The organism is Nostoc sp., assembly GCF_036917435.1.
In the GTDB taxonomy this organism is placed as follows: Bacteria; Cyanobacteriota; Cyanobacteriia; order Cyanobacteriales; family Nostocaceae; genus Nostoc.
Genome location: NZ_JBALDM010000031.1, coordinates 230686 through 337149 on the forward strand (window position 1 = coordinate 230686; position 106464 = coordinate 337149).

Here is a 106464-nt window from a genome sequence, read left to right on the forward strand (position 1 = left end):
ATGGAACCTTATAGAGGATTTCCACAGTTTATGGAAACGGTGGCACTAATTCAGCAACGAAGACCTAAATGCCATGTAGTAGTTGTGGGAGAAAATAGGGTTGCTTATGGGAAGAATCTCCCCGATGGTCAAACTTATAAACAATTAATGCTAGAAAAATTGAAATCATCTTTAGATTTATCGAGGCTGCACTTTACAGATAGGCTACCTTACAATGAGTATCTTCAAGTTTTGCAAGCTTCTTCTGCTCATATTTATTTAACCCGTCCTTTTGTTTTATCCTGGTCAATGTTAGAAGTAATGGCAGCAGGATGTTTACTAGTAGCCTCTAAAACTCCGCCAGTATTGGAAGTGATAAATGATGGAGTAAATGGACTGCTAGTAGATTTCTTTTCTCCCCAGGATATTGCTAATCGGGTTGAAGAAGCGCTAAATAATCCCCAGGAAATGAAAGCAATTCGGGCGAATGCGCGAGAGACAATTCTGAAGCGTTATGATTTAGCCAAATTGTTACCACAGCATTTGCAATGGATGTTTGCTGGTAAAAATTCTGATAGCTTGAAAAAGCCCTCAGTTTCTAAGGGATTTAGCAGAAGTCATTAGTCATTGGTCATTGGTCATTAGTCATTAGTCTCTTGCATAAATATTTTTTGACTCAAGCAAAGGTGCAAAGAAAAGCCTGAAAAAAACGACTTTTATAAAAAGTATATCAATGATTAGCTATGGCTCAATAACAAATGACAAATGACAAATGACAAATATAAAAGTGATATTTAAAATGCGGATTATTTTTACCATTGCCCATTTTTTTAACCCTAGCAATGAGGGTAGTCATGCTTCCCAACGCAAAGACCCACAACCCCGTTTACAAGCATTAACTAAAAGCCTTACCGCCTTACACGAATTATTTGGTAAATCTCAAAGGATCATCAATATTGCTCAACGAATAGCTTTCCCTGCTAACCAACCCCAATCGCACGAACTAGATATTGTTATTTGTACAACAAAAGATAATCATCTTCTAAATCTGCTTCCCTTACCATCCCATTTATATCAGCATCATTCTACTAATGTCGAACCTCTACTTTTGGGGTTTGAATGCCAAGCTGTTCTGCAAAGCTGTCTCGGTCAGTATGATTACTACTGCTTCCTTGAAGATGATCTAATTATCCATGACCCTTGGTTTTTTATAAAATTAAACTGGTTTACCCAACAAGCGGGAGATTTAAATTTGCTCCAGCCAAATCGTTATGAAGTCTCCGCTCATAATTTTGTTCATAAAGCTTACATTGATGGAGATTTGGCTTTCCGAGTAACTGCTCCCTTTCAAAATGTGCAGGAGCAACAAGAACTCAAGGGTACAATTATGAATGCACCAATTACCTTTCATCGTGCCCTCAATCCTCATTCAGGATGCTACTTTTTGAATGCAAATCAGATAGCTCAATGGGCTAATCAAACTTATTTTCTCGACCGTGACATAAGCTTTGTTGGGCCTCTAGAAAGTGCTGCCACCTTGGGAATTATGAAGACATTTCGGATTTATAAAACCTCACCGGAACAAGCAAGTTTTTTGGAAATTCAACACTTCGGAACTGGGTTTTTGGGGCTAATTGGAGGACAGGTAGGTTTAGCTGAAGGGTAAACCGAATTTAAGAGTTTGGTTGTAATTTAGTTTAGTAAAAGTTCACAGACACAATAGTTAGAAAATTTTAAAAAGATGTATGCTAGTTTAGCAACTTGCTAACTATTAAGAAATATTTAGCCAGCAGAATTATATCTCGGCTAAATCCCGTATTGTATCTTCAAAAATATTCCTAAATCTATGTTACAACTTCTTACACTTTAGTGTTATAAAACTAAAAGAATCTAATGATTGTACTCATGTAGCATTATTTGAATGCTTTTAGGAGTATGACTATGACTGCTGATACTCTGTTGCAAGAAATAGAAAAGCATATCCCTATTGTGGGAGATATAAATATCAAGAGTCCATTGGCATACCAAGTAACTCGTGGGGCTGTTGAGGTAGTCAACACAGTGCAAATGGCAGTGGCAGAAGCTTATATCAATGGATTAGAAGTTCCTGATTCAGTTCTAGAATCGCTCTTCGATACTTGTATGCCAATTTTCTTTCAGTATTTCCCATCTCTCCTGGCACCTTATGAATGGGTATTAAAAGAAACCGATCATCTCGCCGAAGGATCGCGGGAATTAATGAAAATTCAGTACGACTTGCCTCAAGCCATGCTGAATACTATGTTGGGGGATGGGGAACTCATTTATCCTAAGTACAGTATGGGATTATGGGAAAAAGGAGCATTAAACCTTGAGCAATCCCAAATGCAGATGATTGATGATGTGATTGAAAAGCTAGACATCAAGGATGGAGATAATATCTTAGATTTTGGGTGTGGGTGGGGATGTGTTCCTAATTACATTCTTTCTAAGTTCCCCAATGTTAAGTTTACGGGTCTTAATTTGAGTCACGAGCAATGTGAATATATACGTCACAAAATGCAAGATCCTCAGAGTTATCTTAGTTCAGATCGATTTACCCTATATGAAGGTGATTTGAATAATGCAAATTTTGAAACCAAGTTTGATAAAATCCTCTCGATTGGTGTTTTTTGTCATGTTGGTAACTTAACAGTAGCCTTTAAAAAATTAGCTTCGTTTCTAAAGGATGATGGCAAAGTTTTTATTCACATCATCACAGTCCGCATCCCTAATAATATGTCCAGCGTTTACACCCATAAATATATTTTTCCACACGGTCGATACTGGAATTACAATGCTGTTCCTAGCCATCAACAAGACCTCAAAACAGTCAAACAATGGTATCTCAATGGCTTTAATTACTCTACAACACTAACTAACTGGTTACGGAATTTTGACGACAATCAGGCAACAATAAAAACACTAAACTATGGCATGGACTATGCCAAGTTTCGCCGGATATGGAGATTTTATTTGATATGGTTTATTCGCAATTTTGCTAGTTGTGATGGAGAATATAATGGGAATGGTCAATTTTTAATGGTTCATTCTTAACTGGACAAAGCTAGAGTTTTCCCTGATAGGGGTTGAACAAAAAATTTTAATGTCAATTAGATTTTCTTTGCTTTGTTTGAGCAATCTATTGACCAGAATATTCAGACCAATGTCTTTGCTTTAGCCTTAACCACTGAGTTTTGACAGTTTTGGTTTCTGGTACGGGCAATAAGTTCTGTTTCAGAAGGCACTCTTACCTTTGATCCTAGCTTCAGGAATTCAAGCACTCTGATAAACCAAAATGTTGGGTCTGGAAGATAAGCAACCTGCCCCTCTCGCACGGTGATGCCATGTCGGGCTGAAGACTGGAATGCATGATGAAGATTATGCCAGCCTTCACCCAAAGTCAGAAATGCGACAAGCCAAGAGTTCCGACTGTGGTCGTTGGTTATGAACGGTTGTTCGCCCAGGATGTGGCTGAGTGAGTTGACAGTGGCGACACCGTGGAAAAGGACAGTCGTGCTGAGGAAAAAAGCGCCGAGATATTCAGTTCCACCAATGTAGTACGAGAGTACACCGAGAGCAATGGTAGGAATGAAGTGCAAACGATCGATAATCTTCAAAACCACATTACTCTCAACATCCGTGGGAAGCTTTGAGGGAAAAAATTGTGGGGAGAATAGCCATCCAGCTTGAGACCACCAGAATCCTTTTATCCCCTTGAAAGGCATATAAGGAGAGTGAGGATCTTGTTCTTGGTCTGAGTATTGATGATGGGTCATGTGGTGAGCTTTCCACCAACTTGGCCCCATCTGCCCAGCTGAAGCAGCTACGATGCTTCCAACGCAGAGAACTGAGGCTGGAGCCTGGTAGCTATTGTGCGTAAGTAGCCTATGGTAGATACCAGTAGTTGCAAGCATTCGTATTATATATAACCACACGGCCCACAAGCCAGCACCCCACGATAAGCCAGTAGAAATAATTAGTAGCGATCCTAAATGACTCACCACGATCAAAATAGGGCCTACTATGTAAGAAATAATCGTGAGATGAGAGTACTGTTTCATTAGTCTTCTAACGTCCTTATCGCGTTTCCTAATCATACAAGGTACATCATAGCCCCCTCTCTCGAAGAGCGGGGAGGGGGTCGGGGGTGGGGTTCAGTACCTACTCAACTGAGAACCGCTATAAGCTTCAAAATAGAAATGCATCACATCCTTGCCATAGTTAATATTGGCAACGGTAGACACCCACTATTACCAGTATTAACACCATAGAGATATCTTGGCACAATTCGCTTCATAGAATATGAAAAGCAGCTTTAAACCATCAGTTAGAGGTTAAGGTAATTGCACATTTGTCAAGAGGGTGCAGGAAAAAGCGATAAATCAAGCTTGGAGACTGGCTCTTGCCTAGCTTTGACTACTTTTAAGTCTTAATTCTCTGGGGTAGAACAGCTAGAGCGCCAGTCCAGTAGAAGGAGTTGACATAAATTGAACATTTAGAAGTTTCATTTTAATGCGATCGCTAAAAACCAGACTTAAATATTTAGCCCAAAATAGACGTTTCGCCATGACACACATACTTAAGCTTTTGTCAATATATATTAGTGGACTGGCTCTCAGCTGTGCTACCCTACTGCACGTTGCATCCAAAAGAAAATTACCGGGAATTTTATAAATAGCTTTAAGTAATATCTTGGGAAGTTGGCAATAAATAAAGTGAACTATTAAGGGTTGTCATTTTTTATCTACAAATAGTCAAAGACACTTGATTTATAAGCATCAACGGCTTTCACTAGGGGGAGAAAAAATAACAATAAATATAGTTATGTTTATTTATACCCACTCATCTAATTTACCTTGATTGCTTATGTATTATTTTTTACTAAAAAATAGAAATAGAATAACAGGTAAATAACTGTTGAATAACTGTTTTAAAACATGAAACAATGAGAGATAGCTAAGACAGTAAAGAAAAAAGCACACAGATAATTACTGATATGAAGCAATCGAAGAGTACTCGGAAGCGGGGACTTATCCTCACAATCGCTGGGCTAAAGCGTTTACAAGCGGCGATTCTGGCGATGGAAAAGGTTCAAAATAGCGGCAATCACTTCACTCTAGAAGATTTAGGCGATCGCATGAATGTTTCGACCAAAACTCTAAACCGATTATGGTCATTGAATACAGGCGTGGATCAAAAAACCCTGAAATTGTGCTTTACCGCTTTTAACCTAGAATTGTATAGAGAAGACTATGCAATCTTGAGTGAGCCGAACAATACTGAAATATCTCGAACTTACTCGCTAAGTTTAGATACAGATAAAGAAACAGTACCTCCGTCTTTACCTCTAGACTTATTTGTTACTCAGGAACATCATCAACTCGAAAACCTTTGGTCATACCCAGACGGCCCCGTACCTCTAGATTCCCCCTTCTATGTCGAACGTTCTCCCATTGAAGAACTAGTTTATCGAGAAATAATTCAACCAGGCTGTGTGATCCGAATTCGAGCGCCAAGAGAGATGGGTAAAAGTTCTCTTGTGCTGCGCCTGTTAGCCTTTGCTCACATCCAAGGTTATCGGACGGTAAACCTGAATTGCAAACAACTCGATGCGAGTTGTCTAACAAGCCTAAATAAGCTTTTGCGTTCTTTTTGCTGGCAAATTGCAACAGAATTAGGCATAGATCCCAAGCTAGATCAGAACTGGGATGAGGAAATAGGTTGTAAGTTAAGTTGCAATTTATACCTACAATCTTATTTACTCAAGCAGAGTAAAAGTCCAGTGGTTTTAGTCTTAAATGAGGTTGACCGCTTTTTTGAATATCCTGAAATTGCTCAGGAGTTCTTTGGTTTGTTGCGTTCTTGGTACGAAGAAGCACGACAAGATACCAACTTACGTAAATTAAGGCTAGTGGTTGTTTATTCCACAGAAGTGTATGTCTCTCTGGATATCAACCGTTCTCCATTTAATATCGGACTACCGATTCATCTACCAGAATTTACTAAGCATCAAGTCGAATATTTAGCCCAACGGCATGGGTTAGACTGGACTTCTGGTACCGAAGTTACTCAACTGATGTCTCTTGTCGGGGGACATCCAGCCCTAATTCGGATTGCTCTGTATTATCTCTGCTATCAAAGAATTAGTTTAGAAGAACTGATAGAGGAAGCGATCGCTAACGGTGGTATCTATCGTTATCATTTATGGCGACACTGGGCAATGTTGCAAGAAAATTCCAGTTTGGTAAAAGCGTATCTTGAGATCGTTACCGCAAAGCAAAGTATTTCTCTCAATCCCATTGATGCTCATAAGCTCGAAAGCTTGGGGCTAATCGCTTATGAAGGCGATCGCATCCTACCACGTTGCGAACTCTACCGTGCTTACTTTAAAAAACAACTCAGCATTGCTGAATTTGGATATAAACCATTGCAAAAACGTGCAGGGTAATAACTCTCAGGTACTTTTTCTCTCACGCTTCTATGTTCACCGAAACTCTGGGTAGAGGATTCCTCTATCCAGGGTTTTCTAGAGAGTCAATTTTAGGTTTTAGATTTATCCTTAAATCCAAAATTTATCAATTTATAAATCCTACCGTAATTTAGAACTACAGATTTAGAGATTTATAAGGAAAACTAATTAACTATTTGACCAATAAAGTTGATAATCCTCGATCAAAAATGTTCCATTATTGGAAGACATTTTAAAAAAGAAGTAATAATCTCCTGGTTCCCAAATACTAAATTCTTGCTCTTGTTCTTGAGCAACAGCTGTAGAGCCACCGTTCGGGATGGTCATGCTAGCAGTTTGTGTTCCATTCTGCGCTCTCATCAGAAAAACTTCGAGCAGTGAGAAACCTTGTAATTCGGCAGAATAACGGATTTTGAAGCGGATTCTGCCTCCATATCTTAGAGTCTTTTGAACGAAAAAGTTTTCAGTTTGAATCGGATTACCAGACAGTTTAATATTCTGGGCTTGTGTTAAAATTTCGCTCTGCTCTTGATGAACTGAATTCATTAATTTTGCTCCTGAGAAATAATAGGGTATATTGAAGCAATTACATTGTTGACAAATGTCTCTTGGTAAGAATTCAGCACTCAGGAATTAAAAATCAGAACTTAGAACCAGGTCTACTTTCTGACTTTTCACGTTATGTAGAAAAACCTAACCCCCTAACCCCCTTCCCTACGTTCGCGCAGCGTCTCGTTGGCGAAGCCTCTCGTAGAGAAGAGAGGGAAGGGGGAAAATTTAAAGTCTCTCTCCTTTTAGGAGAGAGAAATAGAAGAGAGGTTTTCCAGATACCGTGAAAAGTCAGGTCTACTTTGACTTATATATATGATTAATCAAGTGTTATTGCGTTTCTTAATCATACAAGTTACATCATAGCCCCCTCCTCGCAAGCGGGGAGAGGGTTGGGGGTGGGGTTCTTATACCTCACTCAACTGAGAACCGCTATATTGTGATTCTTTAATTATTCTGATTTCTGAATTATGACTCCTGAATTCTTACTGTCACGTTCGTATTTTCCCGTTATCGCTAAGAAAATGCAATGACAGATAAGACAGATAAGACAGTTAAGAAATATAGTTAAATATTTAATCGAACAACAAAAAATAATCTAGACTTAAGCATGAACTATAGGAATCTGGTTTGATTCCTGAAATTAGTAAGATTTAGGCATCGACAGAAAAAGTTAAATGTGGAGCATTTGAAAAACCACATCTGTCGTAGGGTCAATTTATGAATTACAACTACGACAGATGCTTCTGAATTATTCTTCAAGAAACTTGTATATCTTGTAGCTTTGCCACCATTTCTGCACGCGCCGAAACTTTCAACTTACGAAACATCCTCTTCAAAGCTTGTTTGACAGAATTTTGCGTAATCCAAAGTTTTTCCCCAATTTCTGCATTTGTTAACCCCTGCGCCACTAACTCGGCAATTTGTAACTCACGCGCTGTTAGAGGATTTACTAAAAGGGAATGGAATATTTTTGGTTCTGTCCGCAGAGTTGCCATTTTTGCTGATAAATGAATGCATAAGGCACTCAAATCGGCTAAATCATTGCCATTAAAAGGAGGATTTCCCTTATCACGAGCTAAGTTGAGCGTTCCCACAAGATGACCATTGCAAACAATTGGCCCACTCATGACGTGTTCGTGATCGGAACGCGAACAAAAATGCTTCCAGTCTGCTGGTGATAATAATAACTGTTCGTGGGCGGGAGCGTGACGCTCAACCACGTAGCGCCCTACTGGATTGCTTTCTAAGCAGACTGCTGGAATACCTTGAACATCGATTTCATCTGTTGGTTGCTCATGTAGGAAATAAATGCCCCAATTTTGCACGCCGAAATGCTCACCAATTTGATCCGTTAGAGCTAGCTTTAATTCTTGCTCATTTCGGACATTAGCGATCGCATCAAATACAGCGTGGAGAGAATTAACCATAAGTGTACCCAGTTGGGGACTATCCAAGCCTCAACAATTACTTCTATGCTAATACCAACGAAACTAAAACGCTAATTACAGTAGCGACTAGGAGAAGCACATGACAGTTACAAAACTCTCTGCTCAGGAACTTTTCCGGGCTGCTTATGAGAACCGCTATACTTGGGACAAGAATTTCCCCGGCTATACTGCAAATATTACCTTTAAGCATGACGATAAAGTTTTTACAGGCAAAGTGATTATCAATGCCAATCTCAAAGCCGAAGTTTTAGATGTAGAAGATGAGTCTGCCCAGAAAGCAATTCATGGCCAAGCCTGGGAGATAGCAATTCACCGCATCCGCCGCAGCTTTGATGACACTCACAGCGCCAATACATTTAGCTATGGTAAAACTGACGAAACTGGTGCGGTTGAGCTTTTGATTGGTGGTAAGGCTGAGGGCGATAAATACAAAGTCCGCAATAATGAAGTATGCCATGTTCACCGTCTAATTCACGGTACTTTTGTGACAATTGACACTTTCAGCAGCCATGACACTGGGGAAGGCTACCTCTCCCACCGCTATGACTCTGTATATCATGACCCCAAAACTGGCGAACAAAAGGGCGGTAGAAGTGAGTTTACCGATGAATATGAAAAAGTTGGTGACTATTTCATCCTAAATCGTCGGGAGATTCGCACCGAGACAGCAGGACAAGCATCTATTCAAGAATTTATTTTCTCTGATATCAAATTGTTGGAACCTGTTGCTGCTTAAGTTTTATTTGGGAATTTACAAATTAGCGATCGCTCTTTAGTTTAAAGGAGCGATCGCTTTTATTTTTTAACATGAGTTAAGTAAAAATAAGTTGCCAGCCAATAATAAAAATTGCTATATCCGCAAAAATATGACTGATGTATCCAATCCAAATTGAGCGATAGGTTAAGTAGCACCACGACCATACTACTCCTGCTATAAACACGCCCAATGAGCATAATATAGTCGTTTTCCAATCGAAGTAGGCTGATAGACCTACAACGTGATGAATTGTAAAAAATAGCCCACAGATTACTACAGCCAAAGGGGAAGTTACTAATATTTCACATTTGCGGTACACAAACCAACGCCAGACAAACTCCTCAAGCAAAGAATTGATGAATATCCAGTATGCTGCGCCTACTAAATAAATAGTAAAACTGTTCAATCCAACCTGATTTGCTCTATCTCGAACATATTCAACATCTATCCACTGTGTGCCCAGGAGCCAATAAAAAGTCAAGATTATGGATAGCATCAATAGTCCTAATCCGGCTCCAACTAACAAATCGCGTCCCTTCGGATATTCAAATTTTAAATTCTCTTTATCGACAAATAACAACCAAATAATGGGTATAGCTAGCAACCATATTTTAGAGAAAAGAGCTATTAAATGTCCTATTATTCCAGGAAGGATATACAGTTCAGCTGCAACACCAATGCTAGGAACTGGCACAAGCAACAACAAACCTAGTAGTGCATTTAAATTGGGGCTATCTTTCAACATGCAAAGGTTTTCCTGTATTTCGATGCTTTAAAATTTTCATAATATAGACATCCTATTTAATTTTAAAAAAACTCCGTACAACTCAAAGAGCTTTCTTTACTATTGCCTACGACGCAAATAAATTAAAAAATCAAAGTTGACTGCTATATATACGAAGTATAAAACTTCAGTACGCAATCTTAATTAAAGCAGGTGACACTTTGTACGTCGTCACATAATTTTATTAACTCTTAAAATTTTTTAATATTCAAAGATTACTATGGATATCTAAAGGTAGCAGCCATTAGACTCTCCAAACTCACTAATAAAATGGAGCGCTTAAAAGCACTCCATCGCTACAATATTCTTTTTCTGTTAGCTAACCAAACTCGAACTACTGAAAAAATAATGAGAATGGAAATTAGAACCCTTTTTGCCACTACTTAAGTCACAATATAAGGCGATTCAATCGCCGCTACACGACCAGCGTCTAGCAAAGCTTGGTATACCATTACCGTTACCTCTGCGCGTGTAGCATCGCGGGTAGGATTGAGTTGTTTCAGGTTCGGGTGATTGACAATAATTCCTTTATCTATAGCTTTTACTACCTCATCTTTAGCATAATCAGGAATCTTTGCTTGGTCATCAAATTTAATAGCTGCTGTACCATCAGCAGATAATCCCAACCCATTCACTAGGGATACAATCACTTGCACGCGCTGAATATTTTTGTTGGGGCCGAAGGTATTATCAGGAAAACCAGAGAGAAATAAACCTTGATATGCCTGTTGAATTACTTTAGATGCCCAAAAGTCTGTCGGTACATCTTTGAATTTGCTCACGGGGCGATTTGGTGATGGGTTGAAAGCTTTCACCACTAATGCGGCGTATTGCGCCCGTGTCATTGTAGCATCGGGTTTAAATGTGCGATCGGGAAAACCATTAACTATCCCCAATTTGACTAATTCCCGAATAAATCCACCCGCCCAATGATTACTAATATCGGTTAATTCGATAGTGGGAGTTGGCGTTGGTGTCGGGGTGGGAATTGGTATTGGTATTGGTGTCGGGCTGGGAGTTGGCGTTGGCGTTGGTGTCGGGCTGGGAGTTGGCGTTGGAGTTGGCGTTGGCGTTGGGGTGGGAGTTGGCGTTGGGGTGGGAGTTGGTGTTGGCGTTGGGGTGGGAGTTGGAGTCGGTGTTGGTGTTGGAGTCGGTGTTGGAGTTGGCGTTGGTGTCGGAGTTGGAATGGAAGCCGAACTATCGGCAAACTCTATGTTTCCTATGACTTTAGACACATTTATTTTATTTCCCACAGAAACCAGCTTATTAGAACTGGCATTTTGCAAATCGAATTTACCATTATTTTGTAGAGTATTGCCTCCTGGATTATTGGCACTGCCAATATCTGGTAGGGCAGTTCCAATTACTGTAATCCCATCGTCAGTATTATTTTCGCTAACATTGTTACGCAATACAGGGCGAGTATTGCCAGAGATGACAATTCCAGAACGGTTTTCGGAAATTTTGTTATCTCGAAGTATGGGTGATGCAGTATCACTAATGGCGATGCCAAAACCTGTTTTGACACAGGTATTTCCTTGAATTTGACCTTTGGAATTTTTAGCGATCGCAATTCCATTGGCTGCATTCTCTCTGAATACATTATTTAGAATAGCTGGATTAGCATCACCTGTAGCAAATACTCCTTCCCGTTTACAGTTGATGAAGGTACTATTAGCAACAGTAGGGGCAGTTGATTCAATCCAGACACCACTACCACGACTAGCCAGATTTGTGACAGTTACTCCCCGTAGTTCAGCCTTATCTAGTAGCACAAATGTTACATTTTGAGCCGCAAAAGTACGGCTGAGGTAGCTACCACTCCCTTCAATCAAAATACCATTACCACTGTTTGTTTCATCACCCGCCACTATTACGCCCGATGGAACCGTTAGCGGAAATACTTCACCGCTAGCAGCATTGTAATTACCATTTGCTAGTTGAATCTTGGTGCTATTTGTAGCTACCTTGAGGGCTTGGGTAATAGTTTTGAACGGGGCTTGTTGGCTACCAAGGTTAGTATCGCTACCTGATACTGGATTTACATAAAAAGTCTGAGCCATATTTATACTTCCAAAAAATACATAGCTATCCTAACGCTAACTAGAAAAGTAGGTAGCGGTTGATGCATTAAATAACTTAAAATACTTCTCACTCCGAAGTTAAAAAATTATGCCAATACTTTTGGGTTTTACTGCTTAGACAAGTAATTACATTAATTTAGATTAATATTTGATACATAATGTGAAGCAATTTCGCATAATTCCACCCAAGCTAATTGAAAGGTTTACGGCGACTGGATATTTTAATAGAATAATCTCATCAAAAGATTCGCAGAAATATCAATGGACTGGATTACACTACTGCGATCGCTACAGTCTGATTTTATCAAAAGGTTAACATCTGGTTGTCTGCTTCATTGTGAAACAGAAGGTCAATATAGTGAATTAACTATAATCTCTGGAGAGAGATTAAAGGCGCTACGGGAATTTTGCTGGTTGATGGCTGAGAAATATAAGCGTGTTTCGCCAGTTCGTGACGTTTTTATCAGCTATCTTAAAGGTAAATTGGGTGAGGAAGTTGTCAAAGAACGTTTAGCAGATTTTATTACCGAAGTCGATTATGAAAAGCGGTTCGGCGGCGATGGCAATATAGATTTTACCTTGACTTCCGATCCATCTATTGGTATCGAAGTTAAATCTCGTCATGGTAATATTGATAGAGTTAGATGGTCAGTTAGTTCTGAAGAAGTTGAAAAAAATGCAGTTGTAGTTTGCATTTTGATTCAAGAAGATGTGAGCGAAGCACAATCTGAATATCACCTTTTTTTAGCTGGTTTTCTTCCAACCAGGATGATTAAATTAAAGACTGGTAAAATTTCTTTTGGGATAGAACAATTATTGTATGGCGGTGGTTTATGGTGCTATCTAGAACAGTTACAATCTTCTATAAATAATTCTTCTAAGCAACAATCACCAATTTACAAATATCTTGCGAAGCCGGAAGTATTATCTAAGCCAACTAATAATCAATTTATTAAAGCTTCTTTTCAATCTGAATATAGTGATGAAGATTTGAATATACTTTATATTAAATTGGGTGATGAGTGTTTTGAGAGAGGAGAATATACAAATGTAATTATTAACTATAATAAAGCCTTAAAAATTAGTCATGGTGATGTTGATTTATATTATAAACGAGGTTTAGCTCATTATCAACTAGGAGATTATGAAGCTGCGATCGCAGATTATTCTCAGGCAATCCAGATAAATATTCAGGATGCTAAATCTTACAATAAACGGGGTTTAGCTCTATCTCAACTGGGGCGATTAGAAGAAGCAATTAATGATTATACCCAGGCTATCAGAATTAATCCTAATGTTGCCGTAGCTTATAAAAACCGGGCTGAAGCTCGTTCTCATGTAGGAGATAACCAAGGAGCAATTGAGGATTATACTCAGGCTATTAAAATTAATCCTCATTATGCTGATGCTTATAAAAACCGTGGAATTGAGCGTTATTTATTAAGTTCTCAACCGGGATTTCCCCAAGCAATTAAAATTAATCCTAAAGATGCCATAGCTTATAAAAAACGTGGTAATGCTCGTTCCGACTTAGGAGATTTTGAAGGAGCAATTGAAGATTATACTCAAGCAATCCAGATTAATCCTAATTATGCCGATGCTTATTACAACCGTGGTAATGCTCGTTCCGACTTAGAGAGTTTTCAGGAAGCAATTGAAGATTATACTCAAGCAATCCAGATTAATTCAAATTATGCAGATGCTTATTACAATCGTGGCAATATTCGTTTAGAAATCGCAGATAAACAGGGAGCAATTGAAGATTTTCAAAAAGCGGCAGACATCTATCGCAAAGAGGGTAAGCTAGAAGCACTCAAAGATACACGAGAAAGAATATTAGATTTAGAAATCGAAGAATCATTAGATATTTTGAAATTCTAGGCAATCAATTTATTGTAGAGACGGCGATTCATCGCGTCTCTTGCCTGAACGATAAATTCAGATACCCGACTTCTTTAAGAAGTCGGGTATCTAATGGATTCGCTTACTTAGCTCAAAAAATCGTTCCAGTTTCTTTCAAATAAACCCGCGTAAATGGTTCATCTTCAGCCAAAGTATAATCTTCAATCAATCCTTTGCGACGGATAGAAATATCATTGCCTTTTCTAATCACCACAGTAGAACTATCGAAAACATCCCGCGCTAGTATCATCTCAGTTTCGGTAGGATTGTCCAAAACGACGATATTACTATTTTGGTAAAATGTCCCCTCTTCATCTAAGGTTTCTTCCGCATACTCCGCAATCAACAAATCAAGTTTGGGATGACGCAGCAAAGTTTGGACATTGCTGTTGTAATTTTTGCCTAATACTTTTTTCGAGCGATTCACAAAAACTGCATCACGACAAACAGCCCCTATTATCAAATTGGGATGTTGTAAAAGAATATGGTCAATCGTTTCTTGCAGTTCTTCAACGGAGATTTTATTAAAGGTGATAATTGGTATCCTCGCATCTGTACCCGACTCAAAAAAGGTTTCTAGAATATGAGAAGGTACATCAACACTTTCACCTTCAGAAGGTTTAAGATGCATTAAAACTCCCGGTGCAGCATTGATTTCTAGGATAGCGAAGTTACTAGATTTCCAAGACTCTGAGAGACTCTTGGTAATGACATCAATCCCCAGACAAGTCAGTTGGAAGTGTTGAGCAATATCTTGCGCCAGGATAATATTGTCAGCATGAACCGTGCGTGTTGCATCGATGCTCATACCCCCGGCTGAAAGATTAGCAACTTTACGCAGATAAACAGTGCGCCCCTTCTCAATCACGCTGTCTAACGATAAGCGCTGTTCCTCTAAGTAGAGTTCCATCGCTTCATCAATCTGAATTTTACTCATCGGTGAGGTAGGCGTATCTAAACGTGCAGGTTTGCGGTTCTCTAGGCGGATTAATTCTGCAAGCGTTAAATACCCATCACCGATAACTGATGCTGGACGGCGTTCTGTGGCGGCGACAAATCTGCCATTGACGCACAACATCCGAAAATCCGAGCCGGAAATACTTTTTTCAACAATTATCCGAGTTAGCTGATCTTCAGGAATCGCTGCTAATGCCCTATGATAAGCAGATTCCAGTTCTTTTGAGTCTTGGATGTCAGCTGTAACACCAATTCCTTTGTGACCTACCACTGGCTTAACAGCTATTGGGTAGCCAATTTTTCTTGCTGCTATTAAGGCTTCCTTTTCAGAAAAGACGATATCGCCTTCAGGGACAGGGAAACCCAAGGTTTTCAAAAATGCCTTGCAGTCATCTTTACGGGTAGTAAATTCTGAATCTAGATGACTATCGCAGTTAAATGTCGTTGCTACCCCCCGGACATGTTTTCTCCCAAAGCCGTATTGCATTAATCCTTCTTCCCACAAATAAAAGGCAGGAATACCTTTTTCGTAGGCTGTTCGCAATAAGGCGTAAACTGTGGGGCCACCATAGACAGATGCACGGAATTTATTTTGCAGCCTGACTAGCTGCTCATCAAAGTTAAAGTCTTCGTCTTGGGTAATGGCTTCAAACCAATCCCAAGCAAAATAAACTACCTCTCTAGTTGTGCGTTCGTGTATTGACTGGACGCTAATTCGCATTAAATCTGGATATGGCTTGACAATCCATTGCTTCAGGTGCAAATCCATGTCCAGTTTTCCGACTTCGGACACAACTTGGGCGAACAGATGGGCATGGGATTCGTAGCTTTGGCTGCCCAGATTTGGATAGCGATCGCCAATGCTTGCAATATAATCTTTAATGGGCAAAGGCTCTCTAGATTCAACTAGAGCAAAGTCAAATACTATTGCCCCTATATTCAAATAGGGGTTGGGGCCAACATAATGCTTGAAGTTGAAAATATCGAATACATCCGTTCTTCTAGCATTGATGCGGACTAAATCACTGCTTTTTTGTAGAACCATTGATTACGAACCTTTGGCTAACTAAACACCCTGAAATTTATTTATATGCTGAGTTATGGTTACTCAGACTTCTTGAGTGGAGATTGATTCAGATTACTTTTGGGGAGTGATGGCAAAGCCATTGATCTAATCAGAACTTACATTAACCCTATTAGTAAGCATTTTTAACTATCTCAAGGCATAATTAAATTTTCTTTCCTCAGTAAAGAATTTAGAATAGTAACCTCATCCTCACGAATAGTCAAAGATATAACCTTTGAAAGGTGCAATACCCATCAGAAAATTTGTATAAATAAACATCCAGTACTGAAAAGACAGCCAAGTATGAATACCACACAAGCTGCTCTAAGAGACGAAATTCGAGAACTTGCTGAGGAAGCTTTTCATCAAAAGCTGATCTCTGGGCATGGTGATGGGGCAGACATCAACGAGTATCAAATTGTCTACCAAGGTAAACCCAGGCATCTCCCACTAGAACAAGCACGTTTTTTCTTGACTAACTTGCTTTACACAAGTCGTATTCATTAGAACTTACCATCAGATATCCAATTGCACGATAAATTTTCCGGCAATTAGAAACATAGTAAAAATTGCCTTGAGAACAATTTCTCTAGGCAGTTGCTTTGCAGGTTTTTATTTAGTAAAAGAAAATTAATTTTGAGGGAAACTGTTCTCAAGGTAATTTTCCTGAAAAATCTTTTGGTCTAATTGCGATGTCTAACGACAAGCTGCTTTGCGTCTACGCAAATTTTAATCCTACCTTATATCAGGTAATCTACCATAGGGATGATTTGATAGTTTAATTGTCATGGTTTAGTGAAATTTATTAACTCACATCAGGGGGCATCAAGGTGGAAAGTAATTTCAAACGGCAGCTGGTAATTATTGGGGGAGCCGAAGACAAAGAAGGAGATTCCCAAATTCTCCGGGACTTTGTGCGACGTGCTGGCGGTACGAAGGCGTACATTGTCATTATGACGGCAGCGACAGAATTACCAAGAGAAGTGGGAGAAAATTATATTAGAGTTTTTGAGCGCTTGGGAGCCGAGAATGTTCGCATTATTGATACAGAAACCCGCGAAGACGCATCTTCATCTACCGCATTAGAAGCAATTAGTAAAGCAACTGGGGTATTTTTTACCGGTGGAGACCAAGCTCGCATCACCAACATCCTCAAGGATACTGAAATCGATGTGGCCATTCATAAACGGTTTGCCGAAGGTATAGTTATCGCTGGCACAAGTGCGGGCGCTGCTGTGATGCCAGATAAAATGATCGTGGAAGGTGATTCACAGACACATCCGCGAATTGAAACTGTCGAAATGGGCCCCGGTCTAGGCTTTTTACCAGGGGTGGTAATTGACCAGCATTTTTCCCAGCGTGGACGCTTGGGACGGTTAATTTCAGCTTTAATACTAGAACCTGCTGTTTTAGGATTCGGTATTGATGAGAATACCGCTATGGTCGTCACAGATAGCCAAATTGAAGTGATTGGTGAAGGTGCGGTGACGATTGTAGATGAATCAGAGGCTACATACAACAATATGGGCGAAATTTTAAAGGATGAGTCTTTGGCGATTTTCGGAGCAAAGCTTCATATCTTGCCACATGGCTTTAAATTTGACTTGAAAACCCGCCAACCCATCCCCGGTAATGGCTCTGTGGCAAATCTCCCTGTATCTGTTGCTTAAATCAACACCCAATTTTTAACAGGTTCGATAATTCAATACTTGTAGATTAGTGACATTTATCTTTTAAATATCCTTCCAAATACTTTCAGGAATAGGGGACATAGCCCCTCTTTTTTGGAGTAAAGGGAGGATTTATTATATATAAGTAGAACGGTGTAAAGAATTCAATGTTTGTAGTAAGGACTTTAGTCCTAAGAAAAGGCCTAAAGCCCTTACTACAAGCTAAATTTATCTAGCTTTATATTAGTTAACATAGTTTGATTTATTCTCACCGACTTACTTAGGAGTTACGCAAAAAAGCAGTGAAAGCTTTGATTTACCGTAGGGGCAACACCTGATGAAAGATACCTTCTGCTTTTGGGAATACTAGATTTACCACCAGACTTAACAGAAAGGGGTTGATGCCTAAAGGCAATGGAATAATAGATCGAAAAATACAATTACCCACAACAAATTTAAAACCAGTGAAGCGTAATACAATTACCCATGAATTTGACTCTGGTTCAAACGCACAAATACCACCTCCATACGAAAGTGACGACAATTTATCCGAAGCATCCAACCTACTACGGCAAGGAATTCAACAACAGCAAGCTGGTGAATTAATAGCAGCGCTAAAGTCTTTACAACAATCTTTGGAGCTATTTCAGGCAGTTGGAGATTTGCAAAAACAGGCACAGACGCTTTCTTTTTTAGGATTGGTAACTTACAGCGCTGGAGACTACAAAGGTGCTATCTCTTACTCCGAGCAGTGTTTGTCTTTGCTCAATAACATCTCAGATTTAGCATTGCAAATGCAAGCACTTTCCCATTTAGGCAATTCATACCGTCACCTGAATGACCATAATAAGGCTATTGAGTTTCTAGAAAAGTGTTTAAAAATAACGCAACAGCTGCAAGACAAACGCAGTCAAGTGGCAGCACTGAATAATTTGGGATTGGTGTATAAATCTTTGAGTAACTTTACGCAGGCTATTGAGTATCAGCAGCAAAGTCTAGAAATTGTGCGGGAACTCAAAGATAACTGGGGTGAGGAACAGGTACTCAAAAATTTGGGTAATGCTTGGTATGCTTTGAATAATTACCCAAAAGCGATCGCCTATTATGAACAGTGTGTAGTACTAGCACGTTCCTTAAAAAATGTTCGTAGTGCTTCTCAGGTGCTAAAAAATCTAGGTAATGCTTGTTATGCTTTAGGTGATTATACTAAAGCCATTAAGTATTATGAAGACCGATTGCTATTAGCTAGAGAAATTCAAGACAAGCGTAGCGAGGAACAGTCTTTAGGTAGTTTAGGAGTTGCCTGTGAAGCTTTGGGTGACTATAACAAAGCAATTACATATTATGAGCAACGTTTGCTGTTAGCTAGAAATATCAAAGATCGTCGCAGCGAAGAAGAAGCTCTCGATCGTCTGAGAGTCGCTTGCTACGCCTTGGGTGATTATGCTAAAGCTATGCAATACCAGCAAGGAACATCTTCAAATAATTCGTAATTCGTAAGCAGAGGAATAATTAAAAGTTAATAATTCAAAATTACTCGCACAGATCCATTGGCTCTATTGTATTTTGTTGCTGGAGATATTTCATAACTTCTAATGTATCAACTTGGGGAAATTGGGCATAAAAATTGCTCACACTCCAGAAGGGTTCTGGTGTTTGCAAGACGATTGTGCGATCGCCCCACTGTTCTAACCAAGGTAGCAATTTTAGCGGAGCTACTGGAGTGCATAGCCAAACTGCTGCTGGCGAAAGCGCTTTGATGGCAGTTGCTGCTACCGCTATTGTCATACCTGTAGCAATGCCATCATCAACTAAAATGACCGTAGCATTCTCAGTATTCACCTCTGGACAAGCAGGAATTAATTGAGCTTCAAGAGACTTCGCTTGATTAATGGCTTTATTTAAAGCTACTTCCCGCAACCGCGCGTCATATTTAGACCGAAATAGCTTTTGATCGCCCCAAAGAACATTTCCACAAGTAGTCACTGCACCAATTGCTAACTCTGGGTTTTCTGGATGGCTAATCTTTTTCGCTACGACGATTGTCAAAGGACAATCCAAAAGACGTGCTATTGGTGCTGCGACTGGTATGCCCCCTCTTGGCAAAGCATAAACAATTGGTACAGGCTTTACTCCAGAATCAATAGTTTGCTGAGTCAAAACATCATGAATCACTCGTGCCAATAATTCACCCGCATGGGTGCGATCGGCAAAAAGCGGGGTATGGGACATGGGTTCCCCCAGCATCTTAGGACGGCAATGCTTTTATCATGACTGAATTTTGTCTCAAATTAACTGATACAATAAGATTTGTATAAATAATTAAGTACTCAGCAAAAGTCTATTGATTCTGATAAATCTCCAAGCAAAGCAGTATTTTACTCAGATAAGACAGCTGGTGCTGATGCCAAAATCCTAATTTTCATGAGCAGCGAAACCCAACTCAGTCTCTTCGACGACTCAACCTTTAACCAACGAGAACTGATTCCCACAGACGCGAAAATTGCGATCGCTCCGGGAACTTATGCCACCATAATGGAGTTGACACAGCATTGCGATCGCTGTCACCGTTGCCCATTGGGAGACACTCGTATTCATACTGTTGTCGGACGCGGTAATCTCAAAGCACCAATTATGGTTATCGGGGAAGCGCCTGGTCAAAATGAAGACGAAACGGGTTTACCATTTGTAGGCAGATCGGGACAGTTGCTAGAGAAAATTTTGGCATCAGTGAATCTTACTACTGAGCAAGACGTATACATTGCCAATATAAATAAATGCCGCCCACCAGACAATAGAGTTCCCACCCCTATAGAAGTAGCGGCTTGTCTACCCTACTTACTAGAACAAATTCGTCTAGTTGACCCTAAAATAATCCTATTAACAGGTGCAACTGCTGTCAAAGGCATCACTGGCGATAAGCGAGGGATTACGAAAATTCGCGGACAGTGGCTGGAGTGGGAAGGGCGTTTATGTATGCCAATTTTTCATCCTTCCTACTTGCTGCGTAACCCTTCTAAAGAAAAAGGTGCGCCGAAATGGTTGATGTGGCAGGATATTCAGGCGGTGCGGGCCAAGTTAGACGAAATTCAAAATAACAGTTAATTCCATGTCTGATTATGCCAGAGTTTTGACTGTTAGGGAGGTTGTAAGAGTGCGATCGCTGGGAAATAATACATGAAATATTAGCTAACCACCAATCGCACAAATGACCCAAAATCAAAACCCCAACCCAAACCTCATCACCAACTCCAGTCCCCCCTCCTCGCTTGCGGGGAGGGGGTGGGGTTCCGGGATACCCTTGGCAAACCCCCCACGAACTTTAGAAAAAACTTAAACCATTAGCGCGACAGATGCGGTGTGAACCAACTCCAGCAGAAAAGTTACTTTGGCACAAGTTGAGAGACAAGCAACTTTTGGGTTTTAAGTTCCGCCGTCAGCAAACAATTGACCGTTTTATCGTCGATTTTTACTGTCATGAAGCGCGGTTAGTGGTGGAAGTGGATGGCGAAATTCATGATTACACCCAACAGGAAGATGCAATCCGTCAAGAATTTTTGGAGAGTTTGGGGTTGCAGGTTGTGCGATTTAGAAATGAGGATGTTTTGGAGAGGATGGAGAGGACATTAGAGGATATTGGTGCTTGGTTGCAGAGATAGAACCCCACCCCCAACCCCCTCCCCGCAAGCGAGGAAGGGGCTAATTATGTCGCTTTGTCGTATGAATTGAGGGGTAACAAACACACATCAGTTGATAACCCGCAACTTGGGTTACTTGTTAGTCTTACCAGCCTTTTTCAGTTCTTGCCATCTCTCTCGCAGTCGCTTCAAGTTAGGCGTATGACCACCATAACGCCAGCCAACATAGGCTTGGCTAATCTCATCTATGACCTCAGCAGTTGCTGGGGCATGATGCTGGTACGATCCTCTGGCATACTCTAAAGGTGTTTGTGCTGGATGTTTACCTAAACCTTTTTGGCTTGTCCATTGCAGCATTTGTTGATAAAGGCTTTCCATTGCTGGCAATTTCTTTAACCATCGACGGTTACGCCACTCTCGCCACTGACCCCAACCTAGCCAACCGAAGAAAGCTGCCGTAGTTGTCAAAATTAAGCCAGTTAATACACCAAACCAACCTTGAGAGAATAAAGCTAAGAACCAAGCGATCGCTCTAATCACCCACCTAAATATTGTCTCAAATACATTATTCAACAAACCTGTCACTGGAGATGGTAGCCATCCAGCAACCCAGTGCCATAACTGGCGCAACACACTAAAAGTCTGGGTATCTTCTACTGATAGAGGGATGAGGGGATGATTGGGAATGGGATCAAATGCAAACCAGCCATATTTGGGAAAATATACTTCCGTCATCGCATAAGCGTCAGTATTACGGACAACATATAGCCCTGTAAATGGATTAAATTCTCCTGCACTAAACCCTGCGACTAACCGCGCTGGGATACCAATGGAACGTAACATCACCGCGAGAACTGTTGAGAAGTGATCTGGATAACCACCTTTATATTTGAATAAAAAAGATTCTACTAAGTCATCTTTTTCTCCCAAATAAGGCAAATCTAAGGGATTTTGGGGAAGAGAGTAGCGTTGCTTTAGATATTGAGCTAAGTAGAGAGCTTTTTCATAAGGTGAATCCAAGCTTTTAGAAGACTTTGATACCCCTTCCCGATTGTAGTCAGCAAGAATTTCTTCGGTACGTTGTCGGACTTTTTCGGCAATTTCGGGAGGAATTTGCAGATAATGCTTCTTAATCTGTTGGGGATAATTAGTAGAAGCTTCACCTAATAAAGTGCGATCGCGGTATGGTACTTCAGAAATTACTGTGTAAGTGAGTCCTTGTGATAATTCCACAGGCGATCGCAATCCATTTTCTGTATCAACTGCAATCAGTGGTGTGGGAAAGTAAATCTCTTTAGGATAAGCCATCGCCGGAATTAAGTTAGGCAAATCGTCCACCACTGTATAAGTTTGGACTATCTCTTGGGTTTTACCAGTCATCACAGGTGGATTCAAGAAAATTTGGTAAGACCAAGGCGCTCGCCTCATAGTCATAACATTTTCATTTCGTGAGACTTCCCATCCCTTACCTGTATAACGATCAAATCCTAATACTCGCCAAAAACCCTCAGCTTGCGATCGCACCCGCATCACAACTTTAGGTTTCATCTCGCCGCGTAAGTTTTGATTAATCTGGCTATTAAAACCGTAATAAAAGTTATTATCTACTTTCCCCGGTTGACCAGTTTTGCTTTGTCCTGTACCACCGCTACCATTACCTTGATTACTACCATTACCTTGACGGACATAACCGGGATTAATGATCCTACTACCTGTAAAATTACCTTTTAACTCGATAGGAGAACTTACAGGAAAATTCCGTAACTGATAGCCAGGGAATCTGGGTAAAACAGCAAAAATTGCCAGTCCTAGACCGACAATTAGCAAAAAAGTTAGAATTAAAAATTTAAAATTAAGAGTTGAGGAATTTTTATTGTTGAGTTTTTCCTTTTGAGCTTTTAATGGCTGCAAACCCAAGCGTGAGCGATAATCCAATACTAAAGTTGGCAGAGCGATCGCTAAAAATAACAGCAACACAGGTGCAAATGCTAAAGTCTGACTTAGGGTTGCCGCGACACCCAATAAAATCAGTCCTATAACAATGGAATAACCTAAATCTTTCCGGCGGGGTGTATCAAAGCTATGCAACACCTGGAGTTGAATTAATAACTCCGCTAAACCCAACCGTGTATCATTCAACTCTCCCACTAACCGCCCAAAGAAAGCACCCAGTGCTATTAACATACCGATAGCAATGCAGAATTTAATTGCAACATTGGCATCACGGCGACGATAGTGACTCCAAACCGCACCAACTAAACTCAGGGGTAACGCCCAAAAACTGAATGAAGTTTCCGCAGCAATATCCGTCGCTACAATTCCTAAAATAACTAACGCTAGCACCAGCGATCGCAAGGAAATTGAATCTTCTACCTCTATTAAAGGCGATCGCTGTAAATTTTGCCGCCAGAAATTACCTACAGGGACACGCCAAAACCGATTCATCCTGGATAAGTTGAGCATTTCGAGTCTAAATATAGATGCCACGGAAACAATACCGAGGACGAAACTCTTCGCCCTACTTTAAAGTATTCCCGTTAGAAGAAGCTTTATAGCGTTTCTTAATCACATGAGTTACATCATAGCCCCCTCCTCGCTTGCGGGGAGAGCAGGGTGGTTTCATACAAGCAGAGAAAAACTGAGTTTCAAAGCCTCTCTCCGCTTGTCTGACGACAGGCTAACGCCAACGGGGAGAGGTTTGGAGAGGGGTAAAAAGCCACGCTGCAAAACGGGAAATCAAGACTTATGTATTTTTCTTTTTTCGTATGAAACCACCCTGCTCCTCGCTTGCGGGGAGAGGGGGGTGGGGTTAAGTACCTACTCAACTGAGAACCGCTATATTATCCTGCCTTCATGCATCTATCGAGGTTTAGCGCCTATTTTTACAAAACGAAGTACCCCAAACTACCAACGCCAGAGCCTGGGATTTCTACATTCGCCGACTCATCAATAGCATCACATTTCTTTCTTCTCTCTGCGTTCTCTGCGCCTCTGCGGTAATGCCTCCGGCACGCTCCGCGAACGTCAAAACATAAATTTTGTATAAAAAAACAACACAAACAAATAAATTCGTTGTGAAAAATTGGTAGCTTAGTAAAACAAAGGTAAAATCAGCACAACACAATAAACTCACTCATTCCCCAGGTTTTGTTAGTAACCGGGTAGACAGACGAGTAACCACGAAAAAAATCAATTATGGAATGGAGGGTGAATCTACACCCACTGGTTAACTTCAACCAAGCCTTAAGTATAAGGAAGCACCCTGTTGCTAGTAGTATGTAGAGAATAAAAAAGCCCCAAGGCAATATTTACCTTAAGATGTTCCGCATTACGTACTAGTAGTAGTAGTTAAAGTTATACAGTGGGATTAATGACAAACAAAAGCGGCTGTTCGTCGATTTCTGGAAACTCAACTTCCAAAGTATAAGTTGGGTTAAGTTGCTCACAACCTAACTCTACACTTAAGCATCCTGGAGTCGAAGATGTTGCCATTGCTAAAGTGCCACTTCCCCGAAGGATCAAAGTCCCTTTAACAGGTAACTCAGCCTGAACAAGTAACTTCGTAAGTTTACCTACAGACTGGTACTCTACTCTGATGTTCAAATTACCGACAGTGGTTAACCATTGTCTTTCTACCACTGGACTGGTTGCTGAAAGTGGTAGAGTAAGATTTTCCAGCAATTGTTTAGCCGCCATCAACGACAAAGCCATCTGTTGACGCGGTTGTAAATCTGAGTAATCGCTCTGAATACTTGGCATTGTCTCCAGAGTACTTGCAGAACGATAGGTGCTTCTTAGCACCAGTCCAGCCATATCATTTAATGCTTGAGGCTCGTTGGGAAAAAAGTTCTCCACCACTTGAACTAATTTTGCTCCCAGAGGTATTGAAGATGTCACCAACGCCTGACATTGTTCCAGCAGTTGCTGGAAAACTCTCTCCGGTAAAGGACGTGGCAGATTCAGCTTCGACTGTTGCACCATCCACCCCCAGCTAGGAACGAGCGTCATTGACGGCTCTTCCACAAAATCGGGATAGTCGATTAATTGTGTTTCCCAGGGAAATAAAGGTGGGTGATCTTGGACTTGGATTAGTAACCGACGTTTAATAACAGCTTGAAAACGATCTTGCACAGTAGGAATTTCTCCCAATTGAAGGGTTTGGGGGTTTTCTCCCAATTTTGGCTCACTGCTTTTTGAAGCAGTAGCTTCATTGAGGAGTTTTTTTACCCCGTCATTTTCCTCACATTGTACTGATTGCTCGTTATTTTTGACATCATCTGCCAATAACCAACTGAGATACCAGTATTGTGAGGATTCTGAGTCACTATTCATGAGTAGATGCACCTGATCCGGACACTAATGAGTTACGAATTTCCCAAGCTTGCTCAAGAATCTTAAACCAGCGTTTTTGAAGTTGTGCCATTGACAGCCCTAAAGTTTTGGCGATTTTCTCATCGGCTTGTCCTTGTTGCTTCAACTCTAATAAAGACCGTTGCTTATTGTCCAGCTGTGCTGTGTATACTTGCCATTGCTGGGGAGTTAAACCCAAATTGGTGTGTAAAGAAGCTTCTAGCCACTCGTGAACTAATTCCCAACGGTGTAACAATGCAAACCTAATTAAATGATACTTGAAGCGCTGCTGTAAGTAATCTCTCTGGCGAGGGGTTAAACCTAAAACCGACTCAATTTCCTGGGCTGATAAATCTTGGAGGCGGAGGGAAAAGTAATCAGCACAGTCAGATTGTTGCCGTTCTTCGAGATAATTCATTAATTCTGTAACCACAACAGAACGCAACGTATCTTCTTCAGGTTCGGGTTCGGCTTGCGTTGCCATTGTGGAGCGTAACTGATGCACTGCTGGTTCTTCCCAAGAACCATCGCCTTCATTATTGCTGCCTTCTGCGGCTTGTTCTATATCTACACTGGTTTCTGGGGGCTGTTGTTGAGAAAAAGTTTGCGCCCGCAAAATAATTAACTGCTGCTGACGGCCTGGTAAAGGAATGCGTCGCTTGCCGTAGCGTTCGCTAAATGCCATGTACTCGGACAATTCTAGAAGCGTCTGAGGGCGATAAGTAGCACCTAGTTGATTTTCTCGGCGGAAAGCGTTTAATGCTTCTAGATAAAAACTTTGTAAAAAATCTTCAATTATAGTCAGTCGCCCTTGATAACTCAATTGCTTCTGAGGCGGATTAATATATCGATAAATAATTGCACTCAAAGTGCTGTGTAATTCTACCCTGCCCCGATTTGAACCCAACTGATAGTACCTGAGACACTGTTGCAGCCGATGCCGAGCCAGGGTGAGCGCCGAGCTTTCTACAGTTCCAGAAGCTTGAATACGTTTGCTCTCATGGCAAATCCGATAGACTTCGGTAGTAATACGTCTTGCTACATCGTGGCAGTTCTGTTCCGAAGCTTTGGTCGATTGTTGAAACTCGTTGGACAGGAGTTGAAAGATCGCCTCCACGCCTTTAGAATTTTCTCCCAGAATATTTGCAGATGGAATAGTTACGGTTGCGGCTGAATTCATAGTCTCAGTTTTCAAAAGACCCTAAGTATTTAAATACAACCTGTACGACTGTGGGTATTGGCTTTTTGAGTTTTACGTATAAGCTAAACGCAGACCAATTCTATATTGAGAATGTGGCTGATTTTATTATTCCCAACTTGGATGGGATTGTTCACACTTTGATAGATGTTATTGCCATTACCCAAGAGCCGTATACAAGTCATTATGGATTTAGAAACACAAATTCAATTGCTGATTGACAATGCACCCCGCGATGGTATAACACCAAATCTGATTTCAGCAATTGCTCCTGCTCTTAGAGCGATCGCTCAAAAATTACGTCACCCCCAGTACTATATTCTCCAAAATTCAGAGGCAAGCTGGGTTTTAACTACTTTGAGCAATCTTACTAATCCAGGATTGGAAAAGCGAGTTATTTACGCTTTCCCTACCATACAGGATGTCTCTCTATTTTCCCCTGCTGGGCTTGACCCTCAAATGCTAGCTAAAATTACTCCTGTCACCCATATTTTGTTCCAATTGGTGGCATTAGAACCCGTAGATAGTATCGTTTTTTTGGAAACGCCGGGTAAGACCACTCATACCGTTGAAATTCGGCGAACCGATCTAGAGAAACGTATGCAGCATCAGTTACGACAACCGCGATCGCCTAAACAGATACCCCCTGATATTGCATAGAAAAATCTGGGATGCGGGATTTTTTAGATACAATCCCACATCCCAAATTTTAAATCTCAAATTCTTTTAAAAAAGTTTTTGATGAAAAGAAATTAATCCCAATGACTACCTTTTTAGTTCTTTAAAGAACCAGGCGATCGGCTTAATTTTCTGCATAATCTAAAATTGATTAACAAATAGTTATCAGTGAACATTTTTCAAAATTTAGCTGACTATTGAGCCAAATTTACCCACCTAAGAACATCTGGCAGGTTCAACTTGGCATCTAAAGCCCCATTTTGTACCTAATAACTGATAACTAATTTAATAGAGACGACTCAGTGTGTACTCAGCTATGTTAATCAATGCCTGGTGAGATTCTGAGGGTGGAAGAACTGCAAGATGTTCAATTGCTAACTTCGCATGATGACCAGCTAACTCTCGCGCCTGCTGTATGCCTTGACTATCTTGAATTAGTGCTAGTGCTTGCTCTAAATCCCCTTCTTGAGCAAACTCTCGATCAATCAGCGCTTCCAAGGATGGTTTTTCTGCTAAAGCAAATAAAACTGGTGCAGTCAGATTACCACTTTTCAGATCAGACCCCACTGGTTTGCCCAAGGTATCTGTTGTACTTGTGAAATCTAGAATGTCGTCAACAATTTGAAATGCTATGCCAAAATGACGACCGTAGCTATACAGATGCTCAACAGTTTCCCGCGAAACTTCACTAAGTAACCCAGCAGCTTTAGAACTGTTGGCGATTAACGAAGCTGTTTTGTAATAACTCTTCTGGAGGTAAGTTTCAATCGAAGTACCAGCATCAAAACGATTTAATCCCTGCTGGATCTCCCCAGTAGCCAGATCCATAATTACTTCTGAGAGGAGTTTCACCACCTCCAAGTTATCCAAGTTTGCTAAATACCAGGAAGATTGGGCAAAAAGAAAATCTCCTGCTAATATGGCAATGCGATTACCGAACAAACTATGAACGGTAGGAACGCCTCGCCGCACGTCTGATTCATCTACCACATCGTCATGTACCAAGCTTGCTGTGTGAATCATTTCTGTAATCTCAGCTAGCCGGCGATGACGTGGTGTAATATCTTGCTCTAACATTGTTGCCCGCGATATTAGCAGGACAATTGCTGGTCTGATACGCTTTCCCCCGGCTCCGAATAAATGTTCGGCTGCTGCAAACAAAATGGGGTGGCGATTTCCAACTAGCTGTTTTAGGTTATCTGCTAGTAGTCGCAGGTCTGCTTCCACAGGGGTAAACAGGGAGGTGGCTGGGGTCATGGATGGGCGGACTCTGACTTAGGTTACGAAAGTTTACATATCCTACACTCATTTTAAGATAACCCTGTGCCAGCGCAAAGTTTTCATAAGTTAATCCCATTATCATGAGTCTATCGGTGACAATTAAGGTTGATGATACTTTTGTCAATAAGCAATAATGCTTAATTTTGGAGAAAATCATGTTTTAAACTAACTTAAGATATGACTTCTCAGTATACGTGAATAAATATCAGCTTAAATTGTATCAAGTAGTTTCCCAGTATACATTTACCGCCACAGTTCAAAGCAAAATTAAAGCAATATTACTTATTGACAAAATAGATGTACTTTAAATGAAGTTGCCAATGGATAAAACCAAATTTCTTCAGAACTGATAGTGTAACTGTTCAAAAAATTTGAAATTTAGCAGTCGAATGGGCTTCAAATTCAGGTTCGTTGTGTTACGCTAGAATATAGGAATTTTAAATTTTTCAGATATTCACGCCCCAAAAGTAAGTCACTTACTAAGTGATTTTACTGCATCGGTAATGTGAGTCTAAAATAATTACTCGTAGCTTAAGATTAAGGAAATAATTCCTTTGATTTTTCCTGCGATATGCAAAACTCCTGGTTTGGAGCTATGTGATATCCCTATGGGAAGTCGCTACACGTCTTCAGCGCACGTTGAGCGCAAGCATTGCTCTTTTCACAGCAGTGTGAGTAAAAATAACACAGATCAATAAACCTCTGAGAATCGTAGTTTTAGATTGCTAAGTGGCAATATAACTGCTGTGGTATCTATGGTCTGTAATAAGTCTCATTAGACAATTGAGTTCTTTGTCCGTAGAGGATTTTTTCTCTATAGGTAATTTTACTATATGAAACTACAGTAACCAAAAATGTACTTGGTTGGCTGAGGTTCTACTAATTTTATGGAATTTTATATTCGTTTGAAAAGGTGCTAGTAGAACAATGATTTACGGAAGTATACCTATGATGATTTTTATTTTAGCGTCTGGATATTTGTTCACAGTCTACCTGTTATTAGCACTGGCGAAACGAACGGGTACAAACACTATTCCTACAAGTTTCCCTTCCTCTACCGAAGGAAAACACAAGCAGGAGATATCAGTTAATAGTCAGTAGTGAGAAGTGGGGAGTGAGGAGTTAGGAGTTAGGAGTTAGGAGTTATTAATTCAAAACTTTTAACTTCTAATATCTATTACATCTAAGGTTGCTCCCGAACAAGGGGATTTTGCGCCTTAACTTACCAAACTTGATTCTATACAGTTTCACAAAGAATGGGTATAAACCTCGTATAGCTCGAAACCCCTGGTTTTTCTGCAAAAAAATAGAAACAACATTAGAAATGCCCTTGGTCTAAAACATTTTCCATTGATGGACTTGTATCGTCAATTAGAACTTGAATCTTATCAATCATCCTTTGAAATACGTCAGGGTAGTACTTAGAAGAATCCAAAAAGTCTACATATTCCTGTCTGTGAAGTTGCCTTTCCTCCGGTGTTCTATACTCTTGTCGAATATTAGAAGACATCCGCTTAGTTTTCCGCACAATTAAAACATCATCAATTTGAGTTGAAATTATTGAAATTGGTGTCATATCAAGAAATTCACAAATCAGAAAATATAAAGATCCAGGAACAGCTATCTTTAAATCTCTACTTGTTGCTACTGCTTCTTGAAACATAGTTTTATCTAAATTTGTTTTGCATTCCGCACAAACATATCCAAGATGTGATTCAATTAACTTGTAGTCTTTAAACTCTCGATCAAAGGATGACTTTAAATATAACCTTTTTCCAAGTATAAAATCCTGATCTTTAGTTCTAATGCTTGGTTCACCACCTTGACCGAGATTTCCAAGAGAAGATAGAAAACTAAGTCCAGAGAAGGTATTTCTTGGGCCTAACTCGAAAGAATCATCTATTCCTCGCAAACTACGGAAAACTACTTGTGGCAAAAATTCTTCCAGGACAGTATTATCTAGCTTTAACTGCCCCTTCTGTCTATACAAAAAGTTATCTGAACTATCAAATATTAGGTCAAGTTCAATAAAACGTTTATATCGGTTAGTAGCTTCGACTAACTTCTCTACTGTATCTGTTTGACCACGCTCAATTGTTTCTAACTCAGCAATCCACTCGTGATACTTTCTAACAGCTTCTTTTACCCGCTCTTTATCAGCTTCAGGTAGACGACGGTTATTAAGACATGCAGTTAACTTCGTGTAATGAGGGCGAGAAAGTTCAGGCATAGGTTGAACTGACTGTGAATATTTAAGGCTGACTAATTGAGTAGATTGATGAGATTGATAGATATGAAATCTTTTATCTAAAGTTGGTGTTCTTCCAATATCTTGAACTTTGTCAATTGCATCTTCTAAAAATTCAATATTTTTAGATGAGACTAAAGAAAGACCACTTTTCAGTACATCAAATGCTACTTCTCTTGCAATTTGCTCAATTTTTTCCTTATGAAAATCATTATTTAAGTTGACAAAATTAATTAAATCTTCTCTAATTATTTTACCAAATTTATTTTTGAATTCCCTCTTTTGTCTCAAAGCTCGATGAAAAAGATTTGTTCTTAGTCCAATTTTTTCAATAATATCAGCATTGTAAAAAGGCACTCCAAGAACATTAGATTCGTGTCCGACAACAAAAACAATCCGAGCCTCATTTTTAGTTACTCTTGAAATCTCCCTTAGAGTGTCAGCCATATCTAGACAGTATTGTACTACTGTGTAAAAGCGGTTTCCTCTATTTGCTCGGTTAGATCCAATTTCTGACTTTGCTATCTTTAATAAATCCCATCCTAATATCTCAGCAGAACTGCGATAGTTTTGATGATAGTTAAATACATTTATGTAAGGTGGTGAGGTAACAACAAAATCTATCTGATCGTTTTTCAATGGAAGAGTACGAGCATCAGATAGACCTACTCTGATTTTCTTTTCGGAGTAAGGAAGTTTTTCGATTACACTTGCTAAAGCAGCAAATTTATACTGTATAAATTCATTAGTAATTTTATTGTTTGCAACATCAAGAAGGATTATCAAAGCATCGAATATTTTTGTTGACTCCTCATCTAACTCATTCCTGAGCATTCTTAACTTCTCTACCAAATTTGGTACTTGGCTACCATTTTCAAAAACTCTAAAGGGGAATTCCCTATCTATCAGAGTCCTAATTATTTTGATAACCTCCTTTCTTTGAGAATTATTTATCAATTCATACGTTTTGCTAAGAATGCAGGCTGCTGGGTTAATTTCAAAACCATGTGACTCAAACGCGAGAATGCTAGCCTCTAGCAAAACAGTTCCACTACCCGCAAAAGGATCAAGAATAACTGAGTTAGATAGACAATATGAGCTTAATATAACTTCAATAAGCTGTGGTGAAAATTGACCACGCCAAGTAAATAAGTTAGCTCTGGTTTTCTCAACAATGTCAAGACTTTCTTGTGGAATGGCTTTGTCAAACTCCTTCAATTACCAATCTTCCTTATTTCTCAACTTATTCTCGTAAGCTCAGTGTAGTTTAACATTTCTTTTTGAACATTTAGGAGGGTGCAAGGCTGCTGCGCTGCGTACCTTTTAAGTTCATTAAACCTCTAACTTAGTTGTTTAAATAGTAAGCGATCATTAAGACGTTGCTTTGGCTATCGCTAGTGAAAAAGTGATGCAGAAGTAAGTTCAGTATCGATTGCTACTGCCTTTGGATTGGGGTTTATTCCTTTACATAAGTCACGCAGGGCTTGAAGTTGTGCTAAACCGCGTCCATTTTGAAAACTGGAGTTTTAAGGAGGGTATATTAATCAGCCTTGGCTTGAGTTTTGTGCTTTACCCTTGTGACAAAAAAAACTACGGTTTTCAAGGTAGACGAGGTTTAACTTCTCATTTGCGTTATATAGTTTTATTGAAGTTGGGAAATGGCGGTATCAGTGAAGCAAACCTCTTCAACCATTGGGGTGTAGCCTAGCCACTGCACTCCTGACTGAGAAAATTGTTGTGGACAACCGCTAACAGCGAAGCGGGTTGGTAGTGGGAGGTGAGTATTTTTTAAGCCTAGTAAGTCTAACTCTTGGGCACAAGCTGCTACGACATGAACGGCTGGGTCAACTAGCTTGACTTGAGAGGGAAGGAGCGATCGCAATACTGGTGTAAGGTGGGGATAATGGGTACAGCCGTGAACTAAGGTGTCAATTTCCTTCTCTAGTAAAGGTTCCAGGTAGGCTCGTGCCACTTCAGCAGTGTAGGGGTCATGAATGCGGTTTTGCTCGATGAGTGGCACAAACTCAGGACATCCAACTTGCCAGACTTGAACATCAGGAGCAATTTCGAGGATGGCGTGCTTATAAGCATTACTTTTCGCTGTAGCTGGAGTGGCAATTACACCAATGCGCTTTCCTTGCTGCACCGCAGCTTTTGCACCCGGTAGGATTACTCCCAAAATGGGTATATTGAATTCTTGACGCACAGTTTCTAGGGCTAGGGCTGAACTGGTGTTGCAAGCCATAATTACCATTTTTACCTGCTGCTGTTGTAGCCAGGTAATAATTTCGCGCGTAAATTGTAAAATTTCTGCTTGTGAACGAATTCCATAAGGAAGTCGGGCTGTATCCCCAAAGTAAACAATTGATTCATTGGGGAGTTGCCGATATAGTTGGCGCAGTACCGTCAATCCACCTACACCACTGTCAAAGATGCCAATTGGGGCACGTTGGGGTTCAAGAGCCGAAAAATCGTCAAGATTCGCATCAAAGATCGAAGATGAATACACAGGCAGATATTAATTTAGGTTTTGGGATTTAAAATACAGAATTTAGCAGACAATTGGCTAATTGACCACTAAATTCTGTACGCCAAAGCAGTCTAAATACCACCTTTTAATAGTAATTTGTACTATATTAACGCTGTAAATATTTTAGGATGCCACGAGCGATCGCTTCAGCCATCTGATTTTGATATTCTCGTGTTGCCAATCTAGGATTATCTTCTCGACCAGTCATATAACCTGTTTCTACTAAAATTGACGGCATAGAGCTTTTTCGGAGAACGTAGAATCTGGCTTTGCGAGTTCCCCGGTTTTTGATTGTACCGATGTCCTGGAGGATGGTGTTGCGAACTACTTCCGCCAAATCATAACCGCTATCGTAATAATATACTTCTAACCCATTGACATCAGGGCGATTATCAACAGAATTAGCGTGAATACTGACAAAGGCAGTCGCATTAACTCGCTGGGCAATTTCTACCCGTCCCTGAAGTTCTACGAAAAAGTCAGCATCGCGCGTTAGTACTGCTTGTACACCATGTTGTTCTAAAATTGCTGCTACCCTTTTACCAATAGGCAGAATTACATCCTTTTCTAAAAGTCCACCTAAACCGGGAGCGCCTGAGTCTTTTCCACCATGTCCTGGGTCAATAACTACTAGTAATTTCCCTCTAGGAACTGAGGGGCGCGGTTTTGGTTGGGATATAGGACGGGGATTATCTATGGGGTTTGGGAATTGCCCTTGGCTTGACGATGATAGAGGAGGTAAAAGAATCGGGGGTGTGACGTTACCAGAGGTTTGTAATTCTAGTGCCAAAAGTTCGTCGCCAACCTGGTTGAGTTCCCCAATTTGGACTCCGGCTGCTGGTTGAACCAAGACGACGACAGTATTAGATTCTTGTGGTTGCAGGCGGACTCGGAGGATAGGGCTATTAGGATTAAAAGTTGGGCCTGTGACTTTGGGAGCTAATCGAGCATTGTTGATGGTAATGCGGTACAAACCAGAAGTTCTATCCCAACCTCCTGTAGCAGATAAAGCTTGGTTGGCTCTAATTAGCAGTTGTGTGCCATTATTACCCAGTTGCACAGACTCAATAGTGGCTGTACTAGATGGTATGGGGCGTGGACTATTTCCCCCAGATAACTGGGCAATGCCACGACTGGGCAGAAGCAGAAAACCACCAACACTGCTAGTAGTTGCTCGCCAATTTTGACTATTTTCATCCACCTGTAAAGTCATGCGAACAACAGATGGGCTTGTTTGTAGTTGGCTGAACTGAATCCGGCTGACACCAAAGCGATTAATTAACAAATCGCGTTGCTCTAGATTTGGTGATAAAGTGGCGCTGGCAATGTCGATGTTAATTGCCCTTTGATCGTTGCTACGATTTACCTGAATCCGAGGATTACCACCATTGGTACGGATGAAAAAACCATCGCCTGTGACTTGTAAGTTCTCAATTTGAGTCACCCTAGAGGCAAGCATTCCGTTTTTAGGTGGATTGACAGGGGGTGTTGTCACCACGTTGTAAATATTTCTTGGGGGGAACACTGATGGAGATGTTCTCGGTGGAGTTGCGGTTGCTATAGCTTGTTCTTGTTGCCCACCAGTATTTGTTGAGGTGAGATTTTCGGCTACTGGCGTAGGTAGTTGCACCATCCAGCGATCGCCAGTTCTACCAACAAATTGTACTCCTTTGGGGTCTAAGGTATAACCAGGAGTCAGTTCAACGACTATGCGTGTCGTTTGTTCGTCAAACTGTCCAACCCGGATAGCGCGAATTGCACCACCTACCTGTTGGGTTAGCTGGGGACGGTCAAATGTCGTTCCTGGTAAATCAATTACCAAACGAGTGGGGTTAAAAATTAATTGGGCTTGGGGTTGAACACTCCCTACGGTATTAAATTCCAGCTTATTTTGATTGACATCAAAACGCCAAGATTCAAGTTTCGCGGCCATTGCTGGCGACGATAGCATGAAGATAGTTCCAATAGTACTGGATAGTAACCAGCGTAATTTCACAGTCTTTTCTCCTGATTCATATTCATGGGAGCCGTCAACATCTCAACACATTGGCAAATCCTCACACCATCACCGCACACACTTGAGTATTACGCTGTTATTAAGACACAGCTAATGGCGTAAAATATAGCACGCTCCTCTAATTTTGCCATGCCATCCATTAGCCTATATAAATTTGACTTGCAAAGCATCAGATGACAATAACAAAGATGCTATTCTTGTCCCGCCGCAATAATACTTAAATTGTTTTACTACTAAATTGGAGAACAATGGTAAAGATTAGATGTATTTACTCAATAATTTCGACTAAATTACTTATCTTCTCTTTAAATACTGAAGAACACCACGAGCGATTGCTTCTGCCATTTGATTTTGGTAAGCTGAGGTTCTGAGCCTAGCCATATCCTCTCGACCAGTCATATAACCCGTTTCCACGAGAATGGAAGGCATAGAACTTTTTCTGAGGACATAAAATCTGGCTCGTCGTACTCCCCTGTCTTTGAGAGTACCAATACTTTGAAGAATGCTACTACGGACAACACGAGCTAGATCAAGACCACTGTCGTAATAATAAACTTCCAAGCCATTAACATCGGGACGACTCGCACCTGCTGAATTAGCGTGGATACTAACAAACACATCAGCATTAGCTCGCTCTGCTAATTGCACTCTTCCAGGAAGAGTAACAAAATAGTCAGAATCCCTGGTCATAATAACTTGTACACCATTTTGCTGCAAAATTTGTGCTAGCCTTCTTCCAATCGGCAAGATCACATCCTTTTCGCGTGCCCCCCCAATACCAAGCGCTCCTGAGTCTTTACCGCCATGTCCGGGGTCAATAATGACTACCACTCGTCCATTGGAAACTCGGCGCTGTGGTTGGAATTGCGGCTGGGGATTGGGATTGTTTGGGTCTGGGAATGGCCCCCGATTTGGCGGCGGTAGCCCAGGTAAACCATAGGAGGCTCTTCCGGGAAGGGCGACAATTCGACGAGAACCTTGTATTGGTATAGCCAAAAGCTCGTTGCCGATTTGCTGGGGTTGCTCAAGTTGCACTCCGGCGGCTGGTTGAACTAAAACAACGACTGTGTTGGCTGCTTGAGGTTGCAGACGTACCCGGAGAATGGGGCTATTGGGGGCAAAAGTCGGGCCTGTAACTCTGGGCGCTAACTTGGCATTGGTAATTGTGACGCGGAACACACCGGAGGATCTATCCCAGGTTCCTGTAGCAGATAAAGTTTGGTTGGCTTTAATGAGCAGTTGTCTGCCATTATCAGCCAGTTGCACAGACTCAATGGTTGCTAAGGAGTTGTTAGCAGATAATCTACTAGGTAATGAGGGTGGTTGTGATTGATTGTCCGAATTACTACTTCCAGGCAATCTGACAACACGACTAGGTAGAAGCACCAAACCACCACTGTTACTATTACTTGCTTGCCAATTTGGGCTATTTTTATCTACCCGCAAAGTCAAGCGGACACTAGGAGTTTGGTTTTGGATTTGGGTGAATTCGACACGGCTAAGACCATGTTTGTTAACAGGTATACTATTCTGTTGCGCTAGACGTGGTGATAAAGATGCGCCAGAGACATCTATGAAGATGCTAGCCCCATCGCGGCTGCGAACTACCTGAATTCCAGGATTGCCTCCACTGGTACGGATGAACAACCCATCGCCTGTTACTGTCAAGCCCTCGATTTGAGTTGCCCCTCGTGTAGTAGTGGCAACCCTTGTAATACTGGGTTGCGGCTCAGAGTCTGGGGTAACAACACTATAAGCACTTCTGGGAGATAAGGTAGGAGGTGAGGCTACTCTATCAAATTCTGGTCTAGGTAATTGCACCGTCCAGCGTTCGCCAGTTGTCCCCATAAATTGGACTCGTTTGGGGTCTAAAGTATAACCAGGTGTCAGTTCGACAACTATACGTGTTGTTTCTGTATCAAACTGCCCAACCCGAATCGAGCGAATTCCACTGCCCACCTGTTGGGTTATTTGTGGACGGCCAAATGTTGTTCCTGGCAAATCAATTACCAGTCGAGTTGGGTTAAAAATTAGTTTTGCTTGGGGTTGAACTGTTCCTACAGTATTAATTTCCAGCCTGTTTTGATTGGCATCAAAGCGCCAAGATTCAAGCCTTGCAGCCATTGCTGGCGACGATAGCATGAAGATAGTTCCAATAGTGCTGGGTAGTAACCAGTGTAATTTCACAGTTCTTTCTCCTAATTCACGTTCATGGGAGCCATAAATATCTCAATTCATTGGGAAATCATCACGCTGTCACCACCTAAAACTTGACCTTTAATGCCTGTTTTTGATTTTTTAAGTCGGTATAAAAACACCCTCAAATGAGTTTCTGGGTTCATAATTGGGTTTAAATCCCCATGTAAAATTTTCCACCTCTAGAGGTAGAAACTCTAACTCCCAAGGAAGCTAGAAAACTAATAACTGATAACCGTTCACTGATAACTTTTTTTTGTTTGTTGCCATCAATGTACTAAATAGATAATTCCCATTACTGTCAGACGATCTAGCAAGATTTATGAGTTTTACTTCCTAACTACCTGGAAAATATTCAGATAAAGGCTAACTTGCCAAGGGAGACTGGAAATAAATAACATTCCAAATGGTGGTAGAAATTATAAACAGACGATTATTCTACAATCAGATGGGACGGAAATTTGGAGAGAGAAGTTTCCACTTTATAATTGCAGAATCTTCAAAATACGGTGATTGTACTGAATTTGGAGTGCTGAGTTCTGAGAGAAAATTACTCAAAACTCAGTAAGAATTTACCCAAGAATTCTGATTAGCGATCGCTAGAATCTGGAGTTACTTCCAAATTGCTACTATCATTTGATGCTGACACCCTAGACTGAAGTGGTTCAATTACCAACGAGTTACTAGAGGAACCATCTAAAACCAGTTGCTCTGAGCTTGCATCAACAGTTTTTGGCTCTGGAAACACAAATCGTAACAAAGGAGGAGCTAAAAAGGTTGTCAAGATAACCATCATAATGATTGCTGCCCCTAATGGTTTCGAGAGAGCGCCACTGGCTGCGCCGACACCAGCAAACACTAAGCCAACTTCCCCTCTAGGAATCATCCCCACACCGATCGCTAAACGATTAATTCCCGGTTGACCAAACACGCTTAAGCCTGTGATTACTTTACCGAGAATGGCTACTGTAATCAGGAAAGTTGCCATAATTAAACCTTCTCGATTGTCGGGAATTGCTGGGTTTAATACTCCCAAATCGGTTTTTGCCCCAACAGTCACAAAGAAAATTGGCACTAACATATCGGCAATGGGAAAGACTTGCTTTTGCAGTTCTTTGCGTTTATCCGTCTCTTCCAAAACTAAACCCGCCGCAAAAGCTCCCAAAATTGCTTCTAAGTGGATGACATCGGCAAGGTATGCCATAGCAAGGGCGAAGATGAATGCTGGTATTACCAATTCGCCGCGTGTTTGGAGCTGATCGGCGATCGCTACAAAGGACTTATTGAAAACATTCCCTAGTAGGATTGCTCCCAAAATAAAACCAGTGGCGCTGATAATCAAATAAATGACTTTGCTGACATCCACCACGCCATCTTTAGCTAAACTGGCAACTACCGCTAAAACGATGATTCCTAGAACATCGTCAATTACAGCAGCACCCAAAATAATCTGCCCTTCTTTAGAATTGAGTCGCCCCAACTCTGACAGTACTTTGGAAGTAATCCCAATACTAGTAGCTGTCAAAGCCGCCCCTGCAAAAATTGCGGGTACAGCAGCAATTCCAAATAAAGTCATCAATCCCACAGTTCCAGCAGCAAAGGGTACTACTACCCCCACTACTGCGACAACGGAGGCTTGGACACCAACTGCCATTAAGTCTTTTAAGTTCGACTCCAAACCGATTTCAAACAGCAGAACGATCGCACCAAACTCTGCCAAAACGGAAATGACCTCAGACTGCGCTGCAAACACGGCTGGAGTGGCTTCAGGCGTTAAGCCAGCAGTGATTTGCAGGAAGGACACGATCAAAGAGTTAGAACTGTCTGTGCCGCCTTCTGGAAACACTAAAAGGTGGAAAACAGAGATACCTACTACTACACCACCTACTAGTTCCCCTAAAACGGGCGGTAAACCCACTTGGTTTGATAACTCTCCACCAACTTTGCTGGCGAGATAAATGACTACTAAGCTGAGTAGCACTGCGGCTACTACCATTGAACTGTCTGCGGCTTCTGTTGCGGTAGCCAGCAGAGGAAAAGAGGAGTTGATTGGATCTAACAAATGCATGGGTTCTGTGAAAATCCTTCTCTTTGATTCTGACGTGTTTCTGAAAAACATCTATATGTAAAGACTTTTTTGGCAGGTTCAAAAACTTAATTTCTGCCATTCGTCTACTCAATCAAGCGCTATCAGAAAACTTTGCAAACCTTGACTACAGACAGTTTAGGAAGTCGCAGCAAGTCAAACTCGGTGAATTAATTGACCATTGTGACAAAATCCTTAAAAAGAATAGTGTAATTTTTTTAGTTTCAAAAAATGTAACCATTTCAGCTTTTGGCGATCGCAGTGTCAAAGTAAGAACATAGAAATCGGATCTAGCGATCACACTAAAGTTGTGAAAAACTTATGGTGGCTGTTGACTGTCAACAACCACGAAAAGATCGCTATATACGTTTATTAAAGACATCTGTGGATATTTTGAGGAGTGCAAATCTTATGACTAGAGCCGCTTTACCCGGTTCACAATTTCCATCTGGAAACTTGTGGAAAATACTGTCTTTATCTCTGCTGGTATGTACAACTTTTACACTGCCTGCATTGGCGCAAGAAAAAGATAAATTGTGGCGAACCCTTAGTGTCAGTGGTCGTGGAGTTGAAACGATTCCGACAACCTTGGCGCAAGTCAGCTTAGGAGTAGAGATTCAGGGAAAAACAGCAGAGGAAGTACAGCAAGAAGCCGCCCGGAAGTCATCGGCTGTGGTTGCGTTCCTCAAGAGTCAAAATGTCGAAAAATTACAAACTACTGGTATCCGGTTGAATCCAGTTTACAGCTACACCAATAATGTGCAGCGAATTACAGGCTATGCTGCCAATAACACCGTGAGTTTTAGAATTCCTACTGAAAAAGCCGGTACATTATTGGATGATGCAGTGAAAGCGGGTGCAACACAAATTAATGGTATTAGTTTTGTTGCCAATGATGAAGCGATCGCATCTGCTCAAAAACAAGCATTAAAAGAAGCCACCCAAGATGCCCAGCAGCAAGCCGACGCTGTTTTCAGCGCCTTGGGTTTCAAATCCAAAGAAATAGTCAGCATTCAAGTTAATAATGCTACTGCGCCTTCACCACCCATGTTTTTACGTGCTGAGGCTTCAAAGCTAGCTAATTCTTCAACTCCTGTCGTTGGTGGTGAACAGGAAGTAGAAGCATCAGTAACGTTGCAAATTAGTTATTAGGGGACTTCCAAATAAAAAAATACCCAAAAAACTGACGAAAAAAACTCTCTTCTCCTCATTCCTCAGTGTTCTGTGCGCCTCTGTGGTTCGTTTTTTGGATAATTTATTTATTGGAAATCCCTTAGTTCTTAGTTATTAGTCCTTTGCTTTCACAAATGACAAAGGACTAATATTGAACCTCGCATGACTAAAAGTCACGCGATTCCTGCTTCATAGATCCCTGCCTAAATTGCTCCAGGTCTTATGGGTTCTCCACAGGCGTTTTGATGAGTCTCCGACGCACCGGCGGCGACTTTTGAACAACTACCTTAAAAGTATGTTCAACCTCAGTACCTTAAAGATTTTACCTACTAGAAGGATGCGGCACAATGTACCCATTTCTCAGTAGAACCCCATATCTTTAGTTGTCGTGGTTCTGTTAGCTTGGTTTTCGCTATGTATATAGCGTATCAGAATATCGATTGCTTAACTCATGACTGGAAGTCACGAGTGTGCAGGTTGCAGAAATCAATTCCCAATCCCCAATTAATTAAAAATGTTCTGAAGGCATATCTCCTCCACCGCCCTCTCCATCTCGCTTAGAACCTAATAATTCCAGTTGGTCTACTCTAATAATTGGTGTAGAACGGCTTGCTCCTGTTTGGCGATCGCTCCATGTGTCAAACTTTAAGGAACCTTTGATGCCAATTAAGCTGCCTTTACGCACATAATTACCTGCTACCTCAGCCGTTTTATCCCATAATTCTAGGGTGAACCAGTCAGGTTCATCGCTGTTGCGCGATCGCCTTTTTACAGCTAGTGTCAATCTACACTTCACACTACCAGACTCAAAATATTTTATATCTGGATCGCCGCCTACACGACCAACAAGGGTGACAATATTAATACTCATACGTGTTACCTTTCAGTACAGGTGTACTCGTGAATTCTGACTTTTATCATAGCGAATTGTGAAACACTTGAAAATAATGTGTTAAACAGTTAACAATATAGTTGACTTGAAAAATTATACATAACTACTTGGAGAAACACATAAAAGTATACGGATATACTAAGCAAACCAGAGAATATCAAAACATAGATGGCTGAGACATCGTAAATATTCCTGGGAATCATATAAAAATATAGTTTAGTTTGCTGAACTCAGGATACAAACATAATCGAATCTACTCTTACCGTTGTAGTCAAGAAGTATCGCACATAGGGGGCTTAAAGACGCGTGGGTATTTTTAGGAACTTTCGCACATCATGGGATATGGGTATCGACCTCGGTACTGCTAACACCCTGGTTTATGTATCTGGTAAAGGAATTGTACTGCAAGAGCCTTCTGTAGTTGCTATCGATGTTAACGAAAAGGTAGCACTAGCAGTAGGAGAAGAAGCCAAAAAAATGCTCGGTCGCACACCTGGAAACGTGATTGCCCTCCGCCCCTTGCGCGATGGTGTAATTGCTGATTTCGATATAGCCGAGTTGATGCTGAAAAGTTTTATTCAGCGTGTAAATGAAGGCAAATCTCTGATTTTACCCCGAATTGTCATTGGCATTCCCAGTGGTGTCACAGGTGTAGAAAGGCGGGCTGTGATGGATGCGGCTCACCAAGCGGGAGCAAGAAAAGTTTATTTAATCGATGAACCTGTAGCTGCCGCCATTGGTGCAGGACTACCGGTTGCCGAACCTACTGGCAACATGATTATCGATATTGGTGGTGGTACAACAGAAGTTGCAGTGCTGAGTCTTCAGGGTACGGTAATTAGCGAATCAGTACGCATTGCTGGGGATGAACTGACTGATTCAATCATTCAGTACATTAAGAAGGTTCATAACTTAGTCATTGGTGAACGCACTGCTGAGGATATCAAGATTCGGCTTGGTTCTGCCTATCCTACCCATGATGATAATGATGCCATGATGGAAATCCGCGGCTTACACCTGCTTTCTGGTCTACCGCGAACTGTAACCATAAAAGGCCCAGAAATCCGTGAAAGCATGTTGGAACCGCTATCAGTAATTATAGAAGCTGTGAAGCGGACACTGGAACGTACACCTCCAGAACTAGCAGCAGACATTATTGACAGAGGTATCATGTTAGCTGGTGGTGGTGCTTTGCTCAAAGGCATAGATACTTTAATTAGCCATGAAACCGGGATTGTAACCCATATTGCCGCCGACCCTCTCTGCTGTGTTGTGCTGGGAACAGGTCGGGTGTTAGAGAACTTCAAACAGTTAGAACGGGTTGTTACAGAAAGCTCTCGCAATATGTAACAAAAAAATATCATACTTGAGTTCTATTTGAGTTCTATTTGGGTTCTATATAAAGAGAATCCGAATAGAACTTAATTTTATAAGTAGATAAGGGTATATATGGTTACAATACGGCGTTGGTGGGATCGTAAAGGCTTACAAATCGGGTTGTTAGCTCTAGTAGTTGGTAGTGCTTGGATATTGCGGCAGACTCAAGGTGAATTGGTGCTTGAGACATATCAGGCAATTACCCGTCCGTTAGAGATGTTGCAGTCAGGGCCAACTCCAGAAGAACGGATTAGAGATGCCCGGATATTGGAATTGCAAACCCGTATAGTAGATTTGGAAAGTCAAAAGACAAAACTACAAGATTTATTAGGTTATGTGGAAAAAGAGTCACTGACATCACGGCCAATTCCAGCCAGGGTGGTAGGACGGAGTGCTGACCAGTGGTGGCAACAAGTTACTCTCAATCGCGGTGCGAATACAGGGATTCAGGAAGGCTTTGTAGTCAAGGCCGATGGTGGATTAGTAGGTTTGGTGGAAAGTGTAACTCCCAATACTAGCCGCGTGTTGTTAATCAGTGACCTGAAAAGTCAAGTTGGTGTATCAGTTAGCCGCACGTCAGCTAAAGGCGTTTTGCGAGGAGATTCTTCTGCTGAAGCTGTGCTGGAGTTTTATGAAAAAGTCCCAAATGTCAAGATAGGAGATTTAGTTTCCACGTCTACTTATAGTCAGAAATTTCCATCTGGCTTGGCAGTAGGACGAATCAAGTCCCTCGATTTAAAGAAACTTCCGGCATCAGTGGCAAAAATTGAGCTTTTTCCACCAATCCGCTCTCTTGATTGGGTAACAGTTTATCCAAAGCCAGAAAACCAAGAGTTAGAAAACGAAAAGCCAGCAAATCAACTGCTACAAAAGTCTAAGTAAATTCTTCCAGAAAATCCATAGAAAAATGAAGATTCCTGCATTTGGTGCTAGCAGGCAGAAAAAGCCAAAATCGTCAGAGCGAAAATCGAAATTCCGAATCAAGCCGCTTTCTCGTTGGCATCCCGGTGTTCGTCAGCTGTTTAGTTACATAGTGACGGCTAGTTCTGTACTGTTATGTTTACTATTATTGCCAACCCGCCTGCCAGGTATGGAATTATTGGGAATTGGCCCTAACTGGCTGTTAATTTGGGTGGTAGCTTGGAGTGTAAAGCGCACGGTGTTTGCCGGAGCCTTAGCAGGTATAGTTCTGGGGCTACTTCAAGATTCAATGACATCACCTAACCCTACTCATGCCATCAGTTTAGGGATAGTGGGACTTTTAACTGGTTTGCTCCAGAAACAGCGTTTTATTGAAGAAGACTTTATTTCGATTGCTGTAATTGTCTTTGTGATGGCAGTTTTGGCAGAAACTATCTTTGGGTTGCAATTAACTTTGATAGGGAATGAGCGCAAACTAACAGATATTTGGACATATTACCAGCGTGTCGCCCTAGCCTCTGCCATTCTTAGTAGTCTGTGGGCACCTGTGGTCTATTATCCCCTCAATCGTTGGTGGCAACGGTTGAAATTGTTGGAGCAATAGTCAAACGATTTTGGATTTTGGATTTGTCGTGAGCGTTCAGTCGAACGATTTTAAATTTTGGATTGACCACGATAAGCAAACAACACCGTATCATGGTAATTGGTAGTATTTATGTTTGATACTGTCTTTTTTGCCTTACAAAGAATATCAGGTAGGTTGTCTCCTGATTTACTGACGGCAGAATGTGGAAGCTTTCACTCAGTAACCTAGTTGGAGAACGCTAATGTCGAAAGAAAGAAAAAGTAATAAAGAAGTTAAAAAACCTAAAAAAGATCCCAAAGACAAAAAGGACAAAAACGACCCAAACAAATAGAACAATTTTAGGTAAATAGCTTTAGCGAAGACCAAGAGTTGTATTTATTTAAATTGACAATACTTCGTCCAGTAGGATTGAGGAGGAGAAGTTATTGTCAACAATTTAGGGATTTACAATAAATAGTTGAATACTTTTTTATTTGGAAGTCCCTTATTAACCCTTGGTCAAGCCTCAAAATTTGATAATTTAGGTTAGGGTGTCAAGACTGATTAAGCAGGGGTAAATTTCAGCGAAACACCATTCATGCAGTAACGCTTACCAGTGGGTGCAGGGCCATCATCAAAAACATGACCCAGATGACCACCACAGCGACTACAATGCACTTCAGTTCTGCTCATAAACAACGACTTATCTACAGTAAAAGCGATCGCACCTTCAATCGGTTTAAAAAAGCTAGGCCAGCCAGTACCACTGTTAAATTTGGTATCAGAGGTAAACAGTGGCAGTTCACATGCAGCACAATAGTAAGTACCATTGTCGTATTCCTTATCCAATGGGCTGGTGTGAGGGCGTTCAGTCCCGTGTTTACGCAATACATTAAACTGTTCAGGCGTTAAAATCGTGCGCCACTCTTCATCTGGTTTGGTAATTTCAAATCCACTCTTAGAAGTTGTCATCGCTTTTGACTCCCAATTGATATATCTTGATAAGAATGCTGTGCCGACTATTACTGCACTAGCCTGAAAAAAATAGCGTTTGTCCATATATCTATTATTTTCTATTTTCCGGTTAACTGGACAATCAACTCCAGTACGGAATTCCCTACATCAATAACTATAATCAGCGATCGCTCTGAATTAGCCCTGATAAACCAATTAAAATTAGCTAAGAAACAACAAATTGGGTAATCATTGGAAGTCGGCGGGAAACTCCATACCCTTGTGGGTGGAGAAGAATAGCCGCCGCATTGAGCATTGGTAGCTCTTCCCCGTGCCTTATGCCCAATTTTTGCGATCGCGATCTTATTGAACACCGCTTAATATACATTAGTCTGATAGGAATACCGGAGTTTACAAAAAAACTTCTTGCGGGCTTTTGTAAAATATGTGATACTCTAAATCTATAAAAATAAAGCACGGTATTTCTATCGTTTTACCGTAGTTAAAAGGACAAGATTCATGCAGCTACTATGGTTCATCCCAACCCACGGCGACGGACGTTACCTTGCAACTGCTACAGGTGGTAGAGCAGTAAGCTTTCCCTATCTGCGGCAGATAGCCCAAGCGGTGGATGATCTTGGTTATACAGGGGCATTACTACCCACGGGACGTTCTTGCGAAGATGCTTGGATAGTAGCGTCAACGCTGGTATCGCTGACACGACAGATGCGTTTTTTGGTAGCGATTCGTCCCGGCTTGGTATCTCCGGGAGTGGCAGCACGGATGGCGGCAACCTTTGATCGCCTCTCTGGAGGACGCTTGCTGATTAATGTCGTGACAGGAGGCGATCCTGTGGAGTTGGCGGGAGATGGCTTGCATTTGGATCACGATCAGCGCTATGAATTAACAGATGAATTTTTGACAGTATGGCGAGCGATCGCTAGTGGAGAACAAGCTAATCTTCAGGGCGACTATCTCAATATTCAAGATGGGAAACTGCTGTTTCCACCTATTCAGAAACCATATCCACCTTTGTGGTTTGGTGGTTCCTCTCCAGTTGCTCAAAAAATTGCAGCCAAGCACGTAGATGTCTATTTGACTTGGGGTGAACCACCGGCGCAAGTAGCCGAGAAGATTTCATCAGTTCGCAGACTTGCTTTATCAGAAGGCCGGACTTTGCGGTTTGGGATTCGTTTACATGTGATTGTGCGCGAAACCGAGAGTGCAGCTTGGGATGCAGCCAATGATTTGATTAAATATGTAGATGACGAAGCGATCGCTAAAGCTCAAAAAGCTTATGCGCGGATGGATTCAGTTGGACAACAACGGATGACTCAATTACACCACGGCGATCGTGAGGCATTAGAGATTAGCCCGAACCTGTGGGCAGGAGTCGGTTTGGTGCGGGGTGGCGCGGGAACAGCCTTAGTAGGAGATCCTCAAACTGTAGCGGCTAGGATATTGGAATATGCAGATTTGGGTATTGAGTCTTTTATCCTCTCTGGCTATCCCCACTTAGAGGAAGCTTATCGAGTTGCAGAACTTCTATTTCCCCATTTGCCCTTAGAGAATCTGCCGACAGTGGAAAAGCAACATGTCTTAAGTCCATTTGGTGAAATTGTGGCAAATGAAGATTTCCCTAAGCAACAGCACCAGGAAAGGGCAACGTCCATATCCTAGTAATTAAGAACTAGCAGATTACCAGCCATGTTGCACCAACAAATTGACCAAAAAATCTCAGAAAAAGAAGCGTGGGCATTGCGTCGTCAGTTGGGGATACCTAACAATAAACGGTTGTGGGTGTTGGGGTGCATGGATGAGCGATTACCAATAGAAAAAGCATTGGGAATTGGTGAAGGAGATGCTCATATTTTCCGTAATGCTGGGGGGTTAGTTACAGATGATGCTATTCGATCAGCGATGTTGACTACACAGTTTTTTGGCACAAAAGAAATCATCGTTATTAATCATAGCGAATGTGGCATGATGACAGCATCAGGAGACTTTCTTAGTGAGGTATTGCGAAATCAAGGTATTGACGTGGATCAAGTTAGTGTCGATCCTGCTTTACCAGAGTTGAAGCTACCAAAAGGCGTTTTTTCCAAATGGATTAAAACGTTTACTGATGTCGATGAAATCTGCATACAGCAGGTAGAATTGCTGCGTAATTCTACTTTAATTCCCCAAGATGTGGTTATTCATGGCTACATCTGGGAAGTGGAAAGTATGAGTTTGCGCCGTCCCTACAAACGTCTGAGTGAGAAAGTCAACACCGCAGAAGCGATGAAGACTAAAACCACAAAACATACTCAACCCGTTTTAGAAATTGGGAGTTTAATTGAATGACAAATATTTTAGCGATCGCAGGTAGTCCAACCCATCCATCTAGAACTTATGGTGTTATTGAATACACAGCCAAGCTTTTACAACAAGAAGGCTTGCATGTAGATATCATTTCAGTTCGAGATTTGCCTGCTGAAGATTTAGTTTTTGGACGATATGATAGCCCTGCTTTAGAACAACCAAAAGCTTTATTAGCAAAGGCAGATGGTGTGATTATTGCCACCCCAATCTACAAAGCTGCTTACACAGGAGTGCTAAAAACATTTCTAGATTTGCTGCCACAAAAATCATTCACAGGTAAACCTGTATTACCGATCGCCCTTGGTGGAACGATCGCGCATTTATTGGCAATTGAATATGCTCTGAAACCTGTATTATCGGAATTAGGAGCGCGGCATATCTTAGCTACTGTTTATGCAGTAGATAAACAAATTCAACGACAAGCTGATAACAGCGTTATCTTAGATGAGGAAATTGACCAAAGGCTCAAAGATTTACTCAAAGAATTTGTTAAAGCTGTAGCTTATGATGCCGCTGCGCCTCAAGAATTGGTTCATGCCAATTAAATAATCAAGTTTATACCTCCGTTTGTTTGTAGCAGGGTGGTAAAAATTACCCCTCTGCTACTTTCTTTTTTCTAAAAGTTAATCAAAATAACATCAAATTATTTTATTAGAACTTACACAAAAAATATCCCCAACCTTGTTTTTCCGGTAGGGGCAATTCATGAATTGCCCCTACCGCGTGTACTTTTGTGTAAGTCCTATTTATATGGCAATACAGTTCAGATAAGGCCAAAAGACTTGTAGAGAGGGCGATTTATCGCGTCTCGAAAACCCAAAATTTTTACCAGTAGCCCTTAACTGAACCGTATTGATTTATATGGCAATGCGCTTTTTTGGTCAGGTTAACCAGTAAATTAGATGTAGGGCGTAAAAAAATAAACTCAATGAAAGCGATGTCTAACGACAGGCCACAAGGCATCTGCGCTACTGATTTTGCATCTATTATCGGCGAAGAAAATGCTGTTTGCCTTTGGGAAAATATCGAAATAGACCAGAAAAAACCTATCCAACAGGCTATAGCCTACGGAAAACCTCCCAGTTGTATCGTCTATCCCCGTACCCAACAACAACTAGCCGCAGTTATCGCCAAAGCTCACAGTCACAACTGGCGTGTCCTCCCCTGTGGTAGTGGCAGTAAACTTAGCTGGGGTAGTTTAGCTAAGGGTATTGATGTCGTAGTTAGCACAGAACGGATCAACCAACTGATTGAACACGCTGTTGGCGATTTGACTGTCACAGTCGAAGCAGGAATGAAGTTCTCGGATCTCCAAGCACTTTTGGCAAAATCGCGGCAATTTCTCGCCCTTGACCCCACAGCACCTGAGTCAGCAACCATTGGCGGTATTGTTGCCACAGGTGATACAGGTTCTCTGCGGCAACGTTATGGTAGTGTGCGCGACCAGTTACTAGGTGTTACCTTTATCCGTGCTGATGGAGAAATTGCTAAAGCTGGGGGAAGAGTAGTTAAAAATGTTGCTGGATATGACTTGATGAAGTTGCTTACTGGCTCTTACGGCACATTAGGCTTTATTAGTCAACTAACTTTCCGTTTGTATCCGCTATCGGAGGCATCGGGAACGGTGGTACTAACTGGTAATGCTGAGGCTGTATCCCAAGCGGCTGATATCCTTCGAGGTTCGGCATTAACACCAGTTCAGGCTGATTTGCTATCAACTAAATTGGTGTCTAACTTAGGTTTGGGTGAAGGGCTAGGATTAATTGCTCGATTTCAAAGTATTAGTGAGAGTGTTAAAGAACAGTCAAACCGAGTTTTGGAAGTTGGGCAAAAGTTAGGTTTACATGGGGCAATTTTTGCCGATGGTGATGAGGCTAGTCTATGGCAGAGATTGCAAGAACGAATACATACTACTGTCACAGAATCTGTAATTACCTGCAAAATAGGAGTGTTACCTACTGCTGCTGTCGAGATTTTGACTCAGGTGGAGTTGGGTTTGATTCATATAAGTAGTGGTTTAGGTTTGTTACAATTAGAGAGTAAAAATCAAGTTTTGAAGGTGCGCGATTCTACTCAAGCTAATAGAGGTTTTTTAACAATTTTGTCAGCACCAATAGGGGTTAAAGAACAAATAGATGTTTGGGGTTATACGGGGAATGCTTTGCCGTTGATGCGCCGTATTAAGGAACAGTTTGATAGTAAGAATATTTTAAGTCCTGGTCGATTTGTGGGTGGAATTTAGTTTTAATAGAACGAACCGCCAAGAACGCCAAGAACGCCAAGGAAGAGGGGAAAGAATAATTATGCAGGTTTCAGAAAATTCTGTTAATAATACGGCTAGTTTAAAGAATTTGAAGGGGTTTGATGAAAGTCATCCACCCGATCCGAAGTTGATTGATAGTTGTGTACATTGTGGGTTTTGTCTTTCTACTTGTCCGAGTTATCGGGTGCTTGGTAAGGAGATGGATTCTCCTAGAGGACGCATCTATTTAATGGATGCGATTAATGAGGGTGAGATTGCTTTAAATACGGCAACTGTAGAACATTTTGATTCTTGTTTGGGATGTCTTGCTTGTGTAAGCACTTGTCCTTCTGGGGTGCAGTATGACAAATTAATTTCTGCAACTCGTCACCAAATTGAACGGAATTATCCCCGCAGTTTGCCAGATCAATTTATTCGGAAACTAATATTTTCTCTGTTTCCCTATCCCAATCTTTTACGAGTTTTATTAGTTCCGTTGTTGGTGTATCAGAAGTTGGGGTTTGCTAAATTATTTCGCGCTACCGGTTTACTTAATAAAATATCCCCTCGTTTGGCAGCAATGGAATCAATTCTGCCAGAAATTACTCTCAAATCTTTTCAAGATAATTTGCCTAGTGTGATTCCTGCTAAAGGTGAGAAGCGCTATCGAGTCGGGGTAATTTTGGGTTGCGTGCAACGGCTGTTTTTCTCTTCAGTGAATGAAGCAACGGTGCGAGTTTTAACAGCGAATGGTTGTGAAGTTGTGATTCCCAAATCTCAAGGTTGTTGTGCAGCGCTTCCCGAACACCAAGGACAAACAGAACAGGCGAAAGCTTTAGCAAGGCAGATGATTGATAGTTTTGCCAACACTGATGTAGATTTTGTGATTATCAATGCTGCTGGTTGTGGTCATACTTTAAAAGAATACGGTCACATTTTAGAAGATGACCTCGAATATCGGGAAAAGGCAAAGGATTTTGCCGCTAAAGTTAAAGATGCTCAAGAGTTTTTGGCAACTGTTGGTTTAACAGCAAAACTTTCACCTTTGACTGATAAACCTTTGAATTTAGTTTATCAAGATGCTTGTCATTTATTGCATGGTCAAAAGATTAGCGTGCAACCGCGTCAGGTATTGCGACAAATTCCGGGAGTGAAATTGAGAGAACCAATAGATGCAGCTTTATGTTGTGGGAGTGCTGGGGTTTATAATATGTTGCAACCAGAAGTTTCTGAGGAATTAGGTCAGCAAAAAGTACAGAATTTGTTAAATACTGGTGCTGATTTAATTGCTTCTGCTAATCCGGGGTGTACTTTGCAAATTACAAAGCATTTGCAGTTACAAGGTAAGAAGATTTCAGTTATTCACCCAATGGAGTTGTTAGATTATTCAATTCGGGGTGAAAAGTTGAAATTGTAATAATTAGGGCGCGTTAAGGCAGACTTTAATGCCACTGATAAGTTTTCCATCTCATCAACCAAATTGACTTCGTGCGATTCAAAGCTGGATTAACGAAATTGAGTAAGGAATGTAGTAGTGCGATCGCTCCTATTTTGCTCAATATATAGATGGTTGCAAAAGGGCGATTGGGTTGCGATCGCTTGTCTATCTATGAAAGGTTAGATTTCGGGTGATTTGTGGGGATGAAGAAATAACGCTTTCAGGAGTTTTGCAGGGTTGTAAGTGGCTCTATGATTATCTGAAGAATAACCGGAATGTGAGTAAGAGCGATCGCTATCTCTGCAACGATAAGCTGTTCCACATTTAAATTGCATATACTGGGCGGGCAGGATGCCCACCCCACAAGAGTTATATTTAATTCGATTATGCAAATTAGATGTTTTTTAGCTTATCAAGTAAAAGTTAAGCATTGGTACTCTCTCAAATTATCTCAGGCGATCGCCAAGCGACGCAAAGAACTAATATTGAAGAAATATAGACCGCAAATTAGCAAGCGATGCCCACGGCGGTAAACTACGCTTTTTCAACACAATTAAACTAGAAAGAAAGATGCTCAGGATAGCTTATGAACGCTGTTACAACAACTTTACCTTCTACCCTCAAATTGAAAATCGACTTAACTGACGAGCAATTTTTCCAAATGTGTCAGAAAAACCGCGATTATCGATTTGAGCGTACAGCATCAGGGGAATTATTAATTATGCCACCTACAGGTAGTGATACTGGCAACCGTAACTTTGATATGGTTGTTGAGTTGGGAATCTGGAATAAACAGACTAAATTAGGCAAAGGTTTTGATTCTTCAACTGGCTTCACCCTACCCAATGGTGCAGAACGTTCTCCCGATGCTTCTTGGGTAAAAATTGAGCGGTGGAACGCTTTAACCCCAGAACAACAAGAAAAATTTGCCCCTATTTGTCCTGATTTTGTAATAGAGTTGCGTTCTCGCACTGATTCCTTGAAAGAATTGCGAGAGAAAATGCAGGAATATATTGAAAATGGCGCTCAACTAGGATGGTTAATTGACCGAAAAAACCAGCGAGTAGAAATTTATCGTCCAGGTAAAGATGTAGAGATATTAGACAATCCTGCTAGTTTATCAGGAGAGAATGTCCTACCTGGATTTGTGTTGGATTTACAGCATATTATGTAGCTTTATCGATTCGGATACACATGGCGCATTTCAAAGCGACTTTGTTCCCAAAGTGGTAATAAAGCCTTTTTAGTTTTGTCAAATAACATAAGAATCAAGCATTTAAGTAGGTGGGCAAGAATAAATCAAACGATGTTACGCAATGTAAAATTAATTAAATTGGCTCTTAGTAAGGGCTTTAGCCCTGAGAATAGGGCTAAAGCCCTTACTACAAACCTTTAATTATTTACGCCCACTTACTTGTAAGTTTTTTACCCACTTCATATAGCGATTCGATAAAGACAGGACTTACGCAAAAAAGTTCTGAAGTAGCGGTAATTCATGAATTACCGCTACGACAAATCAGGTTTTTGAGACAATTTTGCGTAAGTCCTAAAAGAGACTTGCAAACAGTAAATCTTAGTTGGTAGATTCTCTCAAGATTCTGAGGATTACCATTTGCAAGTAAACTTTATTTGATGTAAGCAACGGTAACACCACTACCGCCATCTGTTTGTTCTGCTGGTTCGTAGTTGTTCACTCTGGAATGATGTTGCAAAAAGGCGTGAACTCCTTGACGCAGTTTACCAGTACCGTATCCGTGAATAATCCAGACTGGGCCTGTAGCTTCAGAGATGGCTTTATCTAAAATGTATTCGGCATCAGCTACTCGTTTACCACGCAAATCGATGGTATTTTGAGAAGTCCGAATTTCCGGGACACTTTGCGGTGGTGGGGTTACTGGTGCTGGGGCTGGTTTGGCTTTGACGACTGGTTCGGGTTTTTGACCATCTAGAGATTCTACATCTTGCAACTTCACCGTCATCTTCATTAACCCAAAGCGAACGCTTAACTCGCCATCTTCATTAGGGGCGGCGATTACATCAGCTATCTGTCCGAGTTTGGGAACGCGGATGCGATCGCCTACTTTGGGCATAAATCCAGGTTTTGGTTTTGCTGGGGTTGCTGGCTGATATAGCTGGCCAATTTGATTTAAAGCATTAGTTGCTTGCTGGGCCTCTTGGGCTGTGGGCGTACCTTTTTGCAAACGGCGAATCACTTGAGCAATTTCACCTTTTGCTTGGGCGATCGCTTGTTGGACTGCTATTTCTTGTGAAGCCCGCAAACTACTTTCCCTTTCCTCCAAACTTGCGGCTTTTGCGGATACCTCTTTGTATAAACGTTCCGCTTGCTGTAACAAACTTTGGGCTTCGGCTGCTTTGGTTTCCTGGCGGCGGCGTTGGGCTTCTAAGCCTGCAATTACTTGGTTAACTTCATCTGTGGCCTCTCCTACTTGAGTTTTCGCCTGTTGTACGACTTCTGGCTTTAATCCCAAGCGTAGGGCAATAGTTAAGGCGTTAGAACGTCCAGGAATGCCCCATAGCAGACGGTAAGTAGGCGAGAGAGTACTTTCGTCAAATTCTACAGAGGCATTCTCAAACCGCTCATCTTCGTATTTCAGGGCTTTTAGTTCGCCGAAGTGAGTAGTGGCGATCGTTAGCTGGGCATGGTTAGCGAGATATTGCAACAAGGCGATCGCTAACGCACTACCTTCAACTGGATCGGTTCCTGCACCGACTTCATCTAGTAAGACTAGGGAATTGGGCATTGGGCATGGGGCATGGGGCATGGGGCATGGGGTATTGGACTCTCCCTTATCTCCCTCATCTTCCTCACTCCCCAGTGCTTCTAAGATTCGACTAATTCGGCGGATGTGTCCAGAGAATGTGGATAAACTTTGCTGTAAGGATTGTTCATCGCCAATATCTGCCAGCACTTTATCAAACCAAGGTATTTCTACTGGTTCGCGGGCGGGGACAAATAAACCTACTTTGGCCATTAATGCTGCTAACCCCAAAGTTTTTAGGGTTACAGTTTTACCGCCAGTATTTGGCCCGGTAATTGTCACTACCCGAATTAGCGGATTGATCAGCAAATCTACAGGAACTACTGGTTGCCCTTGTTCGTGCTTTTGCTGCCAGACTAACAGAGGATGTCGTAAGTTCCGTAAGGTAATGGTTTCACTGTCTTCGCGCTGGATAAATCGCGGGGGATTTGCTCCTAGCCAGTAACTATATCTCGATCTAGCGGTTGCCAAATCTAAAGTTGTGGCGATCGCTAATAATCTCTCTAAATCTGGTTTGACTGCGGCGACTTGTTCTGTCAAAACGCGGCGAACTGCTTCTTCTTCGGCTTGCTCTCTGCGGATGATTTGCCGCAGTTGGTTGCCTAGAGGCACTACGGAATTCGGTTCTACATATAGCGTTGCACCACTGGTAGAGGTATCGTGAACAATACCAGGGATGGCATCTTTTTGCGGTGCTTTTACGGGGATGACAAAGCGATCGCTGCGTTGGGTAATTAGCTGTTCTTGAACTGCTCCAGATTTTGCCTGTAAGATGTTTTGCAGCTTTTGGGTAATTTGGCTGCGTAATCGCCGCAAGTCTGTGCGAATTTCTCCCAGTTTTTGACTCGCGCGATCAGTTACCTGGGCGCGTTCATCAATACATCGGTGAATTTCTTGTTCTAGTTCTGGATAAGTCCGCAAATCGGCAACCAACTCAGTCAATATCGGCAAATCTTCCTGATTGTCGATGACACGGCGCAAACTTCTAGCACCAGCGAGGGTGGTGGCGATCGCTAACAGTTCATCTCCTGCCAAAACTCCACTGCGTTCTGCCCGTTCTAAGGAATCGCCAATATCTTGAATTCCCTCAAATGACAGCCCCGTAGTGAGGCGAGTTTCCAGTTGGTAGATTTCTTTGGTTTGCTCTAACAACTGTTCGCTTTGAGTCTGAGAATCGGGTATTTTCAGATGACGCGCGGCTGTCGCCCCCAGCTTAGTCGCCGCGAAGGTGGCAAGGTGCTGGCAGAGGCGATGCCATTCTAATAGTTCTAAGGTTTCAGATTGGATCAAGGTTTCAACATCTAATCTGAAATTATCGTAACAATTTTAGCTCCTAGATGGCTAAATCTTAAAAGAGAAAATTTTGCTTTAGTCAAATCAGTCAGTTAGTGCGTGGTAATAACTGGCACACCAAGTTATCTTTCGTTAGAAACTACGCAAACATCAAGTGCCATCGAAAACAATACAGAAACTAATTTAAGTCTCAACTATTTCCTTCACCAAAACGTAAGGCTGAACGATGAGAGTATTAAATCGTTTACTGCGCTCAAGATTCCATTCTCCCACTTGTACTGTCGTGGGTTTGGTAATTAATTGCCGATCAATCCACTGTTCTACTGATGGAATGTTATCACTAGCGATCGCTACTCCAACATCCACCAAGTTTAACTCTGGGGACACCAAAATTACTGCATCTCGTTGTACATGAGGAATTAGCGACTCCCACTCTGCCTCATCCAAAATTTCCGTTAATTCCGCTCTTAAATCCGACATCATTCCTCAATTTGTATTGTCTAATAAATTATCTTCCCAAATCATGCATTTCATTAATTACCGTGGTACATTTTTGTGTCAATCCTTCCAATTCCTCTTTATTCGTGGAACTGGGAGCATCAATCAAGTTACCAATTCTCACAGTTATGGGAACTGCGTGAGGTAGGGACGATCCTTTTTGCAAAATCTTATCAGTACCCCAGACACTTACTGGTAATATTCGGGCTTTTGCTTTCGCCGCCAGTAGGAGTGCGCCTCTTTTGGGGTCTGTAATTCGACCGTCTGGGGTGCGAGTACCTTGTAAAAAAACACCGACAGCCCAACCTTTATTCAGATATTCTAGGGCGGAACGGATGGCATTGCGATCGCTATTCCCTCGACTGACTGGGTAAGCACCATACAATTTAATCGCTTGGGCCAAAACGGGGATATTAAATAACTCTTCTTTGGCCATGTATGCCACTGGACGACGTACACAGTTGGAGACAATGGGGGGGTCAAAGTAACTAGCGTGATTACTCACTACCAGTAGCGGCCCTGATTGGGGGACATTTTCCGCACCATAAATCTGGCCCCGAAAGTAAGCGTGAAGCATGGGGCTGACAACTGACCATTTAAAGGCGTGATAAAGTGCCAGACTGATGAACGGTTCGCGGTTTTTGTCCACAGAAGGTAATGCAAATCAAACTGAATTTAGCATACGCGATCGCAAGACCCAGAGCAAAGGCAAAAAAGCTTTGAAGAAGAATTCAGCTATTCTGAATGGGCTAAACGCCCCGCTATTCGCGTACAGAAGTCAGAATCAATTCAGTCGGGGATTCAGATCCGCCACTGTCGCTTCGCTTCAATTAAAAATTGATAATTAAAAATTAAAAATTAATTTCCAGTTTTTAATTTTACATTTTTAATTTTTAATTCCCGAAGGGTGGGGGTATTAAACCCGCTTATTCATCTGCCACTCGGAAAGAATTCATTGCTGAATTCTGACTCCTGACTCCTGAATTCTGTTTGGTAAATATCAATTGCTTCACCCATCTGGGAATACTAAATCTGAAAGTTTTAAAGATTTAGTAGTATGCTTAACACTATTGTCAGTATTCCCGGATATCGGATCGGTGAAGAACTCTACAATGGTTCCAGAACCCTAGTTTATCGAGGGTATCGAGAGACTGACTCATTACCTGTAGTGATTAAACTGCTGAAAAATCCATATCCTACTTTTAGTGAACTGTTGCAGTTTCGTAATCAATACACTATTGCCAAAAATCTCAACTCACCTCTAATCATCCAAACTTATAGCCTCCAAGCGTATGAAAATGGCTACATGTTGGTGATGGAAGACTTTGGGGGGATTTCTCTGAAAGATTATTTGACTTCCGACCAGACGCGATATATCGCGTCTGGTCAAGAGTTTTTAGAAATAGCGATCGCACTGTGCAATACCTTAGATATACTCTACCGCGATCGCATTATTCACAAAGATATCAAACCCGCCAATATTTTAATTAATCCAGAAACCAAACAAGTTAAATTAATTGACTTTAGTATTGCATCCCTACTACCACGGGAAACTCAAACGCTCATCAGTCCTAATATGTTACAAGGGACACTTAGTTATATTTCTCCTGAACAAACAGGAAGAATGAATCGCGGGATTGATTACCGCACTGACTTCTATTCTTTGGGTATAACTTTCTATGAATTACTTACAGGAGAGTTACCCTTTCAATCAAATGATGTGATGGAGTTAGTACATTGTCATATTGCTAAAACAGCCCCCAATTTAAGGGAAATGGGGAAAGGGAAACAGGAAACAGAGATTCCCCAAGTTCTTTGTGATATTGTCAGCAAATTAATGGCTAAAAATCCTGAAGACCGCTATCAAAGCGCATTAGGAATTAAATTTGATTTAGAAAATTGTTTAACCCAACTCCAAAAAACTGGTAGAATTAACAACTTTCAAATTGCCCAAAGGGATGTGTGCGATCGCTTTATTATCCCCGATAAACTCTATGGACGAGAAACCGAAGTATCAACCCTACTTCAAGCATTTGAAAGAGTTAGTTTTGGTGCAACTGAGATAATGCTGGTAGCTGGTTTTTCGGGTATTGGTAAAACTGCGGTTGTCAACGAAGTTCATAAACCTATTGTTCGGCAACGTGGTTATTTTATCAAAGGTAAATACGACCAATTTCAGCGAAATATTCCCTTTTCGGCATTTGTGCAAGCATTCCGGGATTTAATGGGGCAATTATTAACAGAAAGCGATGCTCAAATCCTGCAATTTAAAACCAAGATTTTAGCGGCGGTAGGTGAGAATGGACAAGTCATTATTGAAGTCATCCCGGAATTAGAACGAATTATTGGTCAACAACCACCGACTACAGAATTATCAGGAACTGCTGCCCAAAATCGATTTAATTTATTATTCCAAAAGTTTATCCAAGTCTTTGCTACTGAGGCGCATCCATTAGTGATGTTTTTAGATGACTTGCAATGGGCTGATTCGGCATCACTGATGTTAATGCAGTTATTGATGGCTGATACAGGTTATCTCTTTTTAATTGGTGCTTATCGTGATAACGAAGTCAACCCAAAACATCCGTTAATCTTGGCTTTGAATGATATCCAAAAAACACAAGCCACTATTAATAGGATTACTTTAGCACCACTAAGTCAAGTCCAAGTAAATCAATTAGTGGCTGACACACTTAAATGTGCAGAAAGTTCGGCATTACCTATTTCTCTACTGATATCTCAAAAGACTGAAAGCAATCCGTTTTTTGCTATCCAGTTTCTTAAGGCATTACATCAAGATGGGTTCATTAAATTCATCCCTCCAACCTTCCCTTACCAAGGTGAAACTACAGGAAGTTGGCAATGCGATCTGACGCAAATAAATCAGCAAGCAATTACAGATAATGTTGTTCATTTCATGGCATTGCAATTGCGAAATTTGCCTCCATCAACTCAATATCTGTTGCAATTAGCTGCTTGTATTGGTAATGAATTTGATTTAGCAAATTTGGCGATTGTTTCGGAACAATCGAAAAATGAAACGGCTGCTAATTTATGGAAATCTTTACAAGAAGGGTTGATTTTACCTATTAGTGATATTTATAAGTTTTATCAGGGAGAAGATTCCGATCGATTGGCGCTGTCAAATGAAAATACTAATAAAAAGTTAGCAAAGTATAGATTCTTGCATGATAGAGTGCAACAAGCTGCCTATTCTCTAATCCCCGATCGCCAAAAACAAGCAACTCATCTCAAAATTGGCAAATTACTTCTACAAAATTCCTCTCAAATACAACAAGAGGAAAAACTGTTTGATATTGTTGGACATTTAAATTTAGGGCAAGAATTAATTACTCAATCAAGCGATCGCCTTGCATTAGCTAAACTGAATTTGCAAGCGGGAGTGAAGGCGAGAAACTCTACAGCTTACGCAGCAGCCAGGGTTTATTTACAAACGGGAATTAAGCTACTAGAGACAAACTGCTGGCAAGATCGGTATGAATTGACTTTGAATCTGTATGTTGCAGCTGTGGAAGTTGCCTATTTGAATGGTGACTATGAAGGCATGGAACAGCTAGCAGCATTGGTATTGCAGCAGGCGCAGACAATTTTCGACAAAGTGAAAATTTACGAAATTAAAATCACGGTACAAACAGCTTGCAGCCAAATGTTAAAAGCGATCGCTGTGGGAAGAGAAGCACTGAGTCAATTAGGAGTGGATCTCCCGAATGCAACCGATGAAGCTCAAGTCGCCAAAGTTCTACAAGATATTGCAAGCCTTCAAAGCGGCAACGATCTGTCTACCTTGGTTAATTTACCCACGATGAGCGATCGCATCACCCAAGCCGCAATGCAACTATTAGGAACGTTATTTCCAGCAGCGATCCAGGGAATGCCAGAGTTATTGCCCCTCTTGAGTGCAACTATGGTGAAGTTATCGCTCCAGTTTGGGAATGCACCCATCTCAATGGTAGGATATGCGATTCATGGAATGGTGCTGTGTGCCTTTTTCGGCGAAGTTGAAACAGGCTATGAGTTTGGTAGATTGGCGCTTTCGTTGCTGGAACGATTGAAAGAGCAAACAACAAAGTCCCTCACTCTCAACCTGTTTGGGGCTTTCATCCAACATCGCCAGCAAGCACTGAGGGAAACGATACCGACGCTCAAAGATGGGTACACGGCTGGCATTGAAACAGGTGATTTTCTCAACGCTGGGTACAACATAGTATCTTGCATGAATATTGCGCTTTTCGCAGGTGTCGATCTAGACAGTTTGGCATCCGAATTGGCTGCTTACAGTGCTGCCCTAACTCAGATGAAACAAGATTCGGCACATATTCATTTGGATATAGTGCGCCAAGTGGTACAGCATTTGACAGAAACGGTGAGCCAACCAGATTGCTTAATTGGCACTACCTACGATGAAACAGTGAGGCTGCCGAAGCATAAACTGGATAACGACCTCACGCCGATAGCCGTTGCTTATATCTACAAATTGCTGCTTGCCTACTACTTTGGCAATTATCAGGCTGCACTCGACTATATCACCCAAGCCAAGTTCTATTTGATGGCTGTATCGGGATTGGTTTTTATTCCCATTTTCCATTTTTATGCCGCACTAACGCACCTGGCACTCATCCTTAGCCAGCCAGAATCGGAACAAGCCGAAATGCTGGCTGTTGTAGCCACTCATCAAAGTATTGTGCATCAATCGGCACAAAATGCGCCCATGAATTATCTGCATAAATGGCATTTAATTGAGGCTGAAAAACAACGAGTGTTAGGCAATAAAGCAGAAGCACTTGAACATTACGATCGCGCCATCTCCCTCGCCAAAGAAAACGGCTACATCCAAGAAGAAGCACTTAGCAATGAGCTAGCAGCCAAATTTTACCTAGACTGGGGCAAAGAAAAAGTTGCTCAAGTATATATGCAAGAAGCATACTACTGCTATGCAAAATGGGGCGCAAAAGCCAAAGTAGAAGATTTAGAAAAACGCTATCCCCAGCTACTCCAACCCATCCTGCAACAGCAACGAATCAACCTCAACCCCTCAGAAACTATTGCTTTTCGCGGGACTTCTTCTTCTACTCGCACTTCTAGCGCTGGCAGCACCAGTATTTCTGACGTTCTAGATTTTACCTCTGTTCTCAAAGCGGCTCAAGTTATTTCCAGTTCTCTAGAATTAAATCAACTTATTGCCAGCCTCACCCGGATTATCCTAGAAAACTCTGGCGCGAAGAAATCTGCACTAATTCTTCCCCAAGATGACACTTGGCAAGTACGAGCAATTACCTTTATTGAGGATGAGGAAATACAAACTATCCTCGAAACACAATTACTAGACAATTGTCAAGATATTCCCGTAAATATTATCCATTACGTCAAAAATACCGAGCAAACAGTTGTTATAGATAATTGCAAAACAGATATTATTGGGTTGATTGGGGAATATATGCACTCTTCACAACCTAAGAGTGTATTATGTACCCCGATTATTAATCAAGGACATTTGGTAGGGATTCTTTACCTAGAAAATCAATTGACTCAAGGGGTATTTACTAGCGATCGCCTTTCTGTGTTAAATTTCCTCTGCACTCAAGCGGCGATTTCTTTAGAAAATGCCCAATTATATAATCATCTCCACGAACGAGGAAAGTTTTTAAGTAGTATTTACGAAGGTGTCGGCTGTCTTATCTTTGTAACTGATATCCGAGATAATGGTAGATATGAGTACACAGGATGGAGTAAATCGTGCGAACTAGTGATTGGTATACCTGCTTCGGAAGTGCTGGGTAAAAGTCCGCAAGAATTAATCGCTCCTGATGAAGTTGCAGCAATCGAGCAAAGATATCTGGATTGTTTCCAAACCGGGAAATCCGTCACTTATGAAGAATGTCTAACACTTAACGACCAGAAAATTTGGTTGTTAACCACACTCAATCCATTAAAAGATGAGACGGGTAAAGTTTATCGCGTAGTCGGGACAACTATTGATATTAGCGATGTCTACGACGAGCTTCGCTTACGCAAACAAGCCGAAGAAGCAGTAACAGAAAAATCTCAAGCACTCGGAACAGCTTTAGAATATTTACAACAAGCGCAATTACAAATGGTTCAGAGCGAGAAAATGTCTGCACTGGGTAATTTAGTTGCAGGGGTAGCCCATGAAATGAATAATCCTTTGGGCTTTATTTCTGCCAGCCTCAAACAAAGTAAACCCAGCATTGCTGATATTGTTGAACACTTGAAACTATATCAGGTAAGTCTCCCAAATCCTGGCGAACAAATTATTGCTCATGCTGAAGAAATTGACTTGGATTATACTTTAGAAGACTTACCAAAAATTATTGATTCAATGGTGATGGCGTGCGATCGCCTCAAAAATATCAGCACTAGTTTAAGAACTTTTTCCCGTGGTGACAAAGATTACAAAGTTGCATTTAATATCCACGAAGGTATCGAAAGTACAATTTTAATTCTGAAACATCGCCTCAAAGAAAACGAACTACGCCCAGCAATTGAAGTTATAACCGAATATGGAAATTTGCCCAAATTAGAATGCTTTCCGGGGCAATTAAATCAGGTATTTATGAATATTCTGGCTAATGCTATTGATGCCCTAGAAGAATCAAATACTGGTCTGAGTTTTGATGAGATTAAGTCTAATCCTAACCGAATTACAATTAAAACCTCCCTAGAAAATAAAGGCGTGAAAATTTCTATTGCTGATAATGGTAAGGGAATGAGTGAAGAAGTGAAACAAAAGATTTTTGACCACTTATTTACTACAAAAGCTGTAGGGAAAGGGACGGGATTAGGGTTGGCGATCGCGCGTCAGATTGTCACAGAGAAACATGGAGGAGCGATCGAGGTAGATTCTAAACCAGGCGAAGGTACTGAATTTGCGATCCAGCTACCGATTTAGCATATCCACACGAACTTTCTGGAAATATTCAGCCTAAACACTTATCTCTGTGACTCCATGCTTACCCAATTTAGACAAACCCTTCAGAAACAGTGGTGTGACCGTTTAGTTAAGAATCGCCCTACCTCGCTTACCCACAAAACACTAATGAATATGGCACTGCGAGTAACCGCAGTGGTACTCGTGTCTGCTGGGGTAAGTTATATCCATGTCATATCCCGTTTAGAAGCCCAGACCCAAGTCCAGCTAGAAAAGTACATCAGTGGACGGGGAGAGCAAGAAAGCAGTATCTTTAAACTCGCACAGGATAACCTCACTTTGCTGCGCGATCGCATTTTACAAGAATTCAAGCAACCCACTAATATTGATTTCCATACTGAATTTGAGCGGCAGTATTTTTCTTGGAACGATGGTACTAAACGCAATTTTCCCCAAAATCGACCGCTCAAAGACTTTGATTCTACTCGATATGCCGGAGCATTCATTGGTCGAAATGTGCAAGTTACTGAAGAACTAAAGCAGCGCCTACTCACAGCTAACACACTGATTAGTGCCTACGGATCTGCTTGGTCTAATCGGTTTGTCGATACCTATTTTGTTACACCAGAAAATGTCGGGGTTAACTATTGGAAAGGGCTGCCGATTGCGTTTCAAACACCGTCTGATCTATACATGCCGAAAGATGAATATTTCTATATTGCTGATCCTCAGCATAACCCGTCTCGATCGCCGCAGTGGACAGGTGTTTATCTCGATCCAAGTATTAATCTCTGGATGGTTTCGGCAATTGTACCAGTTTATGAGGGCGATCGCTTCTTGGGCGTTGTAGGACACGATGTGGTCTTAACCGATTTGATGGAGCATACAATCCAGGATCAATTACCGGGTACTTACAATCTAATTTTTCGCTCAGATGGTCGTTTAATTGTCCATCCCGACCGGACTGCCCAAATTCAGCAAGCTCAAGGTCAATTAAAAATCGATACAATCAACGATCCTCATCTCAACCGCATTTTTCAGCTAGTGACAAAGGCTCAACCAAAAACCCACGTCCTGGAAAATAGCCAAGACCGTGAATACTTAGCAGTGACTCGCTTACAAGGCCCAGATTGGTATTTTGTCACAGTCTATCCCAAATCACTGCTATCGGGGGAAGCATGGGATATGGCTCAGTTTATTTTAATTTCTGGTGCAGTGGCGCTGCTGGTTGAAGTGTTGTTGCTCTTGTCGGTGTTGCACCAGCAAATCGCTAAACCCCTCCAGCAATTAACCGCAGCTAGTAACCAACTTGCTGACGGTGACTTTGCGATCGCTCTCGATACCACGCGACAGGATGAATTGGGAGGACTGGCCAGTTCTTTCAACAGCATGGCAAGTCAGTTAAAGACTTCTTTCATTCAATTAGAACAGGTAAATAATGCCTTAGAGCTACGGGTTGAGGAGCGGACAACAACGTTACAAAAAACACTTGAAGAACTACGTCGGACTCAAATCCAGATGATCCAAAGTGAAAAAATGTCAGCCTTGGGGCAATTGGTGGCAGGTGTGGCACATGAGATAAATAATCCTGTTAACTTCATTCACGGCAACCTTACCCATATAGAAAATTACGCCGAAGATTTGTTGGAATTTATCCAACTGTATCAGTATCACTATTCTAATCCAGTGGCTGAAATTCAAGCTGAGGCTAAAGAGTTGGATCTGGAATTTATTCGAGATGATTTACCCAAGATGCTGTCTTCGATGAAAGTTGGCACTAATCGCATTCGGGAAATTGTGCGATCGCTCCGCAATTTCTCCCGTTTAGATGAAGCTGAATTTAAGGCGGTTGATATTCATGAAGGCATTGATAGTACTTTATTAATTTTGCAGCATCGTCTGAAAGAGCAACCACAGCGTCCAGCAATAGAAGTGATAAAAAACTATAGTAATTTGCCTCCAGCGATCTGCTACCCAGGACAACTCAATCAGGTATTTATGAATATTTTATCTAATGCAATTGATGCCTTAGAAGATGCAAATCAGCAGCGCCTGGCTACAGAAATTGCTTCACATCCCAACACAATTTGGATTCAGACTAGCTTATCTGAAAAAGAAATCATGATTTCCATCACGGATAATGGTCTTGGAATTACAGATACAGTTCTCCAAAGGTTATTCGATCCCTTTTTCACCACTAAAGATGTAGGTAAAGGATCTGGATTAGGTTTAACTATTAGCTATCAAATTGTGACTGAACTACATCAAGGTAAACTTCATTGTAATTCCACACTAGGAAAGAGTGCAGAATTTGTCATAACCCTACCAATCAAAGCTAATTTTATGATTGCTTCGCGTTTGTAGCAAGTGTTTCCAAAGTAAGTCTTTTATTCGCAGTAATTAGATTTAATAGTTTTTACCTCCAGAATTCCTCTAAATGTTGTTTTGCTATAAAAACAGGGAATTCTTAAACAGGTAAATGAGCAGCACCCTGGATATTTTCTAATATTAAGTCAGGGCTACTACGTTTAATCAAGCCAGTTAAAACTTTACCAGGGCCAACTTCTATTACTCGCTGGATATCGTTGGCTGGTAATTGCAGAGAAATTTCTCGCCATCTTACAGAACCAGTCATTTGTTTGTTCAGCCGTTGCTTTAAAATCTCAGCATCAATAGACGGAATTGGTTCTGCATTAGACAACACTGGCACTGTAGCTGGTTGAAATACCACAGAGTCTAAAATGTCTTGGAATTCTGTAGCCGCAGGTGCAATTAAATGTGAATGAAATGCTCCAGAAACTTTTAGGGGAATAGCACGCTTGGCTTTAACTTGAGTCATCACCGCTTGTACAGCCTCAGCCGTACCTGAAATTACCACCTGAGTCGAGCTATTATCATTTGCTAGTACTACATCAGGGTTTTCGGCAATGACTTTTTCCAACTGTTCGCGGTCAAAGTTAATTAAAGCCGCCATCATTCCACCGACGGCATTATCCATGAGTTCTGCACGACGCTTTACTAGATATAAACCAGCTGACCACTCAAAGACACCCGCTACATAAAGGGCAGAATATTCTCCCAAACTGTGACCAGCAACTAAATCTGGCTGGTGTCCTCGTTCTCGAAGAAGATCGGCAATAATGGTTTCCACCACATAAAGAATTGGCTGAGTATATAGCGTCTGTGATAACTTTGCTTCTTGATTTTGACAGATTTCGGTTACAGACCAGCCTAAAATGTCCTCCGCTTGGGCAAATTTGTCTTTAGCGGCAGGTATATCTAATAAATCTATTCCCATTCCCAATACTTGAGAACCTTGTCCGGGAAACACCCATGCAGTTTTAGTCATTAGTCATTAGTCAGTGGTCATTTGTCGGTGGTCATTCGTCAGTGGTCATTGGTCATTAACTAAGGACTAATGACAAATAACTAATGACAAAATATTTATCTTCCCCATTGAAAAATTGCTGCACCCCAGGTAAGACCGGCACCAAAACCGGATGTAGCAATGATGTCATTGGGTTTAATTTTACCTTGTCGTACTGCTTCATCTAAAGCTAAGGGAATGGAAGCAGCTGAGGTATTACCATACTGGGCAAGATTACTTATAACTTTATGTTCTGGGATATTCAGGCGTTGGGCAACAGCATCGATAATGCGCTGATTGGCTTGATGTAACACTAGCCAATCTATTTGATCAACGCTGAGGTTGGCTTGAAATAACGCTTTATCTATGATTTCTGGCACTTTTTGGACAGCAAAGCGGTACACTTCTTTGCCGTTCATAGTAATAGGTTGATAAGTGCCTTTAGTAATATTTACACCGGGGAGCAGTTCTTGGGAAGCGCCTGCATAAGCAAGGTTGAGGTGATGATTTTGAGTGCCATCACTTTTAAGGGCAAATCCTAATAAGCGATCGCTTTTGTCAGCCTGTAATACTACTGCCCCTGCACCATCGCCGAATAATACACAAGTGCGTCGGTCTTCCCAATCCACCCAGCGAGAGAGGATATCTGCCCCGATCAACAGGACGTTTTTATAAACACCTGTTCTAATATACTGGGCTGCTGTAACTAGACCAAACACAAAGCCAGAGCAGGCTGCCGTTAAGTCAAAGGCTACTGCGTTGGTGGCTCCTAATTGCGCCTGTACTTGGCAAGCACTGCCAAACAAATCGTCAGGGGTGGAAGTCGCTAGCAGAATCAGGTCTAGGTCTTCTGGTCTAATTCCTGAAGCTGCGATCGCTTGACTGCTGGCGGCAGTAGCAAGTCCACTCAATGACTCAGATGTTGTGGCTAATCGTCGTTGACGAATTCCTGTTCTTGTGGAAATCCACTCATCTGATGTTTCAACTAGTTCACTCAATGTCTGGTTGTGTAGAAAAGTTGCTGGTACTGCCGAGCCACTTCCAGTAATTGCTACGCCTAAGTTTTGCACTCCTCATCTCCCAAGCTATTAGCTTTTTGTCATTTGTCTTTTGTCATTTGTCCCTTGTCATTTGTCCTTTGTCATTTGTCTCCAAAGTTTTTATCGCCGGGAGTCGCTGCTCAAACTTCTCTGTTTGTGAGTTGTCCTTTGCAAATGACTAATGACTAATGACTAATGACCAATGACCAATGACTAACCGCCCTCGCGCTCTAGGATATATTGGGACTGAATTCGTTGTATTACCTGGTTATCAACGGCTTCTTTGGCCATGCGAATTGCATTAAAAACTGAAGGTGCTTGTGAGCTACCGTGACCGATAAAACAAACTCCTGCCACGCCTAAGAGCAAAGCACCACCATGTTCTGCGTGATCCATTCGCTGCTTAACTCGCTTCAGGTTTGGTTTTAAGATTGCTGAACCAATTTGACCATGCAATCCTTGGGGTAATTCTTCGCGCAGAATTTGCAGAATTACTTCTCCAACTGCTTCGGCAAATTTTAATAGTACGTTGCCCACAAAGCCATCGCAGACAATCACATCAAAGTTACCGGAAAGCACATCACGCCCTTCGGCATTGCCAATAAAATTAATTTGAGAATTTTCGCGGAGCAGTTGGTGGGCGCGGACGGCTGCATCATTACCCTTAGAGTCTTCTTCACCAATATTCAACAAACCTACTTTCGGTTCGGTTGTACCTAAGACATACTGGCTGTAAGCCGATCCCATGACGGCGAACTGCTCTAAAAACTTCGGACGGCAATCTACATTTGCGCCGACATCAAGTACTAACACTGGCTTGCCAGCAACAATTGTCGGAAAAACAGTCCCAATTGCTGGACGATCAATTCCCGGTAATCGCCCTAAGCGTAGCAAAGCTGATGCCATTGCTGCCCCAGAGTGACCGGCAGAAAATACGGCATCTGCCTTTTGCTGCTTAACTAAATCCATCGCCACATTGATAGAAGCCTTGCGTTTGCGTCTAACTGCATTTAAAGGCTCCTCATCCATTGCGATCGCTTCCTCAGATGGAACGATCTCCACCTGCCCTAAATTTGTTTTTGGTGGCAAGGCAGCTTCTATTTGTTGGGGATCGCCAACTAGTAATATATCTACACCCAATTCTTCCCTTGCTCGCAGTGCGCCAGCAACGATTTCACCGGGTGCGCGATCCCCTCCCATTGCGTCAATTGCGATCCTTACGCGAGTCGATCCCATTGCTCAGAGCTTTTAGAAACCTTATAAATTTTACCAGATGGCAATGCCCGAAAAAGCTTAACTTTCTCATTGCCAAACTATTTTTGTTACTATTGCAACAATTTTTGCTGGCAAGCTCAAGATAGCACGAATTTGGGAGTGGGGCATTGAGAATTGGGAATTGAGAATTGGGAATTGGTTATTAATTCTGCTCCCACTGCTCCCTTCCCCATGCCCCATGCCCAATGCCCAATGCCCTACTCCTCTGCCCCTAATACCCAGCTAACCAGCATCCGAACGCCGTAGCCTGTTGCACCTGCGCTGTTGTAGCCATTTTCTTTATCTGTCCACACTGGGCCGGCAATATCTAAGTGCGCCCAAGGTGTCTCTTTTACAAATTGCTTGAGGAAAAGGGAAGCGGTAATGGAACCACCTGGACGCGGGCCTGTATTTTTCATGTCCGCAATGCCAGACTTTAGCCCTTCAAAATATTTTTCTTCCATTGGCATCCGCCAAATCTTCTCTCCTGAAGTTTGGGCAGCTTTCTCAATCTGGGAAGCTACGTCATCGTCGGGAGTGTACAAACCAGCTATATCCTCACCCAAGGCAATGACGTTGGCACCGGTTAGGGTGGCTAAATCTACGATCGCATTTAATCCCAATTTATCGGCATACACCAAGGCATCTGCTAAGGTTAAACGCCCTTCAGCGTCGGTGTTGTTCACTTCGATTGTTTTACCATTTGATGCGGTGAGAATGTCTCCAGGGTGCATGGCGCGACCGCTAATCATGTTTTCAGCCACCGCCGAGATAAAGTGAACCTCAACATCTGGCTTAATTTGAGCAATTGCTTTTGCTGCGCCCAAAGTAGCTGCTGCACCGCCCATATCAATTTTCATGGTTTCGATGCCGCTACCAGCACCTTTGATATTCAGTCCGCCGGAATCAAAGGTTACACCTTTGCCAATAATTGCTAGTTTCTTTTTGGGTGTACCTTCTGGCTTGTAAGTCAGGTGAATAAATTTAGGTGGCAACTCGGAACCTTGTGATACTCCCAAAAAAGCACCCATTCCCAACCTTTCACAGTCTTCTTTTTCCAGAATTTCTACTTGTAAACCGTACTCCTTTGCGATCGCTTGAGCAGTTTCGGCTAAAGTAATTGGTGTGACGGCGTTGGCTGGCGCTGCTACTAACTGCCGTGCCAAATTTACCCCAGAAACGATTTGATTGGCGCGGGTAATGGCGGCTTCTTGTCCACCGAAACCTAGTAAATCTACGCTTTCGATTTGCGATCCTTTATCTTCTGGTTCTGATTTAAAGCGAATATCTTGGTAGAGCGCTAATTCTACACCTTCTGCGATCGCTTGAGCGCTGGCTGCTGGATCGTTATTCCATAATGGAAAACTAAATCCCAGAATTTTGCTCTTTTGCTTTTTTCCTACCCTAGCTACAGCCGCCGCCGCGCGTCGCAAAGTGTCGAGTTTTAGTGCATCTGCTTTACCTAAACCTACCAGAATCAATTTACGCACTGGGCTACCAGCATTTACACGAGTGAAAATAGTACTGTTGGCTTTACCTTTAAATTCTTCTTCTGCAATTAGTTCTTTTAATACCCCAGAAAACTTTTGATCTAAAGTTGCTAGTTCTCCAGTTAACTCCACCGCATCTTCAAATAATCCAATTGCCAAACTATCGCCTGCCCACTCTAGCAAAGGCTTATCACTAGGTTGAATTGTCATTTTGGGATTTTATGTAAATATTCCTTCCTGTACCAGTATTGCTCAAAATTCTTGTTTCATGGTGTGGGGAATTGGGAATTGGGAATTGGGCATTGGGCATTGGGCATTGGGCATTGGGAATTGGGCATTGGGCATTGGGAATTGGGCATTGGGAATTGGGCATTGGGCATTGGGAATTGGGAATTGGGCATTGGGCATTGGGCATTGGGAATTGGGGTCAGTAGCTATAATCTAGTGAATTTGCATAAATACTACTCCGTTAAGGAGTCTTTGATCTTCGTGAATCCACCTACAGAACTCCATTCTTTTACATCCTACTTCTTTCCCTATTGCCCTATTCCCCATTCCCCATTCCCCAATTCAATTTGTATCAAGATCAAATTTACGGGCGATCGCTGCGATTATTTCTTGCTCTGGTGGTGTAATCTTATTGTCAAGCTGGGCAATTTTTTTACACTGAGCCAGCAAGGGTATGGCAAAATCCCGATTCATCTGATTGAGCAGTATATTTAAAGACTTTGGTGATTTGATATTTTGGGCAATAGCATCCAACGAAGTAGGACTGAGTTTTACAGCTTGTAATTCTGGCAAAATTTCTTCCAAAGTCTTGTCTGGATGGCTAGCAAGGATCATGTGAACTAAAATTTGATCCATAATGGCTTCTTGAGCGATCGCACTTTCGAGATACTTTTCACTCTCTGCTTTTAATGTTGCCAATGTCTGTGGCGATGCTAGAGAAGTAGATTCATCTAGCTTGGCTTGGTAAAATCGACAAGCAGCATACCCCAATGAATAGATCATTGTCGCATTTGAACTAGCTCCAATCACTGCACCCGCCAAGGGTACATTTCGCAGCAAACCTAATCCCGCAGCTTTCAAAAGACGGCCTCCACCCAAAGCCAGACCAAAAATTGCCAAAATTTCACCTTTCCGCGCAGGATCTTTTAAATCTAGCCCATAGACAGATGCAATTTGATAAAGCATTTCTGATTGCAATTTGGTTGTCGCTGTTAAATCAATTGCTAACAATGCAACTGCTATTCCTGGCAAAATACTAGTTGCTAGTCCAACCGTGGCTGCATGAGTTGCTTTTTCAACCATGATTCGGTGAGCAATCTGGCTGGGTAATTCATTGGGATACTTTTGCTTGAGCTTATTTACCGCCGCTTCTGCTTTTTCTAAATCAACAAGGTTAGTATCAGTAATTAGCCAATTTAGATTTAATACTCCAGATAGTTTTCTAATTAGCCAATTTTCGCTCAGGCGATTCACAATTTGTCCACTACTTTGAGTTGTTTCCTCAATGAACTTGTGTGTTTGTTTTGCTGTCGCTTCTCCTGCTTCTACTGCTGTGTCTAAAACTGCTTTGCCAGTCTGAGCAACAGTTGTAATAAAAGACTCTAATGCAGACGGTTCATTTTCTACTGATGATTGAGCCTGGATTTTGATTTCTGAAGTTTCTTTGGATGAATTAACAGATTTATCGACTACTATTTCTGGTTGGGGTTTGTCTGCCATTACTTGACACCATCTTGTAAAGCCTCTCTCCATTTGTAACGAATTATAAGCAGTTCTACATCTCTCTATAAACGTAAATCTCAGGGAAATTCTCTTCTTTAGGACTTACGCATTGAGAGGAAAGACTAAATATGGATGGTTTGAAAAACCACATCCGTCGTAGGGGCAATTCATGAATTGCCCCTACGTGAATAAATTGCAGCTTCATATTAAATTAGTCTTGATTGAACCTTATTGAGTTATGTCGGTCTAAAATTATTCATTTTGATTGTTTGAGATCCCAGTCCTGGTTTTGTCGTTTTCTAGTTCTCTCATTAAAGAATCAAAACCACTAGTGTTATTTCCACCTTTGGCTAATAAAGACTGAATTTTATTTATTATCGCACTCATATTGTCAGAGAAAAATCTACCAAGATTATTAACAAAGTTTTTTAGCTTCTCAAATATACTAATGTCTACAGTAGAGTACTTATTGATGATTGGGTATACAACCTTTCCTTTTTCTGTTTCATAGTACTCTTGCTCAGGCATCAACATAGATGTAAGTGGTTGCACCTGTTTTGCCATATCTGCTTCAGTTCGTTTATGGCTGAGGAATAAGACATCGTAAACTTTTCCGTTCCAGCTAGCCCAATAATGGTTTTGGAAGAACCACCGCTTTCCATCATCACAATTTGGTTTTTTACCTTGGTATGGTGTAACTCCAGCTTCACTCAAAAAAGGTTTGACAATGCTTTCAACTGTTATTTTTTGGATGCCAAAATATTCCTCTGCAACTTTTTTAAAAGCACGGGCTAATGTCTGACAATCTCCTTCTGGAGAGCCTTTTAAGAGAGTTTCTTGGCTCTTGCTCACCATTGTGTATTGAAATTGGATATTTCCAAAGTTTTTGAAGAGTTGTTCCAGGATTTTATCTTCTGGTAATGTGTCGTCTATGCCATTTACTAATGTTTTGGCTAGTGAGTAATCCTGTAAAAATTTTTGTTTTTTATCTGCTGCTAATGTTTGTTTAGAGCTTGCTTGTTCGTTGCTATTACCTGGTAGGTTTGTCTGCTGTCCTTCCTGGTTTTGCAAAGTAGGTGGATTAATTTGATTGACTACAGAAATAGCAACTCTATCCGCTTCTTGCTCATACTGATCTTCTGGTTGACCAATAGTGAGTTTTGGCTGTATTAGTTGTTCCCGCAGAGGTTGCATTTGTTCCAGTGAAACACTATTAGCACGTTTGATCGCCATTTTGTCAATGTTATGACCAAACCGGAAAGAGTGTTCCTTGCCTTGCTGCAATGACTCATTCATCTTTGCCTGTAATACAGTGAGTCGTTCCTTTCCCTCTGGCGTGATAGTGCCATGCTTGGCTTGGATTTGGAGTTTTGTTGCCTCAAACTGATGCTGTTGAAATTCCTGATTCTCAACTTTTGCCTGTACTATAGGCTTGTGGGAGCCAAGTTGAGAGTGAGTAGCTAACAGGTGCGATTGCAACTCACCTTGCTCTGACTTAGAAGCGGATGAGTCAGCTTTTTTGTGGATTTGTAGCCGTTGTTTCATCGCTGGTTTCAAAAGTCAATAGTGGGTAATCTATATATTATGTCACTTCAGATTGCAACTTGGTGAGGTACAGATCATCGTAGGGGCACAACATGTTGTGCCCCTACCGGTGTACTTGATTTACCCGCAATACGCTCTATCTCACTTCAGATTACTTGATTACTTATACTTAAGTCGAATAATGTTAAAACGCATCATTCCTTTTTTTACAAGACTTACGCAAATCATAGCTGAAACCTTCATTTTCATGTAGGGGCAATTCATGAATTGCCCCTACACTGTATAGTTTTGCCTAGGTTAAGAACGCCGTACATTCAAGCAACACCATTCTTTTCGTTTCCACAGGGTAGCAACGACCCAACCATGTTTTTCTAAAGCGTCAGCAACAGCTTTAGATTGTTCTAGTAAAATACCACTGAATATCGCCCAAGTTTCAGGTTTTGCGATCGCACTCATTTCTGGAATCAACTCAATAATTACATTAGCCAAAATATTGCAAACAATACCGTCCACTGGTTTTTCAAGCAGTTTTGTCAAAACGTCTACACTCCCCAGTGCTGATAGTAAACGTTCTGAGCCAATGTCATTTAGGGAACCATTGCTGATAGTTGATTGCACCGCTAAAGGATCGTTATCTACTGCATAGACTTTTTCGGCTCCCAGTAGCAACGCCCCAATGGAAAGGATACCAGAACCACAGCCGATGTCTGCAATTACCAGATGTTCATGTTTGCCACTATTACCTACAAACGATTGAGAAACCCCACTTAGCCGCATTTCCAGGGATTCTAAACATAGCTGAGTTGTGGCATGGTTGCCCGTACCAAATGCTACACCTGGGTCAAGACGAATCACTAACCGTTCCGTTGTTTCTGGTAATGGTAGCCACGCGGGGTTAATTAGGAAGCGATCGCCAATTTCTTGCGGATGCCAATATTGTTTCCAACTAGTTGCCCAATCTTCCTCATCAATTAACTGCCATTGCAGAGAGGGAGATGAAACTCCTATACAAAGGGCATCTTGACGCAGCCACAGTGACAGCGCTGCCAAATCTAGTAGCTGTGTTTGAATTGTCGATAAATAAGCCCTTACTAAAGATGAATTTCCTTTGTTTTCACTAGCTGTCCCACGACAGCCAAAATCTTCCAGTCGCCAAAAGATCGAATCTTCTAGGTCTGGCTCACATAAAATCTGTAGTTCCCACCAGGTGTTTGCCATCTTTCAGAATGGGCTGAACGCCCCGCTACCGCTAACAGGAGTCAGAATTCAGGAGTCAGGAAGAATTATTTCTTTTGACTCCTGGCTCCTGACTCCTGACTCCTAAAGTGTTACTGTATAAGCGTCCCGAATACCCGGGACTTTTATAATTTCATCCAAAATACCTTCAGGTAAAGGATCATCTATACTCAGAGCCATTACCGCATCACCACGGACGATTTTACGACCTACTTGCATACTGGCAATATTCACATTAAAACTGCCGAGTAGGGAACCAAGTTTGCCGATAATCCCCGGCATATCGCGGTGTAGGGTAAATAGCATATATTTGCTGGGTGGGACATTAATGGGGAAACCGTCAACATCGGTTAGGTGGATTTCCCGTTCACCCAGCAAAGCACCTGTGACAGAGTGAGTACCTAAAGTACCCGTGGCTTCTAGATGAAGCGTTCCAGCATAGTCTCTGATGGAAGCATCACGGGTTTCAATTACCCGAATTCCGCGTTCTTTGGCTTCTATGCTGGCATTGACGTAATTTACCCGTTCTCGCAAAGCTTGGTAAAGTAGTCCTTTCAGGGCAGCTACGATCAAAGGCTGACTTTTGTTAGTAGCGAGTTCCCCTTGCAGTCGAATATTGAGTACTTCCACCCGTCCGCCAGCTAGCTGTCCTACTAGATTACCTAGAGTTTCTGCTAGTTGCATGTAGGGTTTGAGTTCTTCCAACACATCAGGGCCGAGTCCGGGAATGTTGACGGCTGAACGCGCTGGTAGTCCTAAAAGGACATCCCGAATTTGTTCGGCAACATCAATAGCCACATTTACTTGAGCTTCTGCGGTAGAGGCTCCCAAGTGGGGAGTGAGGATAACTTCTTTGCCTAGCGATCGCAATTCCGATTCACCCAATGGTTCTGACTCGAACACATCCAAGGCTGCACCCCCAATCTTACCCGCTTTCAAAGCTGCTGCTAAAGCTACTTCATCAATGATCCCACCACGAGCGCAGTTAATAATCCGGGCTGTGGGTTTCATCTTTGCCAAGGTTGTGGCATTGATTAAGTGGGTAGTTTCTGGGGTTTTGGGGATATGTAGAGTGATATAGTCTGCTTGCTGGAAGAGTAAATCTAACTCCACCAACTGACAGCCAAGCTGTTCGGCTCTTTCCGTAGAAATAAAAGGGTCATAAGCTAGGAGTTTCATCCCCATTGTCTTAGCTACAGCCGCAACATGGGAGCCAATTTTACCCAAACCGACAACGCCGAGAGTTTTTTTGTAGACTTCCGCGCCGACAAAGCTATTGCGATCCCACGCACCGCGTTTCACCGAGGCGTTAGCATCAGGGATGTGGCGAGATAAAGCCAAAATCATTGCTAGTGCGTGTTCGGCGGCGGCAATTGTATTTCCCTCTGGAGAATTGACTACTACAATTCCCCGACGTGTGGCAGCCGGGACATCCACATTATCCACACCCACGCCAGCACGGCCGATGATTTTTAGCTGAGTGCCAGCTTCAATGATTTCTTGAGTGACGCGTGTACTAGAACGAATCATCAGCGCGTCATACTCACCAATAATTTCGAGCAGTTGGGCTGGTTTTAGTCCTAGTTTGACATCAACGGTAGCAACTTGCGAAAGAATGTCAATTCCAGCTTGGTCAATAGAATCTGAGACAAGAACCTTAGACATGATTACTTCATTTAAAGCTACAGGTTTTGCTGCACAAGACTTTTTAGTTTAGTCTTTATCTGTCGCAATTCAGCAAAAATTATTCGTTTGAATATCGACTTAACCTTAACTTACACTATATAGTGGTGGTATCAAAGCATGAGTTGCTTCTGGTGGGTACTGCCTCCTAAATATTTCAACGTGAGTGGCTGTTTGTACCACCCTGTCGCTAAATATAAAGCATTAAAGCACTAAGCACTTAAATATATTTATTAATAGTTAAGAGTTACCAAAATTTTATTAGTTTAAGCGATTTCCTTGGTAGCTTTGAAACGCTTGTATTCTTGACTAGGGTGCAACTTTAGTTGAGGCAATGCTCTGCACAACCAACAAACGAGCCAGTAACTATTATATCTATCAAATCTTGGCTGTTTCTCCATACCACAAGTGGGATATCTTAGTCAAACCAAAACATTGCATCATCAAGATAATCGGATTGTGACAGTTATAATTTAGGCATCAAATAAATTTTCTTGTTCATGATTGCGGCGGATTTAAGATCGCTTAGTAGTTAAAAGCTGCCAACTATATCAGTAGAGTACTTAATATACATTAGTCCTCTACTGATATAGTTGCGGAGAAATCGCTATAATTCTGGTGAGCCAAATATCCTTTGAGTTTTGGGGAAACCAGCCATGTTAGACTACAACTTGCCAAGGTACTTACCCTCAGCCGAGGAGCTACCAGACTCTGACGAAACGCCTGTGGATAATGAACTACAAGAATTGATACCAGGCTTGCTGAAGGCGATCCTGTTGATACTTTGGTCAGAACGTATGGACTGGCTATTTGCCATAGATATGGGTATTTATTATCACCCCGATAAACCGCCCATTGTGCCAGATGGGTTTTTGAGCTTAGGGGTAGAGCGCTTTTATGATGAAGAGTTGCGTCCCAGTTATGTGTTGTGGGATGAAAATGTTGTACCGATTTTCGTGCTAGAAGTAGTTTCCCCAAATTATCGTAAAGAATACACCACTAAATTGGATGATTATGCAGCTTTGGGTGTACTTTACTACGTGATTTATTCCTCTCGTCGCCGTCGTAAACCCCATCTAGAAGTACATAAGTTAGTCAATGGTAAATATGAATTGCAAGAGGGAAACCCCGTTTGGCTACCAGAAATTGGCTTAGGAATTGGTTGCGAAAGGGGAAATTATTGCGGTGTAACACGGGAATGGATGTATTGGTATGATGAGCAAGGACAACGGTATCTCACGCCCGCAGAACAAGTAAAACAAGAAGCACAACGCGCTCAACAAGAAACACAACGCGCTCAACAAGAAGCACAACGTGCTCAACAAGAAACACAACGCGCTCAACAAGCAGAAGAAAGAGTGCAACAATTGACAGAACAATTAAGAGCGCTAGGAATAGATCCAGAGTAATCTGGGCTAACTGAAATATTTTGCAATATTTTCAGTTACCTTGAAAAATCAGATTTTTCATGAGTATGGTACAGCCTGACGATTTCTGGCCATTTTGCCAAAACTTAAGCGGCAGGTTGTCCAATATGCTGGTTTTTACCCCAATCAGACGTTTTAGCGCCGGATTAAAATATCTTTCATAATCACTTTAAAGCGGTCAAGTTACAACAGATTTCCGAATCCTGAATTCTTAGAAAAAACTATTGCTTTTTAGGAATAACGTTTCTAATTCCACTTTTAGTACCAACAGTATCACCTTTGTAACGAGGGATGATATGAATACTGGCGTGCATAATATTTTGACCTGCGGCTCGATTGATATTCATTCCTATATTAAAGCCATCAGGTTCATATTCTGCTTTGATAATTTCTTGTACTTTGTTCACCATAAACCAGCAAGCAGATTGTTCTTTCAATGGTAGTTCAAAATAATTGCTAACATGACGTTTGGGAATAACTAAAACGTGTCCTTTGCTTATCGGATAGCCGTCAAAAATAGCATAAGCCGTTGCTGATTCAGTTACTAGTTTGAGAGTTTTATGAGGATTACAGAATATACAATAATTAGATGAATTTCGCTGATGATTATAGTGAAGATACTCATATACTTCCCGATTTTCATCTAAGCAAATTGAAGTAAAGGGAAGTTTTACAATACACTGATAGGTAGGCTTTTTATGGACATAATGTTCTCTAAATCCTTCTTTTTTAAGATCCCTTCTTACAGCGTAATAAGCTTTACCTCCCGGTTTTAATAAGTGTGATACTTCCATAAGAACATTAGCTTGTTCTTCAGTAAATAAAACATTTAAAACATAAAAGCAAATTATTGTATCAAATTTAGTATCAGGATATTCTGGAAAATAATAAGGGTCATAGCCTGTAATATCACAACCTTTTTGACGCAATATTTTAACATCATTACCAAAGCCACAGCCAAAGTCTAGTATTTTGCCTTGGAGAAGGTTTTGATTCAATAAAAACTGTGCAGGAAACGATAGATAACTTCTTTCGATCGCAGTCAGATGGCTAAACTGATTTTTTTGCTGTTTCATAAAATTTTGGTGCTGATTTCCCAAAATTATTATTCCCAGCATTTCTTGAGGTTATGCGATGTCTACTAAGCTGAAAATACTTTAATTTGCATCCTCAAAAAAATGAATCTCTTGTGGGGTGGGCATCTTGCCCGCCCTAGCTGTGCAAATTAAATGCACGACAGCTTATGACCACTTCTCTACGAGACGCTCTGCGAACGTGGAAGCAAGCTAGCAAGAGCGTCTCGTAAGTGCGGGCTAAGCCTACGCATCAGGGTCAATACCTAGCTCACGTAACCTAGCTGCTAATATATCAGCACGTTGGCGTTCCTGTTCAGCGCGTTGGTGTTCCTGTTCAGCACGTTGGCGTTCCTGTTGGGCTTGTTCGCTGCTCCACAACAGCATATTTCCTTCTGTATCCCACCAGCGCAGCCAATTCATGGTTTGACATAATCTTTCACCTTGCCAAATTCCGAGAAATAACTCTAATTCAGGAATCCAGTAACGTCCATTAGCGTCTGCTTGCTGCAAGATATATTGTCCATTTTGTAAGCAGCGTAATTCTATGCTTGGTTCGTAAGGATCGTAGGTTACGTAGGTTGGAACTTGGAGAATCTTTTCGTAATAATGGAGTTTACCGTAGGGTGGAGTTGAGCGGACTGATAGTTCTCCGCCTTCTGTGTCTGAGAGAAATTCCATCACCACAGCCACAGCAGCACCTTCTAAATTTGGGGTATAGCTGCGACGAACTACATTTGTTCCTACAGACTGCACTTGAGGGACATAAAACCAGTCTGGGGCTTTGACAACGATTTTTTTGTTGACTGTGGCTACAAGCCCAAAATTAGAGCCAATCAGCATTTGAGGTTGGATGCGTCCTGTGCTTCCCAAAGCATCGGTAAGCGCAGCAGCGATCGCAGGTTGTTGAATATTTTCCACTGGATCGTCGGGTAAAATGAAATCGGCAGGAAGTGCTTCCCAAGTAACAGTAGGTTCTTTTTGGATGGGGTTAACTTGTAAAACCATAAAACTACTCCTAATACTAATGCACAGTTATTAGTTACTTTTAACAAATCTTCAGGATGCACAGCTAGCTGTGCATCCCTACTAGAAATCTGGAAAGATTCTCTGACAGGTGTATATACTCCTAGTTAACCACTTAGCAGGCGTGAATATTATGCTGGCATGGTTGATTGGCTGGATAGCAAGCAATGCCTTTCTGCATCGGAAATTTTTAGAATATTTCTGTGCTTCGGAGATTGTCCGGCAGTTTGAGAAGGAACGTAGTATTTCAATTGAGGATCTCAAAACTGAAGTTTTTGGCAAACACTGGCAAGATGAAACTTGGCATGAGCTATTGCGGCTAATTGCGGGAATGATTGAGCCAAAATTTGTTAGTGAAATTCTGGATTACTTAATGGTGCAAGATGGCGAAGAGGAAAAATTTCTCAACTTGTTTTTAGCGGCTAAGTGTTTTGCAGAAGTGAGAAATCGCTCGGTAATTGCGCCAGTGGGTAATAAATTATTTAATAAGCTAAAAGACTTAACTAAATATGACCTCTGGTACTATTACAGATCCGCTAAATATGAAGAAACTAAGTTAGTTAAGGAAATTCGCACTCAAGCAGTTGCAACAATCGCCGCAATTTGGAAAGATAACCGTGATGTCTTACGCTGGCTCAAAGACCGCGCCACTGCTGATAATGATGAGGATGTGCGAGGTGCAGCCATCGAAGCATTAGCCAGCAATTTCAAAGATGACCCGTACACCCGCACGTTTCTCAAAGACCGCGCCACTGCTGATAATCTTGTTAGCTTCAACTTGTTAGCTTCAACATAGATGCGGTCAACACTGCCTCTAGATAACTCTATCCCAATACGTTCGCCTAAAGAAAGCATGGAAGCCGACATTCAACGGAGTATACTCAAATACATCGTGAGTGCCACCCCGAAGGACTGATTCGGTATGTGCCCCCCTCAAGCGCTTGTGGGTCAGTTGCTCTAAAGCTCCCCAAAGCGCACTCATTGTAAATGTACACTTACGCTCTGAATTTTGCGGTTTACCCGCAGAACATTTAGTTTACAAATTCTCATTTATCGAATGGGGAGTTCAATGATAAACTCTATGCCTTCACCTGGCTTGGAATCGTATATGAGCTTGCCGTGATGATTATTAACCACAATTTGGTAAGCAATAGATAGACCAAGGCCTGTTCCTTTACCAACAGGTTTTGTTGTGTAAAAAGCATCAAATATTTGTATTTTATCTGCTTGATTTATACCTAATCCATTGTCAGAAATTCTTAAAATAACTCGCTCTTCTATTGCCTCCGTTTTAATTTTAATCACCCCAGGATTCTGGTAAATTGCATCGATATCTTGATTTTTCTTTTTTTCTTCAATTGCATCGATTGCATTACAGATTAAATTCATAAAAACCTGATTTATTTCGCTGGGAAAACACTCAACAAGTGGCAAATCTCCATATTCTTTAACTAATTTGATGGCTGGGTGATGAGAATTTCGCTTAAACCGATGTCCGAGAATGAGTAATGTACTTTCTAAGCCTTCATGCAAGTTAGCTAGTTTTTTACCAGCTTCTCTGTGGCGCGAGAAGTTGTTTAAATATGACACAATTTCTGTAACGCGATCTGTACCAACTTGCATGGATTGAATAATTTTAGATAAATCATCTAACAAAAATTCGAGATCGCTTTTTTGAATTGCGCTTTTAATTTCATCTGGTGGTTCTGGTAGATATTTTTGATAGAGGTTCAGTAAACTAACTACCTCTTGTACATACTTTTCAACAAAACTTAAATTGCCAGCTATAAAATTAATGGGATTATTAACTTCATGAGCAATTCCGGCTGTCAATTGACCTAAAGTTGCTACTTTTTCTGCTTGGATCAGTTGAGTTTGAGTCTGTTGTAATTCGGCATTTTTAGCAATCAAGGTTTTCGTCAAATTTCTCAGTTTGAGGTGATTTTCAATCCGCACTAAGACTTCTTCATGCTGAAAAGGTTTGGTAATGTAGTCTACGGCTCCCAATTGCAAACCTTTGACTTTATCAGCAGTTTCAGAGAGGGCTGTCATAAAAATGACTGGAATATCTTGGACACGAGGATTGCTTTTTAGCTGTTTACAGGTTTCAAAACCATCTATGCCAGGCATCATCACATCCAGCAAGATTAAATCAGGTAAGTCATCATTTTCTAATCGCTGAAGGGCTTTTTCTCCACTGCGTGCTGCCCAAACTTCAAAGTTCGATTGATCCAGAAAGCTGGATAAAACTTGTAAATTGGCAGGGTTATCGTCAACGACTAAAACAATTCCTCTAGAAGGAGAATAATTGATAGAATTATTTGGGTTTTCAATAATTGTTTTCATACTATTTATACTGTATATTTAGTTAAGAAACTTAGGATTAAATCTTCATCAAATTGCCTTGCTAATTGCCGTAGTTCGTTAGCAAATGAGGCAAAGATTGTGTCTGTTTCCTCCAGTTGATCGGCCCACTTGAGAATGGCATTAAAGTTACCTTTAGTGGCTAAGGTGACTAGTTCTTGCAACACTTCTGGGGAAGGAGGGGTTAATTGAGTTGTTGCTGTAGTTGCTTCTTTGATTTTTTCTCCTTCAGGCTGAGATTGTTTGTAAATCCATACTAAATTTAAGTATTGTTCTAGTTGATGCAATAATTTATCTACCTGTATAGGTTTAGTTAAAAAGGCATTACCTCCAGCTTCCAGACTGCGATTTTGGTCGGCTTCAAAGACACTAGCGGAAGAGACGATAATCTTGATATCCTGAATTTCTGGAGTGTGACGCAGGTGTTTAATTAATTCAAACCCATCCATTTCTGGCATCAGCAAATCTGTGATGATTAAGTCTGGTTTGAGGGCGATCGCTTTTTCTAAACCTTCTTTACCGTTGATGGCTTCCACTACATTAAAACCGAGTGGTTGCAGCAAGTTTGTAATCACTGTGCGATTCTCCCAGCGATCGTCAACTATCAGGATGGTGTAGGGGCTACCCTCAAAGCCAATGATTTGTTTATTTGATGCAGCGATCGCAGATTGTACCCAGTCAGTCGCTTCGGGCATCTCTAATTCAAACCAAAAGCTACTCCCCTGACCGATGTGACTCTTAACCTGGATATCGCTACCCATCATCTGTACTAACTGCCGAGTAATAGCTAAACCCAGCCCTGTACCTTCAGCTTGGCGCTTTTTCTCACCTACTTGTTCAAATGGTAAGAAAATTTGGCTCAATTCTGCGAGAGTTATACCAATTCCCGTGTCTTCTACAGTAAATCGAAGACGATGTTTCATTATCTGCCCATCATTGGGAGGTTGATCGATGACTTCAATATTGAAATTAACCTGACCTGCATCTGTAAATTTGATGGCATTTCCCAGCAGATTTAATAGCACCTGACGTAATCTTTTCACATCAACATGAACCCCTGTAGGCAAATTAATCGGGGGTTTATAGATAAACGAAATGCCCTTTTGTTTTGCCCGAATATGGCATATTTCGACAATTCCTTGAAGAAAGGAGGGGAAATGCACATCATAAGGATGCAATTCTAGCTTTTTGGCTTCAATTTTGGAGAGATCCAAAATGTCATTAATTAAAGTCAGCAGATGAGAGCCGCATTGTTCAATAATATTGACGTGATATTGCTCTTGATTAGGTAAAGCTGAGGAACGCAGCAAAATTTGGGCACAACCGAGAATGCCATTTAAAGGTGTTCGTAGTTCGTGACTCATGTTAGCTAAAAATTCGCTTTTAGCATGGTTGGCTGTATCAGCCGCAGCTTTAGATTTTTTGAGTTCGCGTTGTTCAAATGCTTGTACTTGCCACAAGACGGTAATCATGGTGACAGTCAATCCACCGACGATTAAGGCGATCGCATCGAGGAATTGCAATCGAGATTCGATATTTTGGCGGGGAATCACCAAAGCTACAGACCAATTAGCAGCTTGCAACGGCAGATAAGCTACATACTTTTTAGTGCCGTCAATTTCCATTAACTCAATTCCCTGTTGTTTGTTTACCATCCTCTGCGCGATCGCATTTAAATTGCGATCGCTCATTTTCAGCAGGCTGGGTGCAGGTTTTTCTACGGTTGACATTAACACCGAATTAGGATGGACGATCGCTTGTCCTTGAGAATTGAGGGCAAAGGCGTAGCTGTTCGTGCCGTATTGCAGGGAATTTACAACCTCTGCAATGTGATCGACTCTCACATTACCCTGGAAGGCACCAATCGGTGAACTATCGCTAGTAGAATTTGACCTAATCGGGGTGGAGATCGCAATTAAAGTAATTCCTGTAGAACGGCTAACGAAGGGGTCAGAAATGTTGCTTTTTCCCGCAATTGCTTGTTGAAAGTAGTCTCGATCCTGAATATTTTTATTTGATCGACCAACTTTTGTATTGGAATATGAACCATCTGGGTTAGCTATTTGGAAAAGGAAAAATTCATTGATTCGTTTAACTTCTGCCTTTAAATAAGGTTCTGCTACAGACCAGTTTAAAGAGCGTACAGTTGAAGTATTCGCCAGGGTTTGTACCTCCACTTGGCGAAGGTCTAACCAATCCTCAATTTCAGCGCTCCCTCTCTGTACCTCTAAAAAAGCGCTATGTCTTAAATCTTTCAGTGTGATATTTCTAGCAGCTTGATAGCTGAAATAAGCAGAAATACTAACTATAAGAGTAGTGCCACCAAGAATAAATCGAATAACTAAATTTTGCGAGAGATGATTTTCTCTCTTAGATACTGATGGGTTGAATTTTTGTTGTATCAACGGTTAGCCCCTTAATCGCATAGTTCGGTAAGAAGAGATTCTAGGTTATCTTTAGATTGCCCAATAAATTACTTATACTCACAGCTTTTAGTAAAATAAATAATAAATTTATAGGAATGCCACGAATTACAAGTTGTTATTTCAAAATATTTTTGAAACCCAACTAAAATTAAAATTATTGCTTCTAATTAAGTTTTGTTAACAATTCGTAATTACGAATTACGTTAGCGAGTCTTATCTGCGATACGCTGTTTGCGTTCGAGCGTCATTACGAATTACACTAGGGCGTTGTCTGTGGTGGATTAGTAGGATTAGGAACTGGGATAACTGGCACGATTATCGGCTTTGGTTTCTCAGCTTGTAATTGACTCTGGGCTTGATTGCGGCCGTCTATAGCTTGTTGGTAATTAGGCTTGTATTTTATTGCTCGATCGTAAGACGCGATCGCATCTTGAAACCGTTTCAAATTTAGTAGAGCATTCCCTCTGCTATACCAGCTTTCGGCATGGTCTGGTTTATAACGAACTGCCTTATTATAAGATGCGATCGCATCTTCGTATTTTTGCAAAATGTATTGTGAATTCCCCAGATTGTACCAGAGTTCATAGTCTTTTGACTTAAGGGTTGCAGCTTTATTATAAGATTTTATTGCTTCTTCATAGCGCTGACTTTGATGCAACGACCAGCCCAAATTATACCATGCTTGATAGTTACTAGGGTTGTATTTAATTACTTGATTAAAAGACTCAATTGCTTCTGGATAACGCCGTAAATTGAGTAGGGTATTACCTCTAGAAAACCAGGCTTGATAATAACTTGATTTGTATTGTACAGCTTTATCATAAGCGTTGAATGCATCTTGGTAGCGTTGTGAATTGACTAGCATGTTGCCTAAATTATACCAAGATTGCTCGTAGTCTGGTTTTAACTCAACGACTTTTTGGTAGGCTGCGATCGCTTCTTCGTATCGTTTAGAATTCTGTAAGGCTAATCCTTTTTTGTACCAAGCTTCATAATTATCTGGTTTGAATTCAATCGCTTTTTCATAAGCTTTAATTGCTTGGTCATATTGGTTTAAGTTACTAAAAGCTTCACCCTTAGCATTCCAGACTTCTGAACTTTGATTATTGAATTGTAGGGCTTTTTCAAAAGATGCGATCGCCTCTTGATATCGCTGTAAACTTGCCAATACAAAACCCCGCCCACTCCAAGCTTCAAAATAATCTGGCTTAATTTGAATTGCTCTATCAAATGCAGCTAATGCTTCTTTAGATTTTTTTAATTTATATAGTGTTTTGCCTTGACCATTCCAGCCTTTTGCATAATCTGGTCTAATATTAACGGCTTTTTCATATACTTCTAATGCATCTTGATAACGTTGCAAATCAAAAAGTGTATTTCCTTGGTTGGATAATTCTATAGCGTTATTTGAATTAATGTGATTTAAAATAAATATTGATGCTACTCCACTGACCCCAACTAAAAATATTGTTAGTAAAACTTTACCTAAAATACCTTTTTTCGGTTGAGGTTTCGTTATATTTTTTGGTGGAGAAATAGGAGTTAACGCTATTGTCTCAATCGGTGGTAGTGTTAACTCTTTAAGTGCTTGTAATGTTACCGTTGCCGAAGAATAGCGCTGTCGAAAGTCATAGCACACCATTTTATCTAAAAATTCAGCAAATTCTGGTGTTACTGTGGCTTTATCGCGCCAGATAATTTCATTAGTTTCAGCATCTTTTACTATTTCTTCTGGTAGTAATCCAGTGAGAGCTTGAATAGCAATTATTCCCGTAGCATAGATATCACTGCTTAATTTTGGCGTACCATGAGCTTGTTCTCCAGGGATATATCCAGGTGTACCTATAGCAACAGTACCTTTAGCTGAACCTTCGGGAGTAATCACTTGGGTAGTAATTTGTTTAACCGCACCAAAATCAATTAAGATTAACTTGCCATCTGGGTGTCGTCTGAGGATATTTCGCGGATTAACATCACGGTGAATTACATTCTGCTGATGGACAAATTCTAGAATTGTCAAAATTTCTTGTAAAAGCGAAATTACTTGTTCTTGACTGAGGGTTTTACCTGGTATTAATTCTTGACTTAGATCGTGACCTTCGATTAATTCTTGTACGAGATAAAATTCGGCGTTCTCCTCAAAGTAAGCTAAAAGTTGCGGAATGCGATCGTGAATTCCTAATTTATACAGAACTTGTGCTTCTGTATCAAATAAACGCCTAGCTGTCTCCAACGTTACCGGATCATTTGCCTGGGGTTTGAGTTTCTTGACGACACATTGAGGTGAGCCAGGTAATTGAGTATCATAAGCAACAAATGTTTCACCAAAACCCCCTCCTCCCAAGTTACTAATAATTTGGTATCTTCCAACAAGTGTGTTTCCCAGCATCTCGTTTGCCTACTTAAGTGCGATGCGATCTGATTTCAATCTTGCCACACGTTAAGGGGAAGTGAGGGAGATGAGGGAGATGGGGGAGAAATGACTAATGACCAATGACGAATGAAAAATTTATATGATTCCTATTAGTGATAATATTCGTTGTTGGAATAAGCCGATTATTAATTATTGGCTAATTGGTATTAATATCGCCATATTTGTATGGGAACTTCAACTAGAACTTAGTAATACATTGGGCTATTTTGTCAATAATTGGGGTGTGATTCCAGCCCAGATTAGTGGGGCAATTACAAATGCTCTTTTTTTCAACTCTGCTGCTTGGATAATTGTCATTTGGCGGTCATGTTCACTAATTTTTGGCATATTTCTCCACGGCAGTTTTAGCCAAATATTGGGAAATATGCTATTTCTGTGGGTTTTTGGTAAGAGTGTAGAAAATATTTTGGGGCATAGACGCTATCTCGGATTTTATCTGGCGGCTGGTATTTTGACCGAGGTTGTGCAAATTCTGGCTGAACCGAGTTTGACAGTACCATTAATTGGGGGCAATGGCGCGATCGCAGCTATTTTAGGGGCATACATTATGAAGTTTCCTAAAGCTAAAATTGACACCATTTTGCCGCTCATAATTGTGTATATTCCTATCGAACTTCCAGCTTTTTTCTATATATTTTGGTGGTTTTTGCAACAGTTATTTTATGGTATAGGCAGTTTAAATATTCCGCCTATTGGCGTAAATCAATCGGCTGTTGTCTTCTGGGGGCAGGTTGTAGGATTATCGATTGGTGCAGTCTTTATGCGATTGAAAAAATGATTTATAAGGTAAATGCCGAAAACCCCTGAGAGATAGGTGCGTAAGCACCGTATCTCGTACTTCTCCCAAGGGGAGACGCAAGCGCGAACAGGCAGGGGATGAAGGCTGCTAGCACCGTTTACGTTACGTTCTATATTTAATGTCATGAAAATTTGATATTTTGGGTCTTGGTAGACATCAAGCAAGCTAGTAATGTCATGGTTTCATTACATTGCGATCCCAAAAAGGCTTATGAATTCGTGAAACTGGCAAAAAACCTACTTCTTACCCCTTGATCCCTAGATATGCTTAGTGGTTAATATTGACTTAAGAAACCGAACTTCTCCGATCCCAAAGAAATGCTAATTTTGGCAGAACTAGGAATTGGTTGGAAGTGACCTCAATTTAAAAACAGATTAAAAAACTTAAAACTGGGCAAAACCAGGAGTCAGGAATAAGAAATTCATCTGGATGTGGATGAGATTTTATATAGCATTCTTTAACCAGGGGAAATCATTTACCGCTTACACTACTGGAGGCCAAATTAATGGCAAAAGAACGCCCGCCACTAGAGGAGATGACCTTACGCCAACTACGAAGAGTTGCTAGCGAATATAGCATCTCTCGCTATAGCCGAATGCGTAAATCACAATTGCTGGCATCAATTCAAGAAGTCCAGCGCAGTAAAAATTTACTCAGTCCATCTCGTTCATTGGAGGCACAAGAAACCGTGGAAGCTGCTAAGTTTGAATTAGGTCAGGAAGATCGTACAGGTGGATCTCTAGCTGATGTTGATGAAGGACTCGCAGATTTACCTTCTGGCTATGGTGAAAGCCGGATTGTACTTTTACCGCGCGATCCTCAGTGGGCTTACACTTACTGGGATATTCCCAATGAACATAAACAGGAACTGCGCCGCCAAGGGGGACAACAACTAGCACTACGGATTTATGATGTCAGCGACATAAATATCGAATACCAAAGCCCCCACAGCATTCAAGAATATCCTGCTGATGAACTAGCTAGAGAATGGTATTTACCGGTTCCAGTTAGCGATCGCGATTATGTGATAGATATCGGCTATCGTGCTGCTGATGGCCGCTGGTTAGTACTAGCTCGTTCTGCGAAAGTACATATTCCCCCCGTTTATCCTTCTGACTGGATTGAAGATGTCTTCATCACTGTCAACTTTGAAGAAGATTTGCGTGGTAAGACTCAGTACGAACTAGTTCCCCCCGCCAAGAAGATTGCAGCTACAGCTACTGCTACTGCTACCGCCAATGGTAATGCTGTTGTCAATGGTAACGGCAATCCTATCTACGACCAAATCTTTGGTTTAGCCGAATCTGCCGAAGGACTACGGGTTGCTGGTTCTATCTTCGGTTCCCAGCATCAAGTAGCAAGTCCTGAACAAGCCCTTAGCTCTTACATTTTCCCCTCTGGTGTGGGTATGTGGGCAGTTCCCACTGCCTCTGGCTTAACCGCTTCTGGTGCAGGAATGTCAGGTGTTGGCTTCTCAGCTTCCGCCATCCCAGGACGTCCGCGCCAATTCTGGTTAATTGCCGATGCTGAGTTGATAGTTTACGGTGCAACCGAACCCGACGCTACCGTAACCATTGGTGGCCGTCCAATTCAGCTAAATCCAGATGGTACATTCCGCTTCCAGATGTCCTTCCAAGATGGTTTAATTGACTATCCGATTCTGGCTGTAGCTGCTGATGGTGAGCAAACCCGGTCAATTCAGATGAAATTTAATCGTGAGACACCATCTCGTAATACCAACACCAAAGAAGAAGCTGTTGTAGAATGGTTCTCTTAAGTTTTGGTTATCTGATTAATTCCAGACTGAAATTTTAAATTATTCCCCGCTATAGTAATTCTGTAGCGGTTTTTTTTACATTATTATGACAACCAAAAAATTATTTTTGTTATTTATCCTGATAATTAGTGCAAGCTTGTTATCAGGTTGTCAAGAGATTGAAGCAAATTCAGCCCCTAAAGCATCTAAAACTTGCCCTGGCAAAGATGCTAAATTCAGTATTGATTTTTTTAAAACCAATAATCAAGGTAAAAAAAATCCCAGAGGGATTAACAATGTGATTATTTTTAATCCCAAATCAGCAGAATTAGATTTCAAAGTTAATGTTGGTTTATCTCATAAACTCTACGCCAAAGATGCCAAGGGAAAACTGCGTAAAGAATATGTACCAAAACAGTTTCGTGAAATTATTGGTGATGAGAATGCCAAATTAAACGGACAGCTACCAATTGCCGCAATTAACGCCGACTATATAGGTACTGATAATAAACCACAAGGTTTAAATATTTCTCGTGGGGTAGAGTATTCAGGAATATTTAAAAATAAGCGTTCTTCTTTTGGGATATCAGGAGGTGCGCCCAATCAGCGACAGGCTACTATCCAAGCCGGGAGAAGAAACAGCGATATTCTCAATTACAATTTAGTGGGCGGTAATGGCAGATTCTATCGTCAGGGAAAGTTTAAAGATATTTGTCAAGATTTGGGAGAATTTGCTTGTAAAAATGCGACTAATCGCTCACTGGCAGCTATCACCGATCGCGGCTATGTAATACTATTAGTTAATGACTTGAAAGCTAATTCAGAGATAGAATTATCTCAGCTTAATCAAGAGTTACTGCCAGATATATTTGATAATGTCCTACAAGGTATTGCTAGCAATAACTGTTTAGGTAAGATTCAAGAAGGAATTTTATTTGATGGAGGTATGTCTCCAGGATTGTATTATAACCAGAAAACTTATGTAGAAAATCTTGGGCCGATTGGTTCAGTTTTTTTGATTTACAAAAAATAAAATATTTGAAAATTATTGCACTGTAAGGGAAGTTTTAGTAGGGTCAACTCATGTATTGCTTCTACTTCTATTATTTATTGAGATGATAACTTTATTTACGTAGTAATGTCGGAGATTTACTTTCATATACTTAAGTTTTAGAGTACTAGCCCTTTCAAGGTAACTCGTAAAATAAGATTCTTTTTCTCAGCGTTCTCTGTGTCTCTGCGGTTTAAAAGTAATTTATTTAACCGCAGAGGCGCAGAGAACACAGAGAGAAGAGGTTAAAAAAGAATTTATGGACTAAAATCTCCATCCACCTTGAAAGGGCTAGTTTTAGAGTACTGACTATTTGACTTTTTGCAAATTCTCAAGTTTATTTGGATTTACCCAACGATTGACAAATTCGTGGTTATGTTTGTATACCTTTATTTGCACTTGCTTAGAACTTAGCTGAACTACTTCGGCAGGAATTCTTTGAACATCAGTAGAATCCGCACGAGACTTATAAAGCCAAATAACTTTTTGCCCTACTTGAAAGTAGTCAGGATTGTTAGTTAAAGAAGGTGCTTTTTCTGCCCAAGAAGGGAAAGCAATTACTAAGTTGATTAAAAGTACTAAAACCACTAGAGTGATTTGGAAAAATTTCATAATCATTCCCTACCTCAAAATCAGGGATTCACCTATTATTTCCGCGAGTCTTGTAAAGTTCAAATCTCTACTGACTTCAGGATAAAGCGACTTATAGAATAAAATCAAATAGTCTTTTTTCTTAAAATGATAAATTTAATTTATGATAAAATTGTGATGTTCTGATTTGAGTTCATAATCTCTATCTCAGGAGCAAGTAGATGCAAAAGAACATTTTACCCTAGCGCTCTTTTACTACTTTGAAAAAATAAAATATTTGTAGGTTGGGTTGAACAACGTGAAACCCAACAGAAGCAGGGATTATTGGCGTTGGGTTTCGTTCCTCAACCCAACCTACCCATAGATTTATAGAAAATAGTGACAACAAAAGTTTCTGATTTTTATCTCGTGAGAGTCATAGAAGAGCGCTAGCTAATAATTAACCTTTGGTAAAATTGATAACTAATACCAATTCTGTATGAAGATGCACAGAATATTATTAAACGAACCGCCAAGTACGCCAAGAGCGCCAAGAATAGAGAGTTACTCATTTAGTGCAGCTTCACATTAAATTGGTATAAGACCTTATGCTTTAACAATACAGCGAATTAGTAACCTACTCAAGGAGTTAAACGAACGAGGTTAAATTCTTAAGAAAACAGACTTCGAAGAAGAGGAGTAGCATTGTGAGTTCTGAATGAAAATTGACCTTGGTAGCTTGGAATATCGGTATATAAAGTTGACAATAAAAGATAGCCAAAATAGCAACTTGCCCCTAAAATACAATCTCAATGGTTTGAAAAGTCACGGCAAAGTTGACATTAAGCTGTATAAAAACTTGAATATCTTCCAAAATGACTGTTTAGGAGCATAAACGTCTAATTTAGAGGATATTTTGATAAAAGACGACCACAGATGTAGCCTGTAACCGACGCATGACCAATCGAGAGGAATTAATGAAGAACGAGTCAACGTCAGCAAGGAACGCCGACGTAAATTTACTTCTCGGCGGAGGTGAAATGGGTGCTAGGATGCGAGAGGTGGACTGGTCAAAAACCTCCCTTGGCCCAACACAGCAGTGGCCACAGAGTTTAAAGACTGCTGTACGGATTATGCTGACTTGCCGCCAACCGATGTTTGTCTGGTGGGGCGAAGAACTGATAAACCTTTATAATGATCCTTACAAAGCTATTATTGGCGGCAAACATCCAGAAGCTCTGGGGCGGCCAGCTTATGATGTGTGGCGGGAAATATGGGATCAGGTTGGGCCTCGTGCCGAATCAGCGATGTTGAAGAACGAGGGTACTTACGATGAAGCGCTGCTGCTAATTATGGAGCGCAACGGCTACCCTGAAGAAACCTATTATACTTTTTCATATAGCCCCGTTCCTAATGACCAGGGCGACACAGGTGGGATAATCTGCGCCAACACAGAGGACACTCAGCGCATCATTGGTGAGCGTCAATTGGCACTTTTGCGCGAACTAGCTGCTAGGACGGCAGACGCGCGGACATTCGATCAAGCCTGTAGTCTGAGTGCGAATTGTCTGGAGAGCAACCCTTACGATTTGCCTTTTGCAATGATTTATTTGGTCGATCCAGATCGGCAGCAAGTTTTTCTAGCTGGAACATGCCGGATTGAAAAAAATCATGTAGCAGTTCCTGAAACGGTCGATCTTGATTCTGATTCAGTTTGGCCTTTTGCAGAAGTCATCAGAACGCATCAGGCAATACTGATTTCTGATTTGGAAGTTTCTTTTAGTAGCTTACCTTGCGGTGTTTGGCAGCGATCGCCCAATCAAGCGATCGCAGTGCCAATTGCACCATCTGGTAAGACGGGAAAATCTGGTATATTAATTGCTGGATTGAATCCATTCAGGCTATTCGACGATAATTATAAAAGATTCATCGATTTAGTTGCGGCTCAAATTGCAGCCAGCATCGCCAACGCCCAAGCTTACGAGGAAGAACGCAAACGCGCCGAAGCTTTGGCAGAAATCGATCGTGCTAAAACTGTCTTTTTTAGCAACGTCAGTCACGAGTTTCGTACCCCCCTAACTCTGATGTTGGGGCCATTAGAGGAAACCTTAGTCAATTGTGCCAACATACTGCCACCGAAAGAACGAGAGCAGTTAGAAATGGTGCAACGGAATGGACTCCGCCTGCTCAAACTAGTCAACAGCCTGCTAGATTTCTCGCGCATCGAAGCCGGACGAGTTCAAGCCTCTTATGAACCTACGGATTTGGGCAGTTTCACCGCAGAACTAGCTAGTGTATTTCGTTCAGCAGTAGAACGTGCAGGAATGCAATTATCAGTCAATTGTCCTTCCCTACCAGCACCTGTGTATGTAGATCGGGAAATGTGGGAAAAGATTGTTCTTAACTTGCTCTCGAATGCATTCAAGTTCACAATGGCTGGAAAAATCACAGTCAGCTTGCAGTGGACAAATGATTATGTTGAGTTCGCAGTCCAAGATACAGGAATCGGTATCCCAGCAGAAGAAATCCCCCACCTATTTGAACGATTTCACCGCGTCAAAGGGGCACAAGGACGCACTTTTGAAGGGTCAGGAATTGGATTGTCACTGGTGCAAGAATTGGTGCAAATGCATGGTGGAACAGTCAAAGTAACCAGTGTTCTAGGAGCAGGTAGTTGCTTTACTGTATCAATTCCAACAGGATATGCTCATTTGCCTCCAGATCGGATTAGTGCCCCTCGAACCTTAGCATCAACTGCATTAGGTGCAATACCCTATTTAGAAGAAGCCTTGCGTTGGCTGCCAGAAGAGGAGGAGGAGACAAGGGGAGGGGGAGACAAGGGGAGTGTTCCAAAGGAATTCTCCTTGTCTCCTTATCCCCTTGTCCCCCTGTCACCTTCCTCCCCCCGGATTCTTTTGGCTGATGATAACGCAGATATGCGCGATTATGTCAAACGGCTATTAAGTCAGCAGTATGAGGTGGAAGCAGTGGCGGACGGTTTAGCTGCTTTAGATTCTGCTCGTGGGCGTGTCCCAGATTTGGTACTGACGGACGTAATGATGCCTGGATTAGATGGTTTTGGACTACTGCAAGAATTACGGACTAATCCGCAAACAAAAAAAGTTCCGATCATTCTGCTGTCGGCGCGGGCGGGGGAAGAGGCACGGGTGGAAGGGTTAGAAGCAGGAGCCGATGATTACTTAATTAAACCGTTTTCTGCTCGGGAATTGTTGGCGCGGGTGGAGGCAGCCCTAAAAATGGCTAGTCTGCGCGAAGAGGGAATGCAACGAGAGCAAGGGTTACGAATTGAAGCTGAGGTCGCCAAAGCCCACTTAGAGACTGTCCTAGCTGGCATTCAAGACCAGTTTTTTGTGTTGGATCAAGAATGGCGTTATACCTTTGTTAACGATCGCGTCGCAGAAGTTGTGGGCATCCAAAAGGAAGATTTGCTAGGTAGGAACATTTGGGAAGTGTTTCCTGATATGGCCAAAAGCGAGTTTTATACCCAGGTTCATCTGGCGATCGCACAGCAAACCGTTGTTCAATTTGAATACTTTTATCCTGCTTGGCAACGCTGGTTTGAGAATCGCGTTTACCCCTTTGGTGAAGGAGTAAGCATTTTTGTTACAGAGATTAGCGATCGCAAACAGGCAGAAAAAGCCCTGCGTGAAAGCGAAGAACAGTTCCGCAACATGGCTGATAATGCCCCCTTTATGGTTTGGGTAACAGATAGCGATGGCTACTGCACCTATCTGAGCAAAAGCTGGTACGACTTTACCGATCAAAGCGAGGAAACGGGTCTGGGATTTGGTTGGTTGAACGTCGTACATCCAGAAGATTACAATGACGTTAGGAATATTTTTTTAGAAGCTAACAGCCACTGCTCTGCGTTCCGTATAGAGTACCGCTTACGACGTAAAGATGATGTGTATCGCTGGACAATCGATGCTGCAAATCCTTGGTTTGGGGTAGACGGTGAGTTTAAAGGTTATATTGGCTCAGTAATTGACATTACAGAACGCAAAGCAGCAGAAGCCGAACGCGATCGCCTCCTCGAACTTGAGCAAGCTGCTAGAACTGAAGCCGAAACAGCCAACCGAATTAAAGATGAGTTTTTGGCGGTGCTTTCCCATGAATTGCGATCGCCTCTCAATCCGATTCTTGGTTGGGCAAGACTCTTACAAACCCGTGAATTTCAGCCAGCAGAGATCAAGAAAGCGATCGCAACCATCGAGCGCAATGCTAAATTACAAGCTCAACTAATTGAAGATTTGCTTGATGTCTCTCGGATCTTACAAGGCAAGCTCAACCTGAAGATGTTTCCCGTCAACTTAGTACTGGTGATTGAGGCGGGATTGGAGACAGTGCGTTTGGCAGCAGAGGCTAAAAATATTCAAATTCAGACAATGCTGGATGCTTCTTTGGGGCAAGTTTTGGGTGATTCCGATCGTTTACAACAAGTAATCTGGAATCTGTTATCGAATGCCGTCAAATTCACTCCTGAAGAAGGAAAAATTAATATTCAACTGGAACGCATTGATTCTCAAGCTCAGATTACCGTCAGCGACACAGGTAGGGGAATCAGCCCTGAATTTCTCCCTCATGTATTTGAATATTTTCGTCAAGCTGATGGCACAACAACCCGGAGGTTTGGTGGTCTGGGGTTAGGTTTAGCAATTGTCCGGCATTTGGTAGAATTACATGGGGGCACGATTTGGGCAGAAAGTTTAGGGGAAGGACAAGGAGCTATTTTTACAGTTAGGCTACCGCTAATTAAAAAAGAATTAACCCCAAAACAACAGATAAACATCAATCCTTTAAATCCCTCTTCTCCAGATAAAATCCTTACAGGCATTCAAATCTTAGTTGTAGACGATGACGATGATACCCGTGAGTTCCACAGATTTGTCCTAGAAGAGGCTGGTGCAAGGGTAATTGCTGTGGCATCAGCAAAAGAAGCATTGAAAGTATTTGCAGAGTCAGAACTAGATATTTTGCTAAGTGATATTGGAATGCCAGAGACAGATGGCTATATGCTGATGCGCCAAGTTAGAGCATTGCAGCCAAAGCAAGCTAAACAGATTCCTGCGATCGCTTTAACTGCTTATGCTGGAGAAATCAACCAGCAACAAGCACTCGCATCAGGATTTCAAAAGCATCTGTCTAAACCCGTCGAACCAGATGAGTTAGTCAAGGCAATTGCAACTTTGATTGACAGGAATACAAAAAGAAGCTAAAAAAATATTTAAAACAAAAACTCTTGAGTATTAATTATTAAAATTGAAACCAGTAGAACTACAATCGCACTATAGGACTCATATTTGATTTCTAAATAAAATTAGGTATTGTAGGGTGTGTTAGAACGAAGTTCGTAACGCACCATTATCGGGGGTTTGGTGCGTTACTACGTATTTTTTCAAAAATCAAATAAGCTGTCGTGCATTTAATTTGCACAGCTATGGCGGGCAAGATGCCCACCCCACAAGAGATTTATTTTTTTGAGGATGCAAATTAAAGTATTTTCAGCTTAGTAATCCTATATTAAAATATCGCTAAACTGGAAACATAGCAACTATATAAATTTTCTTCAGGATGACAATATGGCTTTTAGTAGTTACAAAACTATCAGTGAAGTTCTCAAAGTATTTCAAACTACTTATACTGAATCGAATTTCATCGGTGAAGCTGAGTTCAATATTCCTGATTACTTCCGAGAAGACTTAGAAACGGTAATGCGGGAAGGAGTAGTGGATAACTCAGAGTTTGCCATTTGTGAAAACTTGATTTACCCAGTTTTGAAGGAAGTTTGGAAGAAATACAGTAGCAAGTTTACTTTATGGAGTCATCAGTCATTAAATTATGACGAAAAATTATCAGGATTTCCCCAATATATTTTGGCTAAACGTTCTCCTTTAGGCAAAGTTGTATTTGACAAGCCATACTTCATTTTAGTAGAAGCGAAGCAAGATAATTTTGAAGCTGGGTGGACACAATGTCTCGCAGAAATGATTGCTGCACAGAGATTAAATGATGAATTGACAATTACTATCTTTGGTGTTGTTTCTAATGGCGATCGCTGGCAATTTGGCAAGCTAAAGGATGAAGTATTTACTAGAAATATCACGTTTTATTCTATTCAAGAGCTAGATAAATTATTTTCTGCTGTCAATTACGTATTTCAACAGTGTGAATTGCAGTTAAACAATCTTGTGGCTGCTTAACTAATCACCGCAAGAGTCATCATTTTCCCCTCCCGATGCCAGTTAATCTCTTTCATAACCTGCGACGCTGGAATGACTTGAGGGAATCCCTATTGAACAAGAACCTTTTCTCGACTGGATAGATAAAGGGGTAATTATCCATCAGCATCCCTTGGAAATGTAAAAGATTTTCCTTTTTCAATCCATTACAGCTAACACAGCTTTCGGCAATAACTTATCTTTAAACCAAACAATTCTCGCGGGGACATCGTTTAATTTTACTCCCGCCTTTTCTAAATTAAGTCGCTCAGAAATAGCTAAAATTAAGTCATCACGTCCAGCCCGCCGCACCTGAGAAAACTTTTTCTGTAAATATTCTGGCCGCCAATAACCAACAATTTCTAATAAGAAGGTGCGTCCATCAGAATGCACCAAACGAAAATCGGGAATCATCACACTACCAGGAATTGGGATCAAATCAACTTCTCGCTCTAACGCCCAACCACTTTTTAAAGCATCCCACTTATCAGCAAAAGATGCTTCTAGCATACTATCATAGGGTTTACCTGGTGGATAATGGGATACTAAACCACATTCAGAGTTGAGCGTGAAACGTCCAGTTTTCCAACTATTTGTATATGCGTCGCGGGTTTGGAGAATAGACGAAAGACTCCATTTCGTAACGTGAAGTAAAGCGGGAATAAGTTTAGCGATCGCTAACCCATATCGTGTACTAGGATTAAACAGACTCGTCGGCCCGTCAATGGTAATTGTAAACCCGTGATCGGCATCGCCCTCAATATAAGCCATCAATTGAAACAACTTCAGATAGCGAAATAACAGCTTATATTCCCCCGGCACATTCCGGTGAGCATTTAACACCAGTTGACTGGCCTTATAAAATACACCCTGTACCTGAGATAAGTTATATCGATTTAACACATCTGGCGCTATTGGTGCATCAAAAACAGTCAATATTTTATTTTCAGATAAATCAGCATATAGTCCATTGCGAACCTGTTCCAATAAAACTTCGCGCTCAAGTTCTTGAGTTAACTCATCAGCAATTTTACTCAGAGTAACTTGGGTTGATTCACGACTAGAAACAGACTTTGCTGACAACGAAAACACCCGTTCTCTTAACATCTGTGGTTCCAAAGGACTAACCACCTCAAAAGTGCAAAAACTACTTTTGAGAATATAAGCTAATCCCCGCTTCACCCGATAATCTGTAGAATCTCCTTCAAAATCAGTCAATTGTCGCTCAAGCACACCCTGAGTCTTCCCGACAGCTGATTGAAAATAATTAATTAACTCAATCGCCAACTCCGAAGTTCCCCGATCAATCTTCAGTCTCTTCGGAATTATCTCCTCCCCGTTTTGCCGATGCATCAGTAAATCTGTCGGTAACATCTGAATTTTTGATTTTAGATTTTGGACTTCCCGTTGAATAATTAATTTCCAACTGTTCCGCAGCCTTCAAACTCCCTTCCTTCCCACTCCCATACACAACCTCCAACTTCCCCTTCTTCTCCTCCTCCTCTCTGCGCCCTCCGCGTCTTTGCGGTTCGTCCCTCCTCTCCCCTCTTCGCCGCGCCGAAGTCCCCTCTTCACTCGTATCCTCCGCCACCACCTCATACAAAATCGCCTGCTTATTCTCAATATTCCCCTTCCGTAAAATCCTCCCCAAGCGCTGAGTATACTCCCTAGCCGAACCCGTCCCCGATAAAATAATTGCAACAGAAGCCGCAGGTACATCAACCCCTTCATTCAACACATGAGAAGCAACCAAAGTATTATATTTCCCCTCTCGAAACTTAGTTAATATCTCATGGCGTTCCTTCACAGGAGTTTGATGAGTAATAGCCGGAATTAGCAAATCTTGAGAAATGCGGTAAACCGTCGCATTATCAGCAGTAAAAATCAAAATTCTTGCCGGATAATGTTCTGCCAATAAATTAACCAAAATTCGCAACTTTCCATCAGTACCCAAAGCGATATCTTTCGCTTCTCGGTGCGCTAACATCGCTCTCCTTCCAGATTGCGATCTAGCACTCATTTGAACGAACATTTGCCAACCTTGCAGACTCCCCAAAGAAATTTTAGATTGCTTCAAAAAGTCATTGCGCGTTTGAATTAATTGGTTGTATCTTTCCCGTTCAAGTTGCGATAACTTTACCTTAATTTGGACAATTTGATGCTCTGCTAAAGCCTTCCCCGCCAAATCTTCAGCGCGTTTGCGATATACTTCTTGGCCAATGAGGATATTTAAATCAGCGTGTTTACCATCAGTGCGTTCTGGTGTAGCAGAGAGTCCTAAGCGATAAGGTGCGATCGCATATTCTGCAATCACTCGATTAAAATCTGTCGGTAAATGGTGACATTCGTCAAAAACAATCAACGCATATTGATTGCCCAGCGTTTCAGCGTGAATTGCGGCACTATCATAAGTTGCAACTAAGATAGCCGTTCTATCCCGCGAACCACCCCCCAGCAATCCCACCTCAGCATCGGGGAAAGCCGCTACTAAGTGTGCGTACCACTGATGCATTAAATCCAACGTTGGCACTACAATTAGCGTCGTGCGCGGCGTTGACTGCATCGCCATTTGCGCCAAATAAGTCTTTCCTGCCGCCGTAGGAAGCACAACAACTCCCTGCCTACCCGCCAGTTTCCAAGCCGCTAGCGCCTCAGTTTGGTGGGGATAGGGTTCCATTTCCAGAGTAGGAACTAAATCTATAGGATAAAATTGCTTCGCCTCATCGATAAAATAAACATCTTCCGCTTGTAATGCTTCCACTAGCGATCGATATCTAATTGCCGGAATGCGGAATTTTTCAACTCTATCATCCCACGTAGCATAATCCATCCAACCTTTGCCGCGTGGTGGTGGATGCAAAATTAATGTGCCACGATCAAAATTTAATGTAGGGGTACGAGCCATTTATGGGAATTGGGAATTGGGAATTGGGAATTGGGAATTGGGCATTGAGAATTGGGAATTGGAAATTGAAAATTGGGAATTGGGAATTGGAAATTGAAAATTGGTTATTTTCCCATGCCCCATGCCCCATGCCCCATGCCCCATGCCCCATGCCCTATGCCCTAGTCTATTGATTACTAATAACGCAAAAAGTGCATGATTCATCCAAGTAATTTTGACAAAAACCAACTAGATGCCCTCATCAGTCATGGAATGTCACATCGACAAACCAACAATAACCTTGCGGAATCTTATCAAGAACAGCGACGGAGCTTTTTGCTAAAACGGCTGCAATTGCAGGCGCAGATTCTGCTGGTAGCAGGCTTGACTTTAATCGCTTTTTTTCTTTGGGCAAATTCATATCTAGAAGCCAAGATATACGCCTTTAAAATTGGGATTGTAGTAGAATTATTCATTCTTCTTTGTTGGGGTTTATGTAAAACTCCTATCGGCCGCCGCCATCCTGACTTAATTTTTTTGAGTTTATGCTGGGCTGTAACTTGTGTTGTCCAAATTGATATAGCTTTACTATTTAACAATCTAGAACCTAGAAACAATATTTGGACTCTGATGTTTCTCACTCAGGCTACAATCATACCAGTCCAATGGTGGATGCATTTAATATCTCAAATCGGAACAATAATTTGCTATTTAACTTTATATCTCTTATATAATCCCATCTTGAAAAATCCCTCAGCTTTTTATGTTGAACAAGGATTATACTTTTTTTGGACTTGCATAATTTGTGTATTCTCTGTCTACTTATACGAGCGTTTACGAAAAAAAGAATTTTACGCCCGTAAAGCAATGGAACTAGCGCAGGAAAAATCTGAACGGCTGTTACTAAATATCCTGCCAGAGATGATTGCAGAACAATTAAAACAACAGCCGACAACTATTGCCGACAGCTTTCTGGAAGTTACAGTCTTATTTGCCGATATTGTTGGTTTTACAGAGCTTTCAACTCGGACATCTCCTGCGGAATTGGTAGAGTTATTAAATACAATATTCTGTTTATTTGACCAATTAGCAGAACTTCACGGGGTAGAGAAAATTAAGACTATTGGCGATGCATATATGGCTGTTGCCGGATTACCAAATCAGTCTACAAATCATGCTTCAGTAATAGCTAATATGGCATTGGATATGCAAAATGCTATAGCTACCTTCAATGTAGAAAGCAATGAATCATTTAGCATCCGTATTGGTGTTAGCACAGGGCCAGTAGTCGCAGGGGTGATTGGGCTGAAAAAGTTTGCTTACGATCTGTGGGGAGATACAGTAAATACTGCTAGTAGAATGGAATCACATGGAATAGCAGGTAGTATTCAGGTTTGTGAAACAACTTATCAGCTTTTAAAGGATAAATACTTATTTGAGAAACGAGGTTTAATTCAGGTTAAAGGCAAAGGAGAAATGATGACTTATCTCCTCAAAGAAATTAATTTAAAAACTTAAATAAAATCTCTGCGCTCTCTGCACCTCTGCGGTTTAAAAGTAATTTATTGAACCACAGAGGCGCAGAGGACACAGAGTAAAGAGTATCAGATACTCGTTAACGGAGTTCAGAGGTGGATTCACCCGGTTCCACGATGGATGAATCGAGTTTTCCCCGTTACTCCCTTGCTCCCCACTCCTGTTGTACGATGAGTAGAATTAGAATTGAGGTGACGTTTCTTAATAGCTAAAGTGTCAGATTCTCTGCCATTGCGCGATCGCTATCTTGCCTTAATCGATGAAATTGTTGAAGCCACCCTCAAGGGCAAAATTAGCTCTGTTGAGATGGTGTATCAAATGCTGCTTAAAGGAATTACTTCCGGTACAGGGGAAGTCTTTGAGTTAGTTTTGAGCGATCGCCTGAATGCCCTCCAAAGCCAAGTAGATAGTGAAAACGACGAACTCAAGAAAGGCAAGGCTACTCGCAGTTTGAGAGCCATCAAGACTATTCAAAGCCAATGGCAACGTTGGCAAGAGCAAAATAAAACTACAGAAGCGATCGCTTCGGCAGTTACAGAAATTACTACAGCCCCGGCTGACGAGCGTCTGGCGACATTTTTACGCATCACTGACCCCAATCAGAAGTATCCGCTAAATTTGCAGCAGCTACAGCAATTATCAAAAGCATTACAGCAATTTGCCCAGGCAGATGCTGATTTAGAACAATTTTCTGAAGGGATTACCCGTGGTTTAGCTTCTTGGCAGCGATTGCAAGATAACTTGCTCAGTTGGATGTACGAGCAAAAAGAAGCTTTAGGATTTGGCGGCGTACCCGGAGAACGTGGCCCTTGGGCAAGTTGGGCGAAACAACTCAATAGTGAATTACCCAAAACACTGCTTCGCACCTTAGCAATGGAACAATCGGCAATTGAGTTTGCCCAGCGACAACGGGGAATCACCCTCAGAGATTGGGTGGAAATGGCATTGATTTTACAGTTCTTGCAACGAGGACTAATTAACTGGTTTGACCAACAAGCTTATGATGTTAAAGCCGGGCCAAAGTTGTCCATTTCCACTTTTTTGACCTTTGCAGTGATTTGGAGTCAATTAGCCAGTGGTTTTGGCAGCATTGGGACAGTGTACGGCGATGCCTGTTCTCAAATCATGCTCCAGATTTTGCGAACCTTTGCCCAGCGTCCATATTTTCCCTTTTACGGTGGGATTTTTGCATCTTTCACTGGCACTTATTTACGAGATGCCCTGGATTATTTGGATGAACCATTGCGACGAGGTGAGGGAACTCAAGAAAAGGCGCGGATTTTGACCCTTTTAGGTTATTCGCAGCGTGCTATGGGACAATACCAGCGCTCAATTGATTTTCATCAGCAGGCGTTAGAGATAGCTAGAAATGCAGGCGATCGCCCCTGTGAAATTGCTAATCTCAACCACCTCAGCCGTACCTACGTGCAACTGCAAAATTATGCTGAGGCAATTAACTACAGCCAACGGGCATTAATATTGAGCCGGCAAGCTGGCGATCGCACCGGAGAGGCAAACGCACTGGTAAATTTAGGTTATAGCGAAGTCATGCAGGCTCAAGAACTGGAAAACCTAGAACCCGAAACTTATGAATCTGCAATTAACTATTTGGAACAAGGTTTAAAATTATCAGAAAAATTAGGTGATATTCAAAGTAAAGCTTTATGTGTCAGCAGTTTAGGAATCGCCTATCTAGTAATTGGAGAACACCAAACTGCAATTAAGTATCTCGAAGATGGTTTTAAAACAGCGCAAGTTTCCGGTGATTTGTATCTCCAAGGGCGGAACTTAGCTTATTTAGCAGAAGCTTATTACCATCTCCAAAATTCTGAAAAAACCGTTTACACAGGCTGCTTGGGAATGTATCTTTTAGAGCAAATTGCCTCTAATGAGTGGCGGCAAGCAGCAGGATTACTGATAATTTTGCAAGGGCAAATCGGGGCAGAAGCTTTTCAAAAGTTTCTACAGCAACATCGCCCTAAAATCATTGCAGTTATCGGTGTAGATGGCTATGATTACATTCCCAAATTATTAGAAGTATACAAGCAAGATATCTGAAAATCTTAAGGCTTAGATCCCTGACTTCTTAGAGGATGTTTAAAAAGTCCTGATTGATGTATCAAATATTTTTTTACCCCACCCTAACCCTCCCCTTGTAAAGGGGAGGGAACTAAATTTTCCGATTTCCCACCTTTCCAAGGGGGGATTAAGGGGGGTAATATTGCGATTAAAATCACACCCAACCACTTTTAAAACATCCTCTTAAAGAAGTTGGGGATCTACAGTGTATTGCAGGTAAATGAAGTACACGGGTAGGGGCACAACATGTTGTGCCCCTACGATGATCTGTACCTCACGCCTGTTGCAATCTGCTTTAATTGTTCACGACGCGATTAATCGCGTCTCTCCTAACTAAGTAATCACAGTTGGTTTTTCCCGCCCCGTCAGTTCGCGGATCTGGGCTATTTCCTCAACAAGAGCGATTAAAGAACCAAGTGCTTGCTGTGGATCGAGTCCATGTTTGGTAGGATCTGCCTCATAGCTTTCTATGTAAACTCTTAGAGTTGCACCTTGAGTCCCCGTCCCAGAAAGTCGCACCACAATGCGAGAGCCATCGGTAAAGCCAATGCGAATACCCTGTTTCTGGCTAACACTACCATCAACAGGATCGGTATAACTAAAGTCATCACTGTATTCAACTTGATAGTTACCGAATTGCTTGCCTTTGAGGGTTGGTAACAAAGAATGCAGTCTTGCTATTAAAGTGTTTGCTGGCTCGATCTCAATCCCTTCATAGTCATGGCGGGAGTAATAATTGCGTCCATAAGTCTGCCAGTGTTCCTGGACAATTTGCTCAACAGATTGTTGTCGCACTGCTACAATATTCAGCCAGAATAGAACCGCCCAAAGCCCATCTTTTTCGCGGATATGGTTAGAACTAGTTCCAAAGCTTTCTTCACCGCAGAGGGTGGCTTTACCCGCGTCTAAAAGGTTGCCGAAAAACTTCCAACCAGTGGGCGTTTCATAAGATTCAATTCCAATGTGAGCCGCAACTCGATCTACTGCTTGACTAGTAGGCATCGATCGCGCTACACCAGCTAAACCGGAACTATAACCAGGGACTAGCTTGGCATTTGCAGCTAACACCGCAAGGCTATCGCTAGGAGTAACAAAGAACTTACGTCCTAAGATCATATTGCGATCGCCATCTCCATCAAAAGCTGCCCCAAAATCTGGCGCATTATCCCCGTACAAAATATCTACCAACTCATGGGCATAAACCAAGTTTGGATCGGGGTGTCCGCCTCCAAAATCTTCTAGGGGTGTACCATTCCGCACAGTTCCCACTGGTGCGCCCAAACGTTGCTCAAAAATGGCATGGGCATAGGGGCCAGCTACCGCATGTAAGGCATCAATGCTGATTTGAAAATTTCCAGAAGTCAATAGTTGCTGAATGCGATCGAAATCAAAGAGTGACTCCATTAACTCTTGATAATCTTGCACGGAGTCAATCACCTCAACTACCGTCTCTCCCAAATGTGATGCACCCAAGGTTTCTATATCTACATCTGGTGCTTCCAGAATTTGGTAGCTATCAATTACTTTACTGCGATCGTAGATAGCTTCTGTTACCTTTTCTGGTGCTGGGCCACCGTTACTAATGTTATATTTCACACCAAAGTCACCATTTGGCCCGCCGGGATTATGACTAGCAGACAAGATGATGCCGCCAATGGCCTGGTATTTGCGAATAATAGCGGAAGTTGCAGGAGTAGACAAAATCCCCCCCTGTCCAACTTTAATCCGCTCAATGCCATTAGCCGCAGCCATTTTCAAAATGATTTGAATAGCTTGGCGATTATAATAACGACCATCACCACCCAAAACTAGGGTTTGCCCCTGTAATTCCCCCACAGAATCGAAGATAGATTGGATAAAATTTTCCAGGTAGTGGGGCTGCTGAAAAGCCTTAACTGCTTTCCGCAGCCCAGAAGTACCAGGCTTTTGGTCACTTATAGGAGTAGTAGAGACTTTACGGATGTTCATAGATCGTGTTTAACAAGGCATTTTCTCTTACAGCTTTGCATAAGTTCGTTACAAACAAAGTTGTCCCGTAGTGAATTACCCCTTTTTGCTTCGCTGAAAAAGGGGCTTCCAATTTCAACTACAGCAATGACGGTCTTATTCGTCTCTTGGGTTTCCCGTATCTTCCGCCGA

76 protein-coding genes and 3 pseudogenes (1 of these 79 only partly in view) are annotated in these 106464 nt (G+C 41.5%); 36 read left to right on the forward strand and 43 right to left on the reverse strand.

All coding sequences use genetic code 11. The annotated features are described in order from the left end of the window. From V7K98_RS13935 to V7K98_RS13945, 3 genes are all read left to right on the forward strand, one after another. Positions 1-603: the end of a glycosyltransferase family 4 protein gene (locus V7K98_RS13935; protein ID WP_335022692.1), read on the forward strand. The gene continues 666 nt to the left of window position 1, outside the view; 603 of the gene's 1269 nt are visible here — the last part of the coding sequence; its start codon lies off the left edge, out of view; the stop codon is at positions 601-603. 175 nt (positions 604-778) lie between these two features. After that, positions 779-1645, forward strand: coding sequence for a calcium-binding protein (locus V7K98_RS13940; protein WP_335022838.1), 867 nt, complete (start codon positions 779-781; stop codon positions 1643-1645). Between the two features lie 275 nt (positions 1646-1920). Then, positions 1921-3054 carry an SAM-dependent methyltransferase gene (locus V7K98_RS13945; RefSeq protein WP_335022694.1) on the forward strand — a complete coding sequence of 378 codons (1134 nt, stop codon included), beginning with the start codon at positions 1921-1923 and terminating at the stop codon, positions 3052-3054. A gap of 101 nt (positions 3055-3155) precedes the next feature. On the opposite strand, the gene V7K98_RS13950 is transcribed toward V7K98_RS13945, so the two are convergent. Then, on the reverse strand, positions 3156-4061 hold the full coding sequence (locus V7K98_RS13950; RefSeq protein WP_335022696.1) for an acyl-CoA desaturase: 906 nt from the start codon (positions 4059-4061) through the stop codon (positions 3156-3158). A gap of 935 nt (positions 4062-4996) precedes the next feature. Between V7K98_RS13950 and V7K98_RS13955 the strand changes: the two genes are divergently transcribed. Continuing rightward, positions 4997-6448, forward strand: a complete 1452-nt coding sequence (locus V7K98_RS13955) for an AAA-like domain-containing protein (RefSeq protein ID WP_335022698.1) — start codon at positions 4997-4999, stop codon at positions 6446-6448. A 189-nt stretch (positions 6449-6637) separates the two neighbouring features. On the opposite strand, the gene V7K98_RS13960 is transcribed toward V7K98_RS13955, so the two are convergent. Both V7K98_RS13960 and V7K98_RS13965 read right to left on the reverse strand, forming a co-directional pair. Further along, the gene (locus V7K98_RS13960) at positions 6638-7015 is read right to left on the reverse strand and encodes a hypothetical protein (RefSeq protein WP_335022700.1); all 378 of its coding nucleotides are present in this window, start codon (positions 7013-7015) and stop codon (positions 6638-6640) included. Positions 7016-7776: 761 nt separating this feature from the next. Next, positions 7777-8448: a helix-turn-helix transcriptional regulator gene (locus tag V7K98_RS13965; protein ID WP_335022702.1), complete on the reverse strand. Its 672-nt coding sequence runs from the start codon at positions 8446-8448 to the stop codon at positions 7777-7779. Positions 8449-8548: 100 nt separating this feature from the next. Here V7K98_RS13965 and V7K98_RS13970 point away from each other — a divergent pair, with 100 nt between their 5' ends. Next, entirely contained in the window at positions 8549-9205 is a 657-nt protein-coding gene (locus V7K98_RS13970) for a DUF3386 domain-containing protein (protein WP_335022704.1), read from the forward strand. A gap of 76 nt (positions 9206-9281) precedes the next feature. Here the strand turns inward: V7K98_RS13970 and V7K98_RS13975 are convergent, their stop codons facing one another. Both V7K98_RS13975 and V7K98_RS13980 read right to left on the reverse strand, forming a co-directional pair. Then, positions 9282-9971, reverse strand: coding sequence for a CPBP family intramembrane glutamic endopeptidase (locus V7K98_RS13975; protein ID WP_335022706.1), 690 nt, complete (start codon positions 9969-9971; stop codon positions 9282-9284). 422 nt (positions 9972-10393) lie between these two features. Next, on the reverse strand, positions 10394-12073 hold the full coding sequence (locus V7K98_RS13980; RefSeq protein WP_335022708.1) for a DUF1565 domain-containing protein: 1680 nt from the start codon (positions 12071-12073) through the stop codon (positions 10394-10396). 282 nt (positions 12074-12355) lie between these two features. Between V7K98_RS13980 and V7K98_RS13985 the strand changes: the two genes are divergently transcribed. Continuing rightward, on the forward strand, positions 12356-13975 hold the full coding sequence (locus tag V7K98_RS13985; RefSeq protein WP_335022710.1) for a tetratricopeptide repeat protein: 1620 nt from the start codon (positions 12356-12358) through the stop codon (positions 13973-13975). A gap of 112 nt (positions 13976-14087) precedes the next feature. On the opposite strand, the gene V7K98_RS13990 is transcribed toward V7K98_RS13985, so the two are convergent. Next, positions 14088-15998, reverse strand: coding sequence for an acetate--CoA ligase family protein (locus tag V7K98_RS13990; protein WP_335022712.1), 1911 nt, complete (start codon positions 15996-15998; stop codon positions 14088-14090). A 324-nt stretch (positions 15999-16322) separates the two neighbouring features. On the opposite strand from V7K98_RS13990, the gene V7K98_RS13995 reads away from it, so the two are divergent. The 3 genes from V7K98_RS13995 to V7K98_RS14005 all read left to right on the forward strand — a co-directional run bounded on the left by V7K98_RS13995 (position 16323) and on the right by V7K98_RS14005 (position 19182). Beyond that, positions 16323-16526, forward strand: coding sequence for a hypothetical protein (locus V7K98_RS13995; protein WP_334859537.1), 204 nt, complete (start codon positions 16323-16325; stop codon positions 16524-16526). A gap of 323 nt (positions 16527-16849) precedes the next feature. Next, the gene (locus V7K98_RS14000) at positions 16850-17689 is read left to right on the forward strand and encodes a cyanophycinase (RefSeq protein ID WP_335022714.1); all 840 of its coding nucleotides are present in this window, start codon (positions 16850-16852) and stop codon (positions 17687-17689) included. Between the two features lie 401 nt (positions 17690-18090). Next, a complete protein-coding gene (locus tag V7K98_RS14005; RefSeq protein WP_335022716.1) occupies positions 18091-19182 on the forward strand; it encodes a tetratricopeptide repeat protein in 1092 nt (363 codons plus the stop codon). A gap of 40 nt (positions 19183-19222) precedes the next feature. Here V7K98_RS14005 and V7K98_RS14010 read toward each other — a convergent pair whose 3' ends face one another. Next, positions 19223-19921 carry a phosphoribosyltransferase gene (locus V7K98_RS14010; protein WP_335022718.1) on the reverse strand — a complete coding sequence of 233 codons (699 nt, stop codon included), beginning with the start codon at positions 19919-19921 and terminating at the stop codon, positions 19223-19225. Positions 19922-20113: 192 nt separating this feature from the next. Here V7K98_RS14010 and V7K98_RS14015 point away from each other — a divergent pair, with 192 nt between their 5' ends. Beyond that, positions 20114-20794, forward strand: a complete 681-nt coding sequence (locus V7K98_RS14015) for a uracil-DNA glycosylase (RefSeq protein WP_335022720.1) — start codon at positions 20114-20116, stop codon at positions 20792-20794. A gap of 236 nt (positions 20795-21030) precedes the next feature. Next, positions 21031-21348 (forward strand): annotated as a pseudogene (locus V7K98_RS14020) (endonuclease domain-containing protein); the annotation flags it as partial. A 111-nt stretch (positions 21349-21459) separates the two neighbouring features. On the opposite strand, the gene V7K98_RS14025 reads toward V7K98_RS14020, so the two are convergent. The 3 genes from V7K98_RS14025 to hetZ form a co-directional block, all read right to left on the reverse strand. Then, entirely contained in the window at positions 21460-23772 is a 2313-nt protein-coding gene (locus V7K98_RS14025; protein WP_335022840.1) for a transglutaminase TgpA family protein, read from the reverse strand. Between the two features lie 909 nt (positions 23773-24681). Next, positions 24682-25659, reverse strand: a complete 978-nt coding sequence (locus V7K98_RS14030; protein ID WP_335022722.1) for a PatU — start codon at positions 25657-25659, stop codon at positions 24682-24684. Continuing rightward, positions 25652-26857, reverse strand: a complete 1206-nt coding sequence (gene hetZ, locus V7K98_RS14035; RefSeq protein ID WP_335022724.1) for a heterocyst differentiation protein HetZ — start codon at positions 26855-26857, stop codon at positions 25652-25654. The genes V7K98_RS14030 and hetZ overlap by 8 nt, the downstream gene beginning before the upstream one ends. 204 nt (positions 26858-27061) lie before the next feature. On the opposite strand from hetZ, the gene V7K98_RS14040 reads away from it, so the two are divergent. Beyond that, positions 27062-27535, forward strand: a complete 474-nt coding sequence (locus V7K98_RS14040) for a hypothetical protein (protein ID WP_335022726.1) — start codon at positions 27062-27064, stop codon at positions 27533-27535. Between the two features lie 303 nt (positions 27536-27838). Here the strand turns inward: V7K98_RS14040 and sds are convergent, their stop codons facing one another. The 6 genes from sds to V7K98_RS14070 all read right to left on the reverse strand — a co-directional run bounded on the left by sds (position 27839) and on the right by V7K98_RS14070 (position 39893). After that, positions 27839-28810 carry a solanesyl diphosphate synthase gene (gene sds, locus V7K98_RS14045; RefSeq protein ID WP_335022727.1) on the reverse strand — a complete coding sequence of 324 codons (972 nt, stop codon included), beginning with the start codon at positions 28808-28810 and terminating at the stop codon, positions 27839-27841. A 1342-nt stretch (positions 28811-30152) separates the two neighbouring features. Further along, positions 30153-32300, reverse strand: coding sequence for a Bpu10I family restriction endonuclease (locus V7K98_RS14050; protein WP_335022729.1), 2148 nt, complete (start codon positions 32298-32300; stop codon positions 30153-30155). A 424-nt stretch (positions 32301-32724) separates the two neighbouring features. Beyond that, positions 32725-33591: a glutamate racemase gene (murI, locus tag V7K98_RS14055; protein ID WP_335022732.1), complete on the reverse strand. Its 867-nt coding sequence runs from the start codon at positions 33589-33591 to the stop codon at positions 32725-32727. A gap of 127 nt (positions 33592-33718) precedes the next feature. Then, entirely contained in the window at positions 33719-35608 is a 1890-nt protein-coding gene (locus tag V7K98_RS14060; RefSeq protein ID WP_335022734.1) for an N-acetylmuramoyl-L-alanine amidase, read from the reverse strand. A gap of 315 nt (positions 35609-35923) precedes the next feature. After that, positions 35924-37816 carry an N-acetylmuramoyl-L-alanine amidase gene (locus V7K98_RS14065; protein ID WP_335022736.1) on the reverse strand — a complete coding sequence of 631 codons (1893 nt, stop codon included), beginning with the start codon at positions 37814-37816 and terminating at the stop codon, positions 35924-35926. 598 nt (positions 37817-38414) lie between these two features. Further along, complete coding sequence (locus tag V7K98_RS14070; protein WP_335022738.1) at positions 38415-39893, reverse strand: cation:proton antiporter; 1479 nt, start codon at positions 39891-39893, stop codon at positions 38415-38417. A 429-nt stretch (positions 39894-40322) separates the two neighbouring features. Here V7K98_RS14070 and V7K98_RS14075 point away from each other — a divergent pair, with 429 nt between their 5' ends. Further along, a complete protein-coding gene (locus tag V7K98_RS14075) occupies positions 40323-41063 on the forward strand; it encodes an SIMPL domain-containing protein (protein ID WP_335022842.1) in 741 nt (246 codons plus the stop codon). 529 nt (positions 41064-41592) lie between these two features. Here the strand turns inward: V7K98_RS14075 and V7K98_RS14080 are convergent. Further along, positions 41593-41955: a single-stranded DNA-binding protein gene (locus V7K98_RS14080; RefSeq protein WP_335022740.1), complete on the reverse strand. Its 363-nt coding sequence runs from the start codon at positions 41953-41955 to the stop codon at positions 41593-41595. Between the two features lie 363 nt (positions 41956-42318). Here V7K98_RS14080 and V7K98_RS14085 point away from each other — a divergent pair, with 363 nt between their 5' ends. The 3 genes from V7K98_RS14085 (at position 42319) to mreD (ending at position 44878) form a co-directional block, all read left to right on the forward strand. Beyond that, on the forward strand, positions 42319-43326 hold the full coding sequence (locus V7K98_RS14085) for a rod shape-determining protein (protein ID WP_094330992.1): 1008 nt from the start codon (positions 42319-42321) through the stop codon (positions 43324-43326). Between the two features lie 99 nt (positions 43327-43425). Further along, complete coding sequence (gene mreC / locus V7K98_RS14090) at positions 43426-44235, forward strand: rod shape-determining protein MreC (RefSeq protein WP_335022742.1); 810 nt, start codon at positions 43426-43428, stop codon at positions 44233-44235. 25 nt (positions 44236-44260) lie between these two features. After that, positions 44261-44878, forward strand: a complete 618-nt coding sequence (gene mreD, locus V7K98_RS14095; RefSeq protein WP_335022744.1) for a rod shape-determining protein MreD — start codon at positions 44261-44263, stop codon at positions 44876-44878. A 525-nt stretch (positions 44879-45403) separates the two neighbouring features. Here mreD and msrB read toward each other — a convergent pair. Together msrB and V7K98_RS14105 are read right to left on the reverse strand one after the other, a co-directional pair. Then, entirely contained in the window at positions 45404-45898 is a 495-nt protein-coding gene (msrB, locus tag V7K98_RS14100) for a peptide-methionine (R)-S-oxide reductase MsrB (protein ID WP_335022746.1), read from the reverse strand. A gap of 14 nt (positions 45899-45912) precedes the next feature. After that, positions 45913-46167: a hypothetical protein gene (locus tag V7K98_RS14105; protein WP_335022748.1), complete on the reverse strand. Its 255-nt coding sequence runs from the start codon at positions 46165-46167 to the stop codon at positions 45913-45915. 145 nt (positions 46168-46312) lie between these two features. Here V7K98_RS14105 and ssuD point away from each other — a divergent pair, with 145 nt between their 5' ends. From ssuD to V7K98_RS14140, 7 genes are all read left to right on the forward strand, one after another. After that, positions 46313-47473: an FMNH2-dependent alkanesulfonate monooxygenase gene (ssuD, locus tag V7K98_RS14110; protein WP_335022749.1), complete on the forward strand. Its 1161-nt coding sequence runs from the start codon at positions 46313-46315 to the stop codon at positions 47471-47473. Between the two features lie 27 nt (positions 47474-47500). Then, a complete protein-coding gene (locus tag V7K98_RS14115) occupies positions 47501-48139 on the forward strand; it encodes a beta-class carbonic anhydrase (protein ID WP_335022751.1) in 639 nt (212 codons plus the stop codon). After that, complete coding sequence (gene ssuE / locus V7K98_RS14120) at positions 48136-48702, forward strand: NADPH-dependent FMN reductase (protein ID WP_335022753.1); 567 nt, start codon at positions 48136-48138, stop codon at positions 48700-48702. The genes V7K98_RS14115 and ssuE overlap by 4 nt, the downstream gene beginning before the upstream one ends. 383 nt (positions 48703-49085) lie before the next feature. Next, on the forward strand, positions 49086-50399 hold the full coding sequence (locus tag V7K98_RS14125; protein ID WP_335022755.1) for an FAD-binding oxidoreductase: 1314 nt from the start codon (positions 49086-49088) through the stop codon (positions 50397-50399). A gap of 61 nt (positions 50400-50460) precedes the next feature. Further along, positions 50461-51816, forward strand: coding sequence for a (Fe-S)-binding protein (locus tag V7K98_RS14130; protein WP_335022844.1), 1356 nt, complete (start codon positions 50461-50463; stop codon positions 51814-51816). A 407-nt stretch (positions 51817-52223) separates the two neighbouring features. Further along, positions 52224-52370, forward strand: coding sequence for a hypothetical protein (locus tag V7K98_RS14135; protein WP_335022757.1), 147 nt, complete (start codon positions 52224-52226; stop codon positions 52368-52370). A 53-nt stretch (positions 52371-52423) separates the two neighbouring features. Then, positions 52424-53011 carry a Uma2 family endonuclease gene (locus V7K98_RS14140; RefSeq protein WP_335022759.1) on the forward strand — a complete coding sequence of 196 codons (588 nt, stop codon included), beginning with the start codon at positions 52424-52426 and terminating at the stop codon, positions 53009-53011. A gap of 451 nt (positions 53012-53462) precedes the next feature. Here the strand turns inward: V7K98_RS14140 and V7K98_RS14145 are convergent, their stop codons facing one another. The 3 genes from V7K98_RS14145 to V7K98_RS14155 form a co-directional block, all read right to left on the reverse strand. Further along, entirely contained in the window at positions 53463-55907 is a 2445-nt protein-coding gene (locus tag V7K98_RS14145; RefSeq protein WP_335022761.1) for an endonuclease MutS2, read from the reverse strand. 186 nt (positions 55908-56093) lie between these two features. Beyond that, positions 56094-56390, reverse strand: coding sequence for a DUF2288 domain-containing protein (locus V7K98_RS14150; RefSeq protein WP_335022846.1), 297 nt, complete (start codon positions 56388-56390; stop codon positions 56094-56096). Between the two features lie 28 nt (positions 56391-56418). Next, positions 56419-57057 (reverse strand): lysophospholipid acyltransferase family protein, encoded by a 639-nt coding sequence (locus V7K98_RS14155; RefSeq protein ID WP_335022763.1) that lies wholly within the window; start codon positions 57055-57057, stop codon positions 56419-56421. Between the two features lie 408 nt (positions 57058-57465). On the opposite strand from V7K98_RS14155, the gene V7K98_RS14160 reads away from it, so the two are divergent. Continuing rightward, positions 57466-63336, forward strand: coding sequence for an AAA family ATPase (locus V7K98_RS14160; RefSeq protein WP_335022765.1), 5871 nt, complete (start codon positions 57466-57468; stop codon positions 63334-63336). A gap of 153 nt (positions 63337-63489) precedes the next feature. Then, positions 63490-65679 (forward strand): sensor histidine kinase, encoded by a 2190-nt coding sequence (locus tag V7K98_RS14165; RefSeq protein ID WP_335022767.1) that lies wholly within the window; start codon positions 63490-63492, stop codon positions 65677-65679. A gap of 103 nt (positions 65680-65782) precedes the next feature. Here V7K98_RS14165 and fabD read toward each other — a convergent pair whose 3' ends face one another. From fabD to serA, 10 genes are all read right to left on the reverse strand, one after another. Further along, entirely contained in the window at positions 65783-66664 is an 882-nt protein-coding gene (fabD, locus tag V7K98_RS14170) for an ACP S-malonyltransferase (RefSeq protein WP_335022769.1), read from the reverse strand. A 95-nt stretch (positions 66665-66759) separates the two neighbouring features. Further along, complete coding sequence (locus tag V7K98_RS14175; RefSeq protein WP_335022771.1) at positions 66760-67752, reverse strand: beta-ketoacyl-ACP synthase 3; 993 nt, start codon at positions 67750-67752, stop codon at positions 66760-66762. Between the two features lie 183 nt (positions 67753-67935). Next, a complete protein-coding gene (plsX, locus tag V7K98_RS14180; protein ID WP_335022773.1) occupies positions 67936-68958 on the reverse strand; it encodes a phosphate acyltransferase PlsX in 1023 nt (340 codons plus the stop codon). A gap of 66 nt (positions 68959-69024) precedes the next feature. After that, positions 69025-69177 carry a hypothetical protein gene (locus V7K98_RS14185; RefSeq protein ID WP_335022775.1) on the reverse strand — a complete coding sequence of 51 codons (153 nt, stop codon included), beginning with the start codon at positions 69175-69177 and terminating at the stop codon, positions 69025-69027. A 17-nt stretch (positions 69178-69194) separates the two neighbouring features. Continuing rightward, complete coding sequence (locus V7K98_RS14190; protein WP_335022777.1) at positions 69195-70676, reverse strand: leucyl aminopeptidase; 1482 nt, start codon at positions 70674-70676, stop codon at positions 69195-69197. Then, the gene (locus V7K98_RS14195) at positions 70660-70839 is read right to left on the reverse strand and encodes a hypothetical protein (RefSeq protein WP_335022779.1); all 180 of its coding nucleotides are present in this window, start codon (positions 70837-70839) and stop codon (positions 70660-70662) included. The genes V7K98_RS14190 and V7K98_RS14195 overlap by 17 nt, the downstream gene beginning before the upstream one ends. 197 nt (positions 70840-71036) lie before the next feature. Beyond that, positions 71037-72194, reverse strand: coding sequence for an EcsC family protein (locus V7K98_RS14200; RefSeq protein ID WP_335022781.1), 1158 nt, complete (start codon positions 72192-72194; stop codon positions 71037-71039). Positions 72195-72449: 255 nt separating this feature from the next. Continuing rightward, a complete protein-coding gene (locus tag V7K98_RS14205) occupies positions 72450-73742 on the reverse strand; it encodes a hypothetical protein (RefSeq protein WP_335022783.1) in 1293 nt (430 codons plus the stop codon). 297 nt (positions 73743-74039) lie between these two features. Continuing rightward, positions 74040-74960, reverse strand: a complete 921-nt coding sequence (gene prmA / locus V7K98_RS14210) for a 50S ribosomal protein L11 methyltransferase (protein WP_335022785.1) — start codon at positions 74958-74960, stop codon at positions 74040-74042. A gap of 102 nt (positions 74961-75062) precedes the next feature. After that, complete coding sequence (gene serA, locus V7K98_RS14215) at positions 75063-76643, reverse strand: phosphoglycerate dehydrogenase (protein WP_265273090.1); 1581 nt, start codon at positions 76641-76643, stop codon at positions 75063-75065. Positions 76644-77317: 674 nt separating this feature from the next. Between serA and V7K98_RS14220 the strand changes: the two genes are divergently transcribed. Then, complete coding sequence (locus tag V7K98_RS14220; RefSeq protein WP_335022787.1) at positions 77318-78070, forward strand: Uma2 family endonuclease; 753 nt, start codon at positions 77318-77320, stop codon at positions 78068-78070. Between the two features lie 239 nt (positions 78071-78309). Here the strand turns inward: V7K98_RS14220 and V7K98_RS14225 are convergent, their stop codons facing one another. Further along, a complete protein-coding gene (locus tag V7K98_RS14225) occupies positions 78310-79164 on the reverse strand; it encodes an HIT family protein (RefSeq protein WP_335022789.1) in 855 nt (284 codons plus the stop codon). Between the two features lie 243 nt (positions 79165-79407). Continuing rightward, on the reverse strand, positions 79408-80169 hold the full coding sequence (locus tag V7K98_RS14230) for a Uma2 family endonuclease (RefSeq protein ID WP_335022791.1): 762 nt from the start codon (positions 80167-80169) through the stop codon (positions 79408-79410). A gap of 109 nt (positions 80170-80278) precedes the next feature. On the opposite strand from V7K98_RS14230, the gene V7K98_RS14235 reads away from it, so the two are divergent. Then, a complete protein-coding gene (locus V7K98_RS14235) occupies positions 80279-80983 on the forward strand; it encodes a HEAT repeat domain-containing protein (RefSeq protein WP_335022852.1) in 705 nt (234 codons plus the stop codon). On the opposite strand, the pseudogene V7K98_RS14240 reads toward V7K98_RS14235, so the two are convergent. The 5 genes and pseudogenes from V7K98_RS14240 to V7K98_RS14260 form a co-directional block, all read right to left on the reverse strand. Next, positions 80965-81054: pseudogene (locus tag V7K98_RS14240) on the reverse strand (roadblock/LC7 domain-containing protein); the annotation flags it as partial. The gene V7K98_RS14235 and the pseudogene V7K98_RS14240 overlap by 19 nt on opposite strands. Position 81055: 1 nt before the next feature. Then, positions 81056-81223, reverse strand: a pseudogene (locus tag V7K98_RS14245) (hydrocarbon-binding protein); the annotation flags it as partial. A gap of 14 nt (positions 81224-81237) precedes the next feature. Further along, positions 81238-82533 (reverse strand): hybrid sensor histidine kinase/response regulator, encoded by a 1296-nt coding sequence (locus tag V7K98_RS14250; protein WP_335022793.1) that lies wholly within the window; start codon positions 82531-82533, stop codon positions 81238-81240. 5 nt (positions 82534-82538) lie between these two features. After that, positions 82539-84956 (reverse strand): hybrid sensor histidine kinase/response regulator, encoded by a 2418-nt coding sequence (locus V7K98_RS14255; protein WP_335022795.1) that lies wholly within the window; start codon positions 84954-84956, stop codon positions 82539-82541. Positions 84957-85236: 280 nt separating this feature from the next. Beyond that, the gene (locus V7K98_RS14260) at positions 85237-87366 is read right to left on the reverse strand and encodes a tetratricopeptide repeat protein (protein WP_335022798.1); all 2130 of its coding nucleotides are present in this window, start codon (positions 87364-87366) and stop codon (positions 85237-85239) included. A gap of 124 nt (positions 87367-87490) precedes the next feature. Between V7K98_RS14260 and V7K98_RS14265 the strand changes: the two genes are divergently transcribed. The 3 genes from V7K98_RS14265 (at position 87491) to V7K98_RS14275 (ending at position 90999) form a co-directional block, all read left to right on the forward strand. Next, positions 87491-88189 (forward strand): rhomboid family intramembrane serine protease, encoded by a 699-nt coding sequence (locus V7K98_RS14265; RefSeq protein WP_335022800.1) that lies wholly within the window; start codon positions 87491-87493, stop codon positions 88187-88189. Positions 88190-88715: 526 nt separating this feature from the next. Beyond that, positions 88716-89987, forward strand: coding sequence for a DUF4912 domain-containing protein (locus V7K98_RS14270; RefSeq protein ID WP_335022802.1), 1272 nt, complete (start codon positions 88716-88718; stop codon positions 89985-89987). An 85-nt stretch (positions 89988-90072) separates the two neighbouring features. Beyond that, a complete protein-coding gene (locus V7K98_RS14275; protein WP_335022804.1) occupies positions 90073-90999 on the forward strand; it encodes a phosphodiester glycosidase family protein in 927 nt (308 codons plus the stop codon). A 327-nt stretch (positions 91000-91326) separates the two neighbouring features. On the opposite strand, the gene V7K98_RS14280 is transcribed toward V7K98_RS14275, so the two are convergent. Beyond that, positions 91327-91629 carry a hypothetical protein gene (locus V7K98_RS14280; protein WP_335022806.1) on the reverse strand — a complete coding sequence of 101 codons (303 nt, stop codon included), beginning with the start codon at positions 91627-91629 and terminating at the stop codon, positions 91327-91329. 676 nt (positions 91630-92305) lie between these two features. On the opposite strand from V7K98_RS14280, the gene V7K98_RS14285 reads away from it, so the two are divergent. The 3 genes from V7K98_RS14285 (at position 92306) to V7K98_RS14295 (ending at position 97808) form a co-directional block, all read left to right on the forward strand. After that, positions 92306-92482 carry a hypothetical protein gene (locus tag V7K98_RS14285; protein ID WP_335022808.1) on the forward strand — a complete coding sequence of 59 codons (177 nt, stop codon included), beginning with the start codon at positions 92306-92308 and terminating at the stop codon, positions 92480-92482. A gap of 82 nt (positions 92483-92564) precedes the next feature. Further along, positions 92565-96824: an ATP-binding protein gene (locus V7K98_RS14290; protein ID WP_335022810.1), complete on the forward strand. Its 4260-nt coding sequence runs from the start codon at positions 92565-92567 to the stop codon at positions 96822-96824. Between the two features lie 363 nt (positions 96825-97187). Further along, positions 97188-97808: a hypothetical protein gene (locus V7K98_RS14295; protein ID WP_335022812.1), complete on the forward strand. Its 621-nt coding sequence runs from the start codon at positions 97188-97190 to the stop codon at positions 97806-97808. 177 nt (positions 97809-97985) lie between these two features. Here the strand turns inward: V7K98_RS14295 and V7K98_RS14305 are convergent, their stop codons facing one another. Then, complete coding sequence (locus V7K98_RS14305) at positions 97986-99200, reverse strand: DUF790 family protein (protein ID WP_335022814.1); 1215 nt, start codon at positions 99198-99200, stop codon at positions 97986-97988. Next, positions 99130-100731, reverse strand: a complete 1602-nt coding sequence (locus V7K98_RS14310) for a DEAD/DEAH box helicase family protein (protein ID WP_335022816.1) — start codon at positions 100729-100731, stop codon at positions 99130-99132. Before V7K98_RS14310 ends, V7K98_RS14305 begins: the two co-directional genes overlap by 71 nt. A gap of 2 nt (positions 100732-100733) precedes the next feature. On the opposite strand from V7K98_RS14310, the gene V7K98_RS14315 reads away from it, so the two are divergent. The 3 genes from V7K98_RS14315 (at position 100734) to V7K98_RS14325 (ending at position 104304) form a co-directional block, all read left to right on the forward strand. After that, entirely contained in the window at positions 100734-100904 is a 171-nt protein-coding gene (locus V7K98_RS14315) for a hypothetical protein (protein ID WP_335022818.1), read from the forward strand. 22 nt (positions 100905-100926) lie between these two features. Then, positions 100927-102228 (forward strand): adenylate/guanylate cyclase domain-containing protein, encoded by a 1302-nt coding sequence (locus V7K98_RS14320; protein WP_335022820.1) that lies wholly within the window; start codon positions 100927-100929, stop codon positions 102226-102228. Between the two features lie 231 nt (positions 102229-102459). Beyond that, positions 102460-104304 (forward strand): tetratricopeptide repeat protein, encoded by a 1845-nt coding sequence (locus V7K98_RS14325; RefSeq protein ID WP_335022822.1) that lies wholly within the window; start codon positions 102460-102462, stop codon positions 104302-104304. Positions 104305-104658: 354 nt separating this feature from the next. Here V7K98_RS14325 and V7K98_RS14330 read toward each other — a convergent pair whose 3' ends face one another. Then, entirely contained in the window at positions 104659-106293 is a 1635-nt protein-coding gene (locus V7K98_RS14330) for an alpha-D-glucose phosphate-specific phosphoglucomutase (protein ID WP_335022824.1), read from the reverse strand. Between the last annotated feature and the right edge of the window lie 171 nt (positions 106294-106464).

Coding starts and splice junctions, on each gene's coding strand:
- V7K98_RS14250 (WP_335022793.1), bottom strand. CDS start 82,533: ATGAAAACAATTATTGAAAACCCAAATAATTCTATCAATTATTCTCCT.
- V7K98_RS14040 (WP_335022726.1), top strand. CDS start 27,062: ATGGATTTAGAAACACAAATTCAATTGCTGATTGACAATGCACCCCGC.
- V7K98_RS14070 (WP_335022738.1), bottom strand. CDS start 39,893: ATGCATTTGTTAGATCCAATCAACTCCTCTTTTCCTCTGCTGGCTACC.
- mreC (WP_335022742.1), top strand. CDS start 43,426: ATGGTTACAATACGGCGTTGGTGGGATCGTAAAGGCTTACAAATCGGG.
- V7K98_RS14075 (WP_335022842.1), top strand. CDS start 40,323: ATGACTAGAGCCGCTTTACCCGGTTCACAATTTCCATCTGGAAACTTG.
- V7K98_RS14140 (WP_335022759.1), top strand. CDS start 52,424: ATGAACGCTGTTACAACAACTTTACCTTCTACCCTCAAATTGAAAATC.
- V7K98_RS14230 (WP_335022791.1), bottom strand. CDS start 80,169: ATGGTTTTACAAGTTAACCCCATCCAAAAAGAACCTACTGTTACTTGG.
- V7K98_RS14275 (WP_335022804.1), top strand. CDS start 90,073: ATGACAACCAAAAAATTATTTTTGTTATTTATCCTGATAATTAGTGCA.
- V7K98_RS13945 (WP_335022694.1), top strand. CDS start 1,921: ATGACTGCTGATACTCTGTTGCAAGAAATAGAAAAGCATATCCCTATT.
- V7K98_RS14125 (WP_335022755.1), top strand. CDS start 49,086: ATGAAAGCGATGTCTAACGACAGGCCACAAGGCATCTGCGCTACTGAT.
- V7K98_RS14185 (WP_335022775.1), bottom strand. CDS start 69,177: ATGGGGCATGGGGAAGGGAGCAGTGGGAGCAGAATTAATAACCAATTC.
- V7K98_RS14225 (WP_335022789.1), bottom strand. CDS start 79,164: ATGAAACAGCAAAAAAATCAGTTTAGCCATCTGACTGCGATCGAAAGA.
- sds (WP_335022727.1), bottom strand. CDS start 28,810: ATGACCCCAGCCACCTCCCTGTTTACCCCTGTGGAAGCAGACCTGCGA.
- V7K98_RS14150 (WP_335022846.1), bottom strand. CDS start 56,390: ATGTCGGATTTAAGAGCGGAATTAACGGAAATTTTGGATGAGGCAGAG.
- V7K98_RS13995 (WP_334859537.1), top strand. CDS start 16,323: ATGAATACCACACAAGCTGCTCTAAGAGACGAAATTCGAGAACTTGCT.
- prmA (WP_335022785.1), bottom strand. CDS start 74,960: ATGGCAAACACCTGGTGGGAACTACAGATTTTATGTGAGCCAGACCTA.
- V7K98_RS13970 (WP_335022704.1), top strand. CDS start 8,549: ATGACAGTTACAAAACTCTCTGCTCAGGAACTTTTCCGGGCTGCTTAT.
- serA (WP_265273090.1), bottom strand. CDS start 76,643: ATGTCTAAGGTTCTTGTCTCAGATTCTATTGACCAAGCTGGAATTGAC.
- V7K98_RS14315 (WP_335022818.1), top strand. CDS start 100,734: ATGGGAATTGGGAATTGGGAATTGGGAATTGGGAATTGGGCATTGAGA.
- V7K98_RS13985 (WP_335022710.1), top strand. CDS start 12,356: ATGGACTGGATTACACTACTGCGATCGCTACAGTCTGATTTTATCAAA.
- V7K98_RS14190 (WP_335022777.1), bottom strand. CDS start 70,676: ATGACAATTCAACCTAGTGATAAGCCTTTGCTAGAGTGGGCAGGCGAT.
- V7K98_RS14080 (WP_335022740.1), bottom strand. CDS start 41,955: ATGAGTATTAATATTGTCACCCTTGTTGGTCGTGTAGGCGGCGATCCA.
- V7K98_RS14320 (WP_335022820.1), top strand. CDS start 100,927: ATGATTCATCCAAGTAATTTTGACAAAAACCAACTAGATGCCCTCATC.
- V7K98_RS14200 (WP_335022781.1), bottom strand. CDS start 72,194: ATGGCAGACAAACCCCAACCAGAAATAGTAGTCGATAAATCTGTTAAT.
- V7K98_RS14260 (WP_335022798.1), bottom strand. CDS start 87,366: ATGCTGGGAAACACACTTGTTGGAAGATACCAAATTATTAGTAACTTG.
- ssuE (WP_335022753.1), top strand. CDS start 48,136: ATGACAAATATTTTAGCGATCGCAGGTAGTCCAACCCATCCATCTAGA.
- V7K98_RS14280 (WP_335022806.1), bottom strand. CDS start 91,629: ATGAAATTTTTCCAAATCACTCTAGTGGTTTTAGTACTTTTAATCAAC.
- V7K98_RS14195 (WP_335022779.1), bottom strand. CDS start 70,839: ATGCCCAATTCCCAATGCCCAATTCCCAATGCCCAATGCCCAATTCCC.
- V7K98_RS14285 (WP_335022808.1), top strand. CDS start 92,306: ATGAAAATTGACCTTGGTAGCTTGGAATATCGGTATATAAAGTTGACA.
- V7K98_RS14005 (WP_335022716.1), top strand. CDS start 18,091: ATGCCTAAAGGCAATGGAATAATAGATCGAAAAATACAATTACCCACA.
- V7K98_RS14085 (WP_094330992.1), top strand. CDS start 42,319: ATGGGTATCGACCTCGGTACTGCTAACACCCTGGTTTATGTATCTGGT.
- plsX (WP_335022773.1), bottom strand. CDS start 68,958: ATGGGATCGACTCGCGTAAGGATCGCAATTGACGCAATGGGAGGGGAT.
- V7K98_RS14030 (WP_335022722.1), bottom strand. CDS start 25,659: ATGAATAGTGACTCAGAATCCTCACAATACTGGTATCTCAGTTGGTTA.
- V7K98_RS14220 (WP_335022787.1), top strand. CDS start 77,318: ATGTTAGACTACAACTTGCCAAGGTACTTACCCTCAGCCGAGGAGCTA.
- V7K98_RS13975 (WP_335022706.1), bottom strand. CDS start 9,971: ATGTTGAAAGATAGCCCCAATTTAAATGCACTACTAGGTTTGTTGTTG.
- V7K98_RS13940 (WP_335022838.1), top strand. CDS start 779: ATGCGGATTATTTTTACCATTGCCCATTTTTTTAACCCTAGCAATGAG.
- V7K98_RS14135 (WP_335022757.1), top strand. CDS start 52,224: ATGCAAATTAGATGTTTTTTAGCTTATCAAGTAAAAGTTAAGCATTGG.
- V7K98_RS14205 (WP_335022783.1), bottom strand. CDS start 73,742: ATGAAACAACGGCTACAAATCCACAAAAAAGCTGACTCATCCGCTTCT.
- V7K98_RS13965 (WP_335022702.1), bottom strand. CDS start 8,448: ATGGTTAATTCTCTCCACGCTGTATTTGATGCGATCGCTAATGTCCGA.
- V7K98_RS13950 (WP_335022696.1), bottom strand. CDS start 4,061: ATGAAACAGTACTCTCATCTCACGATTATTTCTTACATAGTAGGCCCT.
- V7K98_RS13955 (WP_335022698.1), top strand. CDS start 4,997: ATGAAGCAATCGAAGAGTACTCGGAAGCGGGGACTTATCCTCACAATC.
- ssuD (WP_335022749.1), top strand. CDS start 46,313: ATGCAGCTACTATGGTTCATCCCAACCCACGGCGACGGACGTTACCTT.
- V7K98_RS14295 (WP_335022812.1), top strand. CDS start 97,188: ATGGCTTTTAGTAGTTACAAAACTATCAGTGAAGTTCTCAAAGTATTT.
- V7K98_RS14025 (WP_335022840.1), bottom strand. CDS start 23,772: ATGAATCGGTTTTGGCGTGTCCCTGTAGGTAATTTCTGGCGGCAAAAT.
- V7K98_RS14310 (WP_335022816.1), bottom strand. CDS start 100,731: ATGGCTCGTACCCCTACATTAAATTTTGATCGTGGCACATTAATTTTG.
- V7K98_RS14165 (WP_335022767.1), top strand. CDS start 63,490: ATGGCACTGCGAGTAACCGCAGTGGTACTCGTGTCTGCTGGGGTAAGT.
- hetZ (WP_335022724.1), bottom strand. CDS start 26,857: ATGAATTCAGCCGCAACCGTAACTATTCCATCTGCAAATATTCTGGGA.
- fabD (WP_335022769.1), bottom strand. CDS start 66,664: ATGACTAAAACTGCATGGGTGTTTCCCGGACAAGGTTCTCAAGTATTG.
- V7K98_RS14015 (WP_335022720.1), top strand. CDS start 20,114: ATGAGCAGCGAAACCCAACTCAGTCTCTTCGACGACTCAACCTTTAAC.
- V7K98_RS14270 (WP_335022802.1), top strand. CDS start 88,716: ATGGCAAAAGAACGCCCGCCACTAGAGGAGATGACCTTACGCCAACTA.
- V7K98_RS14115 (WP_335022751.1), top strand. CDS start 47,501: ATGTTGCACCAACAAATTGACCAAAAAATCTCAGAAAAAGAAGCGTGG.
- V7K98_RS14160 (WP_335022765.1), top strand. CDS start 57,466: ATGCTTAACACTATTGTCAGTATTCCCGGATATCGGATCGGTGAAGAA.
- V7K98_RS13960 (WP_335022700.1), bottom strand. CDS start 7,015: ATGAATTCAGTTCATCAAGAGCAGAGCGAAATTTTAACACAAGCCCAG.
- msrB (WP_335022746.1), bottom strand. CDS start 45,898: ATGGACAAACGCTATTTTTTTCAGGCTAGTGCAGTAATAGTCGGCACA.
- V7K98_RS14290 (WP_335022810.1), top strand. CDS start 92,565: ATGAAGAACGAGTCAACGTCAGCAAGGAACGCCGACGTAAATTTACTT.
- V7K98_RS14130 (WP_335022844.1), top strand. CDS start 50,461: ATGCAGGTTTCAGAAAATTCTGTTAATAATACGGCTAGTTTAAAGAAT.
- mreD (WP_335022744.1), top strand. CDS start 44,261: ATGAAGATTCCTGCATTTGGTGCTAGCAGGCAGAAAAAGCCAAAATCG.
- V7K98_RS13990 (WP_335022712.1), bottom strand. CDS start 15,998: ATGGTTCTACAAAAAAGCAGTGATTTAGTCCGCATCAATGCTAGAAGA.
- V7K98_RS14010 (WP_335022718.1), bottom strand. CDS start 19,921: ATGTCCCATACCCCGCTTTTTGCCGATCGCACCCATGCGGGTGAATTA.
- V7K98_RS13980 (WP_335022708.1), bottom strand. CDS start 12,073: ATGGCTCAGACTTTTTATGTAAATCCAGTATCAGGTAGCGATACTAAC.
- V7K98_RS14265 (WP_335022800.1), top strand. CDS start 87,491: ATGATTCCTATTAGTGATAATATTCGTTGTTGGAATAAGCCGATTATT.
- V7K98_RS14330 (WP_335022824.1), bottom strand. CDS start 106,293: ATGAACATCCGTAAAGTCTCTACTACTCCTATAAGTGACCAAAAGCCT.
- V7K98_RS14305 (WP_335022814.1), bottom strand. CDS start 99,200: ATGTTACCGACAGATTTACTGATGCATCGGCAAAACGGGGAGGAGATA.